This window comes from uncultured Pontibacter sp., assembly GCF_947495565.1.
Taxonomy (GTDB): domain Bacteria; phylum Bacteroidota; class Bacteroidia; order Cytophagales; family Hymenobacteraceae; genus Pontibacter.
Genome location: NZ_CANLZM010000002.1, coordinates 288,358 through 400,971, shown reverse-complemented (window position 1 = coordinate 400,971; position 112,614 = coordinate 288,358). Strand labels below are relative to the sequence as shown.

At 46.4% G+C, this 112,614-nt stretch carries 120 protein-coding genes, 4 tRNA genes and 1 riboswitch (1 of these 125 only partly in view); of the genes, 94 read left to right on the top strand and 30 right to left on the bottom strand.

Going from position 1 to position 112,614, the window contains the following annotated elements; all coding sequences use genetic code 11:
* The first annotated feature begins 233 nt into the window (after positions 1-233).
* The gene (gene metK / locus Q1B04_RS04155; protein ID WP_299755905.1) at positions 234-1,538 is read left to right on the top strand and encodes a methionine adenosyltransferase; all 1,305 of its coding nucleotides are present in this window, start codon (positions 234-236) and stop codon (positions 1,536-1,538) included.
* Positions 1,539-1,648: 110 nt separating this feature from the next.
* On the opposite strand, the gene raiA is transcribed toward metK, so the two are convergent.
* The 4 genes from raiA to Q1B04_RS04135 all read right to left on the bottom strand — a co-directional run bounded on the left by raiA (position 1,649) and on the right by Q1B04_RS04135 (position 4,410).
* Complete coding sequence (gene raiA, locus Q1B04_RS04150; RefSeq protein WP_299755902.1) at positions 1,649-1,948, bottom strand: ribosome-associated translation inhibitor RaiA; 300 nt, start codon at positions 1,946-1,948, stop codon at positions 1,649-1,651.
* Between the two features lie 27 nt (positions 1,949-1,975).
* On the bottom strand, positions 1,976-2,854 hold the full coding sequence (locus tag Q1B04_RS04145; RefSeq protein ID WP_299755899.1) for a tyrosine-type recombinase/integrase: 879 nt from the start codon (positions 2,852-2,854) through the stop codon (positions 1,976-1,978).
* Between the two features lie 71 nt (positions 2,855-2,925).
* Positions 2,926-3,120, bottom strand: coding sequence for a 30S ribosomal protein S21 (gene rpsU / locus Q1B04_RS04140; RefSeq protein WP_299755897.1), 195 nt, complete (start codon positions 3,118-3,120; stop codon positions 2,926-2,928).
* A 150-nt stretch (positions 3,121-3,270) separates the two neighbouring features.
* Positions 3,271-4,410, bottom strand: coding sequence for an acyl-CoA dehydrogenase family protein (locus Q1B04_RS04135; RefSeq protein ID WP_299755895.1), 1,140 nt, complete (start codon positions 4,408-4,410; stop codon positions 3,271-3,273).
* A 242-nt stretch (positions 4,411-4,652) separates the two neighbouring features.
* Between Q1B04_RS04135 and Q1B04_RS04130 the strand changes: the two genes are divergently transcribed.
* The 13 genes from Q1B04_RS04130 (at position 4,653) to Q1B04_RS04070 (ending at position 20,793) form a co-directional block, all read left to right on the top strand.
* Positions 4,653-5,402, top strand: coding sequence for a CpsB/CapC family capsule biosynthesis tyrosine phosphatase (locus Q1B04_RS04130; protein WP_299755892.1), 750 nt, complete (start codon positions 4,653-4,655; stop codon positions 5,400-5,402).
* A gap of 30 nt (positions 5,403-5,432) precedes the next feature.
* Positions 5,433-6,425 carry an NAD-dependent epimerase/dehydratase family protein gene (locus Q1B04_RS04125; RefSeq protein WP_299755889.1) on the top strand — a complete coding sequence of 331 codons (993 nt, stop codon included), beginning with the start codon at positions 5,433-5,435 and terminating at the stop codon, positions 6,423-6,425.
* 66 nt (positions 6,426-6,491) lie between these two features.
* Positions 6,492-7,889 (top strand): tetratricopeptide repeat protein, encoded by a 1,398-nt coding sequence (locus Q1B04_RS04120; RefSeq protein ID WP_299755887.1) that lies wholly within the window; start codon positions 6,492-6,494, stop codon positions 7,887-7,889.
* A gap of 6 nt (positions 7,890-7,895) precedes the next feature.
* Entirely contained in the window at positions 7,896-8,669 is a 774-nt protein-coding gene (locus Q1B04_RS04115) for a phosphosulfolactate synthase (RefSeq protein WP_299755885.1), read from the top strand.
* Positions 8,670-8,774: 105 nt separating this feature from the next.
* Positions 8,775-9,719 carry a DUF368 domain-containing protein gene (locus tag Q1B04_RS04110; RefSeq protein WP_299755882.1) on the top strand — a complete coding sequence of 315 codons (945 nt, stop codon included), beginning with the start codon at positions 8,775-8,777 and terminating at the stop codon, positions 9,717-9,719.
* A 19-nt stretch (positions 9,720-9,738) separates the two neighbouring features.
* Entirely contained in the window at positions 9,739-10,479 is a 741-nt protein-coding gene (locus tag Q1B04_RS04105; protein WP_299755880.1) for a shikimate dehydrogenase, read from the top strand.
* Between the two features lie 674 nt (positions 10,480-11,153).
* The gene (locus tag Q1B04_RS04100; RefSeq protein ID WP_299755877.1) at positions 11,154-11,732 is read left to right on the top strand and encodes an RNA polymerase sigma factor; all 579 of its coding nucleotides are present in this window, start codon (positions 11,154-11,156) and stop codon (positions 11,730-11,732) included.
* Positions 11,716-13,413, top strand: coding sequence for a PorT family protein (locus Q1B04_RS04095; protein WP_299755874.1), 1,698 nt, complete (start codon positions 11,716-11,718; stop codon positions 13,411-13,413). The genes Q1B04_RS04100 and Q1B04_RS04095 overlap by 17 nt, the downstream gene beginning before the upstream one ends.
* A gap of 279 nt (positions 13,414-13,692) precedes the next feature.
* Complete coding sequence (locus Q1B04_RS04090; protein WP_299755872.1) at positions 13,693-14,070, top strand: hypothetical protein; 378 nt, start codon at positions 13,693-13,695, stop codon at positions 14,068-14,070.
* Between the two features lie 431 nt (positions 14,071-14,501).
* Positions 14,502-15,824 (top strand): DUF4270 family protein, encoded by a 1,323-nt coding sequence (locus Q1B04_RS04085; RefSeq protein WP_299755870.1) that lies wholly within the window; start codon positions 14,502-14,504, stop codon positions 15,822-15,824.
* Positions 15,825-15,833: 9 nt separating this feature from the next.
* On the top strand, positions 15,834-16,838 hold the full coding sequence (locus tag Q1B04_RS04080; RefSeq protein ID WP_299755868.1) for a kelch repeat-containing protein: 1,005 nt from the start codon (positions 15,834-15,836) through the stop codon (positions 16,836-16,838).
* Positions 16,839-17,183: 345 nt separating this feature from the next.
* On the top strand, positions 17,184-19,211 hold the full coding sequence (uvrB, locus tag Q1B04_RS04075) for an excinuclease ABC subunit UvrB (protein ID WP_299755865.1): 2,028 nt from the start codon (positions 17,184-17,186) through the stop codon (positions 19,209-19,211).
* A gap of 661 nt (positions 19,212-19,872) precedes the next feature.
* Positions 19,873-20,793: a DUF6624 domain-containing protein gene (locus Q1B04_RS04070; RefSeq protein ID WP_299755864.1), complete on the top strand. Its 921-nt coding sequence runs from the start codon at positions 19,873-19,875 to the stop codon at positions 20,791-20,793.
* Positions 20,794-20,839: 46 nt separating this feature from the next.
* Here the strand turns inward: Q1B04_RS04070 and Q1B04_RS04065 are convergent, their stop codons facing one another.
* The gene (locus Q1B04_RS04065; protein ID WP_299755862.1) at positions 20,840-23,047 is read right to left on the bottom strand and encodes a radical SAM protein; all 2,208 of its coding nucleotides are present in this window, start codon (positions 23,045-23,047) and stop codon (positions 20,840-20,842) included.
* Positions 23,048-23,369: 322 nt separating this feature from the next.
* Here Q1B04_RS04065 and Q1B04_RS04060 point away from each other — a divergent pair, with 322 nt between their 5' ends.
* Entirely contained in the window at positions 23,370-23,645 is a 276-nt protein-coding gene (locus Q1B04_RS04060; protein WP_299755860.1) for a hypothetical protein, read from the top strand.
* A gap of 90 nt (positions 23,646-23,735) precedes the next feature.
* On the opposite strand, the gene Q1B04_RS04055 is transcribed toward Q1B04_RS04060, so the two are convergent.
* A complete protein-coding gene (locus Q1B04_RS04055; RefSeq protein WP_299755858.1) occupies positions 23,736-23,963 on the bottom strand; it encodes a DUF2798 domain-containing protein in 228 nt (75 codons plus the stop codon).
* Between the two features lie 52 nt (positions 23,964-24,015).
* The gene (locus Q1B04_RS04050) at positions 24,016-24,183 is read right to left on the bottom strand and encodes a hypothetical protein (protein ID WP_299755855.1); all 168 of its coding nucleotides are present in this window, start codon (positions 24,181-24,183) and stop codon (positions 24,016-24,018) included.
* Positions 24,184-24,336: 153 nt separating this feature from the next.
* On the opposite strand from Q1B04_RS04050, the gene Q1B04_RS04045 reads away from it, so the two are divergent.
* Positions 24,337-24,633, top strand: a complete 297-nt coding sequence (locus Q1B04_RS04045; protein ID WP_299755852.1) for a hypothetical protein — start codon at positions 24,337-24,339, stop codon at positions 24,631-24,633.
* A gap of 79 nt (positions 24,634-24,712) precedes the next feature.
* Here Q1B04_RS04045 and Q1B04_RS04040 read toward each other — a convergent pair whose 3' ends face one another.
* Both Q1B04_RS04040 and Q1B04_RS04035 read right to left on the bottom strand, forming a co-directional pair.
* Positions 24,713-25,795, bottom strand: a complete 1,083-nt coding sequence (locus Q1B04_RS04040; RefSeq protein WP_299755850.1) for a YncE family protein — start codon at positions 25,793-25,795, stop codon at positions 24,713-24,715.
* A 22-nt stretch (positions 25,796-25,817) separates the two neighbouring features.
* Complete coding sequence (locus tag Q1B04_RS04035) at positions 25,818-27,734, bottom strand: TonB-dependent receptor (RefSeq protein WP_299755848.1); 1,917 nt, start codon at positions 27,732-27,734, stop codon at positions 25,818-25,820.
* 105 nt (positions 27,735-27,839) lie between these two features.
* Positions 27,840-28,046: riboswitch (cobalamin riboswitch) on the bottom strand.
* Between the two features lie 103 nt (positions 28,047-28,149).
* Here Q1B04_RS04035 and Q1B04_RS04030 point away from each other — a divergent pair.
* On the top strand, positions 28,150-28,749 hold the full coding sequence (locus Q1B04_RS04030; protein ID WP_299755846.1) for a DNA-3-methyladenine glycosylase: 600 nt from the start codon (positions 28,150-28,152) through the stop codon (positions 28,747-28,749).
* A gap of 122 nt (positions 28,750-28,871) precedes the next feature.
* On the opposite strand, the gene Q1B04_RS04025 is transcribed toward Q1B04_RS04030, so the two are convergent.
* From Q1B04_RS04025 to Q1B04_RS04000, 6 genes are all read right to left on the bottom strand, one after another.
* Complete coding sequence (locus Q1B04_RS04025; RefSeq protein WP_299755844.1) at positions 28,872-29,363, bottom strand: GNAT family N-acetyltransferase; 492 nt, start codon at positions 29,361-29,363, stop codon at positions 28,872-28,874.
* A gap of 126 nt (positions 29,364-29,489) precedes the next feature.
* A complete protein-coding gene (locus Q1B04_RS04020; RefSeq protein ID WP_299755842.1) occupies positions 29,490-30,644 on the bottom strand; it encodes an alpha/beta hydrolase-fold protein in 1,155 nt (384 codons plus the stop codon).
* 112 nt (positions 30,645-30,756) lie between these two features.
* Positions 30,757-30,945, bottom strand: a complete 189-nt coding sequence (locus Q1B04_RS04015) for a hypothetical protein (protein WP_299755840.1) — start codon at positions 30,943-30,945, stop codon at positions 30,757-30,759.
* Positions 30,946-30,962: 17 nt separating this feature from the next.
* A complete protein-coding gene (locus Q1B04_RS04010) occupies positions 30,963-31,232 on the bottom strand; it encodes a hypothetical protein (RefSeq protein WP_299755838.1) in 270 nt (89 codons plus the stop codon).
* Positions 31,233-31,328: 96 nt separating this feature from the next.
* Entirely contained in the window at positions 31,329-31,493 is a 165-nt protein-coding gene (locus Q1B04_RS04005; protein WP_299755835.1) for a hypothetical protein, read from the bottom strand.
* Positions 31,494-31,598: 105 nt separating this feature from the next.
* Positions 31,599-32,786 carry a hypothetical protein gene (locus Q1B04_RS04000; RefSeq protein WP_299755832.1) on the bottom strand — a complete coding sequence of 396 codons (1,188 nt, stop codon included), beginning with the start codon at positions 32,784-32,786 and terminating at the stop codon, positions 31,599-31,601.
* A 158-nt stretch (positions 32,787-32,944) separates the two neighbouring features.
* On the opposite strand from Q1B04_RS04000, the gene Q1B04_RS03995 reads away from it, so the two are divergent.
* Positions 32,945-33,640 (top strand): DUF4397 domain-containing protein, encoded by a 696-nt coding sequence (locus Q1B04_RS03995; protein WP_299755830.1) that lies wholly within the window; start codon positions 32,945-32,947, stop codon positions 33,638-33,640.
* Between the two features lie 163 nt (positions 33,641-33,803).
* Positions 33,804-35,111 (top strand): adenosylhomocysteinase, encoded by a 1,308-nt coding sequence (ahcY, locus tag Q1B04_RS03990; protein WP_299755827.1) that lies wholly within the window; start codon positions 33,804-33,806, stop codon positions 35,109-35,111.
* Between the two features lie 90 nt (positions 35,112-35,201).
* Here the strand turns inward: ahcY and Q1B04_RS03985 are convergent, their stop codons facing one another.
* Together Q1B04_RS03985 and Q1B04_RS03980 are read right to left on the bottom strand one after the other, a co-directional pair.
* A complete protein-coding gene (locus Q1B04_RS03985; RefSeq protein ID WP_299755824.1) occupies positions 35,202-35,948 on the bottom strand; it encodes a LytTR family transcriptional regulator DNA-binding domain-containing protein in 747 nt (248 codons plus the stop codon).
* 29 nt (positions 35,949-35,977) lie between these two features.
* Positions 35,978-38,950 (bottom strand): two-component regulator propeller domain-containing protein, encoded by a 2,973-nt coding sequence (locus tag Q1B04_RS03980; protein ID WP_299755822.1) that lies wholly within the window; start codon positions 38,948-38,950, stop codon positions 35,978-35,980.
* 291 nt (positions 38,951-39,241) lie between these two features.
* On the opposite strand from Q1B04_RS03980, the gene Q1B04_RS03975 reads away from it, so the two are divergent.
* Positions 39,242-40,015: a glycosyltransferase family 2 protein gene (locus Q1B04_RS03975; protein WP_299755820.1), complete on the top strand. Its 774-nt coding sequence runs from the start codon at positions 39,242-39,244 to the stop codon at positions 40,013-40,015.
* Positions 40,016-40,018: 3 nt separating this feature from the next.
* Here the strand turns inward: Q1B04_RS03975 and Q1B04_RS03970 are convergent, their stop codons facing one another.
* Both Q1B04_RS03970 and Q1B04_RS03965 read right to left on the bottom strand, forming a co-directional pair.
* Positions 40,019-41,113 carry a glycosyltransferase family 4 protein gene (locus tag Q1B04_RS03970; RefSeq protein ID WP_299755818.1) on the bottom strand — a complete coding sequence of 365 codons (1,095 nt, stop codon included), beginning with the start codon at positions 41,111-41,113 and terminating at the stop codon, positions 40,019-40,021.
* Between the two features lie 238 nt (positions 41,114-41,351).
* Positions 41,352-42,092, bottom strand: coding sequence for a class I SAM-dependent methyltransferase (locus tag Q1B04_RS03965; protein ID WP_299755816.1), 741 nt, complete (start codon positions 42,090-42,092; stop codon positions 41,352-41,354).
* A 310-nt stretch (positions 42,093-42,402) separates the two neighbouring features.
* Between Q1B04_RS03965 and Q1B04_RS03960 the strand changes: the two genes are divergently transcribed.
* The 4 genes from Q1B04_RS03960 to nadD are packed head-to-tail and all read left to right on the top strand — an operon-like array spanning position 42,403 to position 44,465.
* Positions 42,403-42,996, top strand: a complete 594-nt coding sequence (locus Q1B04_RS03960) for a sigma-70 family RNA polymerase sigma factor (protein ID WP_299755814.1) — start codon at positions 42,403-42,405, stop codon at positions 42,994-42,996.
* A gap of 27 nt (positions 42,997-43,023) precedes the next feature.
* Positions 43,024-43,305 carry a zf-HC2 domain-containing protein gene (locus Q1B04_RS03955; RefSeq protein ID WP_299755812.1) on the top strand — a complete coding sequence of 94 codons (282 nt, stop codon included), beginning with the start codon at positions 43,024-43,026 and terminating at the stop codon, positions 43,303-43,305.
* Positions 43,306-43,311: 6 nt separating this feature from the next.
* Positions 43,312-43,896: a guanylate kinase gene (gene gmk, locus Q1B04_RS03950; RefSeq protein WP_299755810.1), complete on the top strand. Its 585-nt coding sequence runs from the start codon at positions 43,312-43,314 to the stop codon at positions 43,894-43,896.
* Entirely contained in the window at positions 43,893-44,465 is a 573-nt protein-coding gene (nadD, locus tag Q1B04_RS03945) for a nicotinate (nicotinamide) nucleotide adenylyltransferase (RefSeq protein WP_299755808.1), read from the top strand. The genes gmk and nadD overlap by 4 nt, the downstream gene beginning before the upstream one ends.
* Positions 44,466-44,568: 103 nt before the next feature.
* On the opposite strand, the gene frr is transcribed toward nadD, so the two are convergent.
* From frr to Q1B04_RS03930, 3 genes are all read right to left on the bottom strand, one after another.
* Positions 44,569-45,132 carry a ribosome recycling factor gene (gene frr, locus Q1B04_RS03940; protein WP_299755805.1) on the bottom strand — a complete coding sequence of 188 codons (564 nt, stop codon included), beginning with the start codon at positions 45,130-45,132 and terminating at the stop codon, positions 44,569-44,571.
* 52 nt (positions 45,133-45,184) lie between these two features.
* Entirely contained in the window at positions 45,185-45,958 is a 774-nt protein-coding gene (gene pyrH, locus Q1B04_RS03935) for a UMP kinase (RefSeq protein WP_299755802.1), read from the bottom strand.
* A gap of 80 nt (positions 45,959-46,038) precedes the next feature.
* Positions 46,039-46,539, bottom strand: a complete 501-nt coding sequence (locus Q1B04_RS03930; protein ID WP_299755800.1) for an acetyl-CoA carboxylase biotin carboxyl carrier protein subunit — start codon at positions 46,537-46,539, stop codon at positions 46,039-46,041.
* A gap of 85 nt (positions 46,540-46,624) precedes the next feature.
* Here Q1B04_RS03930 and Q1B04_RS03925 point away from each other — a divergent pair, with 85 nt between their 5' ends.
* The 52 genes from Q1B04_RS03925 to hscA all read left to right on the top strand — a co-directional run bounded on the left by Q1B04_RS03925 (position 46,625) and on the right by hscA (position 85,777).
* Positions 46,625-49,180, top strand: a complete 2,556-nt coding sequence (locus Q1B04_RS03925; protein WP_299755798.1) for a M1 family aminopeptidase — start codon at positions 46,625-46,627, stop codon at positions 49,178-49,180.
* Positions 49,181-49,331: 151 nt separating this feature from the next.
* Positions 49,332-49,414, top strand: a tRNA-Tyr gene (locus Q1B04_RS03920).
* A gap of 79 nt (positions 49,415-49,493) precedes the next feature.
* A tRNA-Gly gene (locus Q1B04_RS03915) sits at positions 49,494-49,566 on the top strand.
* Between the two features lie 109 nt (positions 49,567-49,675).
* Positions 49,676-49,747 (top strand) — tRNA-Thr (locus Q1B04_RS03910).
* A 73-nt stretch (positions 49,748-49,820) separates the two neighbouring features.
* Complete coding sequence (gene tuf / locus Q1B04_RS03905) at positions 49,821-51,008, top strand: elongation factor Tu (protein ID WP_299755795.1); 1,188 nt, start codon at positions 49,821-49,823, stop codon at positions 51,006-51,008.
* Positions 51,009-51,115: 107 nt separating this feature from the next.
* Positions 51,116-51,188, top strand: a tRNA-Trp gene (locus Q1B04_RS03900).
* A gap of 29 nt (positions 51,189-51,217) precedes the next feature.
* Positions 51,218-51,409 carry a preprotein translocase subunit SecE gene (gene secE, locus Q1B04_RS03895; RefSeq protein WP_299756197.1) on the top strand — a complete coding sequence of 64 codons (192 nt, stop codon included), beginning with the start codon at positions 51,218-51,220 and terminating at the stop codon, positions 51,407-51,409.
* 11 nt (positions 51,410-51,420) lie between these two features.
* Positions 51,421-51,981 (top strand): transcription termination/antitermination protein NusG, encoded by a 561-nt coding sequence (gene nusG, locus Q1B04_RS03890; RefSeq protein WP_299755793.1) that lies wholly within the window; start codon positions 51,421-51,423, stop codon positions 51,979-51,981.
* 12 nt (positions 51,982-51,993) lie between these two features.
* The gene (rplK, locus tag Q1B04_RS03885) at positions 51,994-52,437 is read left to right on the top strand and encodes a 50S ribosomal protein L11 (RefSeq protein ID WP_299755790.1); all 444 of its coding nucleotides are present in this window, start codon (positions 51,994-51,996) and stop codon (positions 52,435-52,437) included.
* A gap of 14 nt (positions 52,438-52,451) precedes the next feature.
* A complete protein-coding gene (rplA, locus tag Q1B04_RS03880; RefSeq protein ID WP_266050554.1) occupies positions 52,452-53,144 on the top strand; it encodes a 50S ribosomal protein L1 in 693 nt (230 codons plus the stop codon).
* A 4-nt stretch (positions 53,145-53,148) separates the two neighbouring features.
* Positions 53,149-53,673, top strand: a complete 525-nt coding sequence (gene rplJ, locus Q1B04_RS03875) for a 50S ribosomal protein L10 (protein WP_299755786.1) — start codon at positions 53,149-53,151, stop codon at positions 53,671-53,673.
* A gap of 42 nt (positions 53,674-53,715) precedes the next feature.
* Entirely contained in the window at positions 53,716-54,096 is a 381-nt protein-coding gene (gene rplL, locus Q1B04_RS03870) for a 50S ribosomal protein L7/L12 (protein WP_299755784.1), read from the top strand.
* A 161-nt stretch (positions 54,097-54,257) separates the two neighbouring features.
* Positions 54,258-58,130 (top strand): DNA-directed RNA polymerase subunit beta, encoded by a 3,873-nt coding sequence (rpoB, locus tag Q1B04_RS03865; RefSeq protein ID WP_299755782.1) that lies wholly within the window; start codon positions 54,258-54,260, stop codon positions 58,128-58,130.
* Positions 58,131-58,232: 102 nt separating this feature from the next.
* Complete coding sequence (gene rpoC, locus Q1B04_RS03860) at positions 58,233-62,549, top strand: DNA-directed RNA polymerase subunit beta' (protein ID WP_299755780.1); 4,317 nt, start codon at positions 58,233-58,235, stop codon at positions 62,547-62,549.
* A gap of 5 nt (positions 62,550-62,554) precedes the next feature.
* The gene (locus Q1B04_RS03855; RefSeq protein ID WP_299755777.1) at positions 62,555-62,872 is read left to right on the top strand and encodes a DUF3467 domain-containing protein; all 318 of its coding nucleotides are present in this window, start codon (positions 62,555-62,557) and stop codon (positions 62,870-62,872) included.
* A 104-nt stretch (positions 62,873-62,976) separates the two neighbouring features.
* Positions 62,977-63,390 (top strand): 30S ribosomal protein S12, encoded by a 414-nt coding sequence (gene rpsL, locus Q1B04_RS03850; RefSeq protein ID WP_025609048.1) that lies wholly within the window; start codon positions 62,977-62,979, stop codon positions 63,388-63,390.
* 19 nt (positions 63,391-63,409) lie between these two features.
* Positions 63,410-63,877: a 30S ribosomal protein S7 gene (gene rpsG / locus Q1B04_RS03845; RefSeq protein ID WP_025609049.1), complete on the top strand. Its 468-nt coding sequence runs from the start codon at positions 63,410-63,412 to the stop codon at positions 63,875-63,877.
* A gap of 2 nt (positions 63,878-63,879) precedes the next feature.
* The gene (fusA, locus tag Q1B04_RS03840) at positions 63,880-65,985 is read left to right on the top strand and encodes an elongation factor G (protein ID WP_299755762.1); all 2,106 of its coding nucleotides are present in this window, start codon (positions 63,880-63,882) and stop codon (positions 65,983-65,985) included.
* Positions 65,986-65,994: 9 nt separating this feature from the next.
* The gene (gene rpsJ / locus Q1B04_RS03835; RefSeq protein ID WP_007654312.1) at positions 65,995-66,300 is read left to right on the top strand and encodes a 30S ribosomal protein S10; all 306 of its coding nucleotides are present in this window, start codon (positions 65,995-65,997) and stop codon (positions 66,298-66,300) included.
* 180 nt (positions 66,301-66,480) lie between these two features.
* Positions 66,481-67,098: a 50S ribosomal protein L3 gene (rplC, locus tag Q1B04_RS03830; RefSeq protein ID WP_299755759.1), complete on the top strand. Its 618-nt coding sequence runs from the start codon at positions 66,481-66,483 to the stop codon at positions 67,096-67,098.
* 1 nt (position 67,099) lies between these two features.
* Positions 67,100-67,729, top strand: coding sequence for a 50S ribosomal protein L4 (gene rplD / locus Q1B04_RS03825; protein WP_299755756.1), 630 nt, complete (start codon positions 67,100-67,102; stop codon positions 67,727-67,729).
* Positions 67,729-68,016: a 50S ribosomal protein L23 gene (gene rplW / locus Q1B04_RS03820; protein ID WP_299755754.1), complete on the top strand. Its 288-nt coding sequence runs from the start codon at positions 67,729-67,731 to the stop codon at positions 68,014-68,016. The genes rplD and rplW overlap by 1 nt, the downstream gene beginning before the upstream one ends.
* Positions 68,017-68,026: 10 nt before the next feature.
* Positions 68,027-68,854, top strand: coding sequence for a 50S ribosomal protein L2 (rplB, locus tag Q1B04_RS03815; protein ID WP_299755751.1), 828 nt, complete (start codon positions 68,027-68,029; stop codon positions 68,852-68,854).
* Positions 68,855-69,133: a 30S ribosomal protein S19 gene (gene rpsS / locus Q1B04_RS03810; RefSeq protein ID WP_025609055.1), complete on the top strand. Its 279-nt coding sequence runs from the start codon at positions 68,855-68,857 to the stop codon at positions 69,131-69,133.
* A gap of 2 nt (positions 69,134-69,135) precedes the next feature.
* Positions 69,136-69,531 (top strand): 50S ribosomal protein L22, encoded by a 396-nt coding sequence (gene rplV, locus Q1B04_RS03805; RefSeq protein ID WP_299755748.1) that lies wholly within the window; start codon positions 69,136-69,138, stop codon positions 69,529-69,531.
* A gap of 5 nt (positions 69,532-69,536) precedes the next feature.
* Positions 69,537-70,289, top strand: coding sequence for a 30S ribosomal protein S3 (gene rpsC, locus Q1B04_RS03800; protein ID WP_299755746.1), 753 nt, complete (start codon positions 69,537-69,539; stop codon positions 70,287-70,289).
* Positions 70,290-70,318: 29 nt separating this feature from the next.
* A complete protein-coding gene (gene rplP / locus Q1B04_RS03795; protein WP_266050566.1) occupies positions 70,319-70,741 on the top strand; it encodes a 50S ribosomal protein L16 in 423 nt (140 codons plus the stop codon).
* Between the two features lies 1 nt (position 70,742).
* Positions 70,743-70,943, top strand: coding sequence for a 50S ribosomal protein L29 (rpmC, locus tag Q1B04_RS03790; protein ID WP_299755740.1), 201 nt, complete (start codon positions 70,743-70,745; stop codon positions 70,941-70,943).
* A 14-nt stretch (positions 70,944-70,957) separates the two neighbouring features.
* Positions 70,958-71,212 carry a 30S ribosomal protein S17 gene (gene rpsQ / locus Q1B04_RS03785; protein ID WP_299755737.1) on the top strand — a complete coding sequence of 85 codons (255 nt, stop codon included), beginning with the start codon at positions 70,958-70,960 and terminating at the stop codon, positions 71,210-71,212.
* A gap of 1 nt (position 71,213) precedes the next feature.
* The gene (gene rplN, locus Q1B04_RS03780; protein ID WP_025609061.1) at positions 71,214-71,582 is read left to right on the top strand and encodes a 50S ribosomal protein L14; all 369 of its coding nucleotides are present in this window, start codon (positions 71,214-71,216) and stop codon (positions 71,580-71,582) included.
* Between the two features lie 18 nt (positions 71,583-71,600).
* The gene (gene rplX, locus Q1B04_RS03775) at positions 71,601-71,924 is read left to right on the top strand and encodes a 50S ribosomal protein L24 (protein ID WP_299755729.1); all 324 of its coding nucleotides are present in this window, start codon (positions 71,601-71,603) and stop codon (positions 71,922-71,924) included.
* A gap of 1 nt (position 71,925) precedes the next feature.
* Entirely contained in the window at positions 71,926-72,480 is a 555-nt protein-coding gene (rplE, locus tag Q1B04_RS03770) for a 50S ribosomal protein L5 (protein WP_299755727.1), read from the top strand.
* Between the two features lie 2 nt (positions 72,481-72,482).
* The gene (gene rpsN / locus Q1B04_RS03765) at positions 72,483-72,752 is read left to right on the top strand and encodes a 30S ribosomal protein S14 (protein WP_266050570.1); all 270 of its coding nucleotides are present in this window, start codon (positions 72,483-72,485) and stop codon (positions 72,750-72,752) included.
* A gap of 90 nt (positions 72,753-72,842) precedes the next feature.
* On the top strand, positions 72,843-73,241 hold the full coding sequence (rpsH, locus tag Q1B04_RS03760) for a 30S ribosomal protein S8 (protein WP_299755716.1): 399 nt from the start codon (positions 72,843-72,845) through the stop codon (positions 73,239-73,241).
* Between the two features lie 14 nt (positions 73,242-73,255).
* The gene (gene rplF / locus Q1B04_RS03755) at positions 73,256-73,810 is read left to right on the top strand and encodes a 50S ribosomal protein L6 (RefSeq protein WP_299755713.1); all 555 of its coding nucleotides are present in this window, start codon (positions 73,256-73,258) and stop codon (positions 73,808-73,810) included.
* An 8-nt stretch (positions 73,811-73,818) separates the two neighbouring features.
* Entirely contained in the window at positions 73,819-74,166 is a 348-nt protein-coding gene (gene rplR / locus Q1B04_RS03750) for a 50S ribosomal protein L18 (RefSeq protein WP_299755711.1), read from the top strand.
* Positions 74,167-74,171: 5 nt separating this feature from the next.
* The gene (rpsE, locus tag Q1B04_RS03745) at positions 74,172-74,690 is read left to right on the top strand and encodes a 30S ribosomal protein S5 (RefSeq protein ID WP_046310186.1); all 519 of its coding nucleotides are present in this window, start codon (positions 74,172-74,174) and stop codon (positions 74,688-74,690) included.
* Positions 74,691-74,695: 5 nt separating this feature from the next.
* Positions 74,696-74,875, top strand: coding sequence for a 50S ribosomal protein L30 (rpmD, locus tag Q1B04_RS03740; protein ID WP_299755705.1), 180 nt, complete (start codon positions 74,696-74,698; stop codon positions 74,873-74,875).
* Positions 74,876-74,877: 2 nt separating this feature from the next.
* Positions 74,878-75,324: a 50S ribosomal protein L15 gene (rplO, locus tag Q1B04_RS03735; protein ID WP_299755702.1), complete on the top strand. Its 447-nt coding sequence runs from the start codon at positions 74,878-74,880 to the stop codon at positions 75,322-75,324.
* 12 nt (positions 75,325-75,336) lie between these two features.
* A complete protein-coding gene (gene secY / locus Q1B04_RS03730) occupies positions 75,337-76,653 on the top strand; it encodes a preprotein translocase subunit SecY (protein ID WP_299755699.1) in 1,317 nt (438 codons plus the stop codon).
* A 3-nt stretch (positions 76,654-76,656) separates the two neighbouring features.
* Positions 76,657-77,430 carry a type I methionyl aminopeptidase gene (gene map / locus Q1B04_RS03725; RefSeq protein ID WP_299755697.1) on the top strand — a complete coding sequence of 258 codons (774 nt, stop codon included), beginning with the start codon at positions 76,657-76,659 and terminating at the stop codon, positions 77,428-77,430.
* A complete protein-coding gene (gene infA, locus Q1B04_RS03720) occupies positions 77,431-77,649 on the top strand; it encodes a translation initiation factor IF-1 (protein WP_025609076.1) in 219 nt (72 codons plus the stop codon).
* 5 nt (positions 77,650-77,654) lie between these two features.
* On the top strand, positions 77,655-77,771 hold the full coding sequence (rpmJ, locus tag Q1B04_RS03715) for a 50S ribosomal protein L36 (RefSeq protein WP_007654264.1): 117 nt from the start codon (positions 77,655-77,657) through the stop codon (positions 77,769-77,771).
* 9 nt (positions 77,772-77,780) lie between these two features.
* Complete coding sequence (gene rpsM, locus Q1B04_RS03710) at positions 77,781-78,158, top strand: 30S ribosomal protein S13 (protein ID WP_299755686.1); 378 nt, start codon at positions 77,781-77,783, stop codon at positions 78,156-78,158.
* Positions 78,159-78,168: 10 nt separating this feature from the next.
* Entirely contained in the window at positions 78,169-78,561 is a 393-nt protein-coding gene (gene rpsK, locus Q1B04_RS03705; protein ID WP_108212760.1) for a 30S ribosomal protein S11, read from the top strand.
* 21 nt (positions 78,562-78,582) lie between these two features.
* Positions 78,583-79,188: a 30S ribosomal protein S4 gene (gene rpsD, locus Q1B04_RS03700; RefSeq protein ID WP_299755680.1), complete on the top strand. Its 606-nt coding sequence runs from the start codon at positions 78,583-78,585 to the stop codon at positions 79,186-79,188.
* A gap of 37 nt (positions 79,189-79,225) precedes the next feature.
* Complete coding sequence (locus Q1B04_RS03695; protein WP_299755678.1) at positions 79,226-80,215, top strand: DNA-directed RNA polymerase subunit alpha; 990 nt, start codon at positions 79,226-79,228, stop codon at positions 80,213-80,215.
* Positions 80,216-80,288: 73 nt separating this feature from the next.
* Complete coding sequence (rplQ, locus tag Q1B04_RS03690) at positions 80,289-80,819, top strand: 50S ribosomal protein L17 (protein WP_299755675.1); 531 nt, start codon at positions 80,289-80,291, stop codon at positions 80,817-80,819.
* 76 nt (positions 80,820-80,895) lie between these two features.
* Positions 80,896-82,011 (top strand): glutamine-hydrolyzing carbamoyl-phosphate synthase small subunit, encoded by a 1,116-nt coding sequence (gene carA, locus Q1B04_RS03685; protein ID WP_299755672.1) that lies wholly within the window; start codon positions 80,896-80,898, stop codon positions 82,009-82,011.
* Positions 82,012-82,033: 22 nt separating this feature from the next.
* Positions 82,034-83,311 carry a phosphopyruvate hydratase gene (gene eno / locus Q1B04_RS03680; RefSeq protein ID WP_299755670.1) on the top strand — a complete coding sequence of 426 codons (1,278 nt, stop codon included), beginning with the start codon at positions 82,034-82,036 and terminating at the stop codon, positions 83,309-83,311.
* Between the two features lie 88 nt (positions 83,312-83,399).
* Positions 83,400-83,696 carry a septum formation initiator family protein gene (locus Q1B04_RS03675; protein ID WP_299755667.1) on the top strand — a complete coding sequence of 99 codons (297 nt, stop codon included), beginning with the start codon at positions 83,400-83,402 and terminating at the stop codon, positions 83,694-83,696.
* Positions 83,697-83,911: 215 nt separating this feature from the next.
* Positions 83,912-85,777 carry a Fe-S protein assembly chaperone HscA gene (gene hscA, locus Q1B04_RS03670; protein ID WP_299755665.1) on the top strand — a complete coding sequence of 622 codons (1,866 nt, stop codon included), beginning with the start codon at positions 83,912-83,914 and terminating at the stop codon, positions 85,775-85,777.
* Positions 85,778-85,860: 83 nt separating this feature from the next.
* Here hscA and Q1B04_RS03665 read toward each other — a convergent pair whose 3' ends face one another.
* The 6 genes from Q1B04_RS03665 to Q1B04_RS03640 form a co-directional block, all read right to left on the bottom strand.
* On the bottom strand, positions 85,861-86,133 hold the full coding sequence (locus Q1B04_RS03665) for a hypothetical protein (protein WP_299755663.1): 273 nt from the start codon (positions 86,131-86,133) through the stop codon (positions 85,861-85,863).
* An 87-nt stretch (positions 86,134-86,220) separates the two neighbouring features.
* Positions 86,221-87,288, bottom strand: a complete 1,068-nt coding sequence (locus tag Q1B04_RS03660) for an Ldh family oxidoreductase (RefSeq protein WP_299755660.1) — start codon at positions 87,286-87,288, stop codon at positions 86,221-86,223.
* Positions 87,289-87,637: 349 nt separating this feature from the next.
* Positions 87,638-88,573 carry a phosphatase gene (locus Q1B04_RS03655; RefSeq protein WP_299755658.1) on the bottom strand — a complete coding sequence of 312 codons (936 nt, stop codon included), beginning with the start codon at positions 88,571-88,573 and terminating at the stop codon, positions 87,638-87,640.
* A 72-nt stretch (positions 88,574-88,645) separates the two neighbouring features.
* The gene (locus Q1B04_RS03650) at positions 88,646-89,089 is read right to left on the bottom strand and encodes a hypothetical protein (RefSeq protein WP_299755655.1); all 444 of its coding nucleotides are present in this window, start codon (positions 89,087-89,089) and stop codon (positions 88,646-88,648) included.
* Positions 89,090-89,644 (bottom strand): hypothetical protein, encoded by a 555-nt coding sequence (locus Q1B04_RS03645; RefSeq protein WP_299755653.1) that lies wholly within the window; start codon positions 89,642-89,644, stop codon positions 89,090-89,092.
* 167 nt (positions 89,645-89,811) lie between these two features.
* Positions 89,812-90,702: a class I SAM-dependent methyltransferase gene (locus Q1B04_RS03640; protein WP_299755651.1), complete on the bottom strand. Its 891-nt coding sequence runs from the start codon at positions 90,700-90,702 to the stop codon at positions 89,812-89,814.
* A gap of 108 nt (positions 90,703-90,810) precedes the next feature.
* On the opposite strand from Q1B04_RS03640, the gene dapF reads away from it, so the two are divergent.
* From dapF to Q1B04_RS03550, 18 genes are all read left to right on the top strand, one after another.
* Positions 90,811-91,587 (top strand): diaminopimelate epimerase, encoded by a 777-nt coding sequence (gene dapF, locus Q1B04_RS03635; protein WP_299755648.1) that lies wholly within the window; start codon positions 90,811-90,813, stop codon positions 91,585-91,587.
* A gap of 153 nt (positions 91,588-91,740) precedes the next feature.
* Positions 91,741-92,259, top strand: a complete 519-nt coding sequence (locus Q1B04_RS03630; RefSeq protein ID WP_299755646.1) for a GNAT family protein — start codon at positions 91,741-91,743, stop codon at positions 92,257-92,259.
* A gap of 18 nt (positions 92,260-92,277) precedes the next feature.
* Positions 92,278-92,724, top strand: coding sequence for a GNAT family N-acetyltransferase (locus tag Q1B04_RS03625; protein WP_299755643.1), 447 nt, complete (start codon positions 92,278-92,280; stop codon positions 92,722-92,724).
* Positions 92,725-93,003: 279 nt separating this feature from the next.
* A complete protein-coding gene (gene secA / locus Q1B04_RS03620) occupies positions 93,004-96,378 on the top strand; it encodes a preprotein translocase subunit SecA (protein ID WP_299755641.1) in 3,375 nt (1,124 codons plus the stop codon).
* A gap of 116 nt (positions 96,379-96,494) precedes the next feature.
* Positions 96,495-97,154, top strand: coding sequence for a deoxyribose-phosphate aldolase (deoC, locus tag Q1B04_RS03615; protein ID WP_299755638.1), 660 nt, complete (start codon positions 96,495-96,497; stop codon positions 97,152-97,154).
* Positions 97,151-97,666, top strand: a complete 516-nt coding sequence (locus Q1B04_RS03610; protein WP_299755636.1) for a sporulation protein — start codon at positions 97,151-97,153, stop codon at positions 97,664-97,666. The genes deoC and Q1B04_RS03610 overlap by 4 nt, the downstream gene beginning before the upstream one ends.
* Positions 97,667-97,806: 140 nt before the next feature.
* Complete coding sequence (locus Q1B04_RS03605) at positions 97,807-98,997, top strand: M20 family metallopeptidase (protein ID WP_299755634.1); 1,191 nt, start codon at positions 97,807-97,809, stop codon at positions 98,995-98,997.
* Between the two features lie 27 nt (positions 98,998-99,024).
* A complete protein-coding gene (locus Q1B04_RS03600) occupies positions 99,025-99,819 on the top strand; it encodes a DUF2490 domain-containing protein (RefSeq protein WP_299755632.1) in 795 nt (264 codons plus the stop codon).
* 154 nt (positions 99,820-99,973) lie between these two features.
* A complete protein-coding gene (locus Q1B04_RS03595) occupies positions 99,974-100,474 on the top strand; it encodes an Hsp20/alpha crystallin family protein (RefSeq protein ID WP_299755629.1) in 501 nt (166 codons plus the stop codon).
* A gap of 180 nt (positions 100,475-100,654) precedes the next feature.
* Positions 100,655-102,145, top strand: a complete 1,491-nt coding sequence (locus tag Q1B04_RS03590; RefSeq protein WP_299755625.1) for a Do family serine endopeptidase — start codon at positions 100,655-100,657, stop codon at positions 102,143-102,145.
* 104 nt (positions 102,146-102,249) lie between these two features.
* Positions 102,250-103,827, top strand: a complete 1,578-nt coding sequence (locus Q1B04_RS03585) for an aldehyde dehydrogenase family protein (RefSeq protein WP_299755622.1) — start codon at positions 102,250-102,252, stop codon at positions 103,825-103,827.
* A 703-nt stretch (positions 103,828-104,530) separates the two neighbouring features.
* Complete coding sequence (locus tag Q1B04_RS03580) at positions 104,531-105,088, top strand: RNA polymerase sigma factor (protein WP_299755619.1); 558 nt, start codon at positions 104,531-104,533, stop codon at positions 105,086-105,088.
* A gap of 34 nt (positions 105,089-105,122) precedes the next feature.
* The gene (locus Q1B04_RS03575; RefSeq protein WP_299755616.1) at positions 105,123-105,779 is read left to right on the top strand and encodes a hypothetical protein; all 657 of its coding nucleotides are present in this window, start codon (positions 105,123-105,125) and stop codon (positions 105,777-105,779) included.
* Positions 105,772-106,914, top strand: a complete 1,143-nt coding sequence (locus tag Q1B04_RS03570) for a hypothetical protein (protein ID WP_299755614.1) — start codon at positions 105,772-105,774, stop codon at positions 106,912-106,914. Before Q1B04_RS03575 ends, Q1B04_RS03570 begins: the two co-directional genes overlap by 8 nt.
* 115 nt (positions 106,915-107,029) lie before the next feature.
* Positions 107,030-107,455, top strand: a complete 426-nt coding sequence (locus Q1B04_RS03565) for a RidA family protein (RefSeq protein ID WP_299755612.1) — start codon at positions 107,030-107,032, stop codon at positions 107,453-107,455.
* 30 nt (positions 107,456-107,485) lie between these two features.
* Entirely contained in the window at positions 107,486-109,300 is a 1,815-nt protein-coding gene (locus tag Q1B04_RS03560) for a DNA mismatch repair protein MutS (RefSeq protein WP_299755610.1), read from the top strand.
* A gap of 131 nt (positions 109,301-109,431) precedes the next feature.
* Positions 109,432-109,674: a hypothetical protein gene (locus Q1B04_RS03555; RefSeq protein WP_299755608.1), complete on the top strand. Its 243-nt coding sequence runs from the start codon at positions 109,432-109,434 to the stop codon at positions 109,672-109,674.
* A gap of 42 nt (positions 109,675-109,716) precedes the next feature.
* Positions 109,717-111,231 carry a hypothetical protein gene (locus tag Q1B04_RS03550; RefSeq protein WP_299755605.1) on the top strand — a complete coding sequence of 505 codons (1,515 nt, stop codon included), beginning with the start codon at positions 109,717-109,719 and terminating at the stop codon, positions 111,229-111,231.
* Positions 111,232-111,294: 63 nt separating this feature from the next.
* On the opposite strand, the gene tsf is transcribed toward Q1B04_RS03550, so the two are convergent.
* Both tsf and rpsB read right to left on the bottom strand, forming a co-directional pair.
* Positions 111,295-112,128 (bottom strand): translation elongation factor Ts, encoded by an 834-nt coding sequence (tsf, locus tag Q1B04_RS03545; protein ID WP_299755603.1) that lies wholly within the window; start codon positions 112,126-112,128, stop codon positions 111,295-111,297.
* Between the two features lie 189 nt (positions 112,129-112,317).
* Positions 112,318-112,614 carry the final stretch of a 30S ribosomal protein S2 gene (rpsB, locus tag Q1B04_RS03540; RefSeq protein ID WP_299755602.1) on the bottom strand. It continues 471 nt past the right edge of the window, so 297 of the gene's 768 nt are visible here — the last part of the coding sequence; the start codon falls outside the window, past its right edge; the stop codon is at positions 112,318-112,320.

Genomic DNA, 112,614 nt, shown 5'->3' with positions numbered 1-112,614 from the left:
AAGTTACAATTTTTTGTAGATGAACGGAGCATAATTTTAAAAGGTTGTGTTGCCTTTGGTGCGTCTCTTATCTCTGGCAGGGCCTTGCAGCCGCAACCTTTTGTGTACAAATCACTACACACCTTTGTGCAAGCCTGATATTCAGTTTCAAGTATGGCAGATTTGTCTTAGCTTTGTACCCGTTGCCAAGGGGGGCAACCGGTTTATACTTTGTACCTAAACCCACAGAAAAAATGCCTTATTTATTTACATCTGAGTCTGTGTCAGAAGGGCACCCAGATAAAGTAGCAGACCAGATTTCGGATGCGCTTCTAGACGAGTTCCTGAAGCAAGACCCACAATCAAAAGTAGCCTGCGAAACACTAGTAACCACAGGTTTGGTGGTGCTGAGCGGAGAAGTGAAGACTGAAGCTTACGTAGACGTGCAGAAAGTTGCCCGCGAGGTGATCAAGCGTATTGGGTATACAAAGTCAGAATATATGTTTGATGCGGATGCCTGCGGAGTTATCTCGGCCATCCATGAGCAATCTGCCGATATCAACCAGGGCGTTGAGCGTGCCAATCCAGAGGATCAGGGTGCAGGCGACCAGGGGATGATGTTTGGCTATGCTACAGACGAGACAGACAACTACATGCCGTTGGCACTGAGCATTTCGCACCTGCTGCTGCAGGAGCTTGCCGCCATCCGCAAAGAGGGCAAAGAGATGACCTACCTGCGCCCGGATGCAAAGTCTCAGGTTACCATCCGCTACAGCGACAATCACGTGCCGGAGAAGATAGATACTATCGTAATCTCTACGCAGCATGATGAGTTTGTGAAGGCGGAAAGCGACAGCAATGAGGCTAAGAACGAAGCCGAGCGCCGGATGGTAGACATGATTAAAGAGGATGTGAGCAATATCCTGATGCCACGGGTGCTGAAGCAGCTACCGGAGCGTACTCAGAAACTGTTCAACTCGGATATTATCTATCACATTAACCCTACCGGTAAATTTGTGATAGGAGGCCCACACGGCGACACTGGCTTAACTGGGCGTAAAATCATAGTAGATACCTATGGTGGTAAAGGAGCTCACGGCGGGGGTGCTTTCTCCGGAAAGGATTCCTCTAAAGTAGACCGCTCAGCGGCTTATGCGGCACGCCATATTGCCAAAAACCTTGTAGCTGCAGGTGTTGCCAGCCAGGCGCTGGTGCAGGTAGCTTATGCGATTGGTGTAGCCAAACCAGTTGGCCTATATGTTACTACTTACGGCTCTACCAAAGTAAAAGACGCGAGCGGCAACCTGATGAGCGATGGAGAAATTGCTGAGAAGGTAAATAAGCTGTTTGATATGCGACCTTACGCTATCGTGCAGCGCTTCGGCCTGCAGAATCCTATTTTCTCTGAAACAGCCGCTTACGGACACATGGGCAGAACACCGGGTGTGAAGTCTGTAGAGATTTCCAAGAATGGCCATAAAGAAGTAAAAGAGTTTGAAACTTTTACTTGGGAGAAGCTCGATTACGTTGATAAAATTAAAGCTGAGTTTGGTTTATAAGTATAAGTCGACTTGATGAAGCACAAAAACAGCGCAGCCTGCTAATTAAGTTTAGCAGGCTGCGCTGTTTTTGTGCTTCATACAAGCAGTAAGTAAGTATAAAGTATAAGTTAATGAGCCATTTGCTTCTCTTTAAAGCGCTTCAGCTGGCGGCGCATAGCCTCTACGGCAGCGTCGGCGGCGGCTTCAAAAGATGCGGCATCCTCCTGGGAGAATAGCGTAGACCCTGGCACAAACAGCTTAATCTCAACGGTTTTGTTATCTATACCGTCCTTGTTGTTATGTTTGAGAAACACTTCGCCTTCCACTATGCGATCATAAAATGTTTCGAGTTTGTCTACCTTCTGCTGAACGAAGTCTGCCAATTGTTGGTCTGCCTCGAAATGGATGGAATGCATCTGTAGCTTCATACGCTTTACAATTTAAAGTTGAACTTATTATGCTTTTGGGTGAGCTTTCTCGAAGATTGACTTGAGTTGCTCAATGGAATTGTGTGTGTATACTTGTGTGGCTGCCAGACTGGCATGCCCAAGTAAGTCTTTTATAGCGTTAAGGTCTGCCCCCTTATTAAGTAAGTGGGTCGCGAAGGAGTGTCGCAGCACGTGAGGGCTATTGTGTTCGGAAGTGGTTATCAAACTGATGTATTTTTTTACGACACGATAAACAAACTTCGGGTAAAGGGGCCGTTCTTTATTAGTAACGAGCAACTTTACGGAATTGTTATCGCCAAAAAAACGCTTTTTTTCAGTTTGGTAAGCATCCAGCGCCAGCAGCAGTGAGTCGTTTAGCGGCACTATGCGCTCCTTGTTGCCTTTGCCTAACACACGAACAGTTTTGGCTCTGGTTTCAATGTCTGAGGGCGCAATATTTACCAGTTCAGCAAGCCTTATGCCGGTGCCGTACAGAAACTCCAAAATCAGCCTGTCGCGCTGGCCCTCAAAATTATCCTCAAAAGTGAAGCTATCGAGCAGGTTATTAAATGGCTCCTCCTGCACAAAGCCCGGAAGCTTTTTAGTAGCCTTAGGTGCTTTAATGCGCAGCATAGGGTTCGCTTTTACGCGCTCTTGTGCCAGTAAGAATTTATAGTAGGAGCGCAGGCAGGCAATCTTCCGGTTTATAGAACGCGGCTTGATGTTATTCTGCACGAGGGTAAGTATCCAGGAGCGGATAATGGTATGGTCTGCCTCGGCGGCATCGGTAATCTGGTATACCTCTTTCAGGTAATCGGCAAACTGCCCCAGATCGGTATGATAAGAGGTAAGGGTATGCGGGCTATACCGCTTTTCGTACTGTAAGTACTTAAAAAATAAATCCATAAATTAAGGTGCCCGATTTATTCAGTCAGGTACCCTAATTTATGGAAAAATAAAATATCTTGCTAGATATACTAGTAGTTTTGGTCAGCAAACATCTGCTGCTTGTACACAGCTCTCTCTTTTTGCTTTCTTTTTGAAATAGATGGCTTCTCAAAATAAGCTCTTGAGCGCAGTTCTTTCAAAACTCCAGTTCTCTCAAATTTCTTCTTGAATCTCTTCAGAGCACGGTCTACAGACTCGTTATCTTTTACGTTTACAATGATCATATTATTCCTCGCTTCTCTTTGGATTTAGGGTTGCAAATTTAAGCAACCTTACACTTAAAAATCAACTTATTGGCTAATTATTTATCAGCCAAGGGTGTTTTATTTTAAAAAGTAGGGGAGAAGCCGCTTTTTAGCCTCTCCCGCACACTTTTACTTTAACATAGCTCTTGAGATAACAAGCTTCTGTATCTCACTTGTTCCCTCGCCTATGGTGCAAAGCTTGGCATCGCGGTAATATTTTTCGGCAGGGTAGTCTTTGGTAAAGCCGTAGCCGCCAAAAATCTGTACCCCCTCATTAGCCACTCTTACCGATACTTCTGAGGCATAAAGCTTCGCCATGGCAGATTCTTTATTTACGTTCAGGCCACGGTTCTTCATATCAGCAGCCTGGTAAGTAAGCAGCGATGCCGCTTCGATCTCTGTAGCCATGTCTGCTAGCTTAAAGGCAATACCTTGAAAAGCAGAGATTGGTTTGTTAAACTGGTGGCGCTCTTTAGAGTAGGCCAAAGCTGCCTCGAAAGCTCCTTGTGCAATACCTAAGGATAAGGCTGCGATAGAAATACGGCCGCCGTCCAATACTTTCATAGCCTGCACGAATCCTTCACCTACCTCGCCCAGAATCTGGTCTTTGTGCACACGGCAGTCCTGGAAGATAAGTTCTGTAGTCTCAGAGGCACGCATGCCCAGTTTGTCTTCTTTGCGGCCGGCGCTAAAGCCTTCAGTGCCTTTCTCTATCACGAAAGCCGTCATACCGTGGGAGTCGCCTACCTCGCCGGTGCGTACAATCACAACAGCCACGTTTCCGGATTTACCGTGTGTGATAAAGTTTTTGGCTCCGTTGATTACCCAGTAATCGCCGTCCTGTACAGCTACAGTGCGCATGTTGCCAGCATCCGAGCCTGTGTTTGGCTCCGTCAGTCCCCAGGCACCTATCCACTCGGCAGTAGCTAGCTTAGGCAGGTATTTCTTTTTCTGCTCTTCGTTGCCGAATTGCAGGATGTGGCCTGTGCAAAGCGAGTTGTGCGCCGCCATAGAAAGGCCAATAGAGCCATCAATTTTAGAAAGCTCTGCGATAGCGGTAACGTACTCCAGATAACCAAAGCCTGAGCCGCCATACTCTGTAGGCACGAGCACACCCATCAGGCCTAGTTCTCCAAGCTTTTTGAAGACCTCCACCGGAAACTCCTGTGACTCGTCCCACTCCATCATCTTGGGTTTAATGTGCTTTGCGCCGAAATCACGGACCATGTCCGCAATCATGCGCTGGTTTTCAGTTGTTTTTAATTCCATGTATAGTCTGGGTTCAATTAAGGTGATATGTAGCTTCTGTAACGATATTGCATTATCGGTTGTTTACAAAGCTATATAAATAAGGGCAAAGCACCAATCAGTAATATAGTTTTAAGCGTATGTAAAAGAGGGGGATGCGACAGGGCAGCTTTATTTTGACACTGATTTTAATTTCTGTTATTTTGAAGTTTGTTTGCTGTGCTGCCCTTTGCAGCAGGGCCACAGGAATCAATGTTGGTTAGATGATACAGTTTTTGAAGAACCTGTTTGGGGGGAGTGATCCCGTGCTGGAGGTCTCGTTGAGCGAACTCGGCGTAGATATGCACTCGCATATCCTGCCGGGCATAGACGATGGGTCCGATAGCCTGGAGCAATCACTGGAACTGGTGAGGGGCATGAAAGAGCTGGGTTACCGCAAGCTGGTCATGACGCCGCACATCATGAGCGACTTCTACAAAAACACGCCTGAAATTATACGAGGAAAGCTTGCTTTGCTCCGACAGGCGGTAGAAGAGGCAGGTATAGAAATGGAACTGGAGTGCGCGGCAGAATATTATCTGGACGAAGGCCTGCTAGATAAGCTGGACAGAGATGAGGAACTGCTTACGTTCGGTCAAAACTATCTGCTGTTTGAAACATCTTTCCTCAACGAGCCCCTAAACCTGCGCGAAACTATTTTTAAGATGCGCTCTAAAGGGTACCAACCGGTGCTGGCGCACCCTGAGCGCTATACTTACTTTTATGGCAAGTATGAGGAGCTAATTGCGTTGCGGGAGCTAGGCGTAATGTTTCAGCCCAACCTCAACTCATTGGTAGGCTATTATTCGTCGGGGGCAAAAGAGGTGGCGGAGCGGCTGATAGAGCAAGGCTTCGTGGATTTTTTGGGAACTGACACACACGGGCTGAAGCACATTGCCTCGTTACATAAGGTCCTTAGCTCAAAGCACCTGGTTAAAGCACTGGCCTTGCCGCTGCGCAACAGGCAATTATAATTCACTTCATACTTTATACTTCCACAAACCATGGTATTTGTAACGGGCGGCAGTGGCCTGATCGGCAGTTTTCTGATTCCGGAACTTTTGCGGCAAGGGCACCAGGTAAAGGCGCTTTACCGCAACGAAATTCCTGCCGTAGCCGGTGCCGAAAAAGTGCAGTGGCTACAGGGCGATATTTTAGACCCGGCACTGCTGCGCGATGCTCTGACCGATGTGAAGTATGTTTTCCATAGTGCCGGCCTCGTTTCTTATGCGCCGCAGGATGAGGAACTGCTGAAGCAGATAAATATTGAAGGCACGGCCAACATAGTGGATGCCTGTCTGGAGGCCGGAAGTATAAAACTGTGCCACGTCAGCTCCATAGCAGCCGTCGGGCGGCCAAAAAATGTGGAGCAGCTGACAGAAAAGGCCAAGTGGGACCCTGCCGCGGACCTGTCTGCCTATGCCAGCTCTAAATACTTTGGAGAGTTGGAAGTATGGCGCGGGGTAGCCGAAGGACTAAATGCCGTTATTGTGAATCCCTCAATTATACTTGGCCCCGCCGACTGGAGCCGCAGCAGCACGCAGCTTTTCAAGTATGTTTATAACGAGCGGCCTTTCTATACTGGTGGCGAAGCCAACTTTGTGGATGTGCGCGATGTGGTAGAGGCTATGCTGCAGCTCACCTTCTCGGAAATATCAGGAGAAAGGTTTATTTTGAATGCCGAGCAGATGAGCTATAAATCGTTTTTTGAGAATACGGCAAACTGCTTCAGCAAGAAAGCTCCCAGCGTAAGGGTGCCGGCGCTATTGGCGGAGGTGGTGTGGCGGCTGGAGCATGTGCGCTCTTGGCTTACCGGCCGTCGGCCGCTTATCACCAAAGACACGGCGCGGGTATCCAAAAAAACACACTTCTTCAGCAACGATAAAATTCGGAAGGCAATAGGGTTTGAGTTCAGGCCTGTTTCTGAATCAGTGGATTGGGTTTGCCGAGAGTTGCTGCAACAGATGGCCAATAATAGCCTGCAGCGGGTTAAATAAACTATTTGCAGGGTTAAAATGTAGTAAGGAAAAGGCTGTTTTGATACGGCTTGTTGGATACTGGAGATGAAAGAGAACTTTGATGAACACAGCGAAGAGCTGGAACTTATACAGCGTTTCGAGCGCATGCTCGGGAGCAATGAAACCGCTTTTTTTGACCTCACAGATTTTGAGTATATCATAGATCATTATACTGCAAACTTTGAGTATAAGAAGGCTTTAGCCGCTTGCAACTCTGCGTTGGTGCAGTATCCTTTTTCCACAGAGCTGCAGATAGACAAGGCGCAGCTGTTGGCCATGTCCGGCAGCTTCGAGGAAGCCCTCGAAATAATCAACAAAGTGGCAGAGGTAGAGCCAGAGAACGCTGACGTGCAGCTGACTCGCGGCATAATTTATACCCAGCGCGGCGAGTTTCGGGATGCCATTGATTACTTTAAAAAAGCCCTGGCCTACGCCGATGACCGCGACGATATCTACTTTAACATCGCCTTAGCTTACCAAACCTGGGGCAAGCTTGCCTCGGCAGTTAAATACTATAAAAAGTGCGTGGAGCTGAACCCGGAGAACGAGGCGGCGATGCAGGAGATCCTTTACTGCCTCGATATCACGAATACTGTGAGCGAGATTGTGCCGTTCTTCCACAAGTTCGTAGACGATGACCCTTATTCTTATGTAGCTTGGTTTAACCTGGGCAACGTGTATAATAAGATGGGCGCCTACGACAAAGCTATCTCGGCCTACGACTATGCCACTATTATCCGCCCTGATTTTATTACAGCCTACAATAACATGGCTAACGCGCTGGTGTACATGGGCGAGTATACCAAAGCCATTGAGGCTTTCAATGCCATGATTGAGCATGGGGAGCCGAATGCAGAGATCTACTGCAACATTGGTGAGTGCTACGAGAAACTGCAGCAGTGGGACCTGTCGCGGCGCTACTACCAAAAATCTGTGGACCTGGACCCTGAAATGGATGAAGCCTGGTTTGGCATTGGCGTTATACTTGATGCCCAGGGCAAATGGTACGAGGCGGTGCACTTTTTTAAAAAAGCGGTGGAGCTTTACGATGATGGAGCGGATTACTGGGTGGCATTGGCAGCGGCAGAATATCAGGTGGGGCATGTGGTGTCGGCGCTGGAAAGCTACGAGCGTGCCTCTGAAATCCGCCCGGACGATAAGAATATTTACCTCAACTGGTCTATCATACTTTTTGAGCAGGGCAATTTTGAGCAGGCCACAGATATTATTTTAAACGCCATAGAACTGCAGCCTAAGGAGGCAGAGCTATATTATAGGGCCTGTGCTTACATGCTTTCTGCAGGAAAATACCGCGAGGCTTATAATTATCTGGAAAATGCATTAATTTTGGACTTCGACAAGCACAAGCTGCTGTTTGAGTTCTTTCCTGAGCTGGAATCGCAGCGTGCATTAGCCCGATTAATTGATCAGTACCGCAAATAAAATCAGATGAACTATACCCTTAATAGCATCCCGGAGCGTGACGCAAAACCGCGCGAACGAGGCTTTACTATGGCCATGGACAAAGGCCTCAGCATTCGTGAGGTGGAGGATTTTCTGGAAGTAGCCGGAGATTATGTTGACATTGTAAAGCTGGGCTGGGGCACGTCTTACGTGACGCCTAACCTGAAAGAGAAGCTGCAAGTATACAAGGCCGCTGGCATCCCTACTTATTTTGGGGGTACCTTGTTTGAGGCCTTTATTGTGCGCAACCAGTTCGATGACTACCGCCGTGTGCTGGATAAGTATGAAATGACTTTCGCGGAAGTATCTGACGGATCGCTGGAGATGCCTCACGACAAAAAGTGCGAATATATCTCCCAACTGGCAGAGCAGGTAACGGTGCTGTCGGAGGTGGGGTCTAAGGATGCCGAGAAAATCATCCCGCCTTACATGTGGATCAAGCTAATGAAGGCAGAGCTGGAAGCCGGCGCTTGGAAAGTAATCGGTGAAGCCCGCGAAGGCGGTAATGTGGGCCTGTTCCGCTCTACCGGCGAGGTGCGTAGCGGTCTGGTGGAAGAGATCCTGACCCAGATTCCGTTTGAGAAAATCCTTTGGGAAGCTCCTCAGAAAGCGCAGCAAGTATGGTTTATCAAGCTGCTGGGCACAAATGTAAACTTAGGGAATATTGCGCCAAACGAAGTCATTCCGCTGGAAACAATCCGTCTGGGATTGCGCGGCGATACATTTGACTCCTTCCTGAACATGGAAAAACCTTGCTAGAAGGTTAAAGTATAAACACAAAAGTATAAATTGCCCGTCGGTGTGGCCGCACGGGCAATTTTGTTTTTCAGCCGTAGCCGCATACGTATAGCTGTATCATTTTTTATGAAAAGAAGAACTTTACGAGAGTACCTGCTGCTGTTTTCTAAAGGCGTGGGCATGGGCGCCGCAGATGTGGTGCCGGGTGTGTCGGGTGGCACCATCGCTTTTATCACCGGAATTTATGAAGAGCTATTGGGCTCTATCCGCTCGGTAAACGGCGAGGCCCTGAAACTGTTGCTGCGCTTTAACCTGAAAGGCTTTTGGAGGCACATCAACGGCAACTTCCTGGTGGTGCTGTTGGCAGGCATAGGCTTGTCTTTCGCATCGCTGTCCAGGCTGATCCTGTATCTGCTGGCAAATTTCCCGGAGATGCTTTGGTCCTTCTTTTTTGGCTTAATCGTAGCGTCGGCGTTGGTGGTTGGAAAAAAAATTAGCCGCTGGACGTTGGGGGTGCTGCTGGCTGGTTTGGCCGGTGTAGCTATCGCCTTTTACATAACAGTGGCTACTCCTGGCTTTACCCCGGAGGCTTACTGGTTTATATTTATGTCTGGGGCAATAGCTATTTGTGCCATGATTTTGCCCGGAATATCAGGCAGTTTTATACTTGTGCTGTTGGCGAAGTATGAGTTTATCATGCTTTCGCTTAAAGAGCTGCGCTTGGATGTGATTGCCGTGTTCGGGTTAGGCTGCGTAACCGGTATTCTGGCTTTTTCGCATGTGCTGAATTTTATGCTGAAGCGGTTTCACAACGTAACTGTCGCGCTGCTTACAGGCTTCATGGTTGGGTCTCTAAATAAAGTATGGCCCTGGAAAGAAACTATCGAGACCTACACCGACCGCCACGGAGAGGTAAAGCCACTGGTGCAGGAAAACGTGTTGCCAGGCAACTACGAGGCTATAACAGGGCAGGAGCCATACTTGCTATATGGTGTAGTGCTGGCTATTTTCGGCTTTCTGCTCGTGTATTTGATAGACCGTTTCACTGACGATAGCACAACACAAGTATAGATTCTACGCTTTTCTGACCATGCGCAAATTCGGACTCATCGGTAAAAAACTTGGGCACTCCTTCTCCAAAAAATACTTCACAGAAAAATTTGAGCGAGAGGGAATAGCCGATGCTGGTTATGAGCTGTATGAGCTACCCAAAGTGCAGGGGGTTCCAAAGCTACTGCAGCAGGAGCCGGAACTGGTGGGCCTGAACGTAACCGTGCCCTATAAAGAGCAGGTAGTGGCGCTGTTAGATGATCTGGATAAAGCGGCTGCTACAATCGGAGCTGTTAACACCATTAAAATCAGTGACGGAAAAACCAAAGGCTACAACACAGATTATATTGGGTTTAAAAGTACGCTGGAAGAGTTTTACCCGCAGCAGGAACACGGGCAGGCGCTAGTGCTGGGCACAGGCGGTGCAGCCAAAGCTGTTTGGGCTGCACTGGATGCTTTGCACATCCCGTACCTGCGGGTATCCAGGTCAGCGGCCGAAGGGCAGGTGAGTTATGCCCAGCTGACACCGGAACTGCTGCAAGCGTATAACCTGATCATCAATACTACACCTTTGGGTATGTACCCGCAAGTGCAAGAGGCGCCGGAGCTGCCGTATAAAAGTATAAATCAGCGGCATTACTGTTACGATCTAGTATACAATCCGGAGCAGACGCTGTTTTTGCAGCAATGTGCCGCTCAGGGCGCCAAAGCTATGAATGGTATTCCTATGCTTCGCGCACAAGCAGAGGCTTCCTGGAATATTTGGAATTTAGAATATTAATCTATACAATTGTTTAAGCGAAAAAAGCCTGTTGTAGTGCAACTTTGCCTTGTGTTATATGCGTTTAAGGAGTATAGCACGTTTGCTTTACCTAGATGTCGTGCTTATACACGCGGAAGCAATGGCAGACGATACCTACTTGACTCAACTATATTACAGTATAAAGATCTTTTGAGCGAGGTTTAAGATGATTTACAACACTACAAGCTTGCTGCGAAAGAAGAAAGCCTCTCATCCCTGGGAGGCTTTCCTTTTTATAAATCTCCTGTGCCAAATGTGCCAAACTGGCTAGCTATAACTAAGCTCCTTATTTGGGCTGAGTATCATTCCCTCAACAAACCCATTTCATGCTTCTAGCTTTGCCGCTGTCGATATAATTTGCCTGTTTTCTTCCCTAGAAAATTATCAGGTAACTCCACCATACTTATCTCTTTGTAAAGCTTTTCTCCTGGCTGCAGCAGTTGCCATAGCAAGTGGGTGCACCTGTAATAAAAGCAGTTGCCTTTGCTGCAGCATTGATCATTGTAATTTTATACCTTTACCAATAAGAGGATAGGTTTGGGGAAATGCGCACGAGGTGCAAACCATCGTTCCACAAAAATATTTCAACCTGCTTGCAACCTTAAGTGCCTGCCAGGAATCATAGAAGAAAACAAACGTAAAGCAGGCCATATTTGAAGCTTTTTACAAAATCAAAGTCAGAGGAGGATAAGCTCATAGAAGGGTGCATCGCGGGGAAACGCGATATGCAGCGCCTGCTCTATGACCTGTACTCTAAAAAGATGATGGTGGTCTGCCTGCGTTATGCCCCCACAACCTTTGAGGCGGAGGATATTATGCAGGATGCTTTCATAAAAGTATTCAACAATATCCAAAACTTTAAAAAGGATTGCCCACTGGAGTTCTGGGTTCGCCGCATCATGATCAACACAGCCCTGAAGCACCTGCGCAGCAAACAATTGCTGACCGTATCGCACGAGGCGGAAGAGGTGGCCAATCTTAGCTCTGATGACGTTAATCTGAGCGGCTACACGATGGACGAGCTTTTGGGAATGATCCAGAGCCTGGCGCCCCGCTATCGTATGGTTTTTAACCTCTACGCCATAGAGGGCTACAACCACAAAGAAATCGGCGAGATGCTGGGCATATCAGAAGGGACCTCAAAATCACAATATTCGCGTGCAAGAGCTATACTGCAAAGTATGCTGCTGCGCCAGGAAAAAAAACTTAAGGAACATGTCATCAGCAACTAATAATAAGCGCGGAGGCCTGGAAGATGAGTTCCGCCGCCGCATGCAGGACGCTGAGGCTTCACCGTCCGCAGATCTTTGGGCCCGCATAGACCATAGCCTGACAGTGCAGGAAAACGGGCAGTACAAACGGGGAATGCTGTTTTACAAACAGTTGGCCGCGGCCTGCGTAACGCTGCTGCTGGTAGCCGGTGGTTTTGCAGCTTACTATTTCAGCGGGCCTGCCGCAGCACCGATGGCGCAAGTACAGCAGCAAAACGAAGCTATTGCCGCCACACCCCAGGCAGTAACACCTCACGAAGCCTCAACTAATGACAAGGCCATTGCCGAAGCCATGCAAGAAGCGGTGCAGCCACTAAAACTGGAGGCGGCAGAGCAGCAGGAGCCAATCCGTGCAAGTATAGCCAGAGCAGCCAAGAGCAGCAAAACAGTGCCAGAAGCCAACAGTATGGCAAACCAGGTGCAGCTAGAGGTGCCGGTTGTTGCCAGCGTTACGGCCACTTCAGACCCAAGTGCTTGGCACAGTTTACCGGCTGCTAAGTATGGAGCCGCGACTAAAAACAACCAGGCCAGCAGAGAGGCAATGAACGTGCGAAGTATGTTTTCCAGACTCGAAAGTATGCACCGTGCCTTTACAGATAGGTCGGTTAACTCCTCGGGCTTTGTATCTGCCGGCACACCTGCTTTTGCCCAAACAGCCCCAGAAGTCACGGACGATTTCAGGAAGCTGAACGAGATTGTGATGAGCCGTATGAAGCAGCTGAAGGCGGAGCAGGATGCGGTGCAGCAAATGTATAGATCTGAGCAAAATGCATTGGCTTCCGCTGGTGCCATAGAGTCTGATCATAAAGAGGCAGCTGCCGGCAGGTGGTCTGTGGGGATGGCTTACGCCCCGAGCTATTTTGAACAGAATATCGGCATGCCAACCCAGCGTATGGGCCCGGTTAGCAGCTTTGCCTCGTTTGCACCCCCTACTGCCATGCAGCAGTCGGCCAGAATGATGGATGAGGCCACTGAGGAGCACAAAGAGGAAGTGGAGCCGGGGTTCTCTTTCGGGGTAGAAGCAAAAGCCGGTTTAAAGCTGGGTAAGAAGTGGAAGCTGCTGAGTGGCCTGGGCTTTACACAGAATACTGCCCGTTCTAAATCAAGCTATGTGATTCAGCAGTTCTGGCGTAAACCAGGGGCCCAGAAAGCCGAGACACCGGGGGCAACTACCATCTTTGTTCCGTCTCTTAGCAGCAACTACGCCTCTGACTCACTCAGCGTAGCCAGAACCAACGAGTTTGATGTAACTTACCGCTACCGCCACCTTACTGTTCCGGTAGGGGTACAGTACGAAGGTAAAATGGGCAAAGATTGGTTTTGGTTTGCAGGCGGCGGCGTGGCAGCCAATATTCTGCTGCAAACATCCATACTTGCATCCTCCGCAGAAGTGCGCGACATAGACTACGAGCTTGGCGACGAGAACTCGCCGTTCCGCAAGCTGCAGTGGTCTGGCAACGTAACTGCCGGCGTAGGCAAGCGTCTTTCCAACAATGTATCGGTAACTGTAGGTCCGGAATACAGGGCGTATTTTGATACCATGCTTTCCTCGCCGGAGAAGGCGCAAGCACCACAGGGCAAGCCTTATACAATGGGCATCAACATGGCCCTGAACTATGACTTAGGCTCCGGCCGCAAATAAGATTTTTATTTTAGACGGACTTGCAACGCGCAGGTATACTTTGGGGTCATAAAAGTGTAGAAGATAAAAGCCTGGTACTATGAAACCACTGTTGAACCTGTTGGAGTTATGCGCCTTCGCTGCGCGCGAAAACCTGTACGGTTGGTATCTGTTGCTGGCCGTTCTACTCTTGGCCATACTTTAATTCTGGTGCCATATTCTGAGCTATGAAACATGCCTGCAGAAAGCAAAGCTAACCTGCCAGGCAATTGAAAACACTTTACCAACAGCGCAACCCTTATGAAAAGCCTAAGCTACCTAACCCTGCTATACCTTTGCCTGGCACTGCTGGCATCAGGTTGTGCCAAAACGGCGCCCATGCCAACCTGCACCACCGCTGAGGTAGTGGCTCAGGACTGCCAGCCGGGCTGGTATATACTTAAGCTGAAGGATGATTCTGAGGAAGTGGCGGGTAAAACCGGGACATACGTGGGGCAGCTGCACGGAGGCTACGTTACCACAAACAACCTGCCCGACAAGTATAAACAGGTAGGCATGAAGGTGAGCCTGCGCCTGCAACTGAACGGCTCCGATGGCCCACGCTGCACAGCCAATTTTATGATGTACCCGGTGGTAAAAGTGATGTCTGTGTGCGGAGGTTCTGAGGCAGAACTATAAAAGAATTTCCAATTAAGTATACTGTGATTACCTGTTAAGGTGAGTGAATGCAGGAGGTCTGCCAGGCAGGCTTTTTGTATACCTTAATGTGCCGAAGAAACCTTCTCTAAAAATATTTTTAAATGAGGTGATCTAGGCCGCTGGTTGTGCAATAATCGGAGCGGTTAAGAGTTTACAGAAGGTAATATCTTTCTGTTGAAGAAAATATAGTGTTATATTTGAGGCTGAATAAATTGTGGCTTTGTGGCTATAATTTAGTAAAGAATATATACACACTGTTTCTCTTCAAAATCAGGTGAGGCAAAATCTACAGAAGCATCGCAGTTAATTTGAAGAAAACCTGTTTTTAAGGTCATTATATGTCATTCCCAACAAAATCAACTTCCAGAAAAAGATTTCTTAAACTACTTTGCTGCTTAGGCACCGTGTTCATGCTGGCCTCTTGTGAGGACCCGAATGAGCTGGGGCTGGAGTTGGTAGAGGATAACGTGTCCGGCACGTTTACCGACACGCTTACTATTAATGTATCTACCGTGATGGTGGATTCGGTGGCTAACTCCGGTAGAAGCAACATGCTGGTAGGCCAGTATACTACGCCGCAAACCGGAATGCTGCACGCTTCTACTTATTTTCAGGTAGGCCCAGGTAGCTCACTGGCTGCTCCTGCAGAGGGCGCTACTTACGATTCGCTGAAGCTGATCTTGCCAACATCAGGTTACTACTACGGCGATACTACACAAAACATAACGCTTCGTGTAAATGAGCTTAGCTCTACGCTGACAGCGCGCGGTTTGCCGCCTACTATGCCAAACGAGGAGCCGTATTCATTCTTTTATCAGAATTCAGGATTTTACAATGTAAGTAAGGCTACTGTTAAGCCTGAAGCAGTAGGAACGTATACGTTTGCGCCAAGGCCGGTTAGAAAAGACACACTGGCTATTGACCTCAGCAATGCGCTGGGGCAGCAGTGGTTCGACCTGAAAAAAGCGAGCGACGATAAAATAAAAGATACCCAGAACTTTGTCGCATACTTCAAAGGCCTGGGTATTGAAGCTACAGCCGGCAACGCCGTGCTAGGTTTCTCTACAGCTGGTGCTATGGTGCGCCTTTATTATTCTGAGCCTGCTGCATCTGGCGGCACCAGAACAGTGAAAAGCTATGATTTCCCGCTGATCAACTCAAGTCTGCAATACAATAAGGTAGAAGGCGACTTTACAGGTTCACCGCTGCAAGGGCTAAAAGATAGTGGAGAGCTGCCAGCAACTGCTACCAACGACATAAGCGTGGCGCAGTCAGGAACAGGCCTGGTGATTAAGCTGGAAATACCTTACCTGGAGAAACTGAAGGAAAAACTGAAGCCGGAGTTCATCAACAAAGTAACCCTAGTGGTAGAGCCATTCAGAGGCACAACTACCACATATCCTTTCCCGGTGCCGTCTTCGGTTGGCTTATACGAAACAAGCACCAGCAATGTACTTTACTCACCGCTGGTTATAGAGTATAACACAGATGGAATTCCTCTTACCTCAAGCTTTATCAAATCTAGCGAAACAGCCACAGACGGACGTTATGAATTCTCTATTACCGAGTACCTGATCGATAAGTTGACAAGAGAGGGTCGCATAGATCAGCCTTTATACTTGGCGCCGGCTGAGACAGATTTTAGAAACGGTGCCAGTCGCTTGGTGGTGGGAGCGCAGAACAAAAACATAAAGAATATCAGTCTCCGCATCTATTATACTACTATCCAATAATCTACAACTATGAAAATCCCTTTTAAAAACACACGCCTGTTTATGCTGATGGCTTTGCTGCTATCGGTGGGCATACTGTCTTCCTGCGAAAGCGACAGTGATGATGAGGTACTGCTGGGAGAGTGGCAGAAACAGTCAGACTTCGCCGGAGTAGCCCGCAGCAGTTCAGTATCATTTGTAATAGACGGAAAGGCATACGTGGGTACCGGCCACGACGGCTCCAAACGCCTGAACGACTTTTGGATGTTTGATGCCGCCACAAACAACTGGGTAAAAAAAGCAGACTTTCCGGGAGCGGCCCGTAGTGCGGCAGTAGGCTTTTCCGCCAACGGCAAAGGCTACATTGGGACCGGCTATGACGGCACTGGCTACCTGAACGATTTTTACGAGTATGACCCTGCAGCCAACACCTGGACACAGATAGCAGATTTTCCGGCCACTGCCCGTTACGGTGCTATCGCCATGTCGTTCAGCAACGCAGGTTACATAGGTGCCGGCTTTGACGGTAATTATCAGAAAGATTTCTGGAAGTATGATCCTGCCACTGCCACCTGGACAGAGCAAGTAGGCTTGATAGGAGCTAAGCGTCTGAATGGTTTCGCCTTCACCGTAAACGGCAAAGGCTATGTAGGCGGTGGCCAGAACAACAATGTATACCAGACGGACCTGCTGGAGTTTGATCCGGCAACAAGCCAATGGAGAACACTGAAAACGCTGACAAATGAGCAGCGCCCGGATGAAGATTATCCAGCGCCTCGCACGTATGCGGCTACTTTTTCTATCCAAAACAATGGCTATGTAGTGGGCGGCACCAACGGCGCATCGTTAAATGACGTCTGGAAATTTGACCCGGCCAGCGACACCTGGACACAGCTTGGCAGTTTTAAAGGAGGCATAAGAGTGGGAGCAATAGGCTTCGGCATCGGCGACTACGGCTATGTTGGCCTCGGCAACAGCGGCTCCCTGCACTATGACGACATTTGGCAGCTAAACCCAACTATAGTGAACGAATAGCGGGTTAAATAAACCTAGTATCAGAGCAGCCTGGCCTTTCAGCCGGGCTGTTTTTTTTATACTTACAAGTAACCAACAGCGCTTAAAAAGTGTTATGCTTTAACAGGTTTTACCTGTGGTGTGATCTGAATGCGGCAGCCTGGGATTGCCTGTAATCAGAGCACCCAACACGTAAAAGATTTTCTGTAATATAAGCACTAAGCCTGTTGTTCTGCAGCAGGCTTTTTCTTTGTTTTTAGCTTTTTAAAACGGCCACCGTACAGCAGGTATAAATTGGCCAGAAGGCAAACTTACCATGTATTTTACATGTTATAGTTTATCTTTACTCATCCGTAAATTAAGCGAATGGATTTCAAACTGACATCAGAGTTTCAGCCGACCGGCGACCAGCCCAAGGCAATTGCACAACTTACAGAAGGCATAAATAAAGGAGAGCCTGTACAGGTTTTGCTGGGAGCTACAGGCACCGGCAAAACGTTTACCATGGCTAACGTTATCAAAAATACAGGCAAGCCTACATTGGTGCTTTGCCACAATAAAACACTTGCCGCGCAGCTGTACGGTGAATTTAAGCAGTTTTTTCCGGAAAACGCAGTGGAGTACTTTATCTCCTACTACGACTATTACCAGCCCGAAGCCTACATCGCCTCTTCGGATGTGTTCATCGAAAAAGACCTGCAAATTAACGAGGAAATCGAGAAACTGCGCCTGCATACCACATCGGCGCTGCTCTCAGGGCGTCGCGATGTAATTGTGGTGGCATCAGTGTCATGTATCTATGGTATCGGTAACCCGGAGGAGTTTGGCAAAAATGTGATCCACTTGGCGCCGGGGCAGCGCTACAGCCGCAATAACCTGCTTTATACTTTTGTGCAGATACTTTACAGCCGCACCGAAGCCGAGTTCACACGTGGAACATTCCGGGTAAAAGGCGATACAGTAGATATTTATCCGGCTTACGCAGACTTCGCCTACCGTTTATACTTCTTCGGCGATGAGTTGGAGCAGATACACCGCATAGACCCGCAATCCGGCAAAAAACTCTCAGACGAGAAAGCCGTGACACTTTACCCGGCCAACCTCTTTGTGACGGGTAAGGATACGCTGCAGCAGGCTATCTCGGAGATACAGTATGACATGGTGGCGCAGCACGATTATTTCCTGAAAGAAGACCGGCCGGCAGAGGCGAAGCGCATTAAAGAGCGAACAGAGTTTGACCTGGAAATGATACGCGAGCTTGGTTACTGCTCCGGCATCGAGAACTACTCCCGCTACTTCGACCGGCGCTCCCCAGGTGCGCGTCCTTTCTGTCTGCTCGATTATTTCCCGGATGATTTTATGATGGTGATAGACGAGAGCCACGTAACGGTGCCGCAGGTGCGGGCCATGTGGGGCGGCGACAGATCCAGGAAAGTGGCCTTGGTGGAGTATGGCTTCCGTTTGCCTGCCGCCATGGATAACCGGCCACTCACGTTTAATGAATTCGAGAGCCTGATGCACCAGGTAGTATTTGTGAGCGCCACGCCCGGCGATTATGAGATACAGAAATCAGAGGGTGTAATAGTAGAGCAGATCATCCGCCCAACAGGCTTGCTGGATCCGGTAATTGAGGTGAGGCCAAGTACAAACCAGGTAGACGACCTGCTGGATGAAATAGATGAGCGCGTAAAAGAAGGAGCACGTGTACTGGTAACTACCCTGACAAAGCGTATGTCTGAGGAACTGACCAAGTACCTGGAGCGACTCAACATTAAAGTAAAGTACCTGCACTCCGAAGTAAAATCGCTGGACAGGGTGGAGATACTGCGTGAATTGCGCTTAGGTATAATTGATGTCCTGATCGGGGTGAACCTGCTGCGGGAGGGGCTCGATTTGCCGGAGGTAAGCCTGGTAGCTATACTTGACGCCGATAAAGAAGGCTTCCTGCGCGACCAGCGCTCCCTGATACAGACCATGGGCCGCGCCGCACGTAACGAAAAGGGCAAGGTAATTATGTACGCCGACCGTATGACCGGTTCCATGCAGCGCGCCATTGACGAGACAAACCGCCGCCGCGCCACGCAGATGGCCTATAACGAAGAGCACGGCATTACCCCGCGTACTATCCTTAAAACGAGTGACGAAATCCATGGGCAGACCTCTGTTGCTGATTCCAAGAAGAAGGAAGTGAAGATGTATGCCGGGCCTGAAGAAGTGTCTATCGCTGCCGAGCCGATTATCCAGACCATGAAGCGCGACGAGCTGGAGAAGCTGATCAAGAAAACAGAGAAGCAGATGGAAGCCGCCGCCAAAGACCTCGACTTCCTGCAGGCCGCCAAGTATAGGGATGAACTGGCCGATCTTCGGAAGCTATTAAAAACAAAGAGAGATTAACTTGCTCAAATAAAAAGGCAGTTACTGTAAAGTAGCTGCCTTTTCGTTAATTTACACATATCTGCTCATTCATATTTAAACTACAACCTCATGCTGAAAAGTTTTTATACATATCACAGCCTGTAACTTTGGCAAACCGGCTGCTACTGCAGATACCTCCACGGGCAGCAAGGCCACAAACTCACATATGGGCAGATGCCACAGAGTCCTGTATAGATACAAAACCGCCTAAAAACAAGACAGGCACCTTGGCTTTTGCTGAGGTGCCTGTCTTTTATGTAGAAATAGGGTATTAGGTACTTTGCTGTTCCTGGTTTTCCTGCCGCTGCCTCACAAGGAGGCAGGAGCAGGGCCAGGTTCTCTTCATAGTTTTACTAAGTAGTAGATAGTGGTAGTAGTCTGAAAGCTGGCAGTTGTAGTGCCGGCTTCCGATAATAAGATGCCGAAACAGACGCTGAGGTTGCATCAAGGGGAAATTATTTTTGAAGAATTTTGTATGTCCTTACTGCCGCAGCGGCGCCCATTCATTTTAAAAGAGGCATCGTGTTTTCTTAAAGGCAGGCAAAAGCTACAGGTATAAAAGTTGAAAAATTTAGCAACTATACTTTTAGTTTTTAAAGTATGAAATTGCTATATTCAAACTCATCAAAAGTATAATGCTATGAAGACAACTTTCTTAACTGCGCTTTTAATTGCCAGTATGGCTGTAGCCGGATCTGCCCAAAGTATTGGCGAGGCTAGTGCCAAGTATGATGCAGAAGAGTACAAAGCCTCTGGCGAAATGTATGAGAAAGCTTTTGCAAAAGGTAAAGGCAGTACTACGGATTACTACAATGCTGCCTGCTCCTGGGCTTTGGCCGGAAACAAAAACAAGGCTTTTGCCAACTTAGAACAAGCGGTAGATAAAGGCTACATTAATTTAAGCCATCTAAAGCAAGACACTGATCTGAACAGCCTCCACGGAGATAAAAGGTGGGACGCATTGGTTCAAGACCTGGAGAAGAAAGTGGCTGTACTTGAGGCCAACTATAACAAGCCGTTAAAAGCGCAGCTAGAACAAATTTATGAAACTGACCAAGGGATAAGGAGAAAGATCGGCCCTGCTCAGGAGAAGTACAGTCCAGACTCGCCGGAAATGCAGGCGCTGTGGAAGGAGATGCGAACAATAGATTTAGAGAACAAAAAAGCGGTGGTTGCCATACTTGAGGAGCACGGATGGCCTGGTAAAAGTCTGGTAGGGTCAGAAGCTAGCTCGGCTGCCTTTCTTGTTATCCAGCACTCAGATAAAGAAACAATGGAAAAATACCTGCCCATGTTGCGAGAGGCAGCAGACAAAGGCGAGGCCGCAAAAAGCCAGGTGGCGCTGATGGAGGACAGGGTGCGCATGAACAACGGCCAGCCTCAACTTTATGGTAGTCAGCTAAAGATGAACAATGAGACGGGGCAGTACGAACTTCATACTATAGAAGACGAAGCCAATGTAGACAAGCGCCGGGAGGAAATGGGATTGGAACCCCTGGCGGATTACATGAAAAGATTTGGCATTGAATACAAAGTGCCTCAGGCAAACTCTGGCAAGTAAGTATAAAGTATAAACCCGAAGCCTGGAAAGGCTTCGGGTTTATACTTTACAGCAACAACAGTCCTTTCTCCCTTAGCTCAAACCAGCTCGGCGAACTCAGAAACTCAGCAAAGTTTAGGTGCGCCTCCGTCGGAAAACTCGCCTCCAGCTGCTTCAGCGTAACAGCTTCCGGGTTATCTGGCGTAATTTTCTGCAGCACATCAAACAGCCACTGACCAATAATAGCGGTAGTTTTTACCTCAAAGTCCTCGCCTTTCTCAAAGAATGTGAGCAGGCAGCGCTCAATGGTCTGGCCTTTCTGGGCAATTATAGTAAAATCGATGGCCGGGGTGTTGCCCAGCCAGAGCACGCGCGCATTAGGGCGGGAGCCGTCGGGGCGGTGCGGGGCAGAGATAGCCTCGGCAATCGAGTTAGGTTTCTCTGTGGTGCGCGGCACTTTAAAATCAAACCAGAACGAGAGTTTCTCCTCCAGGCCGATGCCGTGCATGTAATTATAGAGCGCCTTGGCCAGCCCTTCGCCAAACAAACTATGGTCGGTGCCTTTCGGGTCTTCGTGCCACAGGTCGTTATTTGCAAAGTCGCCTTCTAGAGGGCCAACCTTTACTACGCCATACTTCTCCGGCTCCTTGCCCACTGGGCTGTGCGCCGTCATGCTGAAACGGTGCCAGTAACCTGATTGGATCACGTTATTCAGAAACAGCTGCCGCACCACCTCCAACGAATCTATTGTCTCCTGGGCGGTTTGTGTCGGGAAGCCATACATGAGGTAGGCGTGCACCATAATACCGGCCTGGGTAAAACTGTCGGTAACGCGGGCCACCTGGGCTATACTTACACCCTTGGCCATGAGCTGCAGCAGCCTATCTGACGCCACTTCCAAACCACCCGACACAGCAATGCAGCCTGAAGCGGCCAGTAGGCGGCAAAGGTCCGGCGTAAAGGTTTTCTCAAAACGGATGTTGCCCCACCAACTGATTTTCACACCTCGGCGAATCAGCTCAATAGCCATGTCGCGGAGTGGGGCAGGAGGAGCGGCTTCGTCTACAAAATGGAATCCAGTCTGGCCGGTTTGGGCTATTATCTGCTCAATGCGGTCTACCAGTAAAGTGGCCGGTGCCACATCGTAGCGGTTTATATAATCCAGAGTGATGTCGCAGAAGGAGCAGCGCTTCCAGTAGCAGCCGTGGGCAATGGTAAGTTTGTTCCAGCGGCCATCGCTCCAGAGGCGGTGCATCGGGTTTATCACATCAATCACCGAGAGATAATCAGGCAGTTTCAGGTCGCTATAGTCGGGCGTGCCTACCTCCGTGTGCGGAATGTCAGCATCTGTGCTGCCATTTATATACTTTACCTCGCCATGGGCAAGCATAAAAGTGCGCTGCAGCTGCTCCGCCTCCCGCTGGCCCTGCAGGTGCTCCAGCAGCTTTAGCCAAGGGCCTTCGCCGTCATCCAGCGTTACAAAATCTATGTACTTAAACAGGCGCGGCTCACGCAAACTGCGCAGCTCGGTGTTCGGGTAGCCGCCTCCCATAGCTGTTTTTATACTTGGAGAATGTGTTTTGATGTATTTCGCCATCCGGAGGCCGCCATATAAGTTGCCCGGAAAAGGTATGGAAAAGCCCACCACATCTGGCTGTGCTTTTTGTAGGTGCTCCTCCAGCAGCTCCAACAACATCAAATCTATCAGGCTCGGCTCCTCCTGCAGCGCCTCCTCCAGCGGGTCGAACGAGGTGGCTGACATGGCCAGTTTATCAGCGTAGCGGCTGAAGGCAAAGTATGGCGATATGGTTTCTTTAATCAAATCCCCGAGGTCTTCCAAGTATAAAGTGGCCAGGTACCGGGCTCTGTCAGTGATGCCCATACTACCGAAAGCCCAGTCGATATCCTCTACCTGATCAAAGCGCGAGGCCTCGGGCAGAAAGCGACTGTAGCTGATCTGCTGCGCCAGTGTGTGGTCTTTGTTCTGCAGAAACCGGATGACGGGCTCAATGGTATTGAGGTAGTCGCGCTTCAGGTGCAGGATGCGCAGGCTGTTGTCAGAAAGCTCGTAGTTGCCTTGCTCCACGGCATCAAAAATACGCTGAAGGCCTTTGCGTGAGAACATCCGCAGCACCAGTTCAATGCCTAAATCGGCCTGTGTAACGCTGTAGCCGCGGCTTTTCAAAAAACCTTTGAGGTAGGCTGTGGCAGGATAGGGAGTGTTTAATTGTGTGAGCGGTGGCGTAATGAGCAGTATAGTAGGCTTCTTCTCCAAAGTATAATTCAGCTTAAAGTATATATAGGCGGCAGCAAGGCCACTGCACAAAAGTACAGATAATGGCGCAGACTTTAAGAGCCGCCGCCTATGCAACAGCCCAGGCAGGGATGCGGGTTCATCTGAAGCTTACATTACCTGTATGTTTATCAACCTGGAAGAAAATATTATTACACTTAAAATATAATTAATATTAAATATTTGCTATTTACAATTCGGGCATTTATATTTGAATACTGAAATACAACTGCTACTGAGGGGTTTACCCTTCTACACTACCACACAAACGCCCTGTACTATGAACACACGGAAAAACCTGCAGATGGTGCTAACCACACTCCTGTTGATACTTGCAATTTTTGCGCTGGATTGGCAGGAAAACGCTAATCTGAAAATGATAATCTCTTCTGCAGAGCCGCAGGAAGAGGTAGTTCCCACAAGTCGTGCAGCAAATACAAACTGTTGTCTACAGCATGCTTTACAGGCTACAGAAAGAAGTAAGTATAACCCTTTGCAAATGGCTCAGGCTTTACAAAGCAATTTGCTGCTGTTAGCGGAGCATGACTCTGCCAATCATATGGCGGTAACTCATCTATAACTTCCCACTTCCAACTAACACCCTAGAAAAGCAAAAGCCTGCGTGTATTAACCGCAGGCTTTCTTATTTTCTGTATGCTTACCTTAAGCACTATCTTTTCAGGACCTTGTCAACAGCTTTGTTTACGCCTGGCACTATGGCAAGCGCTGTGAGCGATACAAGTATAAAAATTACGAAGGAGCTACGGAGCCAGCGTAGCGGCAGGTCTGAGTTTAAGCCAAAAGTATACAACTCCAGGGCCAGCGCCAGCAGCAGGCAAATAGCGGCAAGCAGTAGCAGTTGGCGGCGCAATTGTGGTTTTATAATCGGCTTCGGCATAAAATTATTTTCTTACGGCCAAAGATAGGGCGGTAGCAGGCACATTTAAAAATCAGGCATGGCCTTTTTCCGCCTCACGCTCCTGCTCAGAGTGTTGCCCCTCGTTTTCTGGCTTCGGTTCAGGAGGCGGCATTTGCCTATCTTTCCGCACTTTCTCTACATCCGAGGAATCATCTTTTGTATTCTCTTTAGGGGGTTGTTTCTGTGTGTTCTCTTCCATAGCACGTTTTAGTTTAGTTGTATGCTGATGTACGGTTATGCCTGCCTTCTGATGTGCTTTTTAACTATAAACTGCGCCGTGCCGTACATTTAGTAGCTTGAGTAAGCTGCAATGTATATCATAATGCATGTTTAACTGGAAATAAATTGAACAATGAATAGGCGAAACATAAGAACAACAGTTTTTGCACTGGCTGCTGCCATAACGGCAACTTTTGGCATGGCGGCATGTAGCACCGGCACCGACCCTGGCGAGACGAACACCGAGCGAAGCGACATCCGGGATGAAGGCGAGATGGTAGGGGAAGAAGGCGATCTGAACAGCAACGAAGCAGCGCGCGACTCAATGGAGCAGTACTATGACGGTAACGAAGAAGGCTCTGCCGTACATGCCGGAGACGGCACAGGTGATGGCATAGACCGTGAAGATGTGCAGGAAGAGCAGCAGTAGTAAAGTTAAAACACTTATAAACAGCAAAGCCTGCTTCGGTTACGAGGCAGGCTTTGCTGTTTACAGTTTTTACAGAAGCTTAGTTGAATAGAAACCCGTTCGGGGCTATACCTGCTTTAAAGGTGCTTATCTGTGTGCCATCCGGGTTGTAAACATATACTGTTCCGTCGCCATCAAAGCCATTATCATCGCCGCCATAGATATAACTGGTCTCAGGGTCTACGCCCAGGCCGTAGAAGCTACGGTTGATAAGGGGAGAAGAGTTGACGGTGCTTGCTGTAATGCCAAGTTGATGAACACCGCCGTTGTAGATAAAATAAAGCTTATCTCTGTTGCCATTCATAACCAGCTTACCTGCCGAAGCGGCTACCTCGGGAAATGTAATAGTGCCCGTTACAGTATTGTTTGATGTGTTTATTTTTGTAAGGCTGGCAGCAGTGCTATTGGCTTCGTCTACCTCAGGGTATGGATCGTAAGATTTGTTGCCGCTGCTCAGTACCCAAAGAACATTGTTGCGGTCAATAGCCAAGCTGTTTGGCGCGTCTGCCACCGTAATAGAAGTTTCCACGGCATCGGTCGCTGTGTTTATAACCGAAACCGTGTTATCGCCGCTGTTGGTTACATAAAGCTTTCCGCCTGCAAGTGCTATCTGCTCCGGCAGCTTCCCTACAGGTATCGTTTTAGTTACCGTATAAGTGTTCAGGTCGATAACAGACACACGGCCTATCCCGAAGTTTACATACTCCGTTACATAGCCTTTGTCGTTGTTAAGCGCCACAAAGTAACGGGGCAGCGCCAAGCCCTCTACCACACCCACTGACGCAAAAGTGCCCGCATTTACTACTTCTATCTTGTTGCTGTTGTTAACAACTATAAAAGCGCGATCGCCGTGGATGACCATACTCTGCACCACGTCGCCAAGTGGCCGGTTGTTGTTCGAGCGGCCAAAGATGTTATTCTGTACCTCTTTGGTGTTAGTATTGTAATAAGAGACTGACCCGTTAGGCGTTTGGAAGTTACCCTCGTTTACTACAAACACGCCTTCTTCGGCATAAGCACCGGTAGGGCCGTCGTTGTCGTCATCGCAGCTGGTAAAGCCTAGTGAGGTAATGGCTAATGTAGCAGCCAAAAAGAAACTGCGGAAATAGTTAAGTTTTCTCATTATGGTTTAAGTATGGATATAATTAAGGGATAATAAAGCGTAAGCTGAACGTATAGCCGCGCGGCGGCATGGCCCGGTAAGCCATTGTCTGGTAAGCGGCATTGGTCATGTTATCGGAGCGGAGCGTGAGGAGCAGCGAGTGCTGGCCCAACTGCAGTTTCCGGCTCAAGGCAAGGTTTAGAAGTATAAAGCTGTCGAGGTTGTTGGTTTCGGAGTTGGAAGTATAGCGCAGGCCGGTGTAGTTAAGATTGCCCAGCAGTCGCCAGTTTCTATAGTTTGCCTCTGCTGAAAGTATAGCTTTGTGGCGCGGCACATACATCAGTTGCTTCCCTTCGTCGCCGTTTCCTTCGTACACTTCCACCTGCTCCGACGAAGTATAAGTATAGCCAGCCGTGCTGCTGAGCTTTACCTCCCTTAAAGTGGAGGTGGCGGTGGTGCTGAGTTCTATTCCTTTGCTTTCTACCTTTTGCAGGTTCACCGGGCGCCACGCACCTGTATTGCCCGGGCTCCACTGAATCCAGTCATCAACAAGCATGTGGTAGGCCGTGGCTTCCGTTTCGAGTAAGAAGGTATTGCCTTGGACCAGCACGTGGCGCAGGCCCAGTTCATAGCTCCAGCCTTGCTCGGGCTTCAGGTCCGGGTTGCCGGTGCCTGCCCAAAACCGATCGTTGAGCGTGGGCACCCTGTAGCTGCCGCTGGCGTTGCCTTTTAAAGAAACCTGGTGCTGATTGCTGTTGAAGAATTTCCAGTTAAAGCCCAGTGCCGGTGTAGGCGGCGGGTTGAAGCCCTCTACCAATGCCTGCCGCAGGTTCAGCGAGAGCTGCAGCGGTTGCACCGGGTTGTAGCGAAAAAGGGCGAAAAGAGAGGCGCGGTTCTCATCCTGCTGTGCGGCGTAACCATCATTATCTGCCACAAAATGCTGCATGTTAAGCCCGCCGCGCAGGCTCCAGCGTTCGCCTCTGGTAAATGTCTGCTCCGCCTGCAGCTGGTAGGTATCTACTTCGGATTTAGAATCGTTGCTGAGGTCGGTGTAATGCAGGTACTCGTTGAAGTAAGCCAACTTAATGTCGGTCTGGCCAAAGCGGCTTTGGTGCTGCAGTTCGGCCATCAGGCGCAGGCTTTCGTCCCGCTGCCGTGCATCGGCATAAGCGGAGCCCATGGCAGGCTGCAGTTCCCGGTCCGAAAACGTGTACCAGCCATGTACAGCCAGCTGTGTTTGAGGTGAAATTTGCCAACTCAGGTCTTTGGTAAAGCCATGCTGCTCCACCTGTGCGTTATCCTGCCGGACTTCTGGGGTGCCAAAGCGGGTCAGGTCTTTGTACTTGAAATCGTTTTTTGCCAGCTGCCCGTATGCACTCACTCCGAAGCTAAACTTTTTGGTGCTGTAACCTGCGCTGCCGCTGCCAAAGTACCTGCCAAAACTACCGGCCTCCAGCTTTACATCGCCGCTTAACCTAGCAGTTTTATACTTGGCAGAATTAAGAAGCACTGCTCCACCAATGGCTCCGCTACCGTAAGTAGCCGCTGCAGCACCATGCTGCACCGCCACCTCACCAATGCCGCTTAAAGGTAAAGTTGAGAAGTCTGATTGGCCTAAAGTAGCGGGCGCAATGTTCAGGCCATTCCAGAGTACAGCCGTTTGTGATGCGTTGGTGCCCCGAAAGGCTACTGTAGAGGTGCCGCTGGCGCCATAGCTTTTAAAGTAAATTGGGGTACGGGCCTGCAGCGCTTCAGCTAGTGTGCCGGAGCTGTAGGTGCTCAGGTAGGCACTATCTACCTGCACCACGCGGCTACCGGCGGCATATACTTCGGCGGGTTTGCCGAATACCTGCACGGTACGTAGCTGGTGCTGTGTAGTGTCCTGCTGTGCGGCGGCCATAGGAGCCAGGCTGCTTAAGCAGGCGCAAAGCCATACTTTCAGAAAAGAGAATTTTGCCAAAATCAAGGTTGCTTACATCCCGAAGCATGCCAAAGGCAGAAAGGCAGAAACAGCAAACGCATGATATGGCGGTGGCCGTCCAGCTTTTTACCCGAAAGCATACGACAAATTTTGTGTCGGACTGGCAGGTCTCCTGGCTCTCTTCAGTTAGCGCGCCTTCCCATGCAGCGTTTGCGGCACAGTGGCTAAGGTGTTGGCTAACCCTTTTTAAGAAGATGACAGTTGCGGGAACAGCGCAGGATTCACACCTGCTTCCCTTTTAAGGCCATAACCACGGAAGTAGTTACAGCCACCAATCTGGGGGCGAAATTACGAATTAATAATTACGAATTAAGAATTATTAGTCAGGAATTAGGAGAGAGCGGTAGGATGTGCGTAGACACGATAACGATTAACTGATAACAAATAAGGAAACTTGAAACTTCCCAAAGAATTTTATACCCGACCCAATGTGGTGCATCTGGCGCAGGAGCTGCTAGGCAAGTACCTGTATACTTCTATAGACGGAATGCTGACCGGCGGCATGATTGTGGAGACAGAAGCGTATTCTGGAGAGAATGATAAAGCCTGCCATGCACACCTGAACCGCCGCACCACACGCACCGAGATTATGTATCAGGAGGGAGGCGTGGCGTATGTATACTTAGTGTACGGCATTTATCACCTGTTTAACATCATCACGAATGAGAAAGACAAAGCTGACGCCGTACTGGTGCGGGCCATTGAGCCGGAGGTGGGAGTAGAGGAAATGGTGCTTCGGCGCGGCTTCCAAAGTATAAAGCCAAATTTAACTGCTGGCCCTGGCGTGCTAAGTATTGCCTTAGGCATCAACAAAAAGCTTTACGGTGCCAACCTGACCGGCGACACAATCTGGATAGAAGATAAAGGCCTGACGCTGCCTACCGAAAGTATAGCCACCGGCCCCCGCATCGGTATAGATTATGCAGGCGAAGATGCTTTGCTGCCTTGGCGGTTTTGGGTGAAGGGAAATAAGTGGGTTAGCAGGAAAAAGTAAAGCGGCAGGGGAACGACCCTGCCTCCCGTGAGGGGCTAGGGGGGAGTTTGCTGCTGCTGGAAAAGACTACACCTGTTACAAGGTAATGCTTAGAAGTGATAGGCAAGAAGTATCAAAATAAATTAACGGGCAGGTTTATCGGAAGCTATAGCAAGGTTTTTATGCATGATCGTGATACCGGTTTCACCTACCAGTTTTGTGTGCACGCGCCAGCCTAATTCGTAGTAAAAGCTCACTCTGTCGGTGGCAACCAAGTATAAATCCTGAAAGCCTGCTTGGTAAGCATGTTGTTCCAGGCCCTGCACCAGCAACTTGCCCACACCTTGCCCGCGGTATTCCGGCAGTACGTAAAGCGCAGCCAGCCAAGGTTTCAGGTCGGGCAGCGCATCTACGCCATCGCTTTCTATCAGCAGCACCGCCCCTACTGGTTTCTCACTATCCAGCGCAATTAGGGTAATTGGCAGTGGCTGCGCCTGCAGGTGCTCACGCAGTGGCGCTTTCACCACCTCAGCGGTACTGCCCGGCTTCTGCCACCACTGCCGGTAAATCCAGTCGGCTACGATGTCGAAATGATGCGGGGCCTCGTGCAGGTATTTAATGGTAAAATGTGCCAACGCTTCTATAGCTTATTATAACAGGTTTTTAAGTAAAAAGGAAGGAGCAATATAGCTATAAATGGCCTGCAGGCAAAAGTATATAGGTTAAGTGTATTATATTATTTTGGATAATCTTCGGGTGCACTATTTTGCCGGAAAAAGCAACTTGAGCGCCTGAGGCATGCGCTTACCCCAAGCCGATTCGAAATGCTTAGCCTCTTGCTCCTTCAGCCAAGTATAATCTTTGCCTTCCCGGTAGCCTTTTTGCCTCAGCGCCTGCAGCATCTCGTCTATACCTGGCTGCAGTTTCTCCTCCAGCTCTATGCCGCCGTTATCAATGTAAAAGTACAGCGGCTTCTTTTTTCCTTTGTATGCCAGCACATCATCCACGTAATCAATCTGCTGTATTTTAAACGCCGGCGACATGCTAATAACCTTTGAAAAGACTTCCGGGTGCTCCCAGCCCAGCATAAAAGCCATCGTGCCGCCCGCCGATGAGCCGCCTGTGGCCGTATACCTGGCGCCTGGCCTGGTGCGATAGGTGCTATCAATAAAAGGCTTTACCGTGTTTATGATATAATTTACGTATGCCGCACCCTTCTCTCCGGGCACATACTCCTGCATACGATGCTCGGTATTGTTGATGCCCACAATTATAATCGGTGCCATGGCCCCTGCGCGAATCAGGCTGTCAGCGGTTTCGTCTATGCGCCAGTCCACACCGAAGGAGCTGGTTTTAGGGTCGAAAAGATTTTGGCCATCGTGCATGTAAAGCACCGGGTAACGTTTCTTTTTATCCTGCTCATAGTTTGGCGGCAGCCACACCACAAGGTTGCGGGCAGGAATAGTTTTGCCGCTGCCGATGCTTTTATGATGTGCTAAAGTGCCCGTTACACCTCCTTTTACCACTGTGTTGCCGCCGTTGCGCCAGTGCCTTACCTGGTTTTTAACCTGCAGGCTGCTCTCTAATTTCACGGTGAAGTTGCTGAGGGGGCTGCCGGTGCTGTCGGCTGCCTCCTGCTCCCAGCTTCCGAGGGTATACTTATACTCCAGGTGCACAGGCTCGCGCAGCAGTATTTCTTTTTTCCAGGTATCAGCGCCGGTGCGCTCCATCTTGATTTTAGCCGGGTTCCAATCACCGATTTCTGGAGCATTGCCGGTAATGTATACTTGTGCCGTATCTGGCAGGCCGGGCGTGTGCAGCATAAAGGTTACGGTTTTCTCCAAAGGAGCCTGTGCCGGAGCAGTTAACGGGCAAAGCAGCAGCAGCAGCAGCAGCAGCGGGAGCAAATTTCTCATAGTTTGATTAGCAGTAAAGTGCAGGTAAGATAAGCATATTTGGCAGAGATGTGTAACGCAAAACAGCCACAGCATCGGGTGCTGTGGCTGTTTAATTAAGTATGGTGTACGTTTAGCTGTTACGCTTATTGCTTTCACGGTCCTGCTCGTTGTCGGTGCGGCCTTGCGGCGTCTGCTTGCCAGAGAGTTTCGTGTCAGTTACGTCGCGCTCCAGGCTGTTGCTGATGTCTTTATCGCTGCCTTTGCTCTTATCGGTCAGGTCGTTCTGCTTTTTTTTATCTTGATCTTTCATTGTTTTCATAGGTTAAATTAAACTGCCTACTCTTCAGAAGGGCTTTGGTTTTTTTTGCCAGCCTCTTCGGAACCGGCTTTTATACTTTGCCAGCCTTTGCCCTGTGTAGGCTTGTTCTGGTTGCTTGTTTTAGAAGCAGTTCTGCTTTGGGCGCTAGGGTTCTGCGGGTTGTTGTTGCTGTTTCTGATGGAGGCTTCTACAGCCAGTCTGCTTCCTTTTTTTCCCGCTTCAAAAGATTTCTCCGGGTTGCTTGCAAAGCCGTGGAATTCCCAGTTCTTGTTTTTTTCTCCTTTCATCTGTTCTCATAGGTTTTGAGGTGAAACATAACACCTTTAGTAAAAGGCGCTTCTACAGTGTACGGCAGTTGGCAGCGCATGTTGGGGTACGCTGCCCTAGTACTTCTTGTCGCTTTTTTCCTCAGTGTCTTTTCCGGTACGGATGTTGGTGATGCTGCCGCTTTTTACTGATTTGCCCGGTTTCATGGTGCGCGATGTCTCATTCACATCCTGCTTCATTCTTTTCGGGTTCTGCTGGTCTTCATCTTTCTCCTGTTTCATAATTTTAAGGTTAAAATTACAAATGGCATAAAGTCATACTTCGCCTGTACGACGCATACTTTGTACGTGCCCTTGGTAAGCTTGTTGAGGGGGCTAGGACAGCAGCTAAGCCTTTTCGCAGATTAGCACCACGGGCTTCTGGTGCATGTCCGTGGTGAAGAACAGGTAAGTATGGCCGCCTTCTTTTATACCTGTTTTGCGCCTTATTTCTGCCACGGAGTCAGGGAAGTTGCGCACGGTTATATTCGCTTTATTCTGCGGCAGCCGTTTCAGCAGTTCCTTTTTGTTGTAGCGGCTCACGCCCAGGCACCGGAAGCTGCGGCCCGGGAAGTGGGGCAGGAGCTGTGCAGAAGTATACAGGTGGCTATTAGGGTGTAGCTTGTTCAGGTGCAGGTGCTGGCCCAGGTAGCGGTAAGCGCCTGCTTTAAGTATGGCGGCGTTTGGCTCGTACACAAATTCCTGCGGGTCGGTATACTTTGGCGTGGCGGCATCCTCCTGGGTGCGTGTGAAGGTAAGCTGCTGCGGTTCTGCGTTGGGCAATAGGTTTACAGCCGTACGAGCCGCATCGGCAGGGGCTGGCGCCTTTGGCTTGAGTAAGTATAAAACCTCCTTCACCTCGTTCTGCAGCGCCACCACCCATACCTGTACGGCATGGGCCAGTTCCTGCAGCGCCTGCTCAATATCCAGCATAGGCGAGGTTTTCAGAAGTATGGCATCTGCTTTTTGAAAAAGCAGCGGCAGCAGGTGCAACACATCTGGTTCACAATCCTGCAGCAGGTGCAGTTTTTGGTCTTGGTTGCCGCGGCGGGCCGGGTCTAAGTATAACACATCGGCTTTGCCCTCAAAAGCGCTCAGAAAATCCTCGGCCGCGGCATTTATACTTTGGATGTTGGAGGCGTGCAGTAGTTCAAAATTATACTTGGCAACTTCTTGTAACTCCTGGTTTTGTTCCACGTGTACCACCTGCGCAAAGCTGCGGGCAAAATAGAAGCTATCTACGCCAAAGCCTCCGGTCAAATCGACCAGTAGCTTACCGCTTACCAGGCTTGCTTTGTATGCCGCCGTTACCTCCGAAGAGCTCTGCTCTACCGACAGTGCCACCGGAAACACCGCCTGCGGATGCTGAACCCATGTTGGCAGCTTCTGCACTGCTTTTTGACGGGCTTTTATCTGTTGTGCCAGCTCCTGCACTGGCAGTTGCGGGTAGCGCTTTGCCTGTAGTATTAGCTGGGCTACATCCTGCTGCTGGTGCTGAAGTATAAATTCCTGCTCTTCGGGTGTAAATACGCGCATAATTGCTTTAATTCTGTACCACCGGTAAATATACTCATTTAAACAGAGGCTACTTGAAAGCTATTTGTTTAACATTATTAAAAAAATATTAAACAAAATGATTAACCATCAGTTACATAGGTAATTAAACAAATTTTAAACTTTAACATGATTTAGCTATGAAGTACTGGATGAGACTTATGATGCTGGCAGTGTTGCCAACTTTATTTCTGGCAAGTTGCGATGACGACGACGATGATGTGGACCTGATCATAGATCAGGCAAATGTGATGGTGGTGCACGCCTCTCCTGACGCCCCTGGCGTAGACCTTTATGTAGACGACACGAAAGTAAATAACGCAGCTCTCAACTACCCAAACAATACGGGTTACCTGGAAGTAGATGCGGGAGAGCGCAATTTTAAAGTAACCGCAGCCGGCGCCGGTTTGGGCAGCCCTGTTATTGACGCCGATGTGACCCTGCAAAGCGACATGAACTATACTGTGTTCGCTGCCGATGAGCTCGGAAGCATTATGCCGATTGTGCTAATAGACGACCTGACTGCGCCTGCAAGTGGCCAGGCGCACATACGTTTCGTGCACCTTTCGCCGGATGCCCCTGATGTAGATGTGGTAGTGCAAGGTGGGCCGGAACTGTTCTCTGACCTAGAGTTTAAGGAAGCCACTGCCTTCACCCCTGTAGCTGCCGGTAGTTATACCGTAGAGGTACAGCCTGTAGGTACAGATGTTGCCGCTGTTACTGCCACACTGGAGTTGCAGGCTGGTAAAATTTACACTGTCTTTGCCAAAGGCTTCTTAAATCCGCCAAGCGGTAACACAAACACACTCGGAGCCGAAGTGATCATGAATAATTAAGCAGCCTCCTTTACTACCTATAGCTGACAGCGCCTGCCATATTATGGCAGGCGCTGTTTTTTAGCGGCTCGCGGTGCTTTACGTGCTGTATGCCAGGTAATATTGATGAACTGCAACAAATTGCGTAAATTTGTGTTTTAATTGAAAAAACGACAAAACAAAAATGGTAGAGACATATCTGAAATACAAAGTAAAAGATATTTCGCTGGCTGATTGGGGCCGCAAAGAGATTAGACTAGCCGAGGCTGAAATGCCAGGTTTGATGGCTATCCGTGAGGAATTCGGGCCAAGCAAGCCGTTAGCAGGAGCGCGCATTGCAGGCTGCCTGCACATGACTATTCAGACTGCCGTGCTGATCGAGACACTGGTAGAACTGGGTGCCGAGGTTACCTGGTCTTCGTGCAATATTTTCTCTACGCAAGATCATGCCGCTGCTGCCATTGCCGCTGCCGGTATCTCTGTTTATGCCTGGAAAGGTATGACTGCCGAGGAGTTTGACTGGTGCATTGAGCAAACGCTTTTCTTCGGAGAAGACCGCCAGCCGCTGAACATGATCCTGGACGACGGTGGTGACCTTACCAACATGGTGCTTGATAAGTATCCGGAGTTGGCAGGAGGCATTAAAGGCCTTTCTGAAGAGACTACCACTGGTGTGCACCGCCTGTACGAGCGCATGAAAAACGGTACGCTTCCTATGCCAGCCATTAACGTGAACGACTCTGTAACTAAGTCTAAGTTTGATAACAAGTATGGCTGTAAAGAGTCTTTAGTAGATGCTATCCGTCGTGCCACTGATGTAATGATGGCCGGTAAAGTAGCCGTAGTAGCTGGTTATGGTGACGTTGGAAAAGGCTCTGCCGCTTCGTTGAGAGGTGCAGGTGCCCGTGTTATCGTTACTGAAATCGACCCGATCTGCGCGCTGCAGGCCGCTATGGACGGCTTTGCTGTGAAGAAGATGGTGGATGCCGTGAAGGAAGCAGACATCGTGGTTACAGCAACCGGTAACAAAGACATCATCAGCGAGCGTGAGTTCCGCCTGATGAAAGATAAAGCCATCGTTTGTAACATCGGCCACTTCGATAACGAAATTGATATGGCTTGGCTGAACAAAACGTATGGCAACACCAAAGATGTAATTAAGCCGCAGGTAGACCTGTACAACATCGATGGCAATGATATCATTGTGCTGGCTGAAGGCCGCTTGGTAAACCTTGGTTGTGCCACTGGCCATCCATCGTTTGTAATGTCTAACTCCTTCTCTAACCAAACACTGGCGCAGCTGGAGCTTTGGACTAACACAGATGCTTACGAAAACAAAGTTTATACTTTGCCAAAGCAACTGGATGAGAAAGTAGCCCGCCTGCACTTAGGTAAAATTGGTGTGGAGCTGGATGAGCTGTCTTCAGACCAGGCCAGCTATATTGGCGTGGAGGTAGAAGGCCCATACAAGCCAGAGTATTACAGATACTAAGTAATATCAGTTAAGACAGAGAGGCCAGTGCTGCAAAGCACTGGCCTTTTTTGTTTTAGGGCAGTAGTGGCAGAGGCTAGTAACTGTGCCTCATATAATGTTGAATCTGGACATCAGTGCTTTTTTATAGGACTTCCCGATTGGGATCTCTCCTTTAGAAAACACCACAGAGTTTTCTTCTAATGCCTCTATCTTATCCAGGTTGGCAATGTAGGAGCGGTGTACCCGCACAAAGTTCTGCGACGGCAGCTTTTGTTCCATATCCTTCAGCGTAGAGCTTACCAGGTATTTCTGATCGGCAGTAACTATAAACGAATAGTTGTCATAGGCCTCCACCCAGAGAATATCGCTGTAGTGCACTTTAATAATGCGGTGCTTTACCTTCACGAAGATATAGTCTGTGGCTATCTCTTTGTCTTTGGGGTTAAAGCTTGCACCGTTGGCCGGTTTGCTGTCTTTGTGGTTGCTGTCATGCTTGTATAAAGCAATCTCGATAGCAGAGCGAAGACTCTTCTCATCAAACGGTTTCACCAGGAAGCCGTCAGGTTCGGTTTTTTTGGCGCGGTCAATAGTTGCAGGGTCAGCATAGGCGGTGAGGTAGATAAACGGGATACCGAACTCTTCGCGAATGCGCGAGCCAATATCCACTCCGTCGGCATCGCCTCGCAGATTGATATCCAGCAGCACCAAGTCGGGATGAGTCGCCCGAATCATATCGATCGTGTCTTCTCCTGTATCTATAGCACACGTCTCGTAACCTAACTCTTCCAGGCTTGCAGCAAGATCTTCCGCAATGATGACCTCATCTTCCGATATAAGGATTTTAGGTTTTGTCATAGCATTAGGTTAATACGTGAAAAAATAATTTATGATGGCAAAACAAAATATAATATTGATTTTGTGCCATGTTTGTTGTAAAAGCTAATATTCCCATCAAGCTTTCGGCTCAGCGACTGCACAAGCTTCAGCCCAAACGACTGTCCTGTCTGTTGTTTTTGAAAAAAATCTTCAGGTAGGCCACGGCCATTGTCACTTACAGTGAGGGTGTATTGTACCTCGTCATGCTTTACCAGCATAATTCGTAATAAACCATGCTCACCCTTAGGGAACGCGTATTTAAGAGTATTGGATACTAATTCGTTAACAATTAAACCTAAAGTGATAGCAGAGTCCAGATCTATTTTGGTATAAGGTATATCCAATTCCAACTCAACTATGTCCATATCTACGCCATACGAGGCATAAAGGCTCTCGCAAACCTCTAAAAAATATTCTTCCAGGTTAATTTGCTCCAGGTCGTTGTGGCGGTAAAGGCGCTCATGCAGCAGCGACATGGATCGGACACGGCTACGCAGCGCCTGCATTACCTCCTGTGCAGTTGGGTCCTGCACGTGGCGGGCCTGTAGGTTTAGCATACTGATTACAATCTGGAGGTTGTTTTTTACCCTATGATGGATTTCCTGCAGCAGTATCTCTTTTTCCCGGTTCTGGCGCTCCAGCAAGCGCGTACGGTGGTCAACTTTCAGCTCCAGCAGCGAGTTCATTTTCACCAGGCTGCGTTCCCGCAGGCGAACCACACTCAGAATGGCCCCAGCCGCCACCAGCAGCAGTACACCTATAAACCACTCGCGCCTCCAGATAGGGGGAACTATGGAAAAAGTGTAAGTGAGAGGCTCCGGAGTCCAGTAACCATCGTGGTTGCGGGCCAGTAGTTCAAAGGTATAAGTGCCTGGGTCTAGGTTGGCGTAAGTTGTAAAAGAGCGTTCTGTTACCTGAGACCAAGTGTCATCATACCCTTTTAACCTGAACTTATACATAACTTGTTCCGGGTCCGATAAACTGATGCCATGGAAGTTAAACGATAGGTGGTTTTGAGTATGCGGCAGGCGCAAATTTGCCGGCAATCCCGTGATGCTGTCCAAAGTATAGCCAAGTGCCTGCCAATCGGTAGGGTTGGAGTAGAGCAGCACATCAGTTAGCAGCATTTCCGGGTAAGGGGCTTTCTGGCGGTCCAGTTGGTGCAGGTATTTCGTGAGGCCTTTGGTAGTTCCAAACCACATATGGCCATCCTTTGCCTGCATGATAGCGTTATCGCATACCTCTTGCCCCCTAAACCCGCTAGGGCTGGTGTAGGCCCTGTAGCTGAACTTGTTTTGCTGGCGAAGCAAAGGTAAACGCACTTTCAACAGCTCCCGGTTAGTGGCTATCCATAAGTTATCTTTATCATCGGCATAAAGGCTTTTGATGGATTCGTTAGGCAAACCTTCCGCCGAAGTATAAAGGCTGGCCTTCTGGTTGTGGAGCAACAGTAAACCTGTGTTGAAGGCTGCAAAGTATAAATACCCCTGTTTGTCTTCTGTAATAGAGCGCACCTCCGTAAGGTCAAGGCCGTTCAGTTCCTGCGGTTTTACAAGCTGGTTTTGCTTTACTTTAAAAATTCCCTGGTCTGCGCCTACCCACAGGTTGCCATTGCTGTCTCTAAAAATGGATCTTGCGTTGATGCTGCCACCTTCAAACGGGACAAGTATAAGGGAGTCCTGCTGCATTGTAACCACACCACCGGCCGTGGCAAAGTATAAATTTCCGTCTGTGCTCATGGCAGCCTGTAAAACATCGGGGGCAGGAAGGCCCTGTGCCGCCGCATAACGTTTGGGCGCTCCCTTGCCTAAGCGCCAGATGCCGTTGCTGGTACTCGCCCACAGCTCATTCTCTACCGACAAAAAATTATAGATGCTGGCGCCATGCGGCCACGGGGTGGGTTGCCATTCAGGGCCTTGGGCCGACATGCGAGCCAGTTCCCCTTCATCGGTGCCAAACCACACGGTGCCATTGCTATCCTGGGCGACTGCTGTTACGCGGGGCTCGGAGATGTTCCCGAAGTCAAAATAATGAACAAACCATGGAGCTGTGTGCTGCTGCAAGCCATAGCCATTTGTGCCAATCCATACATTGCCCTCTCTGTCGGAGTCTAGAGCTGTGATGCGGCTGGTGCGGAGGCCGCTGCGGCGGGTAATGTACGTGAAGTTTTTGCCGTCATACTTAAGCAGGCCATCCCGTTGCAGGCCAATCCAAAGGTTTTGGTAGCTATCGTGGGTGAAACAGGTAATGCGGCTGCTGTCTAACTGCCCGGGCAAATCTACAGTGCTTAAGCTATTGCCGCTTACTTTCGCCAATCCGCTTGCGGTGCCAATCCATACTTGCCCGTGCTCATCAGGAATAATGGCAGTTATCTGGTTGTGTGGTAAGGCGCTGTTTTCTGTGCTGTAGTGAGTGATTTCTGAGCCTGATACTCTGTAGATGCCGTTGCCCTCGCTGCCTGCCCATACATCTCCTGCGGGAGTGTAGGCGATGGCGCTGTAGCTGATTTCGGGCAACTCTTTATACTTTACAACATGCGTGGCGCTAAAGTAAAATATGCCCTTGTCTGTTGCCAGCCATACTTTACCTGAACTGTCTTCGGCTATACCTGACACAGACTGTGCCTCCAGCCCCTGCTGCGGGCCGTACTGCACAAAGGAAGAGCCGTCGAACAGCTGCAGGCCTGCATCGGTGGTGCCAATCCAGAGGCGGTGGCGGCTATCGGAGTAAAGTGTGGAAATGTTATGGCTGCTAAGGCCGTTGTTTTTGGTGTAAATGCGGAAATCAATGCCGTTAAAGCGGCTGAGGCCCGCACGGGTGGCCAGCCAAAGGTAGCCCTTAGCATCTTGCTCTATGGCCATCACCTGCGACTGCGGCAACCCTTGCTCCAGCGTCCAGCTACGGATGTTATACTGCTGTGCAGAGGCAGCAGTGGTAGCCAGAAGCAGACAAAAACAAAGTATAGCGCGTAAAAGGTGCATTAACAGGTATTAGTCATGAGCCTAAAATGGAGAGTCGTCTTTACAATATCCAAAGCAAAGGTGGCTAAAGTATAAAATGCTTACGCAAGTGAAGCTAAAAAGTCTGACAGAAAGAGTTACAGTTTATTGGTGATATGAAAGAACTTCCATGTAAACAGTACCTTTCTTGTGGGTGAGAGGAACAGGCGTAGATTTTATACCTTTGCTTTTGCCTTATAAATGTGCCGGTTGAGGCTGGCACCAAGAAAGGAATCAAGATATTTGCCTCTTTTACCAAAGCCTATTGTTATTATGCCTGTCAAAGTTTCTGTTGTAGTCATCACTTATAACGAGGAGCGGAACATTGCCCGCTGCCTGGAGTCCGTTAAAAACGTAGCTGATGAAATCGTGGTGGTGGATTCCTTCTCAACAGACCGTACCAAGGAAATCTGCCTAAGTTTCGGGGCTAACTTCTCCGAGCATCCTTTTGAGGGGCATATTGAGCAGAAAAATTACGCCCTGGCACAGGCTTCGTTTCCATACGTTTTATCCTTAGACGCTGACGAGGCGCTAACCCCAAAGTTAGAGCAGGCTATACTTGCCGCTAAAAGCAACTGGCAAGCCGATGCCTACAGCATGAACCGCCTGACGAACTACTGTGGCAAATGGATACATCACTCCGGCTGGTACCCTGACACAAAAACACGCCTGTTCGACCGAACTAAGGCCGTTTGGGGAGGCGAAAACCCACATGATAAGATAATTCTGAACAAAGAAGCTAGTCTGCAGCACCTGAAGGGCGATCTGTTGCACTACTCATACTATAGTGTGTCGCAGCACCTGGGGCAGATAAATAAATTCACCGATGCGTCGTCTAATGCCATGATCAGGGATGGGAAGACAGTTTCGCTGGCGATGGTGATTTTAAAACCTCTTTTTCGCTTTTTCAGAGCTTATGTTTTAAAGCGCGGTTTTTTGGATGGGCCTGAAGGGTTTGTTATTTCCGTCTCATCTGCTGTATCGGTGTATTACAAGTATGTAAAACTATATATGCATAACAGGCAGCAAAAAGGAGATAAGCTGTAACTTTTATACTTGCTGCAGTACTTCTTTATAAACGGCTAAAGTGCGCGAGGCTGTGTTCTTTTTAGAAAACTCCTGCGTTAGCTGCGTAGCTCCTTGCGTGATGCGGTCCCGAATAGCCGGGTTAGTTAGCACCTGGTGCACCTTTTCGGCAAGTATGGCAGGTGATTTAATAGGTGCCAGTAAACCAGTAATTTCATTTCGCACGATTTCCGGAATACCACCCGCCATGGTGGCAACTACAGGTACGCGGCAAGCAAAGGCATCCAGAATAGTTGTGCCAAGCCCCTCTGTTTCGGATGTAACCAGCATTACGTCTAGCTCTGGCAAAATCTGCGGCACGTCCTTTCGGAAGCCAGTAAAAATAATATGCTTTTGCAGGCCTTTTTGCTGCGCGTACGCCTGAATCTCCTGCCGCAGAGGTCCATCCCCAATAATAAAGAAAACGGCGTTAGGGTGCAGTTTTAGCAACAGCTCTGCGGTATCAATAAAAGTATAATAGTCTTTGTGAGGGGCGATGGCAGACACGTTTCCGATAAGCGGTGCGGCTGGGTTCAAATTAAATTCGCGGTGGAGCTCGCCTGATTTGCTGCTGCTCTCAAACCTGCTTAAATCAATGCCGCTGTGCACTGTAACGCAAAGTTCCGGGTGCTGCAGGCTCTGTGAAACCACTTCCTTAATCTTGTCGGAAACGCAGACAACACGCTTTATTCCTTTGTAGTTATACTTTAGGCGTGAAAGCGCATTGTTCTTTACCGGAAAATCAACGCGGCGGCTAAGAATAATAGGCAGCGTATTACCCAGCACATGCGATACCACGCTAATGGCGTGCGCATGCCCGCTGTGCACATGCATGAGGTCCACCTGGTTTCGCTTGCTGTAAGTTTTTACACGGAGTGCCGTTACTACATCAAGTTCGTTTGCAAACGGAAGTGCAAGATGTGGTATGTGCTGCTGCTGGCAGAAACGATGAAAGGCAGATCCTTTTCGGCAACAAACAAAATTCTCTATTCCCTGCTGCTGAAGCTCCTCTATTAAGTAAGCAACCTGCTGCTCTCCGCCCCTCCATGTTTTTTCTGAAACGAGATGTAATACGCGCATTTTTCTTTTGACTTCTAAACAATCAGCTTGTAACGACTTAATACCAATATCAAATGAGAAATGCGCATGCCTACTTTTTTTGATCAGGCAGAAATTCCCCTCCTTAGGAAGCCGGTAGATTTTCATGCAAGGCCAGTAGAGGCAGGCTCAAATACGCAGCAGCTATTTGATAGCGGTATTAAGTATACAAATGTAGAGGATAAAACATTACTATACTTGGGCGCGTGCGAATCAGCACCTAAGGCATCTTCTGAGCTCTCACAATCATTGTTTCACCGAAAAGTATGGCCTTGGAGTGCATTTGGGTTGCGATCTCTTTATTTCGCGCCTGCTGGTTCGGGTCCTTTTCCTCTTTCCGGTAAACTATTTTAGTTGATAAGTACGATAGCGGCACCAGCGGAAGGTATAACCAGGAGACCGGTTTAACCTGGTTCGTCATGATCTTATCGATTCTGAAGTTGCTAGAGTGCAGGAGGTAGCGCATCTCCGGGTATGATACCATCGCAATGTGGTGAGACGGGTTAGGCTGCTGCTCATCAAGAGGAGTTTTGCACTTGTTATGATGCCCCGTTAGAAGCCACCTGAACCTGGAGTGGTAAGAGCTGATGTTAGGCGTAGAAACTATAAAATAGCCACCGGGCTTTAAGATGCGGTGCACCTCTTTTGTAAAGTCAAACTGTTTACTGATGTGCTCAATACCGTCAATACAAACAACCACGTCTACAGAGTTTTCCGCCATAGGGAGCGGCTTAGTCATGTCGCCTTGCATAAACTGATCATGCTCTATCTGCAGCCCATTTACTACGTCTACACTTAGAATATTCTTATAGCCGTGGTCTTTCAAGCGTTGTGTAAAGGCCCCTGCACCCGATGGTATATCCAGTATTTTTGCGTCTTTATCAGGAGGGAATAAATTAAAGACTGATTCGTGGGTGTTTTTGGATGTGTTTATTGGGATTCCTTTATAACTTCTTCTCATCGGGTTGCATATATTTAGAGCACAGTTTAAGATAAACCCGCTGCACATTTGCGTATAAGTACAAAACAGGCCTTCTAATATATGAAATGCCTTTGAGCCTGCCTAATACTATTTAAAGGGTAGAAACTCTTGAATTTATACATGATAATGAACGCAACTTTAGAATTGCTACGTATAAAACGATTAAAAACAGGTTTGCGTGTGTTACTGCAACCCTGAAGCGCCAAGCGTGGTATGTAATTAAAATTCCTATATTTGCGTATAACGCGCGATGGAGGACTTCACCAAAGTACAAAATCCAGTAAATTAGATGAGCGATCAAACAGGTAAACAACTGAGTAAGGAGGAAAAGGACGCACGGTTCGAGGCAGAATTGCTGCCCGTGCTGGACCCTCTGTACAATTTTGCCTACAGGCTCACCTTAGACGAAGACGACGCCAACGACCTGGTGCAGGAGACCTATCTGAAGGCCTATCGCTTTTTCGACTATTTCGAGCAAGGAACTAATGCAAAAGCATGGCTGTTCCGAATCCTGAAGAACTCTTTCATAAACGAGTTTCGGAAGAAGAGCAAACAGCCTGCCAAAGTAGATTACAGCGAAGTTGAGGGTTACTACAACACCGACGACGTAGAGGGTGAGAGCGGCGTGGCTTCCACAACCGATATGCGCACAGAAAGTGTGCAGGATCTGATCGGGGATGAGGTGGCAAGCGCTCTGAATACACTCCCTGTAGATTTCAGGACTGTAATTATACTTTGTGACCTGGAGGGCTTTACATATGAGGAAATGGCCAAAATTCTGGACATCCCAATTGGTACGGTTCGCTCTAGACTGCACAGAGCCCGAAACTCTTTGAAAGAGAAGTTGGAAAAGTATGCTAAAAGCATGGGATATAACAGTTAGGGAAGAAATTTAAGAGTTTGAGCTAAGATGGAATCAAAATTTACAGAAGCGTATCCAAAAGCACCTGATGAGGTGAAACAAGCGGATTGCGAAAAAGTGTCCGGCATGCTGGACCTTATCATAGACGGTGAAGCCTCTTCAGAGGAGAAATTGTACTTTAACCACCACATCGAAGAGTGCGTCAGCTGTTTCGAAAACCATCAGAAACAGAAGCTCTTAAAAGGGCTCGTAGCAGGCCACCTGAAGCGCGTGATTGTACCTAAAAGCTTAGTACAGTCAATCAAAGCGAAGATTCAAGAAACGTTATAACCCCTAATGCAAGGCAAAATCATTATCTTTTCGGCTCCATCCGGTGCTGGTAAAACTACTATTGTAAAGCATCTGATAGGTGTAAATCCACAGTTAAGCTTCTCTATTTCGGCCTGCACCCGCGATAAGCGCGGCCGCACCGAAGAAAACGGTAAAGACTACTACTTTATCACTCCAGAAGATTTTAAGAAGAAAATCGCGAACGATGAGTTTGTGGAGTGGGAAGAAGTATATGAAGGCGCTTTTTACGGCACGCTGAAATCTGAGATTGAGCGGATCTGGAAAAGCGGCAAGCATGTAATACTGGATGTAGACGTAAAAGGAGGGTTAAGTATAAAGCATTTTTACAAAGAAAGAGCACTGGCTGTTTTCGTAAAGCCGCCGTCTATTGATGAGCTGGCCAAGCGCCTGACCGCCCGCAACACCGATTCGGCCTCCAGCATCAGCAGCCGGGTCTTCAAAGCAAAATTTGAGATGGGTTTTGAGGATCAGTTTGATAAAGTGATCGTAAACGATGACCTGGACCGGGCCTGTTCAGAAGCAGAGAAACTGGTAAACGATTTTCTGAAGTCAGAACCTGCGATTGTATGAAAGTAGGGCTGCTGTTCGGCTCCTTTAACCCCATCCACATCGGGCATCTTATACTCGCAAACTTCATGGCCACCAACACCGACCTGGATACAGTCTGGCTGGTGGTGTCGCCGCAGAACCCGTTTAAGCCCAGCAACACGCTGCTGCACGAGTTTGACCGGTTACATATGGTAAGCCTGGCGATAGCAGATAACCCGAGCCTAGGCGTATCTAACATTGAGTTTAGCATGCCCAAGCCGAGCTATACCATAGATACGCTCACTTACCTGCAGGAAAAATACCCGAGCTACGAGTTTGTGCTGATTATGGGGGAGGACAACCTGCCGCTGTTTCCGAAGTGGAAGAACTACGAAAGTATACTGCAGTATCATAAAGTATACGTTTACCCGCGCTCCGGCTCCGTTACGACAGAGCTTCCGGACATGCCAAACGTTACATTCGTAAAAGCGCCTGTACTTGATATTTCAGCCACTTTTATACGGCAGTGCATTCATGAGGAGAAAAGTATAAAGTATTTAGTGCCGGATACTGTGGCGGAGTACATAGCAGCCAAGAAGCTATATCAGTAACTGCTTTCATATCATGAGCGCTATCATACATTAGAATAACAAAAAAGCCCTTCGATCTTTATCGAAGGGCTTTTTTGTTATTCTAATGTATCTTTTTGTAAGCTTAGATAGTCATGATCTCAGCTTCTTTCTTAGAAAGCAGCTCGTCCATCTTCACGATGTAGGCATCTGTCAGTTTCTGTACTTTTCCCTCAGCGTCGCGTACAGCGTCTTCTGCAGTGCCTTCCTTCTGTAGCTTCTTCAGGCTATCGTTTACATCTTTGCGGATGTTACGGATGCTGATCTTGCCATTCTCGGTTTCATTTTTCACCTGCTTCACCAGGTCACGGCGGCGCTCCTCGGTCAGGGCTGGAATTGCAAGGCGTACGGCATCTGCTTCCTGCTGCGGGTTCAGGCCCAGGTCGCTGTTCTTGATAGCCTTGTTGATCTCACCCAGCATGTTCTTTTCCCATGGCTTGATAAGTAGCGTGCGGGCATCTGGTGCGGCAATGTTTGCCACCTGAGAGATAGGAGTTGGATTGCCGTAATAATCTACGCGCAGGTGCTCCACCATGGCAGGCGAAGCTTTGCCAGCTCTGATTTTAGACAGTTCGTTGCCGGTGTGCTGCACCGCCTTCTGCATAGACTCCTCCGCCTCGCTTAGGTAAAACTGAATTTCTTCCGTCATATCGGTTTACTTATTGAGTTCTGAAATATTTCTGGTCAAAAATAATAAATTATTAATTGTCAGATTTAGTGTCTGACTGCATTTCATCTACCGTTTTCTTCAGCGTGTCGCCTAAGTCATCCATACTTACCAGCGTACCCACCTGCTCGCCTTCAACCAATCGCTTCAGGTTACCTGCTGTATTCATATCGAACACGATAATCGGCAGGCCATTTTCCTTACAAAGCGTAAAGGCGGTCATGTCCATTACATTCAGGCCTTTCTCAAATACATCTTTAAATGAGATGTTTCTGTAGAAAATCGCGTCAGGGTCTTTCTCAGGGTCTGCCGAGTAAATTCCGTCTACGCGGGTGCCTTTCAGTACCACATCAGCCTCAATCTCGATGGCTCTAAGCGATGCGGCAGAATCTGTGGTGAAGTATGGGTTACCGGTTCCGGCTCCAAAAATCACTACGCGGCCTTTCTCCAGGTGGCGCACCGCACGGCGCCGGATATAAGGTTCACACACCTGCTGGATGTTGATTCCAGACAGCAGGCGGGTATAGACACCCAGTTTTTCGAGAGCGCTTTGCAAAGCCATGCTGTTTATTACAGTTGCCAGCATACCCATATAGTCACCCTGCACTCGGTCAAGGCCAACCTGCTCGGCCTGCACACCCCTGAAAATGTTGCCTCCGCCAATCACTACGGCCACCTCTACACCTAGGGCGGCTACCTCTTTAATCTCTTGGGCATACTGCAGTAGTCTGTTTGAGTCTATGCCATACTGCTGCTCGCCCATTAGTGCCTCGCCACTCAGCTTCAGCAAAATTCGTTTATACTTCACGGTAAACTATCTGTATAGGTTATGAATTCTTTTTACACAATTAAGCGGCTACCGTGGCAGCCGCTTTCGCTAACAAAAGTCTATTGAAAAAGGATCAATACCTGATTCTTTTCTACGTTCTGCCTTACCTGCACCTTCACTTCCTTTACCACGCCGTCTCCCGGCGATTTGAGGATGTTTTCCATCTTCATGGCCTCTAGGATCATAATCGGATCACCTTTCTTAACCTCCTGGCCCGGCTGCACTTTAATGTCAAGTATAAGCCCTGACATGGGCGCTTTAACGTCGTTTACCTTATTGGCGTTGGCGTTGCTCATGCCTAGCTTATCCAGCAGCAGATCAAAGCGGTCTTTAACGCTCACGGTTTGGATGGCGCCGTTTATCTTGAACGTAAAAGTCTTTTCCTGATAATCAGCTGATACAACCTCTGCTGTAAAGGAGCGGCTGCCTTTAATAATATGAAAGGTATTGGGTCCGATAGGGGAGATGTCCCAGTCGAAGGGGGCGTTGTTGAGAAGTATAGAATCTTTTTGGATATCAACCTGCCATGTTTTGCCGTTACCGGTTTTTACCTGGAGCATCTTCTTTTCGTGTGGTTTCGACCTTAAAGTTAGTGTTTTCTCAGAGTATTTTAGAACTTCACCTCAAAATTAAAACTTTCATCGCATGAATCATAAGTTTCTGAGTATAGTTGGCCTTGCTGCTGCCATGGCTTTTGCCGGCGGGTGCAACGTAAATAAGCCGCAAGCTGGGTCTGCCGGGTCAGGCTCAGAAAATGTAATTGTTGGCAAAACAGCACCTGCTCTTGCCAACGAAGTACCTGTTTGGGCACCCAAGAAGTATAAATTCAACCCATCGCGCACCAAAGAGCACGACCTGCTGCACACCACCCTCCGCATCAGCTTTGACTGGGAAAAGCAGTACCTGCATGGCCTGGCTGAACTTACGCTTAAACCATACTTTTATCCGCAGAACCAGCTTGTACTCGATGCCAAAGGCATGGACATCCACAGCGTGCACCTGATGCAGGGTTACGACGGCACACCGCTGGAGTATAAGTATGATGGCCAAAAGCTCACCATAGATCTGGGCAAAGAGTATACCCGCAACGAAGAGTATAAAATTGAGATAGATTACACCGCCAAGCCTAATGAGCTTGTTACGGGCGGCTCTGATGCCATTACCGAGGACAAAGGTCTATACTTTATAAACCCGTTGGGTGAGAACCCAGATAAGCCGCAGCAGATCTGGACCCAGGGCGAGACGGAAGCTAGCTCCGCCTGGTTTCCCACTTTTGATGCTCCTAACGAGCGCATGACGCAGGATGTATATATCAGGGTTGATCCTAAATACACCACATTATCTAACGGTACTTTCGTGTACTCGCGCCAAAACGCTGACGGTACTAAAACAGACTACTGGAAGCAGGAAAAACCGCATGCGCCATACTTAGCTATGCTGGCCATAGGGGAGTATGCTGTGGTGAAAGATAAGTGGCGAGACCTGGAGGTGAATTATTTCGTGGAGCCGGAGTATGAGAAAACGGCTAAAAAGATTTTCGGAAACACACCAGAGATGATGGAGTTCTTCTCACAGAAACTAGGTGTGGACTACCCGTGGGCGAAATACTCTCAGGTGGTGGTACGCGATTTCGTGTCAGGGGCGATGGAGAACACTTCGGCTTCAACCTTTATGGAAGACCTGCAGCTAAACGAGCGGGAGCTGCTGGATAAAAGCTGGGACGGAATTATTGCGCATGAGCTTTTCCACCAATGGTTCGGCGACCTGGTTACTACCGAGTCGTGGGCTAACCTGCCGCTGAACGAAGCCTTTGCCAACTACTCAGAATATTTGTGGGCAGAGCATAAGTATGGCGCCGATGAGGCAGCATACCTGAACCTAGATGAGCTGGGGCAGTACTTAGACGAGGCCGAAACAAAGCGGGAGCCGCTCATTCGGTATTACTACCACGACCGTGAGGATATGTTCGACAGCCACTCCTATGCTAAAGGAGGCCGCGTGCTGCACATGCTGCGCAAACTTGTTGGCGACGAAGCCTGGTGGGCATCACTAAACCTATACTTAACTCGCAACAAGTATAGCGATGTGGAGGTTGCGGAACTGCGTATGGCTTTCGAAGATGTAACAGGCAAAGATTTGATGTGGTTCTTCGATCAATGGTTCATGAAGCCCGGCCACCCGGAACTGCGTGTCTCGCAAAGCTATGCGAAAGGACAGCTGCAGCTTCATGTGCGCCAAGTACAGGATACTACTTATGCGCCTGTTTATCGCCTGCCCTTGCAAATTGCTGTCTGGGCTGATGGACGGAAACAGCTATATCCAATTGTGCTGGATAAGGCCGAGCAGAGCTTTGCTTTTGATGTAGCTTCTCAGCCGCAGTTGGTGCTATTCGATGCGGAGCAGCAACTGCTCGGGGTAGTAGAGCATGAAAAAACAGAGCAGGAATTGCTGTTTCAGTTCCGGAACACAAACCAATTAGCGCCTAAACTGGAAGCTTTGTCTGAGCTTCAGGAGCAGGCAGCAAGGCCACAGGTACAGAACATGTATAAAGAGGCACTGCGGGATGATTACTGGGCGGTTCGCAGCACCGCTCTGGGTGTGCTCAGCAGACTGAAGGAAGGGCAGGTTAGTTCGCTGGAGCCAACCATAAAAGAAATGGCTACAAAAGATAAAAAAGGATCTGTCCGTGCCGAAGCCATACTTGCGCTAGCAGGTTGGGGTGGAGAAAAGTACCAGAACCTATTTAAGCAGGCGATGAACGACAGTTCTTACCAGGTATCTGCGGCAGCCATACTGGCGTACGCCGGTACCGGAGCAGCTGATGCAGTGCAAAAGATGGCCCAGTTCGAAAATGAGTCAAATGAAGAGATTGTGCTGGCGCTTGCTACAATTTATGCTGTGCAGGCAGGGCCGGAAAAGTATGACTGGTTTATGCAAAAAGTAAAAAATGCCGGCGGCGGAGAATTATATTACCTTTTGCAGAGCCTTGGAGCATACCTGGCCAGCAACAACCAAACTAACACGCCTGAAGTAATCGCCATGTTGGGGGATATAGCACAAAACAATCAGTTATACTATGTGCGCGCCTCTGCTTATCAAGCACTTATGGTGATGTCAGAAAAGCCGGAGGTAGAAGGTCTGATGCAGCAAATTAGGCTAAATGAGAAGGATGAGCGGCTGTTGGAAATGTATGGAAGATAGGCTTCGCAAAAATTTTTGATATTTTTTTGCATGAATATTTGACTTACAACAAAAAGGGTTTAATTTTGCATCTCCTTAGAACGAAAAACATGGCGCAAGCGGTAAAAGTCTAAGGAGGAAAGTTCTGCTAATTTAATGTAGAATTAGTTTCGGGGAGATTCCAGAGCGGCCAAATGGGACGGACTGTAACTCCGTTGTCTTACGACTTCGCAGGTTCGAATCCTGCTCTCCCCACACTAGAAGATTGAACGAATGAGCAGGTGAATTTTGTAATAACATTCACCTGCTCAAAGTTCTTTTAATTAAAACATAAGCGGGAGTAGCTCAGTTGGTAGAGCGATAGCCTTCCAAGCTATAGGCCGCGAGTTCGACCCTCGTCTCCCGCTCATTTAAGTCAGAAAACATATTTGCTAATAAGGACTGGAGAAGGAAATTCATGCAGATGAGCTTCCTTTTTAGTGTAAATAGGGTTGTAGTTTTCTGGTGGATTTAAAAGCCGACGTAGCTCAGGGGTAGAGTACTTCCTTGGTAAGGAAGGGGTCGTGGGTTCAATTCCCATCGTTGGCTCACAGTCCGTTACGTGTATATTTAAAAGCGCGACATAAACTTAAACGTTTTAACCTTAATTTAATATCATACAATGGCTAAAGAAACATTTGACCGTTCCAAACCGCACGTAAATATCGGTACTATCGGTCACGTTGACCACGGCAAAACAACTTTGACTGCTGCTATCACTACAGTTTTGGCTAGCAAAGGTCTTGCTTCACTTCGTGACTTCTCTTCAATCGACAACGCTCCTGAAGAAAAAGAAAGAGGTATTACTATTAATACATCACACGTAGAATACGCTACAGAAAACCGTCACTATGCACACGTTGACTGCCCAGGTCACGCTGACTACGTGAAGAACATGGTTACTGGTGCTGCCCAGATGGACGGTGCTATCCTTGTGGTTGCTGCTACTGATGGCCCAATGCCACAGACGCGTGAGCACATCCTTCTTGCTCGCCAGGTAGGTGTACCTCAGCTTGTAGTATTCATGAACAAAGTAGATATGGTGGATGACCCAGAGCTTCTTGAGCTTGTTGAAATGGAAATCCGCGAACTGCTTTCTTTCTATGACTTCGACGGCGATAACATCCCAGTAATTCAAGGTTCAGCTCTTGGTGGCTTGAACGGCGATGCGAAATGGGTAAGCACTATCGAAGAATTGATGTCTGCTGTTGACTCTTGGATTCCACTTCCAGAGCGTCTGATTGACCTTCCATTCCTGATGCCAGTTGAGGACGTGTTCTCTATCACTGGTCGTGGTACTGTTGCTACAGGCCGTATCGAGCGTGGTGTGATCAACTCTGGTGAGCAGGTTGAGATCCTGGGTATGGGTGCTGAGAACCTGAAGTCAGTAGTTACTGGTGTTGAGATGTTCCGTAAGATCCTTGATAGAGGTGAAGCTGGTGACAACGTAGGTCTACTTCTTCGTGGTATTGAGAAAACTGATATCCGTCGTGGTATGGTTATCTGTAAGCCAGGTTCAGTTAAGCCTCACACTAAATTCAAAGCAGAGGTTTACGTTCTTTCTAAAGAAGAAGGTGGACGTCACACTCCATTCTTTAACAAGTACCGTCCACAGTTCTACTTCAGAACCACAGACGTTACTGGCGAGATCATGCTTCCAGAAGGCGTAGAAATGGTTATGCCTGGTGATAACATCACTATCGAGGTTAACCTAATTAACGCTGTAGCGATGGAGAAAGGTCTACGCTTCGCTATCCGTGAGGGTGGTAGAACAGTAGGTGCCGGTCAGGTAACTGAAATCCTTGACTAATAATATGAATCGAGCCCGATCTTGAAAGTTTTTTCGAGATCGGGTTTGTTTTCATAAAACTTATGAATAAATTTGCACTCCAATAAAAAATTGGCGTGCATTTTTTTACGGGTGTAGCTCAATTGGTAGAGTAGTGGTCTCCAAAACCATTGGCTGGGAGTTCGAGTCTCTCCACCCGTGCAATTTTTAACTATCTGGTAAGCGAAGCGATGAGCAATATTAGAACCTATATTAACGACACTGTTGAAGAGATGAAGGATAGAGTCTCTTGGCCAACATATTCGGAATTGCAGAGCAGTTCTGTATTGGTGTTGATAGGGTCTTTGATCTTTGCTTTAGTGGTTGGTGCTATGGACTTTGGGTTCGATACAGTACTGACTTGGTTTTACAACCAGTTTTAAATTAGATATACATGGCTGATTTAAAGTGGTATGTAGTTCGCGCCGTTAGTGGTCAGGAGAAAAAAGCCAAGGCTTACCTGGAGAATGAAATCATGCGTCACAATCTTGATGAATATGTTCCTCAGGTATTAATACCTGCAGAGAAAGTTTACGAGATGCGTGGAGGTAAGAAAAGAATCAGAGAGCGTAGCTTCTTTCCAGGATACGTACTTGTTCACGCAGACCTTTCACATGGTGAGGCAGAGCATATTATAATTAGCACTCCTGGAGTTATCGGGTTTTTAGGAACTGATGAGAAAGGTTCACCTGCTAAGAAGCCAGTTCCTTTGAGACAATCTGAAGTAAACAGAATTTTGGGTACTGTAGATGAGGCTGAAGAGCAGGCAGAGGTGCTGGATACTCCATTTGTAGTGGGAGAGATTGTGAAAGTAATGGATGGTCCATTCAGTGGTTTCTCAGGCACAGTAGAGGAAGTATTCGAAGAGCGTAAAAAGCTTAACGTTATGGTGAAAATTTTCGGAAGAAACACACCAGTTGAGCTGAACTACATGCAAGTAGAAAAAGAATCGTAGTAAATACATATAATGGCAAAGGAAATAAAAGGTTATCTGAAGCTTCAGATAAAGGGAGGTGCCGCGAACCCATCGCCACCGGTTGGACCTGCACTTGGTTCTAAGGGTCTTAACATCATGGAGTTCTGTAAGCAGTTTAATGCTAGAACTCAAGATAAGGCAGGCCAGGTGTTACCAGTTTTGATTACAATTTATGCAGACAAGTCATTTGACTTCGTTGTTAAGACTCCACCTGCTCCAGTGTTGCTAATGGATGCCGCTAAGATAAAGAGCGGTTCTAAAGAGCCTAACCGTAACAAAGTTGGTTCAGTTACATGGGATCAAGTAAGAGAAATCGCAGAGACGAAGATGCCTGACCTGAACGCTTTCAAACTGGAATCTGCAATGAAACAAGTGGCAGGAACAGCAAGAAGCATGGGTATCACAGTGTCTGGTACAGCTCCGTGGAACGAATAACAAGTTGAAGGAAAATGGCAAAGATTTCGAAAAATAGAAAAGCGGCTTTAGCCAAAGCCGATCTAGCAAAAGAGTATTCTCTGACAGATGCCGCCTCAGTTGTAAAGGACATTACCTTCACAAAATTTGATGCCTCTGTTGATATTGATGTACGTTTGGGCGTAGATCCACGTAAGGCCGACCAAATGGTTCGTGGTATCGTTACACTGCCTCACGGAACTGGTAAAGAAGTAAAGGTACTTGCTCTGGTAACTCCAGATAAAGAGCAGGAAGCAAAAGACGCTGGCGCTGACTTTGTTGGTCTTGATGATTACATTCAGAAGATCGAAAAAGGCTGGACAGATGTTGATGTGATTATCACCATGCCTGCAGTTATGGCTAAGGTAGGTCGTTTGGGTAGAATATTAGGTCCTCGTAACCTAATGCCAAACCCTAAGTCGGGTACAGTTACTCAGGATGTAGCCAAAGCAGTTAAAGAAGTAAAAGCTGGTAAAATCGACTTCAAAGTTGATAAGTTTGGTATCATCCACACGAGTGTTGGTAAAGTTTCCTTCTCTGCAGAGCAGCTTGCTGCCAATGCAAACGAAGTAATTCAGACGCTTAACCGTCTGAAGCCATCTTCAGCTAAAGGTACTTACATCAAGAGCATTACATTGTCTAGCACAATGAGCCCGGCCGTAATCGTTGACAAGAACGCAACTATCTAAGAACATGACCAGGGAAGAAAAAGAGATAATTGTAAAAGACCTGAGCGAGAAGTTAGCCAATACAAACTACTTCTATATTACTGATGCCTCAACAATGACTGTAGCTGGCATCAACGCGTTCAGAAGAATGGCATTCGATCGTGGTATCGAATACAGAGTGTACAAAAATACACTTATTAAAAAAGCGCTTGATACTTTAGAAGCTGATACTTCTGCGCTTGATGATGTTTTAAAGGGCGCTTCCGGTATCCTGTTCTCTAAAGAATCAGGCAATGCACCAGCGAAACTGATTCAGGATTTCAGAAAGAAAGGGAGTACCCTTCCTCAATTAAAAGGTGCATTCATCGACAGTGGTATATTTATTGGCGATGAGCAACTGAAGATGCTGTCTGAAATCAAGTCTAAGGATGAGCTTATCGGCGATATCATTGGTCTTCTTCAGTCACCTGCTAAGAATGTTGTTTCTGCACTGCAGAGCAGCGGAGGAAAGCTGGCGGGTATCTTGAAAACTTTATCAGAAAAAGAATAATTTAAAAACGTAATCAATAAGTAACTTTTAATTTCTATAAAAATGGCAGATTTGAAAGCATTCGCTGAGCAGTTAGTAAACTTGACTGTTAAAGAAGTTAACGAACTAGCTACGATTCTTAAGGATGAGTATGGCATTGAGCCTGCTGCTGCTGCTCCAGTTATGATGGCTGGTGGTGGTGCCGCTGAAGGAGGAGCTGCTGCAGAAGAGAAAACTTCTTTTGACGTAGTCCTTAAGGCAGCTGGTGCTCAGAAACTAGCAGTAGTTAAGCTTGTAAAAGAGCTTACTGGACTTGGCCTGAAAGAGGCTAAAGAGCTAGTTGACGGTGCTCCTAAAACTTTGAAGGAAGGTGTAGCGAAGGACGAAGCAGATTCACTGAAGAAATCTTTGGAAGAAGCTGGTGCTGAAGTGGAGGTAAAATAATCCCGCTTTATCAACATACTGAGAACAGGTAGACCTGGCAAATTCGTCAGGTCTTTTCCTGTTTGTATATAGATTCAAATAAAATTGGATCTTTTTTTTGCCCACAGCTGTTTTGGACTCTGTGTGCTCGTAAATGATTATAAACGTAAAATTCCAAGGCTTTGGCTAAGAATAAAACGACAGATAGAATCAATTTTGCCTCTATAAAGTCGGTGATTGATTATCCTGACTTTTTGGATGTTCAGGTACAGTCATTCCAGGACTTCTTTCAGCTGGAGACACCAGCTGAGAATAGAGCGCAGGAAGGATTGTTTAAGGTGTTTGCCGAAAACTTTCCTATCTCAGATTCACGTGAAAACTTCGTACTGGAGTTTATCGATTATCATATAGATCCTCCAAAATACTCTGTTGATGAAAGTATTGACAGGGGCCTTACCTATTCTGTTCCTCTAAAAGCAAAACTTCGCCTGATCTGTAATGATGAGGATAACGAGGATTTTGAAACTATTGAGCAGGAGGTATTCTTAGGCAACATCCCATACATGACAGAAAAAGGCTCCTTTGTTATCAATGGAGCTGAACGTGTTATTGTGTCTCAGTTGCACCGCTCACCTGGCGTATTCTTTGCACAAAGCAAGCATACAAACGGAACAAAGCTTTATTCTGCCAGAATTATACCTTTTAAAGGTTCTTGGGTTGAGTTTGCGACAGACGTGAATAACGTAATGTATGCTTACATCGATCGGAAGAAGAAATTCCCGGTTACTACACTACTCCGTGCTATTGGTTATGGTACAGATAAAGATATTCTAGACCTGTTCGGTCTTTCAGAGGAAGTTCCTGCAGATAAAAACACTTTAAAGAACTCTATCGGCCGTAGACTTGCTGCCCGTGTTCTAAGAACATGGACTGAAGACTTCGTGGATGAGGATACAGGAGAAGTAGTATCAATAGATAGAAATGAGGTTATTCTGGAGCGTGACTCTGAAATAACCCCAGAAGATATAGATATTATACTCGACTCAGGTGTGCAGTCTATAATTCTGCACCGCGAGAATGTTAATATAGCAGATTACGCAATTATATATAATACGCTACAGAAGGACAACTCTAACTCAGAGCAAGAAGCTGTAGAGCAGATATATCGCCAACTGCGTAACACAGAAGCGCCAGACGTTGAGACAGCTCGTGATATTATTCAGAAGCTGTTCTTCTCTGATAAGCGCTATGACCTTGGAGAAGTTGGACGTTACAGAATCAATAAAAAGCTAGGTCTTGATTCAAACTGGGAAGCTAAGGTACTGACGAATGAGGATATCGTCCTTATTGTAAAATACCTGATAGGTTTGATCAACTCTAAAGCTGTTGTGGATGATATTGACCACTTGAGCAATCGCCGTGTAAGAACTGTGGGTGAGCAGCTGTATGCGCAGTTTGGAGTAGGCCTGGCCCGTATGGCCCGTACTATCAAAGAGCGTATGAATGTGCGTGATAATGAAGACTTTAAGCCAGTTGATCTAATCAACGCGCGTACATTGTCTTCTGTAATCAACTCGTTCTTCGGAACTAACCAGCTTTCTCAGTTCATGGACCAGACGAACCCGCTTGCAGAAGTGACGCATAAGCGTCGTGTATCTGCTCTTGGGCCAGGTGGTCTTTCAAGAGAGCGTGCTGGTTTTGAAGTTCGTGACGTTCACTATACACACTACGGCCGACTATGTACTATTGAGACTCCAGAGGGTCCAAACATTGGTCTTATTTCTTCACTTTGTGTACACGCACGTGTTAACCACATGGGCTTTATTGAAACACCATACAGAAAAGTGGTGGAAGGTAAAGTGGTTGTGGATGGCTCTGTAGAATATTTGACAGCAGAGGAAGAAGATACGCATCACATAGCACAGGCTAATGCACTGATTGATGATGAAGGTAACTTTATCAATGAAAGAGTAAAAGGCCGTTTTGAAGGTGACTTCCCGGTTGAAGAGCCGAATACTTATACTTATATGGACATTGCTCCGAACCAGATTGTTTCGGTAGCAGCCTCTCTTATTCCGTTCTTAGAGCATGACGATGCCAACCGTGCCCTAATGGGGTCAAACATGCAACGTCAGGCAGTTCCTCTTTTAAAGCCTGAAGCCCCTATTGTAGGTACTGGCCTTGAAAGAAGAGCCGCTATTGACTCAAGAGCACTGGTTATTGCTGAAGGCGACGGTGAAATTGACTTTGTAGACGCTAACAAGATCGTTGTAAAGTATGATCTGTCTGATGAGGAGAAGCTGGTTTCATTTGATGCTGAGTATGTAACTTACAAGCTGGTTAAATTCAGAAGAACAAACCAGGATACTTGTATTAACCTGACTCCTCTTGTAAAAAAAGGACAGCGCGTTACAAAAGGTGAACCTCTTTGCGAGGGCTATGCAACTAACGATGGTGAGCTGGCAATCGGAAGAAACATGCAAGTGGCGTTCATGCCATGGCAAGGTTATAACTTCGAGGATGCTATTGTAATATCTGAGCGTGTTGTACGTGATGATATTTTCACTTCAATCCACATCGAGGAGTTTGAGCTAGAAGTTCGTGAGACGAAGCGTGGTGAAGAGGAGTTGACTTCTGAAATTCCAAACGTAAGTGAGGAGGCTGTTCGTAACTTAGATGAGAATGGTATCATTCGCATTGGTGCAGAGGTTCGTGAAGGAGATATATTAATTGGTAAGATTACTCCAAAAGGAGAAACTGATCCAACCCCTGAGGAGAAACTGCTGAGAGCGATCTTTGGTGATAAAGCTGGAGATGTGAAAGACGCATCCCTTAAGGCGCCTCCATCATTGAATGGTGTGGTTATCGAAACCAAACTATTCTCTCGTCCTAAGAAAGATAAGAACCTTCGTGCCAAATCTAAGAAAGAGGTTGAGGAGCTGAAGGTAAAATACTCTAAAGAGCTTACTGCCATTAAAAATGTAATGGTAGATAAGCTGGTGGATCTGCTGGAAGGTAAAACTTCACAGGGTATCCGTCACAAGTTTGGCGATGAAATCCTAACTAAAGGATCTAAATTCTCTCGCAGAAATATCACAGAGGCTCTTTTCCCTGAAAAAAATCCTTACAAGGACGAGAGCAACTACGCTGTTCCGGAAGAGGTGAACATGTTCAAAGACCTCATCTTGGAAAACTGGACTGCTGACGACAAAGCAAACAGCATGCTGGTTGAGCTTGTGAAGAACTACAACAAGCGCCGTAACATAGTATCAGCACACTTCAAGCGTGAGCGTTTTACCCTTGAAGTAGGAGATGAGTTACCCGCAGGTATTGTACAGCTCGCCAAAGTATACATTGCTAAGAAGCGTAAGCTGAAAGTAGGTGATAAGATGGCGGGCCGTCACGGTAACAAAGGTATCGTGGCGCGTATCGTTCGTGATGAGGACATGCCATTCCTAGAGGATGGAACTCCAATGGACATCGTGCTTAACCCACTTGGTGTACCTTCCCGAATGAACATCGGACAGATCTACGAGACTGTACTTGGATGGGCAGGTCTGAAGATGGGCCGCAAGTATGCAACGCCAATCTTTGACGGTGCTACTGAAGAGCAGGTATCAGCTGAGCTTGCTGAAGCAGGGTTGCCACGTTTCGGTAGAACATACCTGTTCGATGGTTTATCAGGCGACAGATTTGACCAGCCAGTAACAGTGGGTGTGATCTACATGCTGAAACTAGGTCACTTGGTTGATGATAAGATGCACGCCCGTTCTATCGGACCATACTCTCTCATCACGCAGCAGCCATTGGGCGGTAAAGCCCAGTTCGGTGGCCAGCGTTTTGGTGAGATGGAGGTGTGGGCGCTGGAAGCCTTCGGTGCTTCAAACGTACTGCAAGAGATTCTTACAGTGAAGTCAGATGACGTGATAGGCCGCGCGAAAGCTTACGAGGCTATCGTGAAAGGCGACGTACTGCCTAAGCCAAATATACCGGAATCATTCAACGTTCTGATTCATGAGTTAAGAGGCTTGGCTCTGGAGATAACACTGGAGTAGAAAGTATAAAGCAAAGCGCTGCGGCATAAGCCAAAGCGCTTTGCATACTTATACTGGTTAAGCTGTAAGGCATATTCATTGTATCGACATTATTCTAATAATATGGCATTTGCGAAAAACAAAAAGCTAACTCAGGACTTCTCAAAGGTAACGATCAGCTTGGCTTCACCGGAGTCAATTCTGGAGCGTTCCAACGGGGAGGTAGTAAAACCTGAGACCATAAACTATAGAACCTATAAGCCTGAGATGGGTGGTCTGTTCTGCGAAAGAATATTCGGACCCGTGAAGGACTGGGAATGCCACTGCGGAAAGTATAAAAGAATCAGATACAAAGGCATCATCTGCGACCGTTGCGGTGTAGAGGTGACTGAGAAAAAAGTGCGCCGCGAGCGTATGGGCCACATTGAGTTGGTTGTTCCTGTTGCGCACATCTGGTACTTCAAATCCCTACCAAACAAAATAGGTTATCTGTTAGGCTTACCAACCAAGAAGCTTGACCAGATCATCTATTATGAAAGATATGTAGTTATTCAGCCAGGCATACTTGCAGAAGACGGTGTAAACACGCTGGACTTCCTGACTGAGGATGAATACCTGGACATGGTAGATAAACTGCCGCGCGAGAATCAAGTTCTGGACAACAACGACCCGAACAAATTTATTGCGAAGATGGGTGCCGAGGCGCTGCAAATGCTGCTGGAGCGTATCAACCTGGATGATCTTTCCTATGAGCTGCGCCACGCGGCCGCACACGAGACTTCGCAGCAGCGTAAAGCTGAAGCATTGAAGCGCCTGCGTGTAGTAGAAGCATTCCGTGACGCAACAACTCGTATTGAGAACAGACCAGAATGGATGATCATCCGCATGGTTCCGGTTATTCCACCAGAACTTCGTCCTCTAGTTCCGTTGGATGGTGGCCGTTTCGCTACATCTGACTTAAATGACCTTTACAGACGGGTAATTATCCGTAATAACCGTCTGAAGCGTCTGATTGAGATTAAAGCTCCAGAGGTAATCCTTCGTAACGAGAAGCGAATGCTGCAGGAAGCAGTAGACTCTCTGTTTGACAATTCACGTAAAGTGAACGCTGTTCGTGCAGAGGGTAACCGTGCGCTGAAGTCGCTTTCTGACATGCTAAAAGGTAAGCAGGGACGTTTCCGTCAGAACTTGCTTGGTAAGCGTGTTGACTACTCTGGCCGTTCAGTAATTGTGGTTGGCCCTGAACTGAAGCTGCATGAGTGCGGTCTGCCAAAGAACATGGCAGCTGAGCTTTTCAAGCCGTTCATCATCCGCAAGCTGATCGAAAGAGGAATTGTTAAGACTGTAAAGTCAGCCAAGAAGATTGTAGACCGTAAGGACCCAGTTGTTTGGGATATCTTGGAAAATGTGCTAAAAGGCCATCCAGTACTCCTTAACCGTGCTCCTACACTACACAGACTTGGTATCCAAGCCTTCCAGCCTAAGCTGATCGAAGGTAAGGCGATTCAGTTACACCCACTGGTATGTACGGCATTCAACGCCGACTTTGACGGTGACCAGATGGCGGTGCACGTTCCATTAGGACCTGCTGCTGTACTGGAGGCCTCTATGCTAATGCTGGCTTCGCACAACATCCTTAACCCTGCTAACGGTGCCCCAATCGCGGTACCATCTCAGGACATGGTACTTGGTTTATACTATGTATCTAAAGGAAAGCGTAGTACAGAAAACGAGAAGATCGAAGGTGAAGGTATGAGCTTCTACTCTGCGGAGGAAGTTGTAATTGCCATCAACGAAAAGAGAATCTCTAAGCACGCTTACATTAAGGTAAGAACAAAGGTGAAGAATGAGCAAGGCGAACTGGAGATGAAACTCATCGAAACAGTTGCCGGTCGTGTACTCTTCAACCAGTTTGTACCAGAGGCAGTAGGCTACCTTGATGAACTTCTTACAAAGAAAAAACTTCAGCAGGTAATCTCAAGAGTATTCAAAGAAACAGGTATGGCTCGTACTGCCCAATTCTTAGATGATATTAAAACACTTGGTTTCCAGTCAGCCTACAAAGGTGGTTTGTCAATGGGTCTGGGTGATATCAATATTCCTGCAGAGAAAGAGATATTGGTTGAGCAGGCTAAGAAAGATGTAGATGCTGTATGGCAGAACTACTCTATGGGTCTTATCACAGATAACGAGCGTTACAACCAGGTAATTGATATCTGGACTCGTATCAACAACCAGATTACAGAAACTCTGATGCGCCGTCTGGAAAATGAGGATCAGGGCTTTAACTCAATCTTCATGATGATGCACTCTGGTGCCCGTGGTTCTAGAGAGCAGATTCGTCAGTTAGGTGGTATGAGAGGTCTGATGGCTAAGCCTCAGAAATCCTTACAAGGGTCAGTAGGTGAGATTATTGAGAACCCAATCCTTTCTAACTTTAAGGAAGGTCTGGATGTAATCGAGTACTTTATCTCTACTCACGGTGCTCGTAAAGGTCTAGCCGATACAGCCCTTAAGACTGCCGATGCTGGTTACCTGACTCGTCGATTGGTAGACGTGTCACAAGACGTTATCGTAAATGAAGAAGATTGCGGTACACTTCGTGGTCTGGAGGTAAGCGCATTAAAAGACAATGAAGATATTGTAGAGTCATTGTCAGAGCGTATACTTGGTCGTGTAGCAGTACATGATGTATATGATCCGATTACAAATAACCTGATTGTAGAGTCAGGTACAGAGATTACAGAGGATGTTGCTCGTGACATAGAGAACACGGCGATAGAAGCTGTAGAAATACGCTCAGTTCTTACATGTGAGTCTAAGCGTGGTATCTGTGCTAAGTGTTATGGCCGTAACCTGGCGACAGGATTTATGGTGCAGAAAGGTGAAGCAGTTGGTGTTATTGCCGCACAATCTATCGGTGAGCCTGGTACACAGCTTACGCTCCGTACATTCCACGTAGGTGGTACAGCATCTAACATCGCTGTAGAAGCAACCATACTTGCTAAATTTGGCGGTAAGATTGAGTTTGAGGATGTTCGTTCACTAGACACTGTCAATAACGAAGGTGAGCCTGTTAAAGTGGTAATGGGACGTTCAGGTGAGGTGAAAGTAGTAGACCCTAACACAGGAAAGTTACTGATCAGCAACCACGTACCATACGGTTCATTCTTACACGTTAACGAAGGTCAGGTTGTAGAGAAGGGTGCAGTACTATGTAACTGGGATCCATATAACGCGGTTATACTTTCAGAGTTCGACGGTGATATCACATACGAATCGATAATTGAAGGTATTACATACCGTGAGGAATCGGATGAGCAAACAGGTTACCGTGAGAAAGTTATTATCGATACTAAAGATAAAACACAGAACCCGGCGATTATTGTTAATCCGAAAAACGGAGAGTCTAAAGGTTATAACATCCCAGTAGGTGCTCACCTTACAGTAGAAAACGGAGAAAAAATTAAAGCAGGTCAAATCCTGGTGAAGATTCCGCGTGCTATTGGTAAGACAAGAGACATTACAGGCGGTCTTCCACGAGTTACAGAATTATTTGAGGCTCGTAACCCATCAAACCCAGCCGTTGTGTCTGAGATTGACGGTGTAGTAACCTATGGTAACGTGAAGCGTGGTAACCGTGAAATTTTCATAGAGTCTAAGGATGGTGTGAAGAAGAAGTACATGGTACCGCTTTCCAAGCACATCCTGGTTCAGGATAACGACTTTATTCGCGCAGGTATGCCATTATCTGATGGTGCTATAACACCGACAGATATTTTGAATATACAGGGACCGGGTGCAGTACAAGAGTACTTGGTAAATGAGATTCAGGAAGTATACCGTCTGCAGGGTGTGAAGATCAACGACAAGCACATTGAAGTTGTAGTTCGTCAGATGATGCAGAAAGTAGTGGTGGTTGATGCAGGTGACACAAGCTTCCTTGAAAACCAGACTGTTGATAAGGTTAGCTTCATGGAAGAGAACGACCATATAATCGACATGAAAGTTGTTGAAGAAGCCGGAGACTCTGCAAACCTAAAGCCAGGCATGATAGTAACGCCACGTCGTTTACGTGATGAGAACTCCAGCCTGAAGCGTCGTGATATGAAACTAGTTACAGTGCGTGATGCACAGCCGGCAGTTTCTCGTCCAACACTACAAGGTATAACACAGGCATCCTTAGGTACACAAAGCTTTATTTCAGCAGCCTCATTCCAGGAAACTACAAAAGTACTGAGTGAAGCGGCTATAAGAGGTAAAGCAGATGAACTGTTGGGCCTGAAAGAGAACGTAATCGTAGGGCATCTAATTCCAGCAGGTACTGGATTGAGAGAATATCAGAACCTGATTGTAGGAAGCCAAGACGAGTATGATGCACTTGTTGAGTCGAAAAAAACGACGACGAAAACAAAGCAGCAGGAATTACAAAATAAATAATAGCCATGGCAGATAATCTGCAAAAACAAAATCAGATCAACATAGAGCTATCTGAAGAGGTAGCTGAGGGTGAGTATGCAAATCTTGCTATGATTGCTCATTCCAGCAGCGAATTTGTGATTGATTTTATAAGGTTGATGCCAGGCTTGCCAAAAGCTAAAGTCAAATCAAGAATTGTTATCACTCCAGAGCATGCCAAAAGATTTTTGGCTGCTTTGGCAGATAACGTTAATAAATTTGAAGCCAGCTTTGGCGAAATCAAGCAGTCTCAGGACACTCCTTCTTTCCCAATGAACTTCGGAGGTACGGTGGGAGAGGCCTAAGGTGCAGAGAATTAATGAATTAAAATTTTGAAAATGCAAAGTGAATTTTATACCTTTGCAGACCAAAATTTAAAGTGGAAAAATCTATAATTAACAGCTAGTAAATGCCTACTATACAGCAATTAGTAAGAAAAGGCAGAGAAAAATTGACTTTTAAGTCAAAGTCTCCTGCCTTAGATTCATGCCCACAGCGCCGTGGTGTATGTACAAGAGTATATACTACTACGCCTAAGAAGCCTAACTCTGCAATGCGTAAAGTAGCCAGAGTAAGACTTACAAACGGCAAAGAAGTAAACGCCTACATCCCAGGTGAAGGCCACAACCTTCAGGAGCACTCAATTGTGCTTATCAGAGGCGGTAGAGTAAAAGACCTTCCAGGTGTGCGTTATCACATTGTACGTGGAGCTCTGGATACAGCTGGTGTAAACGGCCGTCTTCAGTCTCGCTCTAAGTATGGCGCTAAGAGACCTAAGCCAGGACAACCAGCTGCAGCTGCAGGCAAGGGTAAAAAGAAATAACCGATAGAGTAATAATACAATGAGAAAAGCAAAGCCGAAAAGTAGAATTCTCCTACCAGATCCAAAATACAAAGAGACATTAGTAACGCGTTTCGTTAACTACCTGATGGAAGACGGAAAGAAAAGTGTTGCTTATGGAATCTTCTATGACGCTGTAGATCTAGTAGAGCAAAGAACCAAAGAAAACGGTCTTGAAACTTGGAAGAAGGCACTGAATAATATCATGCCGTCTGTAGAAGTTAAAAGCCGTAGGGTAGGGGGTGCTACTTTCCAAGTGCCGACTGAGGTTCGTCCGGACCGCAGAGTATCTCTAGGAATCAAGTGGATGATTTCCTATTCTCGCAAGAGAGGTGAGAAGACAATGAAAGACAGATTAGCAGGTGAAATTATCGCAGCTGCTAAAGGTGAAGGTGCTGCCGTTAAGAAAAAAGACGATACGCACAGAATGGCAGAAGCGAACAAAGCATTCTCTCACTTTAGATTTTAATTATGAACAATCGCGACCTTAAATACACAAGAAATATAGGTATAGCTGCGCACATTGATGCTGGTAAAACAACAACAACTGAGCGTATTCTATACTATGCTGGTGTAAGCCACAAAATTGGTGAGGTGCATGATGGTGCAGCAACCATGGACTGGATGGAGCAAGAGCAGGAGCGTGGTATTACAATCACTTCTGCCGCTACAACAGTTAGCTGGCCTTACAGAGGCGACAACTATCATATTAACATCATTGATACTCCAGGTCACGTTGACTTTACTGTAGAGGTAAACCGTTCCCTGCGTGTATTAGATGGTCTAGTATTCCTTTTCTCTGCTGTAGATGGTGTTGAACCACAGTCAGAGACTAACTGGCGCCTAGCTGATAACTACAAAGTAGCACGTATCGGCTTCGTAAACAAAATGGACCGTTCAGGTGCTGACTTCCTTGCTGTTTGTAAGCAGGTAAAGGAAATGCTAGGCAGCAATGCAGTAGCACTTCAGTTGCCAATCGGTTCTGAAGATAACTTCAGAGGTGTTGTTGACTTAGTGAACAACCGTGGAATTATCTGGAATGAAGATGATAAAGGCATGACCTTTACTGAAGTTCCTATTCCAGATGATATGGTTGAGGAAGCTGAAGAATACAGAGAGAAGCTTCTAGAAGCTGTGGCTGAGTATGACGAAACCTTGATGGAAAAATACTTCGAGGATCCAAACTCAATCACAGAAGCTGAAATCATTGCGGCTCTTCGAGCTGCTACCATTGATATGGCTATTGTTCCTATGCTTTGCGGTTCTTCATTTAAGAACAAAGGCGTACAGACAATGCTTGATTATGTAATGGCATTGATTCCTTCTCCACTTGACAGAGATAACATCAAAGGTACAAACCCAGACACAGGAGCTGAGGTTACTCGTAAGCCAAGTGTTACTGAGCCATTTGCAGGTCTTGCCTTCAAGATTGCAACTGACCCATATGTAGGACGCCTTTGTTTCGTGCGCGCATACTCAGGCGTATTAGAATCAGGTTCTTATATCTTCAATACCCGCTCTGGAAACAAAGAACGTATTTCACGTATCTTCCAGATGCACGCTAATAAGCAGAATCAAATTGATAAACTGGCAGCGGGTGATATTGCTGCAGTAGTAGGCTTTAAAGACATCAAAACTGGCGATACACTTTGCGACCAAAATGCAAAGATCGTATTGGAATCAATGGAATTCCCTGAGCCAGTTATTGGATACGCTATTGAGCCAAAATCTCAAGCTGACTCTGATAAAATGGGTATGGCAATTGCCAAGCTTATTGAAGAAGACCCAACACTACAGGTTAATACTGATGAAGAAACTGGTCAGACAATTCTTCGTGGTATGGGTGAGCTTCACTTGGAGATCATCATCGACCGTATGAAACGTGAGTTTAAGGTTGAACTAAACCAAGGTGCTCCACAGGTAGCATACAAAGAGACTATCACAAAGACTATTGAGCACCGTGAGGTATTCAAGAAGCAGTCAGGTGGTCGCGGTAAGTTTGCCGATATCGTATTTGAGATGGGACCACGTGAGGATGGTAAACAAGGACTTGAATTCGTAAATGGCATTGTAGGTGGTGTAATTCCAAGAGAATTCATACCTGCTGTTCAGAAAGGTTTTGAAGAAGCCATGAAGAACGGTATTTTGGCTGGCTTCCCTATTGATTCAATGAAGGTGCGCCTATTCCACGGTTCATTCCACGATGTTGACTCTGACTCACTTTCTTTTGAACTAGCTGCACGTCAAGGTTTTAAAGAGGCAGGTAAGCAGTGTGCTCCTAAGCTTCTTGAGCCAATCATGGCAGTTGATGTAGTTACGCCAGATGAATATACTGGTCCGGTAACAGGCGACTTGAACAGAAGAAGAGGTATTATGAAAGGCATGGATACTAAAGGTACTTCTACAGTTGTTAAAGCTGATGTTCCACTTTCAGAACTTTTTGGCTACGTAACTGACCTTCGTACAATTACTTCTGGTAGAGCTACTGCTTCATTAACGTTCGATCACTATGAGCAGGTGCCGCAGAACTTAGCAGATGCTATCATTGCCAAAATTAAAGGAACAGCAGCTAAATAGTAGTATAAGATGAATCAGAAAATTAGAATAAAGCTTAAATCTTACGATCACAATCTGGTTGATAAGTCATCAGAGAAGATCGTAAAAGCTGTAAAAGCAACTGGAGCCATTGTTAGTGGCCCAATTCCTCTTCCAACTGAAAAGGATAAATTCACAGTTCTTCGTTCACCGCACGTGAACAAGAAGTCACGCGAGCAGTTCCAGCTTTGCACTTATAAAAGACTAGTAGATATTTACTCTACTAGCTCTAAAACAGTAGATGCTCTGATGAAACTTGAATTGCCAAGTGGTGTAGATGTTGAAATCAAGGTTTGATAACATCTGAATAAATAGAGAAAAGAGGAGAACGTTTGTTCTCCTCTTTTTTTATACCTACTTGAGAATAAATATTTTAGAGAAAGTTTGAAAAGAAGCTTAATTTTTTGTTAACTTTGCACTCCCTTAGCGAAAATAGGGGGCAATAAATTATTGTATCCATCTCTAAACAAAAGTTGAATGCCTGGAATTATCGGTAAAAAAATCGGAATGACAAGCCTCTTCACAGCAGATGGTAAATACACACCAGTTACGCTTATTCAAGCAGGTCCGTGTGTAGTTACTCAGGTGAAGACGGTTGAGAATGACGGCTACGCTGCAGTGCAGATTGGCTATGGTGACAAAAAACTCAAAAGAGTTACTAAGGCGGAAGCTGGTCACTATGAAAAAGCTAAAACTGCTCCTAAGAAAAAAGTAGCAGAATTTGATGTGGAAGGAGTTTCTTATAACCTGGGTGACACAGTAGATGCTAACCTATTTGTAGAAGGCGAATTCGTGGATGTAGTAGGTACATCAAAAGGTAAAGGTTTTCAGGGTGTTGTAAAGCGCCACAACTTTGCCGGTGTTGGCGGTCAGACGCACGGCCAACATAACAGAGCAAGACACCCAGGTTCAATCGGTGCCTGTTCTTGGCCGTCAAGAGTATTTAAAGGAATGCGAATGGCTGGCAGAATGGGTGGTAACAGAGTTAAGATTCAAAACCTGACTGTGTTGCGCATCATTGCTGAAAAAAACCTTATTGTTGTTAGTGGCTCTGTTCCTGGTGCCAGAAATTCTTACGTGTTAATTGAGAAATAAAATGGAGCTCTCTGTATTAAATATTAAAGGTGAAGATACAGGCAGAAAGGTTACTCTTTCTGATGCTATTTTTGGTATTGAGCCAAATGAGCATGCCATGTATCTTGACGTAAAGCAGTACTTGGCTAACCAAAGACAAGGTACGCACAAGTCAAAGGAGCGTAACGAGATTGCTGGTTCTACAAAGAAAATCAAGAAGCAAAAAGGTACAGGTGGTGCCCGTGCAGGTAGCATTAAGTCACCTTTGTTTGTTGGTGGCGGCCGTGTATTTGGTCCAAAACCAAGAAACTATAGCTTTAAACTTAATAAGAAGTTGAAGCGTGTAGCTCGTCTTTCAGCACTTTCTCTATTAGCTCGTGATAATCGTGTAGCATTAGTTGAGTCTTTCTCAATGGATGCACCGAAAACGAAAGAATTCAGAGGTATACTGAACAACCTGCAGTTTACAGGAAAGACATTAATCGTTCTTCCTGCTGTAGACAAAAACATTGTTCTTTCTGGAAGAAACCTGCCGAAGGTAAAAGTTTCAACAGTAAGTGATGTTAATACTTATGACTTGCTGAACACTGAGAAACTTCTTCTTGTTGAGCAATCTGTAAATGAATTAGAAAACCTCTTTAGCGCGAAATAATGAACGTTCTGAAAAGACCAATTATTACAGAGAAGTACGCTGCCTTGAACGAGGTTGGTAAATACGCTTTTGAGGTAGAGAAAAATGCCAATAAAGTAGAGATCAAGAAGGCAGTTGAAAAGATGTATGGCGTATCGGTAGATAGAGTTGCTACGATGCGTTCAATCGGAAAGAAAAAGACTAAATATACTAAGTCTGGAGCTGTAACTGGCCGTACCTCTCTGATCAAGAAAGCAATTGTAACCCTAAAAGAGGGTGAAGTAATAGACTTTTACAGCGGCATATAATTAAGTTAAAATGGCTTTAAAAAAGTTAAGACCAATAACACCAGGTCAAAGATTTAGAGTAGCCCCTGCTTTTGATGAAATAACATCATCTACTCCTGAGAAATCTTTGTTGGCACCCCTTTCAAAATCTGGTGGACGTAACAATTCAGGTAGAATGACCATGCGCTATATGGGTGGTGGTCATAAGAGAAAGTACAGGGTAATTGACTTCAAGCGCACTAAGCATGGTGTTCCAGCTACAGTGAAGACAATTGAATACGATCCGAACAGAACAGCTCGCATTGCGCTGCTTCACTACTCTGATGGAGAGAAAACCTATATCATCGCTCCGGCAGGACTACAGGTTGGTACTGTAGTAAATTCAGGCCCTGGTATAGCTCCAGAAGTTGGTAACTGCTTACCTCTTTCTGATATTCCTCTAGGTACAATTATCCACAACATAGAGCTGCAGCCAGGCGCTGGTGCTACACTTGCACGAAGTGCAGGCTCTTATGCTCAGTTAGTGGCTCGTGAAGGTCGTTATGCCACAATAAAACTTCCTTCAGGCGAACTAAGAATGGTTCTTGTTAATTGTTCTGCCACTGTAGGTACAGTTTCTAACGCTGAACACATGAATGTGAAGCTTGGTAAGGCTGGCCGAAAGAGATGGTTAGGCAGACGTCCTCGCGTTCGTGGTGTAGCGATGAACCCAGTCGATCACCCTATGGGCGGTGGTGAAGGTAAATCTTCAGGCGGTCACCCACGTTCACGTAAAGGCTTGTATGCAAAAGGTCTTAAGACGAGAAATAAGAATAAGTATTCTGAAAAGCTTATAGTTAATAGAGGAAAGAAAAAGTAAATGGCTAGATCATTAAAAAAAGGGCCTTATATTGACTTTAGGCTCGAAAAGAAAGTAACTGTAATGAATGAGGCTGGTAAAAAGTCTGTTATCAAGACTTGGTCTCGTAGATCAATGATCTCTCCAGATTTCGTAGGTCATACTTTTGCAGTTCATAACGGTAATAAATTTATCCCTGTATATGTTACTGAAAACATGGTAGGTCATAAACTTGGTGAATTTGCTCCGACAAGAAACTTTAGAGGTCATATTGCTAAGAAAGATAAAGGCAAGCGTTAATAATGGAAGCAGTAGCAAAACTTAAAAATGTTCCTACTTCTCCTCGTAAAATGAGGATGGTAGCGGACTTGGTACGCGGCAAAAGCGTATCAAAAGCTCTTGGTATTCTGAAATTTGAAGCCAATGCTGGTGCAGCCAAAGTTGAAAAGCTTGTTCTATCGGCATTAGCTAACTGGCAGCAGAAGAATGAGGATGCTCGCATCGAGGATGCAAACCTTTACATCAAGACAATTTTTGTTGATGAAGGTAAAATGTTAAAGCGTCTCCGTCCTGCCCCTCAGGGCCGTGGTTATAGAATCAGAAAAAGATCAAACCACGTTACGCTGGTAATAGACAGCATGACAGAGGAGCAACTTGAGAAGCAGCAGTCTAAGAAATCTAAAAAAGCCAACAAGTAAGAATTATGGGACAGAAAGTTAATCCGATAGGTTTTCGACTAGGTGTTATCAAAGGTTGGGATTCTAACTGGTATGGCGGCAAAGATTTCGCTGAAAAGCTGATCGAAGACGAGAAAATTAGAAAATACATATTAGCTCGTATTCCTAAAGGCGGTATTTCTAAAATTATAATCGAAAGAACGCTTAAGCGCATTACTATAACAGTAAACACTGCGAGACCAGGTGTAGTTATTGGTAAAGGCGGCCAGGAAGTAGATAAAATCAAAGAAGAGCTTAAGAAACTTACTAACAAAGATATACAAATCAATATCTTTGAAATTAAGCGTCCTGAGCTTGATGCCAAATTGGTTGGTGAGTCGATCGCACAACAGCTGCAGGCACGTATCTCTTTCCGCCGTGCCATGAAGCAAGCTATTGCTTCTGCGCTACGTGTAGGTGCTGAAGGTATCAAAGTACAAGTTTCAGGTCGTCTCGGCGGCGCTGAAATGGCGAGAACTGAACACTACAAAGAAGGTAGAACGCCACTTCATACTTTGCGTGCAGATATTGATTATGCATTATCTGAAGCACAGACAGTTTATGGCAAACTAGGCATCAAAGTTTGGATCTTTAAAGGCGAAGTATACGGTAAGAAAGATCTTACTCCGAATGCTGGCTTAGAGAGCAAAGGACCTGGTTCTGCTTCTGGTGACAGACGCGGTGGTGGCCCACGCAACAAAAAGGGCGAAGGTGCACCGAAGCGTAAGCGTCGTCAATAATAAAGTGTTAACATTATAAGTTTTAGAAAATGTTACAGCCTAGAAGGACTAAATATAGAAAAATGCAGAAAGGCCGCGTAAAGGGTCTGGCTCACAGAGGCAGCTCTATTGCGTTTGGTTCTTTCGCTATCAAGTCTCTTGAATCAACATGGATTACGTCTCGTCAGATTGAGGCAGCACGTATCGCCATGACAAGAGCAATGAAACGTGAGGGTCAAGTTTGGATCCGTATTTTCCCTGACAAACCTATTACGAAGAAGCCTGCAGAGGTTCGTATGGGTAAGGGTAAAGGTTCTCCTGAATATTGGGTAGCAGTGGTTAAGCCAGGTACAATCATGTTTGAATCTGATGGTGTACCTCTAGAAGTAGCAAAAGAGTCTTTAAGACTTGCTGCTCAGAAACTGCCAGTTAAAACAAAGTTTGTAGTACGTAGAGATTACGTTGAGAAATAAAATGAAAAATTCAGAGATAACAGCTTTATCTGCCGAAGAACTGCAAGAAAAGCTCAACACTGAGAAGGCTAACCTGCAAACCATGCGTTTTGCACATGCTATATCTCCCCTGGAGAACCCAATGAGAATCCGCGATACGAAGCGTTTAATCGCCAGATTAAGTACAGAAGTTCGTCGTCGTGAAATTGAAGCTAACTCTTAAGACTGATTAAGATCATGGAGAGAAACCTAAGAAAAGAAAGAAGCGGTAAGGTTGTTAGCAATAAGATGGACAAATCAATTACTGTACTTGTGGAGAGCAGAATGAAGCACCCAATGTATGGTAAGTTTGTTAGCAAGTCTAACAAGTTCATGGCTCACGACGAGAACAACGATTGCAACATCGGAGATGTGGTACGCATTCAGGAAACACGTCCGCTTAGCAAGAATAAGAAATGGCGTTTAGTAGAAATTATAGAAAGGGCTAAATAAAATGATACAGCAGGAATCAAGACTAAGTGTAGCTGATAACAGCGGTGCTAAAGAAGTTCTTTGCATCCGTGTATTAGGCGGTACTGGTAAAAAGTATGCGTCTGTTGGCGACAGAATCGTTGTGACTGTAAAGTCTGCCCTTTCTTCTGGTAACGTTAAGAAAGGAACTGTTTCTAAAGCAGTTATTGTAAGAACTAAGAAAGAGGTTAGAAGAAAAGACGGGTCGTATATTCGTTTCGACGATAATGCAGCTGTTCTTTTAAACGCAAACAACGAGCCTCGTGGTACTCGTATTTTTGGCCCGGTTGCACGTGAACTTCGTGAAAAGCAATTCATGAAAATTGTTTCGTTAGCGCCTGAAGTTCTATAACTACAAATTCAGATTAAAATGAATAAGAAAAAACTTCATGTAAAAACTGGCGATACAGTTAAAGTGATAGCCGGTGACGAGCGCGGCAAGACTGGCCGCATAATCGCTGTTAAGATAGATTCGCAGAGAGTAACTATTGAAGGCCTTAATATGGTTACTAAGCACCAGAAACCTAGTGCTCAGAACCCACAGGGAGGTATCAACAAAGTAGAAGCTCCTATTCATGCTAGCAATGTTATGCTTGTTGACACTAAAACAGGTGAGGCATCAAAAACAGCTAGAAGAAAAAACAGCGAAGGTAAAACAGAGCGTTATTCTAAAAAGACAGGAGAGGTAATCTAAGATGGCAACTGCAAGATTAAAAGAGAAATATCAAAACGAGGTAGTACCTGCCTTGAAAGAGAAGTTCCAGTATAAGAACATCATGCAGGTGCCAAAGATCACTAAGATCTCTATCAATAAAGGTATCGGCGCAGCCGTTGCTGATAAAAAATTGGTAGATATCGGTGTGGATGAGCTTTCAACTATCACAGGTCAGAAGGCAGTACCTACGATTGCTAAGAAGTCAGTTTCAAACTTTAAGCTTCGTGAAGGTATGCCAATTGGCGCTCGTGTTACATTGCGAGGTGAGAGAATGTATGAATTCTTAGATCGTCTTCTGACTGTTGCTCTGCCACGTGTTCGTGACTTTAGAGGTGTGAACGAGAAAGGCTTTGACGGCCGTGGTAACTATACCTTAGGAGTTAAAGAGCAGATCATCTTCCCTGAGATTAGCATTGATAAAATTAAAGCTATCTCTGGTATGGATATCACATTTGTTACAACAGCTAACACAGACGAAGAGAGCTACGAACTGCTGAAAGCATTTGGTATGCCATTCGCTAATATAAAGAAATAACCATGGCAAGAGAAGCAGTAAAAGCTAGAGAGCTTAAAAGAGAAAAACTTGTAGCCAAATACGCTGCAAAAAGAGCTGAACTAAAAGCCAAAGGTGATTATGAGGCACTTGACAAGTTGCCGCGTAATGCATCTCCTGTAAGATTACATAACCGTTGCAAATTGTCAGGCAGACCGAGAGGATACATGAGAAAGTTCGGTATTTCTCGCGTAGTTTTCAGAGAGCTGGCGGTTATGGGAAAAATTCCTGGTGTTACAAAAGCGAGCTGGTAATTTTTTAAGATTCATACTAAGAATCTTAAAAAGATATTACTATCTTTGCCCCTCGCTTAGATAAAGCATTCATTATTACATTCATTCATAATGAACACAGATCCAATAGCAGATTATTTAACTAGAGTGCGTAATGCTATAAAAGCTAGCCACAGAATAGTTGAGATACCATCTAGCAAGATTAAACAAGAGATCACTAAAGTATTGTACGATAAAGGGTACATTCAAAGTTATAAATTTGATGACTCAGGCGTACAAGGCACTATTAAGATAGCTCTAAAGTATAACCCTAACACTAAGCAATCTGCTATTGTGAAACTGGAGAGGGTAAGCAAACCAGGGCTTCGTAAATACGCTGGCAGTGAAAACCTGCCTAGAGTATTAAACGGACTTGGGGTGGCTATTTTGTCTACATCTAAGGGTGTTATGACAGAGAAAGAGGCTAAGTCACTGAATATAGGTGGCGAGGTGTTATGTTATGTATATTAATAGGAGGATAGACAATGTCACGTATAGGAAAATTGCCAATCACCCTGCCTAGCAATACACAAGTTACCATCGGTGATAACAATGTAGTAACAATTAAAGGCCCTAAAGGTGAGCTTTCTACTACACTTGATAAAGATATGATTGTAAAGCAGGATGAAAACACTATTATTGTGGATCGTCCAACTGAGCAGAAGCGTCATAAAGCTATGCACGGTCTTTACAGATCACTTATCAATAATATGGTAGTAGGCGTTAGTGAGGGCTACAAGGAGCAGTTAGAGTTTGTTGGTGTTGGTTATAAGGCATCTGTACAAGGTAATACTTTAGAGATGTCTCTTGGCTATTCTCATAATATCTATATGAGCCTGCCAGTAGAAGTTTCTGCTACTGCTGTTACAGAAAAAGGTAAAAACCCGATCGTAACTCTTGAAAGTAATGACAAGCAGTTAATCGGACAGGTTGCTGCTAAAATCAGATCACTGCGTAAGGTTGAGCCTTATAAAGGTAAGGGTATTCGTTTCGTAGGTGAAGTTATCAGAAGAAAAGCTGGTAAGACAGCTTCTAAATAATCATCATCATGTCGACTAATAAAATAAGCAGAAGACTTAGAATTAAGAAAGGTATCAGAAATAAAATTTCTGGTACTTCTGAAAGGCCTAGATTAACTGTGTTCCGTAGCAACAAAGCTATTTATGCGCAGTTAGTTGATGATACTACTGGTGTGACACTAGCGGCTGCCTCTTCAGTTAAACTTGATGATGCAAAAGCTAACATCGAAACTGCAGGTAAAGTTGGAACTTCTATTGCTGAGTTAGCATTAGCTAAGGGAATCTCTGAAGTAGTATTCGATCGTAACGGTTACCTTTATCACGGTAAAGTAAAATCATTGGCAGAAGGCGCTCGTGAAGCAGGCCTTAAATTCTAAATAATATGTTGAAGAATAATATACGTAGCGTAAAGGCAAGCGAAATCGAGCTAAAAGAGCGAGTAGTAGCCATTAACCGTGTAGCCAAGGTTGTTAAAGGTGGTAGAAGATTTAGCTTCGCTGCCATCGTGGTAGTTGGTGATGGGAATGGTGTTGTAGGTTATGGTCTTGGTAAAGCCAATGAAGTAACTGACGCAATTGCTAAAGGTATTGATGATGCTAAAAAGAATCTTGTAAAGGTTCCTGTGTATCATAATACTGTTCCTCATGCAATCGAAGGTAAATACTCTGGAGGTTTTGTATTGGTTAAGCCTGCAGCTCCAGGTACTGGTGTTATCGCTGGTGGTGCAATGCGTGCAGTTTTAGAAAGTGCAGGTATCAAAGACGTACTTTGTAAATCAAAAGGATCATCTAACCCACATAACGTGGTAAAGGCTACTTTTGATGCTCTTTCAAAGATGCGTGATCCTTTGGCAGTAGCTCAGCAGCGCGGTGTTAATTTACAGAAAGTATTCAACGGATAATTGAAATGGCTAAAGTAACTATCACTCAAGTTAAGAGCATTATCGATAAGCCTCAGTCTCAAAAGCGCACTATTCAAGCTTTAGGCTTAGGCAAGATAAGCAAATCAGTATCTGTTGAGTATACTCCTCAGATCGCTGGTATGATAAAGAAAGTCCAGCATTTAGTAGAAGTAAAAGAACAATAATCATGTACTTACATTCTTTAAAACCTGCAGAAGGTTCTGTAAAGACTAGAAAGAGAATAGGTAGAGGTACTGGTTCAGGTAGAGGTGGTACTTCTACTCGTGGACATAAAGGTGCTAAATCTCGTTCTGGTTATTCACAGAAAGCCGGATTTGAAGGTGGTCAGATGCCACTTCAGAGACGTGTTCCTAAGTTTGGCTTTAAAAACATTAACCGTGTTGAATATAAAGCTATCAATTTAGATGTAATTCAGGCTCTTGCTGAGTCAACTAGTGAGACTGTTATGAACTTTGATTTCTTCAAAGCGCATGGTCTTGTTCAGAAGAACGATAAGGTTAAGGTTTTGGGCAGAGGTGAAATCAGTAAAGCTATTGAGATTCATGCTCATGCTTTCTCTGGAACTGCAACATCATCAATAGAAAAAGCAGGCGGTAAAACTGTTGCTCTTTAATTAGTAGGAGGTATGAAGAAGTTTATAACAACGTTAAAGAACATTTTTGCTATAGAGGATTTAAGAGTGAGAATTCTTAATACTATATTCTTTATAGCTATTTTTAGACTTGGTTCTTTTGTTGTTTTGCCTGGTGTTGATCCTAATCAATTACAAGCTAACACATCCGGTATATTCGGTCTTTTAGATACTTTTTTAGGTGGAGCATTTAGTAATGCTTCCATCTTTGCTTTAGGTATCATGCCATATATATCAGCTTCTATCGTACTTCAGCTGCTTACTATTGCTGTTCCTTATTTCCAAAAAATGCAGAAAGAGGGTGAATCTGGTAGAAAGAAAATCAACCAGATCACTCGCGTTCTGACAATTATTATAACACTTGCTCAAGCCGTAGGCTTTGTAGCTACTATCAACTCTGAGGCAATAGCAATCAATACCACTTTGTTTACTATTACTTCTATGATCGTTCTTACATCAGGCACCATATTCTGTATGTGGCTTGGTGAGAAAATCACAGACAAAGGTATTGGCAATGGTATTTCCATGCTGATTATGATTGGTATTATCAGCCGATTTCCTGGAGCCATACTATTCGAAGCTACTTCTAAGCAGTTAAATGGAGCCTTACTGTTCCTCTTTGAATTAATAATATTGTTCCTCGTTGTGATGTCTGTTGTTATGCTTACTCAGGCTGTTCGTAGAATACCTGTACAGTATGCTAAACAAGTTGGAACAAGTTCACTTTATAGCGGTCAGCGTCAGTTCATTCCTTTGAAGGTAAATGCTGCTGGTGTAATGCCTATCATTTTTGCTCAGTCATTGATGTTTTTGCCTTCTATGATAGCTTCTATCTGGGCTGAATCTAATGAGACTGCAAACTATATTGGTGCTACCTTTTCAGACTTTACATCTTGGCAATACAACGTGGTTTTTGGTCTTCTGATTCTTGTGTTCACTTATTTTTACACAGCTATTAGTGTAAACCCAAATCAAATTGCTGATGATCTGAAGCGTAGTGGAGGATTTATACCTGGAGTTAAACCTGGCCGTGCTACATCGGAGTATATAGATGCTATTTTAACTAAAATCACTTTGCCAGGTGCTATTTATCTTGCACTTGTAGCTATATTCCCTGCCATTGCTATGCTATTTGGTGTAACTAGAGAATTTTCACAGTTTTTTGGTGGAACTTCACTTCTAATTATGGTTGGTGTAGTACTTGATACCTTAAAGCAAGTTGAAAGTTATCTTTTAATGCGTCATTATGATGGCATGATGAAATCTGGTAAGCTTCGCGGGAGAACAGAGAATATAGCTATGGTATCCTAATCAATGATTATATATAAAACTGAAGAAGAAATTGAGCTGATTCGCCAAAGTGCTTTGATCTTAAGCAAAGCACATGGCGAAATTGCTCGTCTTATTAAGCCTGGTATTTCAACTCTTCAACTTGACAAAATAGCTGAAGAGTTTATTCATGATAATGGAGGAAAGCCCTCATTTAAAAACTATAATGGTTTTCCATATAGTTTGTGCATTTCAATGAATTCTGTTGTTGTACACGGAATGCCAGGAAATTACATTTTGAACGATGGTGATGTTATTTCTGTTGACTGTGGTGTCTACAAAAATAGCTTCCATAGTGACTGTGCCTACACTCATGCTGTTGGTAATGTGAAATCTGAAGTCAAAAGGCTTCTTGAAATTACTAAAGAGTCTCTTTATTTAGGTTTGGAGAAAGCAGTTGTGGGGAATAGACTTGGTGACTTAAGCTCTGCCATACAAGATTTCGCCGAGTCTAATGGTTTTACTGTTGTTCGTGAGTTAGTCGGTCATGGTATTGGGCGTAATTTACATGAATCTCCTGAAGTGCCAAACTATGGTAAACGTGGCCAAGGAGTAAAACTTCAGAATGGTTTAGTCCTTGCCGTTGAACCAATGGTTAATCTTGGTACAAGGCATATTGTGCAAGATGATGACGGATGGACCATTCGTACTAAGGATAATAAACCTTCAGCTCACTTTGAGCATACTATTGTTGTTCGAAAAGATAAAGCTGAGATATTAACAACATTTGATTATATAGAACAAGCTAAAAAATCATAAATGGCAAAACAGTCGTCCATAGAACAAGACGGTACTATAGTAGAGGCTTTATCAAACGCCATGTTTCGGGTTGAGCTTGAGAATGGTCATCAGGTAGTAGCTCATATTTCCGGCAAAATGCGCATGAATTATATTAAAATTCTGCCAGGTGATAGAGTTAAGTTGGAAATGTCTCCTTATGATCTTACAAAAGGCAGAATTGTTTACCGATATAAATAAATCCAATGAAAGTTAAAGCATCAGTAAAAAAGAGAAGTGCTGAATGTAAAGTAATTCGCCGCAAGGGGAAGCTTTACGTTATCAACAAAAAGAATCCAAGATATAAACAAAGACAAGGTTAATTAATTTTTATGGCTAGAATAGCAGGAGTAGATATTCCGGACAACAAGAGAGGAGAAATCGCCCTTACCTATATTTTTGGTATTGGACGCAACCTTTCTAAGCAGGTTTTAACTAAAGCCGGGGTGGATCTTGACAAAAAGGTAAAAGACTGGACTGAGGAAGAAGCCGGTGAGGTTAGAAATGTGATTGCAGCAGATATTAAGACTGAGGGTGTATTAAGATCCGAAGTTCAGCTGCATATCAAGCGTCTTCTTGATATAGGTTGCTACCGTGGGTTAAGACACCGTAAGGGGTTACCTGTGCGTGGTCAGCGTACTAAGAACAACTCTCGCACAAGAAAAGGTAAGCGTAAGACAGTTGCTAACAAGAAGAAAGCATCTAAATAATCACTAGATCATGGCTCAGAAAAGAAAAGATAAAGCTAAAAAGCGTGTTGTAGTTGTTGAACCTACTGGCCAAGTACACATCAAAGCTTCTTTCAACAACATTATTATTTCAGTAACCAATAACGCAGGACAAGTTATTTCTTGGGCTTCTGCTGGTAAAATGGGCTTTAAGGGTTCTAAAAAGAACACTCCTTATGCTGCACAAATGGCCGCTGCTGACTGCGCGAAGGTTGCTTATGACCTTGGAATGCGTAAAGCAGAAGTTTTTGTAAAAGGTCCTGGTGCAGGTCGTGAGTCTGCAATCCGTACTGTACAAAATACAGGGATTGAAGTAACTATCATCAAAGATGTTACGCCACTGCCGCATAACGGTTGCCGCCCACCAAAACGCAGAAGAGTTTAATTTCTAAATAGAGAATAAGAAATGGCAAGATATACAGGTCCTAAGAGTAAAATCTCAAGACGTTTTAATGAAGAGATTTTCGGCCCAAGCAAAGCGCTGAAAAAGAAAAGCTATCCTCCTGGGCAGCACGGCCGTGGCCGCCGCAAGAAGCAGTCTGAATATGCTATTCAGCTTGCAGAGAAGCAAAAAGCCAAATACATTTACGGTGTTCTGGAGAAGCAGTTTGCAAACTTGTTTGATAAAGCCCACAGAAAGGGAGGTATCACTGGTGAGAACTTACTTTCTTTGCTAGAATCAAGATTAGACAATACTGTTTACCGTTTAGGTATTGCCCCAACTAGAAGAGCTGCTCGTCAGCTTGTATTGCATAAGCACGTGTTGGTTAATGGTGAAATTGTAAACATTCCTTCTTATTCATTGAAAGTTGGTGATGTTGTAGCTGTACGTGAGAAGTCTAAGTCTTTAGAGGCTATCACTACTAGTTTAACTGTTCGTAATGCTCGTCAGTTTAACTGGTTAGAGTGGGATGCTAACGAGATGGCTGGTAAATTTATTTCTACTCCACAGAGAGATCAAATTCCTGAGAAAATCCAGGAGCAGCTAATCGTCGAGCTTTACTCTAAGTAATCAGCTTAATCAATTTATAACCTTTAACACTGCAAGTATGTCAATATTAGCATTTCAAATGCCAGAGAAAGTTGTAATGGAAAAAGCCGACGACTTTCATGGTTTATTTGAATTCAAGCCGCTTGAAAAAGGTTACGGGGTAACCATCGGTAATGCGCTGCGAAGAATCCTTCTTTCTTCATTGGAAGGATATGCGATTACAAGCATTCGCATTGGTGGTGTACTGCATGAGTTTTCGTCTGTTGAAGGAGTGGTTGAGGATGTATCTGATATAATCCTTAACTTGAAGATGGTGCGCTTTAAAAAAATAAGCGAAGTTGTAGACGAAAGAATCACTGTTTCTTTCAGTGGTCAGGATACTTTTAAAGCTGGTGATATCAATAATTTCACTTCTAGCTTCGAAGTGCTTAACCCAGAGCAGGTAATCTGCCATCTGGATCCTAGCGTTAGCTTCGAACTTGAAATGACTATCCAAAAAGGACGCGGTTACGTTCCTGCAGAGGAGAATAAGCCAGCAGAGCAAGTATTTGGTCAAATTTCTATTGACGCCATCTACACCCCGATAAAGAATGTCAAGTTTAGTGTGGAGAATACTCGTGTAGAGCAAAAAACCGACTACGAAAAACTTATACTTGACATACAAACAGACGGCTCTATTCATCCAGAGGATGCGCTTAAGGGTGCTGCTAACATCCTGATTCAGCATTTCATGCTGTTCTCTGACAATACAATGACTTTTGAAACAGCTAAGCCTGAAGAGGAAGAGGCTGTTGATGAAGAACTGCTTCATATGCGTAAAGTTCTGAAGACATCTCTTCAGGATATGGACCTTTCAGTTCGTGCGTATAACTGCTTAAAAGCTGCTGACATCAAAACCCTTGGTGACTTAGTTCAGCTTGATATTGCAGACATGATGAAGTTTAGAAACTTCGGTAAAAAATCATTGACTGAGTTAGAGAACTTGGTTCAGGAGAAAGGTCTTACTTTCGGTATGGATCTTTCTAAGTACAAATTAGAGGAAGAATAATATTTAATCCTACGGCATAATTCCCGATCCCATTTAGGTTGATCGACGGTATGCACGTGCACAAGTCAAAATAATGAGACACGGTAAAAAATTTAATCACTTAGGAAGAACCGCTTCACACCGTAAGGCTATGCTGTCTAACATGGCTGCATCGCTTATCCTGCACAAGCGTGTTTCTACTACAGTAGCTAAGGCAAAAGCACTTCGTAAATATGTGGAGCCTTTGCTTACAAAATCGAAAAGTGACACTACTCACTCTAGAAGAACAGTTTTTGCTTACCTTCAGAACAAGGAGTCTGTAAAGGAACTTTTTGATGAAGTATCTGTTAAAATTGCTAACAGACCAGGTGGTTATACTCGTATCATTAAAACAGGATACAGACTTGGTGACAACGCAGAAATGTGTGTTATCGAACTTGTAGACTACAACGAGGATATGCTGACAACAACTGGTACTGCAGCTGCAGGTGCTAAGAAAACGCGTCGTCGTGGCGGTAAGAAAAAAGCAGAGGACACTGTAACTGAGGCGAATGCCCCAGAGGCAACTGAAGCTCCTGCTGCTGAGTCTAACGAAGCTAATGATGAGACAAAAGATGCTAAATAAGCTCTGTTTGTAAATATTTTAAAGGGACATGACGTAAGTCGTGTCCCTTTTTTTATGTTTGTAATAAATCTTTACCATGAAAAAACATACTTCCTCAGAGGCAATTCTTCTTCTAGAAGACGGAACAGTGTACAAAGGCAAAAGCTTAGGGCGTATTGGCACGTCTGGAGGCGAGCTTTGCTTTAATACAGGTATGACCGGATACCAAGAAATTTTTACGGATCCATCCTATTATGGGCAGATTGTGGTTAACACAGTATCGCATGTGGGTAACTATGGTGTGCAGCAAGAAGAAGTGGAGTCCGACAAAGTGCAGATTAACGGATTAGTCTGTAAGGACTTTTCACAGCACTTTTCTAGAAAAACCGCAGAAGGCTCTTTGCAAGAGTATTTTGAACAAGCGGGAATTGTGGGCATTTGCGAAATAGACACACGTTCTCTTGTGCGGCATATTCGCGATAAAGGTGCTATGAACGCTATAGTTTCTTCTGAAATAACTGATGTAGAGGAACTGCGTAAAAAATTGGCAGAAGTTCCGGCTATGGCTGGTTTAGAGCTATCATCACATGTTAGTACGCCGGAGATTTATCATCTGATACCGGAGGAGGTGAAATTTAGAGTTGCCGTACTTGATCTAGGTGTTAAGCGAAACAGCTTGAATAACTTTATGCAACGCGGCTGCGAAGTGAAGGTGTATCCTTACAACACTCCTTTTGAAGAGATGGAGAAGTGGAACCCGGATGGTTACTTTATTTCAAATGGCCCTGGCGACCCAGCGGCAACAAATGATGCTGTGAACAGCGTGAAGCAAATTCTGGAGAAGGAGAGACCTATGTTCGGCATCTGTATGGGGCACCAGGTACTGGCGCAGGCAAATGGTATAGCCACTTATAAAATGCATAATGGCCATAGAGGGTTAAACCACCCGGTAAAGAACCTGCTGACAGGCAGGAGCGAAATTACCAGCCAGAATCACGGGTTTGTGGTGGATGCAGAGCAACTGAAGGATCATCCGGAGGTAGAAATTACGCATATCAATTTGAATGATAATACAGTAGAAGGAATGCGCATGAGATCCAAGCCAGCTTTCTCTGTACAGTATCACCCGGAATCTTCGCCAGGACCACATGACTCAACTTACTTATTTGATGAGTTTGTCGCCCTGCTTGAAAAAAACAAAAACAAAGTATAACTATCGTAAATAAACAAAACGAATGAGCTTAATCACTGACATTAAAGCCAGACAAATTTTCGACTCACGTGGCAACCCTACTGTTGAGGTAGATGTGATGACTGAAACAGGTATCATGGGGCGTGCAGCTGTGCCTTCTGGTGCTTCTACGGGTATACATGAGGCTGTAGAGCTTCGTGACGGCGACAAAGGCAAGTACATGGGCAAAGGTGTGCTGCAGGCTGTTAAAAACGTAAACGATAAAATAGCCGAAGAACTGGTTGGCTTCCCGGTGTTTGACCAAAACCTGCTCGATAAGATAATGATTGAGCTTGATGGTACGCCAAATAAAGGCAACTTAGGTGCTAATGCCATACTTGGAGTATCTCTGGCTGTTGCCCGTGCCGCTGCGCAGGAACTGAACCTGCCGCTTTACCGCTATGTAGGTGGAGTAAATGCAAACACGTTGCCGGTGCCAATGATGAACATCTTGAACGGTGGTAGCCACGCGGATAATGCCATCGACTTCCAGGAGTTTATGATTATGCCGGTTGGTGCACCTTCTTTCTCGGAGGCGCTCCGTATGGGTTCTGAGGTATTCCATCACCTGAAAAACGTACTGAAGAAAAAAGGACTGTCTACTAACGTAGGCGATGAAGGTGGTTTTGCGCCTAACATCGCTTCTAACGTAGAGGCTATCGAGGTGGTGCTTCAGGCAATTGAAACGGCAGGTTATAAACCAGGCGATGACTTTATGATCGCGATGGATGCTGCCAGCTCAGAGTTCTATGATGCTGCTTCTGGTAAGTATCACTTCAAAAAGTCTACGGGCGATAAACTGTCTTCTTCCGAAATGGTTAGCTATTGGGCAGAGTGGGTTAACAAATACCCGATCATCTCTATAGAAGATGGTATGGCTGAGGATGACTGGGCAGGCTGGAAAGAACTTACTGAGAAAGTAGGCAGCAAGTGCCAACTAGTAGGCGACGACCTTTTTGTTACAAATGTGGAGCGTCTGCAGCGTGGTATCGACGAAGGTATCGCTAACTCAATCCTGATCAAGGTAAACCAAATCGGAACACTGACCGAGACTATCAACGCGATTAATCTTGGCGGCCGTAATGGCTATAAGAGTGTGATGAGCCACCGTTCAGGAGAGACTGAGGACAACACGATTGCTGACTTGGCTGTGGCACTTAACACTGGCCAGATCAAAACTGGTTCAGCTTCGCGCTCAGACCGTATGGCTAAGTATAACCAGCTGCTTCGCATAGAAGAGGAGCTTGGCGAGGTCGCTTACTATCCTGGCAAGAAGTTCTAAAATACCATTTTTAGAAAATAAATTTTGTAAGGCTGTGGGTTATAAGACTCACAGCCTTATTTTTGTAAGTACACCTTACCTAAAACCTATGCTACAGCGCATCCCTAAAATATTCAGAAACTTCTATTTTATTACTTCCTTTCTGTTTTTGGTATGGATGCTGTTTTTTGATTCAAACGATTTTGTGACACAGTATCAGATGCGGCGGCAGCTGAGCGAGCTGGAAAGTGATAAGGAGCACTATCTGGAGAAAATGGCTGAAGTAGAGAAAGACCGCCAAGAGTTGATGGGTAACCCGGAACTGCTGGAGAAGTTTGCCCGTGAGAAATACCTGATGAAGCGCCCGAACGAGGATGTTTTTATTATTGTGCCGAAGGCTGAGTAAGATGTATAATAAAAGCTATTGGAGCTAATCTTTTAGTTAGAACAATTAGCTTCTTGTGTCTTCAGTATTGAGAACCTTATATACCGAAAGTTAAACTTCAACAACGAACCTAATTAACCTCTCTCCCTCAAAACAAATCCCTCCCCAAATAATTTGTAACTTTGTAGTATAGCGCTGCTGCCGATTGGCAGTGGGCTCACGTAAATCAAGATACTATGGCAAAAGTTGCAATAAACCTTTCTACCGGGGCTCTTCAGCAGGAAGAGGTAATTGTAGGTATAGATTTAGGCACAACCAACAGCTTGGTTGCCTATATCCATCCTGAAGATAAAAAACCAATCGCTATCAATGACCAGGGCCGCGGCACCATTGTGCCTTCCGTGGTGCATTTTACACAGCAAGGCGATACAATAGTTGGCACAGAGGGTAAAGACTACCTGTTAACAGACCCCGCAAATACCATATACTCCGTTAAGCGCCTGCTAGGTAAATCATACCGAGACCTGGGCGAGCACAAAGATTATTTCGGGTACAAGATTATCGATGATGATAGCGAGGGCCTGGTGAAAATCCGGGTGCAGGATAAATTTTACTCGCCAATTGAGTTGTCTGCCGAGATATTAAAAGAACTGCGCGAGCGAGCAGAACATGCCCTGAAAACGCCTGTAAACCGAGCTGTAATTACGGTGCCGGCATACTTTAACGACTCGCAACGGCAAGCCACCCGCGATGCCGGTAAACTGGCAGGGCTGGAAGTGCTGCGCATTGTAAACGAGCCTACGGCAGCTGCGCTTGCTTACGGCATTGGCATAGACCCGAACGAAGAGAAAACAGTAGCGGTGTATGACTTGGGTGGAGGTACGTTTGATATTTCCATACTTAGCATCCATCAGGGCATTTTCGAGGTGCTGTCAACCAACGGGGATACATACTTGGGCGGAGATGACTTTGACCGCGCCATCATCAACCATTGGATCCAGAACAATGAACTGATTGCCGACACGGTTAACCAGGACAAGCACCTGTCGCAGGAGTTGCGCTTGAAAGCGGAGGAGGCTAAGCGTACCCTGAGCGTACAGGAAGTATACACCGGCACTATAGACGGAAGAATTGATTGCCACCTGGAGCGCCATACGTTTGAAACACTGATTGCACCGATCGTAGCGCGAACCATCGAAAGCTGCAGGCAAGCCATGGGCGATGCTAAGTTGCAGCCGGAACAGATTAATGCCGTGATTATGGTAGGAGGCTCCACGCGTGTGCCGATGGTATATGAGGCCGTGTCGGATTTCTTTGGCAAGCCAGCCAACAACAACCTGAATCCGGACGAAGTAGTAGCCTTGGGCGCAGCCATCCAAGCTGATATTCTGGCCGGAAACCGCAAAGATATACTCCTGCTGGATGTAACGCCGCTAACGCTGGGCATCGAAACAATGGGCGGGCTGATGGATTCGATCATCCCAAGAAACTCAAAGATACCAACCAAAGCTGGCCGCCAGTATACTACCTCTGTAGATGGGCAGGTAAACATGAAAATTTCTGTTTACCAGGGCGAGCGCGATTTAGTGAAGGAAAACCGCAAGCTAGCCGAATTCGATCTGAAAGGTATACCAGCCATGCCAGCCGGCTTCCCGAAGGTAGACGTGAACTTTATACTTAACGCCGACGGCATCCTGAAAGTAGAGGCTATTGAGCTGCGCTCGGGTGTGAAGCAGGAGGTTGAAGTGAAGCCGCAGTATGGCCTAACCGATGAGCAGGTAGAGCAAATGCTAATGGACTCGATTACGCATGCTAAAGACGATGTGTCGGCACGTATGATAATTGAGGCACGCACTACCGCTGAGCAAATGCTGTATCAGGTAGAGCGCTTCCTGGAGAAAAACGGACAGCACCTCACAGAAGAAGAACGCCAGCTAACGCGGGAAAACCTGCAGAAGCTGCGCGATGTGTTGGCGGCCAACGGAGACAAGGATGCGATTTTCGTGGCCATTGACAGGCTGGAAGAGCAAACCAGTCCCTTTGCCGAGCGCGTGATGCAAATATCAATTAAGCAGGCAATGGCCGGCAAGAAGATAGAGTAAAAGTATACCTGGCAACAGGTTTCTGAAGTATAAAAAAAGCGCTGACCCGAAAGAGTCAGCGCTTTTTTTATACTTATAGCTGGCTAGCGCTCTATTGCCTGCAGCACGATTTGCAGCAGGTTAAAATTGAAGTATAGCAGCGTAACTGCTACAATAACACCAACCATTATGTTGGCGTAAGGCGCCTCTTGCTCCTGTACCTGCCGCACTCCCCAATAAATATAACCGATTAAGGCCAGCAGCGCGTAAAGCAGCAGCATGATCGGAATCGCTAGCAGTACTTCTACGGAGGCAAACCGCCAGAAGTAATTTAACCCTAGCCACAGCAGGCTTAGCGCCCAGGTTACTATTAACATCAGGATGCTTTGTTTACCTGAGCTTAACCCTATGGCTCTGAAAAATTTTGCCGCTCCCGTACCTCCTGCTGCCATACTTGCTATAAATTATAGGTTGACGTTAAAGCGGTTAGCTAATAATTCTAAATCGCGTACTACCGGTGGCAGCAACGGGATACCTTTAATCAGGCGGAGCTCCTGCATTTCACGCTCGGGGTCACCGGGAATCAGTACTGATTTCTCACCATTTACCACATGAGCTTTACGGAATGTGCTAATCCAGTTATCCATGTGTTGTTTAAACTCGTCTGCAGGCCTAAAGGCATCTACACGCATAGCGCCTAGGAAGTGCCCAATACCTTCGCCGGGCAAGTTGTCCGCCACTGGCAGAAAAGCCACAAATGGTGGCACCCATGGGCCATAGTTGGCTCCGGAAAGTACAGCAGATAAAATGTCAACCACAGAAGCCAGCGCATAGCCTTTGTGGCTGCCGTGGTCTCGGTCCGAACCGAGCGGGAGTAGAGCGCCTCCATCTTTCAGTTCGTTCGGGTTAGTAGATTCCTGTCCTTCTTTTGTTTGGATCCAGCCAGAAGGGGCTTTTTTCTCCTTACGCTGCAGGATTTCAAGTTTTCCGTTAGCAGCGGCAGCAGTGGCTAAGTCGGCCACAAACGGAGGCTGGTGTTTGGCGGGCACAGCTACGGCTATTGGGTTTGTACCGAGCATCCGGTCTGTAGAGAAAGTAGGGGCTACCAGCGGCGACGCATTCGTCATGGCTATACCGATCATATCAGCCTCCAAAACTTGCATGGCGTGGTAACCGGCAATGCCAAAGTGGTTCGAGTTTTTTACCGACACCCAGCCACTGCCAACCTGCTCTGCTTTTTGTCTGGCAATAGCCATGGCACGCGGGGCAACCACTAAGCCTAAACCTGCATCTCCGTCTACGGTGGCCGTACTTGGTGTTTCGTGAACGATGCGGATATTTGGTTTCGGGTTGATGCGGCCGGCCTCCCACAGTCTTACATAACCGCTCAGGCGAGCCACGCCATGAGAGTCTACGCCACGCAGATCAGCGGCCAGCAGTACTTCTGCGGCCAGATGGGCATCATCCGCAGGGCAACCCATTTGCAGGAAAACCTCCTTTGTAAAGTCGAATAGTTGACGGTATGGATACATATACATGTCTTCTGTTAAGGGAGGCAAATTAAGAAAATATCAAACCAAAGCCTTGAGTTATACTGCCGCTGCCGCTCCATGAACGGCTAAAACAGTTATTTGTAGTTCCTTTTTACCAATATTTTATTTTAAATGTACTCCAAATCTTAGCTTGATACAGCAGGCCAGGCTGCCAATGCCGATGACAAAGTGCAGGCGTAAGCACAACTAAACTTGCCGAAAGTATACTTTGCCGCAGATGCCCGTGTGCTGGAAAGCCTAAAGGAAGCAGCGAACTGAAAATAACGCAAAAGCGCCCTGAAAGCCATACTTTCAGGGCGCTTTTGTCATGCTATGATCAAGTAGTTTATTACTCGGCCAGCATTTGGTGCAGCACGCCTTCCTTCAGCGCGTACGCCGATACCCGTATTTCCTGCAGGCCATACTTCTGCAGCACAAAGTCAACGGCTATACTTGCCAGCACAATCATATCCACGCGCATTTCCAGCATGCCAGGTATGGCCAGTCGCTCGTCGTGGTTCTTGGTGAGTAGTTCTTGGAGCACCTCATAGAAATCCGGCAGGCTTAAGGTAGATGCAGGTGGTGTGGCTGTGGCGCGGGACGTATCGCCTTTGCGTTGCGCATCGATATCGCAGAGGGTATCAAAGGTGCCTGAGGAGCCTACCAGATTTGTAGGCTTATACGCTGCAACGGCCTCTGAAAGCGGTTGCAAGCGCTCATCCAGGTATGCTTTTTCGGCGGCTATACTTTCGGAATGTATAGGATCCTGGGTGAAGAACTTGTCCATGAGGCGCTGCGCCCCTAGCTCAAAACTCTGCTTCCAAAAAATCTCGTGCTGGTTGCAAAGTATAAACTCCACGCTGCCGCCGCCAATATCCATAATCAAAGACGTATCGGTATTAAGCACGCCGGCTGCGCGTACACCGTAATAGATCAGTTCTGCCTCACGGGCCCCGTCAATTACCTCCACCTCAATATTCGTCTGCTCAAAAACATCTTTCACGAAACTTTCGCCGTTGCTGGCGTTGCGCACCATACTTGTAGCCATCGCGCGCACGGTTTGGGCGCCAAGCTCGTCGATGGTTTTGCGGAAGTCGCGCAGCGTGCGCAGGGCGCGTTCGGAGGCCTCCAGGGCAATAGCACCGTTACTGATGCCGCCCTGGCCCAACCGCACGGGCACTTTGGTTTTGTAGAGTTCCTTTAGCTGGCCCTGCTCCGTTACTTCTGTAACCAGCAGGTGAAACGTGTTGGTGCCCATATCAATTAGTGCGAGGCGTTTTTTCATGGTTTTTTGGTGATGGTGTTGAGGGTGAATTTACAAAATGATTATACTTTAGAAGAAATGCTGCGCTACGGATCAGTTTTTATTTCGCTTAAAGATCAGTTTACGAAGAACCAGGTAGCCGTTACTGATTTTATGTTTTTTGATGAAGAATGGCAAACTGATAGCTACCAGCAGCGAAATACAAGCCGCAGTGCCCAAGCCGCCGCCATAGCCAGCAAAAAACTTACTCGTGTTCAGGTAAATCAACGAAAAAATTAAGCCGGAAACTCCAACCAGCAAATAATTGGAAACGACATTAGACGAAACCATTCCTATAAAGGACGCGCCTATAAAAACGACCGGAATATTTGCCGTGAGATGGGGCGAAAGCAGATCCGGGAAAAAGTAAAAAACCAAACCCACCACCAACGAAAGCAGTGCCGACGCCCGAACCGGTCCCTGTTTCAGGCGGACATTCAGAAAATAGGTGCTGATAGCCGCTAAAACTCCTGTGATGATAAATGTTACTGCAGCCATCTACTTTAAGAAAATAAAGATTAACAAGTAAGTAAGCGCAACTCCGCCAAAGGCAACAGTGCCCAGCTTGCCGCCAAAGCCATGAAATATATTTTTAGAGAACACCAGCAGCATGCCTGCCACAAAGCTGGCGAAAAGTATGAACAGGAAATTACCTGCCACATTCTGGCTTGACATCCCCACGAAAGCACCGCAATACGCCGCTGCCGGAACTCCTTGCAGCAGCCTGCCTTTCTTGTTTAGCAAAGGCACAAAAGATGCCGCTGTGCCCACTGCCCCGGCTGCTATAACCGGCCCAAGCGCAGCATGCACGTTCAGATAATACGTCAGGATGGCGCCAAGCATCACGAAAAACACGGCAAAAAAGTCTTTCTTCAGGTGCTTATTGTTGTGCATCGGCACCTTGGTATAAGCGATGAACATGAGAATGGAGATAGAGACAACAAATATCAGGATTGGGATGATGTTGAATTTCTCCAGAAGTATGGCCAGCAAGAAAGAGGCTTGGAGCAGGATTAAGAGCAGAAAGGGTAGTTTCTTAAAATGTTTTTTCATGCAAACAGGCTATAGATTGATGCAGGCACCATTCTATAGAATCACTACGGGTTTTTAAATTTAGGGCAAACAGCGGGTGACTAAGCTGCCGATTTTTAAACTAAAAAGGGCAGAGCCGTTATCATAACTGCACTGCCCTTATACTTGTTCGGCAAAGCCTGAAAAAACTATTTTACTGACGTAAACCGGAAAAACGTGCCCAGCGGAAGGCGGCGGTTGCCGTTGTCGTGCAGGTATAGCTCGCCCAGTTCCTCGTTCTGTACTTGCTCTCCAAACGTGTCGCGCATCAGGTTATCCAGCACCATTGCCGAAAAGCCCATGGAGTATAGGTTGATCAGCAGGAAATAATCGGTGCTATCCAGCATTTCGTGGCAAAGCTTTATCATTTCGTTCAGCTCGTTTTCCAGTTGCCATTTCTCGCCGTTTGGCCCACGCCCGTAGCTGGGTGGGTCCAGGATGATGCCGTTATACTTGTTGCCCCGCTTTACCTCGCGGCGCGCATACTTCATGGCGTCTTCTACCAGCCAGCGCACGTTGTCCAGGTTGCTGGCTTCCATGTTGTCGCGGGCCCAGAAGTTAACCTGCTTAATAGAATCGAGGTGCGTAACGTCGGCGCCGGCGGCTTTGGCTGCCAGGGTGGCGGCACCGGTGTAGGCAAACATGTTAAGCACTTTGGGCTGCGGAGTTGTCAGTTTTTTGGTGGTGTCGTAGATAAATTTCCAGTTGCTATCCTGCTCCGGAAAAATTCCCACGTGCTTAAACGACGACAAACCCAGCCTGAAACGCAGCTTCAGGTCGTTATACTTGTAGTTGATAAACCACTGCTCCGGCATTCCCTTTTTTAGTTTCCACTGGCCTTTTTCCTGGCTGCCTTTGTCGCGGGTGAACACGGCATTAGCCATACGTTCCCATTCCTGTTCAGGCAAATGCTTATCCCAGATAGCCTGAGGCTCAGGGCGTGCCACGTAGTAATCGCCGAAGCGCTCCAACTTCTCAAAATTTCCGGAATCAACCAGCTCGTAATCGGCCCAGTTTTCTGTAGTTAAAAAGGAATACATATCTTTGTCGTTTATTTCTGGCTCAGTGGCCGGTTAGCGGTAAAATTACGCATTATCCGCCTAACCATAAAAAGGGCACGCAGCCGCGGATTTATTTGTTACAAACACATGGCAATTAGCTTTTACAAGTATCAGGGCACGGGCAACGACTTTGTGATGGTCGATAACCGTAAACTAAATTTCCCGGCAGAAGACGAAGAATTGGTAAAGCATCTCTGCGACCGCCGCAAAGGCATTGGCGCCGATGGACTGATTCTGCTGCAGGACCACCCGGACTATGATTTCGAGATGGTTTACTACAATGCCGATGGCCGTGTGGGATCAATGTGCGGCAACGGGGCACGCTGCACCGTGCGCTTTGCCCGCCAACTGGGTGTGATTGAGGATGTAGCCTGTTTTCTGGCTGCCGATGGCGAGCACCAGGCCAGCGTAGAGCGTGATGAAATTCATCTGAAAATGAATGATGTGCAGGACGTGGAAAGTATAGATGAGGATTATTACCTGAACACAGGATCTCCGCACTACATCCGTTTTGTAGAAGATGCCCAGAACTTGGATGTATATGAAGAAGGACGGGCTATCCGTTACAACGACCGCTTTAAAGCTGTAGGCACCAACGCGAACTTTGTGCAGCGCCTTTCGGAGGATGAGATCTTTGTGCGCACCTACGAGCGTGGCGTGGAAGATGAAACGCAATCTTGCGGAACAGGCGTAACAGCCGCCGCACTTGTGGCAGGCATAAAAGGCATGAAAAGCCCGATAAAGGTGAAAGTGCTGGGCGGCGAGTTGCAGGTGTCTTTTGAACGAAATGTTGACGGCTGTTTCAAACACATTTACCTGATTGGCCCTGCAAAGCAGGTGTTTACAGGTAGTATCACAGTTTAAATCATAACTCTCTGCCATCTTAACTAGCCTATTTAAAGGCGGGGAGAGTGGCAACCAGATGAGTTAGACTTACAGAGCAAGACTTCCGGCAAGCATAAATTGTCGGAAGTCTTTTCTTTTTGTAGATTGATACAAGCATAAAGAATAAATCCTGTGTTCCTAAAATCCGATCATACTTACCTCAGAGCCTTAGAGCCTACCGATCTGAACTTCCTCTACTCCCTAGAGAACGATACCACTGTGTGGCATGTAGGCAACACGCTTACGCCATACTCTAAGTTTGTGCTGGAGGCTTACCTGGAGAATGCCGGGCTGGATATTTATACGGTAAAGCAGCTGCGCTTGGTTATCTGCAACAGCGGCCACGAAGCTGTAGGCGCTATCGATATGTTTGATTTTGAGCCGCTGCACAGGCGTGCCGGCATAGGCATTGTGGTAATGGCAGAGCACCGGGGCAACGGGCATGCTAAAGAAGCCTTGCACCTGCTGCTAGACTATTGCCAGCACAAACTGCAGCTGCACCAGATATACTGTTCTGTTACAGCCACCAACCTGCCAAGTATAAACCTCTTCACGCAGGCCGGTTTTAAGCAAGTAGGGCTTCGCAAAGATTGGTTGAGAACTGTGGATGGCTGGGAGGATGTGGTGGAGTTTCAGCATTTATACTTATAGAGTATGACCATATAAAGTATGACCATACAGTTTCGAAAAGCTACAGCCGAAGATATAGAAGGTATGTCTCGGGTACGGCTTGCGGTGCACGAAAATAAGCTGTCAGACCCTTCGCGAATTACTCACGAGTGCTACCGCCAGATGATAGACGAAAAAGGTGCTGGATGGGTGTGTGAGGTTGGCGGCGAAATAGTAGGTTTTACCATTGTAGACATGACAACTGCAAATGTATGGGCCCTTTTTGTTGACCCTGCGCATGAGGCCAAAGGTATAGGCCGAAAACTGCATGATGAGATGTTAGCCTGGAGCTTTACGCAGGGGCTACAGAAGTTGTGGCTTGGCACTAGCCCAGGTACCCGTGCCGAAAGGTTTTACAGAAACGCTGGCTGGAAGGAAGTTGGCAAGCAGGCAAACGGCGAGATCAAATTTGAGCTGAAGCAGCAGGACCTTAGTCCGAAGAAGTAGTCTTGCTGCATGCCGTAAGCAGTATGCTCCTCATTAGGCTCCAGATAAAGTATACTGAACTTCTGCCACTATGCCACATGTTACCTATTATGGCATAGCCAATTAAGCCTATAAGCCTTAAATAGTAAAACCTCTATACTTTGTCGGCAAATATGGCAGAAGGGCTAAGCGCCGCTCGTTCTGGTATTGTTTTAGTACAGAACGTTAGATATATCGGAAAAAAGCCTATTTTTGACGATATTGCAAACAGAAGAATTCATTTAAGAACAACATATACAGATGTTTGATTTTTTCGGTAAAACCGTTGCGAAACTATTCGGTACCAAGTCCGACAGAGATATAAAGGAGGTACTACCTTACGTATCTAAAGTAAACGAAGAGTACGCTAAGCTTACTACACTCACAGATGACGAGCTTCGTCAGAAGACCTTCGAAATAAAGGGTATCATTGATGCGCACCTAAAGTCAATCGATGAGAAAATCGCGGCTTTGCACAAGCGCGTTGCCGACGAGCCGGAGCTGAACATTGTGCAGAAGGAGAATATCTTCTCGGAGATTGATGAGCTGGAGAAAGAGCGCAACAAAGAGCTGGAAGTAGTGCTGATGGAAGTGCTGCCAACTGGTTTTGCCGTTGTAAAAGAAACCGCCCGCCGCTGGAAGGAGAATGGACAACTGACCGTTACCGCCACCGAGCACGACCGTATGATTGCCGCCCGCAAGCCTAACGTGCAGATTGAAGGCGATAAAGCTACCTGGGCCAACAGATGGCTAGCCGCTGGCAGCGAGATTGTTTGGGACATGTTGCACTACGATGTACAGCTGATTGGTGGTATTGTGCTTCATCAGGGAAAAATTGCTGAGATGGCCACAGGTGAGGGTAAAACATTGGTGGCTACGCTGCCTGCATACCTTAATGCCCTGGCTCGCCGCGGTGTGCACGTGGTAACAGTAAACGACTACCTTGCCAAGCGTGACTCGGAGTGGATGGCGCCATTATTCGAATTCCACGGCCTGACGATCGACTGCATCGACAAGCACCAGCCTAACTCTGAGGCCCGCCGCAACGCCTACAAAGCAGACATTACTTACGGTACCAACAACGAGTTCGGCTTCGATTACCTGCGCGATAACATGGCCCGCGAGCCACAGGATCTGGTTCAGCGCAAGCACCATTACGCGATGGTGGATGAGGTTGACTCCGTTTTGATTGACGATGCCCGTACGCCACTAATTATCTCTGGCCCGGTGCCACGCGGTGATGAGCACGAGTTCTACCAACTAAAGCCACGCATTGCCATGCTGGTGGAGGCGCAGCGTAAAGTGGTGCAGAACTTCCTGACAGAAGCCAAGCGCCTTATCAAAGAAGGAAATACGCAGGATGGCGGCCTTGCCCTGTTCAGAGCTTACCGTGGTTTGCCAAAGAGCAAGCCGTTGATCAAGTTCCTGAGCGAAACAGGTAACCGCGCCATCATGCAGAAAACCGAGAACTTCTATCTGCAGGATAACTCCCGCCAGATGCCGGAGGCAGACGAGCCGCTATACTTCACCATCGACGAAAAGCACAACCAGATTGAGCTGACTGAAAAAGGTGTTGACTTGATTACAGGACAAGGCGAAGATCCGAACTTCTTCATTATGCCGGATATTGGTATGGAAATCGCTGAGATCGAAAATAACAATTCCATCTCGCACGAGGATCAGCTGCACGCAAAAGAGAAGCTGATCGCTGATTTCCAGGAAAAGTCAAAGCGTATCCATACTATCAACCAGTTGCTGAAGGCTTATACTTTGTTCGAGAAAGACACGGAGTATATCGTAACGCCGGATAACAAAGTGAAGATCGTGGATGAGCAGACAGGCCGTGTAATGGAAGGTCGCCGCTACTCGGATGGTTTGCACCAGGCAATCGAGGCAAAAGAGAACGTGAAGGTAGAGGATGCCACGCAGACTTACGCCACGGTTACGCTGCAGAACTACTTCCGTATGTACCACAAACTTTCCGGTATGACGGGTACTGCTGAAACCGAGGCGGGTGAGTTCTGGGATATCTACAAACTGGACGTGGTGGTGATCCCGACCAACCGTCCGATCCAAAGAAAAGACGAGCATGACAAGGTATACAAAACCGTTCGTGAGAAGTATAATGCTGTTGCCGATGAGATTGTACAGCTCACAGAGCAGGGCCGTCCTGTACTGGTAGGTACCACTTCGGTAGAAATATCGGAGCTCCTGAGCCGTATGCTGAAGCTGCGCAACATTAAGCACCAGGTACTAAACGCCAAAATGCACCAGAAAGAAGCCGAAGTTGTGGCCGAAGCTGGTAAGCCAGGCACTGTAACCATCGCCACCAACATGGCTGGCCGTGGTACCGACATTAAACTTACACAGGAGTCTAAAGGCGCGGGTGGTTTGGCCATTATCGGTACAGAACGCCACGAGTCTCGCCGCGTAGACCGCCAGTTGCGTGGTCGTGCCGGTCGCCAGGGAGACCCAGGTTCATCACAGTTCTTTGTTTCTTTGGAGGATAACCTGATGCGCCTGTTCGGCTCAGACCGTATTGCCCGTCTGATGGACCGCATGGGCCTTGAGGAAGGTGAAGTAATACAGCACTCCATGATTACGAACTCCATAGAGCGTGCGCAGAAGAAAGTGGAGGAGAACAACTTCGGGCAGCGTAAGCGCCTGCTGGAGTATGACGACGTGATGAACGCACAGCGCGAAGTAGTTTACAAACGCCGCAGAAACGCGCTGTATGGCGAGCGTCTGGAGCTGGATATCTGGAACATGATCTACGATATCAGCGAAGACGTGATTGTGAGCTACAAGAACATCAGCGATTACGAGAACTTCCAGTTGCATGTGCTGCGTGTGTTCGGTATTGAGTCTGCCATTACGGAAGATGAGTTTAAGTCTATACAGGCAAATCAATTGGCCGAGCGCCTGTACAATGAAGCGCTGAACCATTACCTGAACCGTAACAAGCAAACAGCGGCGCAGGCTTATCCAATCATTGCGGACATCCACCAGAACCGTGGGCCGATGATTGAGAACGTAGCCGTGCCGTTTACAGATGGCAAACGCCAACTGGCTGCCGTTGCCAACCTGACCAAAGCATTCGAGTCGCAGGGCTTAGAGCTGCTCCGCTCTATGGAGAAGATCATTACGCTAGGTACTATTGACCAAGCCTGGACAGAGCACCTGCGCCAGATGGACGACCTGAAGCAGAGTGTACAGAATGCGGTGTACGAGCAGAAAGATCCGCTATTGATTTATAAGTTCGAGTCGTTTGAGCTGTTCAAGCGCATGATCGGAAAAGTGAACGAGCAGACAATTCAGTTCCTGTTCCATGCGTTTATACCAGTGCAGGCACCAGAGCAAGTACAGCAGCCGGTAAGGCCGCCAATGGCTCCTAAGCCGCCTGTATTGAAAGAGCAGAAGCAGGAGGTGCATTCTTCTTTAGAAGATCAGTCAGGCCATACTTCGGCAGCAGCACCAGAGCCGGAGAAAATAATGCCGGCGCACTCACAAAAAGTAGCCGGCCGCAACGACCGTGTTAGTGTGCAGTACAACGATGGCCGTGTGCTGAAGGACGTAAAGTATAAAAGCGTAGAAGACGACCTGCAGCACAACCGTTGTACAATAATAGAAGAATAAGAATACAGCAGCCACTAATTCATACTTAGTGGCTGCTTCATGTTTTTTTACAACAGATGGAGGATGTAGGAGAAAGGTTGCTTTCATCTTATGTCCTTTGTCTTTTAGCTAAAGTTATGGCAGGAGAGGAAATCGCTTCTTATATAGATCACACGCTGCTGCGCCCCGAGGCAACCACCAGCCAGGTAATGCAGCTTTGCGACGAGGCACGCAGCTATGGCTTTGCGGCTGTTTGTGTGCCGCCATGCTTTGTGCAGCAAGCCAAAGAGCGGCTGGGTGTAGGCGCTCAGGTTAAAGTAGCCACTGTGGTTGGTTTTCCGTTAGGTTACCAGCACCCGAAGGTAAAGTTTCTGGAAACGCACCAGGCCATAGAAGATGGTGCCGATGAGATTGATGTGGTGATGAACATTTCATACTTCAAGTCCGGCAAGTATAAAGAGGTGGAAAATGAACTGAGCGACCTGGCTAAGTTCTGCCACTTAAAGGAGGCGGAGCTGAAGGTGATTATTGAAACGGCCCTGCTGACGGAGGAGGAGATTGTGAAAGCTTGCAGTATTTGCACCAGCGCTGGCGTAGATTATGTTAAAACTTCTACAGGCTTTGCTGCGCAAGGCGCTAACGTAGAGCACATAAAACTGATGCGCCGCATACTGCCAAGCAAAATGAAGATTAAAGCTGCCGGTGGCATCAGAACCACGGCAGAAGCAGAAGCATTAATCAGAGCAGGCGCCGACAGGCTGGGTTGCTCTGCCAGCATACAAATCGTTTCCACATGAACAAAGTTCTAAGTTTATCACTCGTATTGCTTCTTCTAGTTGGTTCTTCCTGTGCTCCCTCTAAGGGCAAGGGGCGAGTAGGCAGTGAGGCAAAAGCAGGTACAGGCAAAGCAGACAGAGTAGTAGAAGACCTTAGCCAGTACCGGCCAAAGTATGAAGTAGCAGACACGGAACCTATGGCACGCATTGAGCCTACGCAGCACAACAATGAGCAGGTGGCGGTGCTGATGGATACTGTGGCTAGTGTGAACAAAAATATCAAGTACGCGCAGGGGTATCGTATACTAGCTTACAACGGGTCGCAGCGCCAGACAGTAATGAACCTGCGCAAGGCCATCATCTACAGGGTGCCTGATGTGCAGGATTACCTGACGTACCAGCAGCCTAATTTCCGTTTGATGGTGGGCGATTTTTTCAGCCGTGTGGAGGCGCAGCAGGTACTGAATCAAATAAATGATCTTATCCCTAATGCCCAGATAGTACAGGATAAAATCAACATCAGGAAAAATTAAAAAGCAATAGGCAAAAGTTTTGAAAAGCGTTGTGGCGAAAAGGCTGCAGCGCTTTTTAAATTTGATGCCGAAAGGTATATTACTACATTGTCTCATACTGGCACAAGTAATTGTTTGTGCCGTTTTGTTAGAATAAGATCATGTTAATAGCAATAGATAAAATAAAGCAACTCGCCAAAGCCTACGCACCCGACACGGTGCAGGTGCGCCGCCATATCCATGCAAACCCGGAACTCTCGTTCGAGGAATACAACACTGCAGCCTATGTAAAGCAGGTGCTGGAGCAGTATTGTATTGAGGCTGAAAGTATGGCAAATACCGGTGTGGTGGCCCTGATAAGAGGAAAGAACCCGGAGAAAAAGACCATTGCCCTGCGTGCCGACATGGATGCCCTGCCGATTGTGGAGGCGAATGAGGTGGGCTATAGATCGAAGAATGAAGGCGTAATGCATGCCTGCGGGCACGATGTGCATACGGCTTCGGTGCTGGGTACGGCCCGTATACTTCAGGACCTGCGCGATGAGTTTGAAGGAACGGTTAAACTGGTGTTTCAGCCAGGTGAGGAAAAGTTTCCGGGAGGGGCGTCTATCATGATAAAAGAGGGCGTTTTGCAAAATCCTGCTCCTGAAAGTATGATTGGGCAGCACGTATTCCCCATGCTGTCTGCTGGCAAAGTAGGCTTCCGGTCTGGTATGTACATGGCCAGCGCCGATGAGATCTACATCACCGTGAAAGGAAAAGGCGGACACGCAGCCATGCCAGAGATGAATATAGACCCGGTACTGATTTCGGCGCACCTGATTGTGGCGCTGCAGCAGATTGTGAGCCGCCATGCCAGCCCTAAAGTGCCGTCGGTGCTGTCGTTCGGTAAAATAGAGGCAAAGGGCGCGACGAATGTCATCCCGAACGAGGTAAAGATAGAAGGCACCTTCCGGACCATGAACGAAGTATGGCGCAAGGAAGCCCATCAGAAAATCAAGAAACTGGCCGAAGGGCTTTGCGAAAGTATGGGAGGGAGCTGCGATATCGATATTAAATTCGGTTATCCTTTCCTGCAAAACGATCCGCAGGTAACAGGCGTAGCCCGCAAGGCTGCAGTGGCATACTTAGGAGAGGAAAATGTGGTGGATCTGGACCTGTGGATGGGAGCCGAGGATTTTGCTTACTATACCCAGCAGGTGCCGGCCTGCTTCTACCGCCTCGGCACCCGCAACGAGGAGCGCGGCATTACCTCCGGCGTGCACACCCCAACGTTCAATATTGATGAAGCCGCTCTGGAAACAGGCATAGGCCTGATGGCATGGGTGGCGCTGCAGGAGTTAACGGCCTAACGTGCTAATGCTGCTAATAAAACCGATATGAAAAAACTATACTTTATACTGCTCCTCCTCCTGCCGATGCTGGCGCAAGCGCAGAGCAAGGTTATCGCGCCCACCACTATTTGGCCGGAGCTGCAGGTGAGCTATCAAGTAAGCGATGAGGGGCTGCTGTTCCTGCGCAACGGCTACCGCATCAACACCGACAGCGACTTTAACGACTTAAAGGATTCCGGTATTCTAAGCAGCTTTGAGCGTGTGGAGCTTAGTTTCGGTTACGAGCATACCTTGTCGGACCATTGGCGCGGAGGCGCTTTGCTGCGTTACGCTGCAGAAGACTTCCCGAAGACCATGTTTTATACTTTGTTTCTGCGCCACAGCGGGCAATTGAAGAGTTTATACTTTAACAAGCAGCTCCTGTTTGAGTATGTAGAGCAGGAGGAGCAAGATGCGATTGGTCGTTTTAGACTGTCTGCAGAACTGGGCAAGCGTCTGCCGCTGGGTAGTAAATTCATCACCCCAAGTATAAATTACGAAGCCATGATACGGTCGAACCTTGGCAAAGAGAAAGACGGAATTTCAGAAGAACGCACCATTGACCGTACCCGCCTGCGCCTCAGCCTGAACTACGAGCTTACCGATAAGCTGCGCATCAATCCATACTTTTTGCGGCAAACAGATTATTACTACGTGCTCATTCCGCCGATATATGACGAACAGGGGCAACTGCAGGAAGACGGTTATACTACAAAGCGCAACCGCATTACCCCAATTGTAGGGCTGGAGCTAAAATATACCTTTAACAGCACCCCGAACACTGCCAGTATTACTTATTAAAAAGCCTTCAACTGTAAATTAGTCAGTAAGTTAGAATACATCCTGCTTTTGTGAATGATATTATTTCATGATTTGTAAGGATTATTCTGTTGGTATGGTTTTTACTATGCTATAGCTGTAAATCAATTTGCAGAATTAAAAAAGGAGGTACAAGATGGCACTTACAAGATACAACGGCATGCAAGAGAACATGCCCAACACTTTTAGCGCTATGTTAGACAAATTTTATAACGAGTCTGTTAATTCCAGGAATTTCTCTGGGTTTACCCCGCACGTAGATGCCTGCGAAACCGAGAATGGTTACGAGGTTGAAGCAGCCTTGCCAGGCGTGAAGAAGGAGGATATTTCTATTGATTTTCAGGAAGGTAAATTAACTATTACCGGCGAGCGCAAACTGGAGAAACAGGAAGAAGGCCGCCGATACCATATGCTGGAAACGCAGTATGGCTCCTTCAGCAGAACTTTCTACTTGCCTGACAATGTAAACCCAGATAAGATTACAGCAGAGTTTAACGATGGCATCCTGTTGGTGAATATTCCGAAGGATGAGAAAAAGGTGATGAAGCGCCAGATCAACATCTCGGCCGGAGCCGGTTCTGAGAACAAGGTGGATAAGAAGAAAAAAGCTGTATTAGAAAACAGAGAGCCTAAATAAATAAGCTCTGAACACATTAAAAAAGAGGCCAATAAGTTTGGCCTCTTTTTTGTTTAGTTAGGAGTTATAAGCAAAACTACTTATCGGTAAGGACATACTATCGTATAAAGAAATACCGTTTATAGTAAAGACGATATAGTTAATTCAAAATATCATATATAGTAAAGTTTAAAGCAATTTATGAAGACGAAACAGTTTATACTTGGCGTTGCGCTTTCGGCCGTGGTAGGCGGTGGTGTGGCTGTGGGTAGTTACAAAGTGCTGGAGGATAACAACGTAGTACAGACAGAGCAGCAGTACCCTACTGTACGCTACACTAGCGACATGCGCAGCAGCAACACGGTAGTGCCCGAGGGGCTCAATTTTATTAAAGCAGCACAGGTGTCTACCCCAGCTGTGGTGCACGTGATGACAGAGTACAGTGTCCGCTCCTCTGACCGTTATAGCAGCCCGATGGACCCTTTTCTGAGAGAATTTTTTGGTGATGGATTTGGCCAGAACGTGCCGCGCGGTCCGCAGGTTGGCTCCGGTTCAGGGGTTATCATTGCCTCTAACGGTTATATCGTAACCAACAACCACGTAATAGACAAGGCCTCTAAGATAGAGGTGGTGCTGGATGATAAGCGTAAGTTTGAGGCTACGCTTGTAGGCTCAGACCCGACCACAGACATTGCCTTGCTGAAGGTGAACTCCGATAACTTACCAACCATACGCTACGGCAACTCAGATGATTTGCAGGTAGGCGAGTGGGTGCTGGCCGTAGGTAACCCCATGAACCTGACATCTACCGTAACAGCCGGTATTGTGAGTGCCAAAGGCCGTAACATTAACATTTTGCGCACCAGCGCCAGACAGGATATGAGCATTGAGTCGTTTATTCAGACAGATGCCGCTGTAAACCCAGGTAACTCAGGCGGTGCCCTTGTAAACCTGAACGGTGACTTGGTGGGTATCAACACTGCCATTGCCTCTCAGACAGGCTCATTTGCCGGTTATTCTTTTGCCGTTCCGTCGTCTATCGTGAGTAAGGTAGTGGATGACCTGTTAAAGTATGGCGAAGTGCAGCGTGCCTTGCTTGGAGCCTCTATTCAGGAAATCGATGCCGCTTTTGCAAAAGAGAAAGGACTTAAAACACTGAACGGAGTTTATATTGCCGATGTGCAGGAAGGCAGCGGTGCCAAAGAAGCAGGTCTGCAGGCCGGAGACGTGATAACAGCTGTAAATGGCGTAAGCGTGGGCAAATCATCTCAGTTACTGGAGCAAATTGCCCGCTACCGCCCTGGCGATAAAGTAAAAGTAGCTTACATCCGAGACGGAAAAGACAGATCCGCCAATGTAACGCTTAGAAACCTGAACAACAGCACTGAGCTCGTGAAGCGCAGTACGGCTAAGGCCATCTCGTTTGATGGGGCAACCTTTGAGCCGGTGAGCAAGCAGGAAATGAGTACGCTCGGCATTGACGGCGGCGCAAAAATCAAAGACGTCAAAGACAGCAAGTTCCGTGATACAGGTATGAAGGATGGATTTATCATCACCCGCATAGATAAGTATGATGTAAACGAACCTACGGACGTAGAAAAGCACCTGAAGAATTTTGACGGTGGCGTAGTATACATTGAGGGCGTTTACCCAGATGGCCTGAAGGCTTATTACCCGATTGGCAAAGGTTAATAAACCATACCAATAATTATAGAAAGCTTCTGCAGCCTTGCAGAAGCTTTTTTATTTTTTAGCTTTGTATAAGAGCCTGTTAAAACTATAAAAGAGATAAAACCATGAAGCAGACCATAGACGAATTGCCGTTAAATAAAGAACTAGCAGATGTCCTGCATCAGCTGGGCATAAAAGATACAAACCCTGCTTACAGCACCGGCCTTGCCTGGGGCGGGCAGGACGGACGCACTACCCGTTCCGTTACCTCTCCGGCTGATGGCAGCACCATTGCCACGGTTAACATGGCTAGCGCTGAAGACTATGACAAAGTAGTAACCACCGCACAGGAGGCTTTTAAAATCTGGCGTAAGATGCCGGCTCCGAAGCGCGGTGAGATTGTGCGCCAGATTGGCGATAAACTGCGCGAGCACAAAGAGGCATTGGGCAAGCTGGTAAGCTACGAAATGGGCAAGATTTACCAGGAAGGTCTGGGCGAGGTGCAGGAGATGATCGATATCTGCGATTTTGCGGTAGGATTGTCGCGCCAGCTGCACGGCTTTACCATGCACTCGGAGCGCCCGCAGCACCGCATGTATGAGCAGTACCACCCACTAGGAATTGTAGGCGTTATATCGGCCTTCAATTTTCCGGTGGCGGTTTGGAGCTGGAACGCCATGCTGGCTGCCGTATGCGGCGACGTGATTATCTGGAAGCCTTCTGAGAAAACACCGTTAACAGGCGTAGCGTGCCAACACATTATCCGTGAGGTATTGGCCGAAAACGAACTGCCGGAAGGTATTTTTAATCTGATTGTTGGTGATGCCGAGATCGGTAGCTTGATGAGCCATGATAAGCGCGTGCCGCTTGTGTCGGCTACAGGTTCTACGCGTATGGGTAAGAAAGTAGGCGAGGCTGTAGGAGCCCGTTTAGGCAAATCTCTGCTGGAGCTGGGCGGCAACAACGCGATCATACTTACTGAAAGTGCTGATATGGAAATGGCGCTGCGTGCTATCGTTTTCGGTGCCGTTGGTACCTGCGGTCAGCGCTGCACTTCTACCCGTCGCCTCATCATCCATGAAAACATCTATGAGCAGGTAAAAGAGCGCCTGCTGAAAGTATACCCGAACCTGCCGATAGGCCATCCGCTGGATAGCACCACGCTGGTTGGTCCGCTGATTGATAAGGATGCTGTGGCTGCCTTTACAAATGCACTGGATAAGGTGCAGCAGGAGGGCGGTACACTGTTAACAGGTGGCGAAGTATTGAGTGGCGAAGGCTACGAAACCGGTACTTACGTAAAGCCAGCCATTGTAGAAGCCCAGAACCATTACGAGATGGTGCAGGAAGAAACATTTGCCCCAATTTTATACTTGATCAAGTATAGCGGCGATGTGGAAAATGCCATTGAGATTCAGAATGGTGTGCGCCAGGGTTTATCTTCTGCTATTTTCTCTACTAACCTGCTGGAGACAGAGGCTTTCCTGGGTCATTGGGGCTCAGACTGTGGCATTGCCAACGTAAATATCGGTACATCCGGAGCAGAGATAGGAGGCGCGTTTGGTGGCGAGAAAGAAACAGGCGGTGGCCGCGAGTCCGGCTCCGATGCCTGGAAAGTATACATGCGCCGCCAGACTAATACTATAAACTATGGCCGCGAATTACCGCTTGCCCAAGGCATCAAGTTTAATATCATGGATTAAGGATCAGGATTTACAGGATTAAGAAAAATTTTCAGGATTTTTATACTTTGGAATAAATAGGCCAAACACACAGGCTTTAGATCAAACATGAACATCCTGTGCATCCTAAAGATCCTGTAAATCGTGATTCAGCTAAAGTATAAAACGCCAGCTCTACTATAGGGCTGGCGTTTTTGTTTGCGGGTATTGTGCATAAAGTATAGCTGTGTCATTTTCTAGATATTTTACACGGTTGTTTCTCGCTTCTGCTGAGTTATGCACCTTTTCTATACATTTTGTTTCCTTATTTGAGAGTTGTTGCGGCCTTTTACCCATGCTTATACTATCTCTGCTCAAAGACAAATCCAAAATAACCTGTACTTATCCACAATTGTGAATAAGTAGTATGTGGATATGTGGATAATGTTAGTCAGTAAGTGCTGCTAATAGTTAGAAGTAAGGCTTCCATGATGAATGGATTGCTGTGTTATAGCATATTTTATGCCTTAACATGAAGAAGATGAAGAAGATAGGATGTTATAATATTATCCACAGTGCAATGTGGAAAGTGTGGATAAGGCAGCAGAACGAAAAACATCTGAAAAAATTTTACAACTTAGTGCAACCTTGCCAATAGAGGTGTGTCTTTAGTGCAGAGATTGGGAAAGGGGGCATGAGAGAACATTACAGCATGTAAATGCTAAAACCGGTTAAGCATAAAACTTTGGAAAAACTTGGCTATAAGGATGTGAACCACCAGGTGGTAGAACGCTGCAAAGGCGGCGACCACAGGGCACAGTATGAGCTTTACAAGCTATACTCCAAAGCCATGTTTAACGTGAGCATGCGCATTACCAATGATTACGCCGAAGCCGAAGATGTGCTGCAGGAGGCATTTGTGAGCGCCTTCAAAAACCTGCACAACTATAAAGGCGAGGCAAGCTTCGGAAGCTGGCTGAAGAAGATCGTGATTAACGCTGCCATAAACGCCATCCGAAAACGCCGCTCAGAACTGGTGCCGATGGATGAACGGACACTGGCGGATGTGCCGGACGAGGTAAACGAGGATGACTCGGAGTGGCAGGTGGAGCAGGTGCGCCGCGCTATACAGAAGTTGCCAGACGGATACCGTGTTGTGCTGAGTTTATACTTGCTGGAAGGTTACGACCATGCGGAAATAGGGGCGGTGCTGGAAATAACAGAATCGACTTCTAAATCGCAGTACAGCAGGGCGCGCAAAAAACTGCTAGAGATTATGAGAGAGCCGCAGTTTGTGGCCTAAGTATAAAGTAGCCGAATTATGACGGAAATTTACCATGAAAGATAAATTAGAAAAGTTTGTTCAAGATAACCGCGAGGAATTTGATGTATTCGAGCCGCGGCCGGAGCTGTGGCAGCAAATATGCCACGAGCTGCCCAAGAACTCACCCGAAAAAGAGGCCAAGGTTATAAAAGTAAGCTTTGGCGAACGTGCCAGCTTTAGCGCAGACTTCTTCTTTATGCGTGTGGCGGCGGCCATTATACTACTCTTAGGCTGTGGCCTTACCATTTTCCTGATGAAGCAGCAAACTCCTGATACCGCCAATACATTAGCTGCTACACAAAGTATAAACGCTGCCGCGCCGGAAAGTATAAATGCCATAGCCCCAGAGCTGCCGGAAGTGGAGGCATACTATGTGAACCAGATCGAAGCTAAGAAATCGGAACTGAGCGAGTATGACCTGAAAGTGCTTGGCCTAGACGAGCAACAGATAATAGACAAAGAACTGGCTCGCCTCGACAGCAGCTATGTGCAGCTTAAGCAGCAACTATACACCACCCCGAATACCGATGAAATAGTAGGAGCCATGATCCAGAACCTGCAGATACGGATCAAGGTGCTGAACCGTCAGTTGGAAGTACTCCAGAGCCTGGAGCAGATTAAACAACAACCTATTCAAGAACCACAAAACGATGATACCTCAAATGTATAACACTTTACGCCTCATGCTGGTGCTGACACTGGCACCTATGTTGGCTGTGGCTCAGGCCAAAGACCACACGCCTTGCCCTGATGTAACCGTAGACCTTTCGAGCTTACAAGCGCTACATGAGCTGAAACTGGAGAGTTTAGCCGACTTGAAGGAGCTGAAGCATCTGGCCGTGCTCGAAAACCTAGCAGAACTGAAACACCTAGGCCAAATTAACCAAAACGGAAACCTTAGTGCAGAGGCAGCCATGTATGATGCTGAAAAGCGCAAGACAGTAGACAAAACCTTTAAGGTTAGCAGCAAAGATGCGCTAAAGATCGAAAACCAATGGGGCAAAGTGCACGTGAACACTTGGGATAAAAATGAAATTCGTGTGAAAGTAGACGTTATCGCCCGCGCTGAAACAGACTCCAAAGCTCAGGAGATACTGAACAATATACAGATTCAGGAGAGCCGCGAAGGCAACACCTATTCCTTCCGTACCCAAAAGCAACCGATGCGCATAAACGGGCATAACAGCAACAAAAGTTTGGAGATTAACTACACGATCTATATGCCAGCGGAGAACGCCATTGCCGTTAAAAACAGTTTTGGCGATATCTACTTGGCCTCTTTAAAAGGTAAAGTAGATGTGGACTTGAAGTACGGCAGCCTGAAATGCGACCGCCTGACAAACACTGGCAATACAGTTAAACTGGCCTATGGCTCCGGCAACTGCGGATACATTAACGGAGGAAACATTAGTGTGGCTTACGCCGACATGAAAGTAGCAGAAGCCGGAGGTTTACAAGGTTCCTCAAAGTTCAGTGATTTTAGCGTGGGCAGCCTGGAAGATGTAATTGAAATGGATGTGCAGTACGGTTCTTTTAAGGTAGATAACATCAGCAAAAACATTCGCAAAATTTCTCTGGACAGCGGCTTTACCCCTTTAAGCCTGAACTTTGCCGACAATACCAATTTCAACTTTAATGTAAATGTGCAGTTCGGTAACTTTAATGTAGATAAGTCGTTGGTAACAATAACATCGCTCGAAAAGGGCTATACCTCAGCCGAATACAAAGGCAGGTTTGGAGGTACATCGCCAAAAGGAGTGGTAAGCATCAACTCTAAGTATGGCGATGTAAAGTTTACGAAATAGAGAAAAAGCATTTAAAATAGTTTGTTTAAGGTGAATGGAAGAGCTGGCAACCGCCGGCTCTTCCTGTTTTTATGCGTACCGGAAAATCACTGTTCATTAATATGTATATTTGGCTATGGCAAAAAACAACGAACTTTTTAATTCAAGCAAGGCGCCGGAGCCGGTGGGGCTTTACCCGCATGCGCGGCGCGTAGGTAACCTTCTGTTTCTCTCGGGAGTTGGGCCACGGGAGCGGGGCACCAAAAAAATTCCGGGAGTAGAATTAGATGAGCAGGGCAACATTTTGAGTTATGATATAGAAGCACAATGCCACTCAGTGTTTCGTAACGTGCGCGCCATACTAGAAGATGCCGGCTCTGGCTGGGAAAGCCTAGTAGACGTAATCGTTTTTCTAACAAACATGAAAGACGATTTTGCTACTTATAACCGCTTGTATGCAGAATATTTTAAAGATAACCAGCCTTGCCGCACCACCGTGGAGGTTAATAAACTGCCTACACCCATTGCCATCGAGCTGAAGTGCATTGCTATGATTGACTAACAAGTATAAATAGCGCTAAAGAAAATATTTGTGAGCGAAAGCAGAGAAAAATTATACCTCGGCAGGGCCACTGGCTTTGCTGAGCAGGAGAAAAAAGCCGCCTCTACTTCCAGTGCCGTTTCGTGGTTGCGGGTAGGGGTGTTTGTGGCTGGCGTTGCGCTGGCGTACCATTTTTTTAATACCGGCAACAACACCGCTGGTGCCTTTGCCATACTTGGTTTTTATGCGTTGTTTGTGCTGGTGATGCGCTGGCACAGCAATCTGGATTTTCGGTTTCAGCAACTGCGCCTGCTGCGGCTGGTAAACGAGCAGGAGGTGGAGCGGCTACAGGGCAACCTGAAGAACTTTGATGGTGCCAAAGAGTTTATAGACGATCATCACCCATATACTTCGGATCTGGATATTTTTGGGCAGAACTCACTTTTCCAGCTGCTAAACCGCTCTGTAACCAGCATTGGCAAGTATAAACTGGCTAGTTGGTTACGCAAGGCGGCATCTCCGCAAGAGGTGCAGCAGCGGCAGGAGGCAGCTGCAGAACTGGCCGCTCCCGAGCAGCTAGACTGGCTGCAGGAACTGCTGGCCCTGCCCATGCATTACAAGCATGGTACAGAGTCGGCGGCTGGTTTTATACATTGGTTTAAAGATAAAGCCTTTTACAAGCAGCATGCCTGGTTAAAGCCTCTGCTCTTTATACTTCCCCTCCTTACGTTGGCGGCTATTGCGGCCTGGTTCTATGGCATGAGCGGTTGGGTGGCAGTTGCTTTTCTGCTCGTGCAGTTTATGCTGGCCTATCGGTTTAGGGTAGAGCGCGACGAGTATTACGAAAAGAGCATCGGCATTTACGAGGCCATGCGCAGCTATAATAAACAGCTACAGCATATAGAGCAGCACCAGTTTGCCTCCGCAAAGCTGCAGCAGCTGCACCAGCAACTCACTTCAGATGGCAGCAAGTCTTCGGTAAGTATAAACAAACTTGCCAACATCATCGATTTCTTCTCCTGGCGCCTGAGTACGCTAATGGCCTTTTTCCTGAACACGGTGCTGATGTGGGATTTCGTGTGGATGTACCGGCTGGAAAACTGGAAGGAGCAGCGCCTGCAGCAACTGGAGCAGAGCCTGGCCGTACTGGCCGAGATTGAGACACTGGCAAGTATAGCGGCTTTTCAGCATGCGCACCCGCACTTTGCCGTGCCGCAGCTCAGCCAAACTCCGTTTCTGTACCAGGCTTCAGCCTTGGCGCACCCACTTATTTTCTCCGTTAAACCTGTCGCCAATGATTTTGAGATGCAGGGCATTGGGCATACCATTGTTATTACAGGGTCTAACATGTCCGGCAAAACTACTTTTCTGCGGACGGTAGGTATAAATATGGTGTTAGCACTGATGGGCGCACCGGCCTGCGCCAAAAGTATGGCCGTGGCTCCGGCACAAGTATACACAGCCATGCGAACAGCAGATAATTTGGCCGAGAACACTTCTTCGTTTTACGCCGAGCTGAAACGCCTTCGCGTCTTGTTAGAGCTTACGGAGCAGGGGCAGCCGGTCTTCTACCTCCTCGACGAAATATTGAAAGGTACCAACTCCCGCGACCGCCACCTTGGAGCTATGTCGCTGATAAGGCAGCTGCACAAACGCAATGCCTCAGGCCTCATCTCCACCCACGACCTGGAGCTTGGTGCCATGGAGCAGGAACTGCAGGGCAGCGTAGAGAACTACAGCTTCAACAGCGACATCATCGGCAACCAGATTAACTTTGATTATCAACTTACGCCGGGGCTCTGCCGTAGCTTTAACGCCAGCAAACTCATGCAGCTAATGGGCATCGAGATTGAGGAGGAAGCCTGATTATCTGACAAAGGTATTTTTGATACAGAACAAAAGCTTACTTTTTAAATTCCCCCTCGGAGGGGCAGAGGTGGGTTTATACTTGTACCGATTTTATACATTCATATATCAATCATTTAGCACCATAAACTATGAGAGTAGTAGCCGACATTCCAAACCCGCACGTGAAAATCACGCTGCACTCCTACAACGGCAAGTATATCCTGAAACTGGAGAAAGCCAACCTGGAGCAGATCTATAAAATTGAGGAAACCGAAGTAATGGGAGACGAAGGAGCAAAAGCCTTATTAGATGAAGAGTTTATCGAAGCTGTCGTGAACCGATTTGTAGATATGCGCGATGCTTTTGTGAGCACTATCAGGCGGAATGGGTGAGGGATGGGATTTAGATAATGAGTTAGCAAGCAGGATCAGTCTATGACAGACCAAGTTTTGACAGGTTTATATCAGAGTCAAGCGTTTGAAGAGCTTATAACTTATTATAACGAGCAGCTTGCCAGAGATAAGTCTAATTTCATCTATTACGGGGCAAAAGGTAAAGCACTGTTAGAACTGAATCAGTACCAGGAAGCTATTTTAGAACTTTCTGTTGCACTGCAGCTAAACCCAAAGTATAGTATAGGTTTTTATAATCGAGCTCTGTGCTACTTTGAACTTGAAAAGAATGAGTTAGCCATACTTGATTTTGAAGCTGCCCAAACTTTAGATTCTACAGTTGAAAGCTATATGCTAATTGGGTTGGCTCATTTTTACCTCTATCAAGATAAAGAAGCGATATCTAATTTTAGTCTATATTTAAAAAATCAACAAGATAATCAGGTACTAAAGTGGAGAGCAGAAGCATATTATAACCTCGGCCAAAATAGACTCGCCCTTAAAGATTATGAGCTTGTTCTGCTTTCAGAACTTAATGAACCTGGCAACTTAAAACAGTTAGAAGAAATCAATTATGCCGGTTTGTTCTCTTTTAAAGATGAAACTACTACTACTCTAAAAATTGAGCAACATAATTTTATACTTTGCCCACATAGTATTTACAGTGCATTTTATCTAAATACTAGTGGAGTTTATATTTTGCAATTTGTTAATAACGAGTATTACGTTGGGCAAACTGTTAAATTGCTAAATCGCCTTAGAGCACACCAGAAAGTTTATATTGATATACTACATGTTTATTTTAGACCTGTAGCTGCCGCAGACTTACTAGCTGAAGAAACAGCAACTATTTCTTTACTAGAATCAAACCAGTTTCGAATTAGGAATCTGAAACAAATAGAGTTCAACAGTTTATTTAACTCTAACCAGCAAAAAGAATGGCTTAATGATCTTGAGTTTAACTTTATAGCAGGCAATAAGTTTGATAATAATACTGTAAGGAAAAAGTATGAAGCTAACTTCATTTCTTTCAAGAGCAAGCCTTGCTATAATGATTTTATACTTCTTGTATCAGAGTACATTAAACGATCTATTCCTAATTATTTAGCCAGCGAGTATAATTACTGGAGTATATCCTGCCTCCCAAAGTATTTAGCGAAGGAAAATTGTATATCTAGGATAAATATTAACTCAATTCCTGTTTTATCAGTTTATCTTAATTTTGATAATTCGCTGACAATGATGTTATGTATCTCCAAATTGCCTTTTATGGTTTATCTGAATGAGTATGGAGGTTTTGAGAGTGTTTTTGATAGTATACCTTCACTTAAATTAGGAATTAGAGATACGTTTGAGAATGCGGAAGGAGATGAACTTATACTTTTTATAGATCAAGCAGATTTTTTGAATGCGTTGAATAACGAAATAATTCTGAGAGCTATTAGGATGATTAATTTAAGGATGATGAATAAAACCGGTAAAGAAATTAAGTATAGGCGAACTGTATCTCATTGTTTGGATCTTTCTGATATTCTTGTCCAAAACATCAAAAGCTAGTCTTACCACATAAAAAAAGCCCCTGATTTCTCAGGGGCTTTTCTTTTATATTTTCAGCTGAAATTAACCGATAGCTACACGCTTGAACTCAGTTACAGTCATGCCTTTGTTAGTGTTGTCAAGCAGCTTGGCTACAGAAACAGAAGGGTCTTTTACGAAGTCCTGGTTCAACAGGGTATTGTCTTTGTAGAACTTGTTCAGCTTGCCCATCGCGATTTTCTCCAGCATAGCCTCTGGCTTGCCTTCGGCACGCGCCTGTTCTTTACCAACCTCAATCTCACGCTCAACAGTAGCAGAGTCAACGCCGTCTTTGTCAACCGCGATTGGCTTCATGGCAGCAATCTGCATCGCTACGTCTTTACCAACTTCAGTTACATCAGTACCACCAGTGTTAGTCAGGCCTACAAGTACACCTAATTTACCATTAGAGTGGTTATAGTTTACAACTTTCTCAGCAGTTACGTTCTCGTAAGAGATAACATCGATCTTCTCACCGATTTTACCCATCAGATCAGTGATGTGGTCCTGCAGCGAACGACCGTCAGCCTGAGGAGCGGCAAGCAGCTCTTCTTTAGTGGCAGCGTTAGCAGAAACAGCAGTTTCCATAGCAGCTTTCGCCAGGTTCTGGAAATCTTCTACTTTAGATACCGGCTCAGTTTCGCAAGCCAGGGCAATTACTTTACCGTTCGTACCGTCTTCGCTTACATGTGTCAGCACGATACCTTCAGAGGTAGCGTTATCAGCACGCTTGCTAGCGATTTTCTGACCTTGCTTACGAAGAATATCTTTAGCTGCTTCAAAGTCGCCGTTAGCTTCAGTAAGCGCCTTCTTGCAGTCCATCATACCGGCTCCGGTTTCCTGACGGAGTTTGTTAACGTCTTGTGCTGTAATAGCCATCTTTTTATAATTAAGAATTACGAATTAATAATTAAGAATCTACATTAATCGAGTTTAGGAAGCCAGGGCATATACTTGCTTTTATAGCGTTACACTTCCGTTATCTTTCCTAAACCCCTAAAACAAACTGAACATTGAAGCGAAACGTGCCCAATGTTCAGTTTGATATAGTGCAATATGAATTACTTCTTATTGCTCGTCAGCTTCTTGCTTCGCTTTGATGCCTTCTTCTTCAGAACGCTTGCGCTCAGTTTCCTCTTTGTCAACCTTACGCTCAGACAGACCCTCTTCGATAGCCTTACCCACGATCGATACGATCAGGGAAACAGACTTAGAAGCGTCATCATTTGCAGGGATTGGGAAATCTACCAGCTCTGGGTTAGAGTTAGTATCGCAAACCGCGAATACTGGCAGGTTCAGCTTGTGAGCTTCTTTTACCGCGATGTGCTCACGCTTAACGTCTACAATGAACAGAGCAGCTGGCAG

What these genes read in the sequence shown, in the direction of transcription:
- metK (WP_299755905.1), top strand. Translation starts at nt 234, where the DNA reads ATGCCTTATTTATTTACATCTGAGTCTGTGTCAGAAGGGCACCCAGAT.
- raiA (WP_299755902.1), bottom strand. Translation starts at nt 1,948, where the DNA reads ATGAAGCTACAGATGCATTCCATCCATTTCGAGGCAGACCAACAATTG.
- Q1B04_RS04145 (WP_299755899.1), bottom strand. Translation starts at nt 2,854, where the DNA reads ATGGATTTATTTTTTAAGTACTTACAGTACGAAAAGCGGTATAGCCCG.
- rpsU (WP_299755897.1), bottom strand. Translation starts at nt 3,120, where the DNA reads ATGATCATTGTAAACGTAAAAGATAACGAGTCTGTAGACCGTGCTCTG.
- Q1B04_RS04135 (WP_299755895.1), bottom strand. Translation starts at nt 4,410, where the DNA reads ATGGAATTAAAAACAACTGAAAACCAGCGCATGATTGCGGACATGGTC.
- Q1B04_RS04130 (WP_299755892.1), top strand. Translation starts at nt 4,653, where the DNA reads ATGATACAGTTTTTGAAGAACCTGTTTGGGGGGAGTGATCCCGTGCTG.
- Q1B04_RS04125 (WP_299755889.1), top strand. Translation starts at nt 5,433, where the DNA reads ATGGTATTTGTAACGGGCGGCAGTGGCCTGATCGGCAGTTTTCTGATT.
- Q1B04_RS04120 (WP_299755887.1), top strand. Translation starts at nt 6,492, where the DNA reads ATGAAAGAGAACTTTGATGAACACAGCGAAGAGCTGGAACTTATACAG.
- Q1B04_RS04115 (WP_299755885.1), top strand. Translation starts at nt 7,896, where the DNA reads ATGAACTATACCCTTAATAGCATCCCGGAGCGTGACGCAAAACCGCGC.
- Q1B04_RS04110 (WP_299755882.1), top strand. Translation starts at nt 8,775, where the DNA reads ATGAAAAGAAGAACTTTACGAGAGTACCTGCTGCTGTTTTCTAAAGGC.
- Q1B04_RS04105 (WP_299755880.1), top strand. Translation starts at nt 9,739, where the DNA reads ATGCGCAAATTCGGACTCATCGGTAAAAAACTTGGGCACTCCTTCTCC.
- Q1B04_RS04095 (WP_299755874.1), top strand. Translation starts at nt 11,716, where the DNA reads ATGTCATCAGCAACTAATAATAAGCGCGGAGGCCTGGAAGATGAGTTC.
- Q1B04_RS04090 (WP_299755872.1), top strand. Translation starts at nt 13,693, where the DNA reads ATGAAAAGCCTAAGCTACCTAACCCTGCTATACCTTTGCCTGGCACTG.
- Q1B04_RS04085 (WP_299755870.1), top strand. Translation starts at nt 14,502, where the DNA reads ATGCTGGCCTCTTGTGAGGACCCGAATGAGCTGGGGCTGGAGTTGGTA.
- Q1B04_RS04080 (WP_299755868.1), top strand. Translation starts at nt 15,834, where the DNA reads ATGAAAATCCCTTTTAAAAACACACGCCTGTTTATGCTGATGGCTTTG.
- uvrB (WP_299755865.1), top strand. Translation starts at nt 17,184, where the DNA reads ATGGATTTCAAACTGACATCAGAGTTTCAGCCGACCGGCGACCAGCCC.
- Q1B04_RS04070 (WP_299755864.1), top strand. Translation starts at nt 19,873, where the DNA reads ATGAAGACAACTTTCTTAACTGCGCTTTTAATTGCCAGTATGGCTGTA.
- Q1B04_RS04060 (WP_299755860.1), top strand. Translation starts at nt 23,370, where the DNA reads ATGGTGCTAACCACACTCCTGTTGATACTTGCAATTTTTGCGCTGGAT.
- Q1B04_RS04055 (WP_299755858.1), bottom strand. Translation starts at nt 23,963, where the DNA reads ATGCCGAAGCCGATTATAAAACCACAATTGCGCCGCCAACTGCTACTG.
- Q1B04_RS04050 (WP_299755855.1), bottom strand. Translation starts at nt 24,183, where the DNA reads ATGGAAGAGAACACACAGAAACAACCCCCTAAAGAGAATACAAAAGAT.
- Q1B04_RS04045 (WP_299755852.1), top strand. Translation starts at nt 24,337, where the DNA reads ATGAATAGGCGAAACATAAGAACAACAGTTTTTGCACTGGCTGCTGCC.
- Q1B04_RS04040 (WP_299755850.1), bottom strand. Translation starts at nt 25,795, where the DNA reads ATGAGAAAACTTAACTATTTCCGCAGTTTCTTTTTGGCTGCTACATTA.
- Q1B04_RS04020 (WP_299755842.1), bottom strand. Translation starts at nt 30,644, where the DNA reads ATGAGAAATTTGCTCCCGCTGCTGCTGCTGCTGCTGCTGCTTTGCCCG.
- Q1B04_RS04015 (WP_299755840.1), bottom strand. Translation starts at nt 30,945, where the DNA reads ATGAAAACAATGAAAGATCAAGATAAAAAAAAGCAGAACGACCTGACC.
- Q1B04_RS04010 (WP_299755838.1), bottom strand. Translation starts at nt 31,232, where the DNA reads ATGAAAGGAGAAAAAAACAAGAACTGGGAATTCCACGGCTTTGCAAGC.
- Q1B04_RS04005 (WP_299755835.1), bottom strand. Translation starts at nt 31,493, where the DNA reads ATGAAACAGGAGAAAGATGAAGACCAGCAGAACCCGAAAAGAATGAAG.
- Q1B04_RS04000 (WP_299755832.1), bottom strand. Translation starts at nt 32,786, where the DNA reads ATGCGCGTATTTACACCCGAAGAGCAGGAATTTATACTTCAGCACCAG.
- Q1B04_RS03995 (WP_299755830.1), top strand. Translation starts at nt 32,945, where the DNA reads ATGAAGTACTGGATGAGACTTATGATGCTGGCAGTGTTGCCAACTTTA.
- ahcY (WP_299755827.1), top strand. Translation starts at nt 33,804, where the DNA reads ATGGTAGAGACATATCTGAAATACAAAGTAAAAGATATTTCGCTGGCT.
- Q1B04_RS03985 (WP_299755824.1), bottom strand. Translation starts at nt 35,948, where the DNA reads ATGACAAAACCTAAAATCCTTATATCGGAAGATGAGGTCATCATTGCG.
- Q1B04_RS03980 (WP_299755822.1), bottom strand. Translation starts at nt 38,950, where the DNA reads ATGCACCTTTTACGCGCTATACTTTGTTTTTGTCTGCTTCTGGCTACC.
- Q1B04_RS03975 (WP_299755820.1), top strand. Translation starts at nt 39,242, where the DNA reads ATGCCTGTCAAAGTTTCTGTTGTAGTCATCACTTATAACGAGGAGCGG.
- Q1B04_RS03970 (WP_299755818.1), bottom strand. Translation starts at nt 41,113, where the DNA reads ATGCGCGTATTACATCTCGTTTCAGAAAAAACATGGAGGGGCGGAGAG.
- Q1B04_RS03965 (WP_299755816.1), bottom strand. Translation starts at nt 42,092, where the DNA reads ATGAGAAGAAGTTATAAAGGAATCCCAATAAACACATCCAAAAACACC.
- Q1B04_RS03960 (WP_299755814.1), top strand. Translation starts at nt 42,403, where the DNA reads ATGAGCGATCAAACAGGTAAACAACTGAGTAAGGAGGAAAAGGACGCA.
- Q1B04_RS03955 (WP_299755812.1), top strand. Translation starts at nt 43,024, where the DNA reads ATGGAATCAAAATTTACAGAAGCGTATCCAAAAGCACCTGATGAGGTG.
- gmk (WP_299755810.1), top strand. Translation starts at nt 43,312, where the DNA reads ATGCAAGGCAAAATCATTATCTTTTCGGCTCCATCCGGTGCTGGTAAA.
- nadD (WP_299755808.1), top strand. Translation starts at nt 43,893, where the DNA reads ATGAAAGTAGGGCTGCTGTTCGGCTCCTTTAACCCCATCCACATCGGG.
- frr (WP_299755805.1), bottom strand. Translation starts at nt 45,132, where the DNA reads ATGACGGAAGAAATTCAGTTTTACCTAAGCGAGGCGGAGGAGTCTATG.
- Q1B04_RS03930 (WP_299755800.1), bottom strand. Translation starts at nt 46,539, where the DNA reads ATGCTCCAGGTAAAAACCGGTAACGGCAAAACATGGCAGGTTGATATC.
- Q1B04_RS03925 (WP_299755798.1), top strand. Translation starts at nt 46,625, where the DNA reads ATGAATCATAAGTTTCTGAGTATAGTTGGCCTTGCTGCTGCCATGGCT.
- tuf (WP_299755795.1), top strand. Translation starts at nt 49,821, where the DNA reads ATGGCTAAAGAAACATTTGACCGTTCCAAACCGCACGTAAATATCGGT.
- secE (WP_299756197.1), top strand. Translation starts at nt 51,218, where the DNA reads ATGAGCAATATTAGAACCTATATTAACGACACTGTTGAAGAGATGAAG.
- nusG (WP_299755793.1), top strand. Translation starts at nt 51,421, where the DNA reads ATGGCTGATTTAAAGTGGTATGTAGTTCGCGCCGTTAGTGGTCAGGAG.
- rplK (WP_299755790.1), top strand. Translation starts at nt 51,994, where the DNA reads ATGGCAAAGGAAATAAAAGGTTATCTGAAGCTTCAGATAAAGGGAGGT.
- rplA (WP_266050554.1), top strand. Translation starts at nt 52,452, where the DNA reads ATGGCAAAGATTTCGAAAAATAGAAAAGCGGCTTTAGCCAAAGCCGAT.
- rplJ (WP_299755786.1), top strand. Translation starts at nt 53,149, where the DNA reads ATGACCAGGGAAGAAAAAGAGATAATTGTAAAAGACCTGAGCGAGAAG.
- rplL (WP_299755784.1), top strand. Translation starts at nt 53,716, where the DNA reads ATGGCAGATTTGAAAGCATTCGCTGAGCAGTTAGTAAACTTGACTGTT.
- rpoC (WP_299755780.1), top strand. Translation starts at nt 58,233, where the DNA reads ATGGCATTTGCGAAAAACAAAAAGCTAACTCAGGACTTCTCAAAGGTA.
- Q1B04_RS03855 (WP_299755777.1), top strand. Translation starts at nt 62,555, where the DNA reads ATGGCAGATAATCTGCAAAAACAAAATCAGATCAACATAGAGCTATCT.
- rpsL (WP_025609048.1), top strand. Translation starts at nt 62,977, where the DNA reads ATGCCTACTATACAGCAATTAGTAAGAAAAGGCAGAGAAAAATTGACT.
- rpsG (WP_025609049.1), top strand. Translation starts at nt 63,410, where the DNA reads ATGAGAAAAGCAAAGCCGAAAAGTAGAATTCTCCTACCAGATCCAAAA.
- fusA (WP_299755762.1), top strand. Translation starts at nt 63,880, where the DNA reads ATGAACAATCGCGACCTTAAATACACAAGAAATATAGGTATAGCTGCG.
- rpsJ (WP_007654312.1), top strand. Translation starts at nt 65,995, where the DNA reads ATGAATCAGAAAATTAGAATAAAGCTTAAATCTTACGATCACAATCTG.
- rplC (WP_299755759.1), top strand. Translation starts at nt 66,481, where the DNA reads ATGCCTGGAATTATCGGTAAAAAAATCGGAATGACAAGCCTCTTCACA.
- rplD (WP_299755756.1), top strand. Translation starts at nt 67,100, where the DNA reads ATGGAGCTCTCTGTATTAAATATTAAAGGTGAAGATACAGGCAGAAAG.
- rplW (WP_299755754.1), top strand. Translation starts at nt 67,729, where the DNA reads ATGAACGTTCTGAAAAGACCAATTATTACAGAGAAGTACGCTGCCTTG.
- rplB (WP_299755751.1), top strand. Translation starts at nt 68,027, where the DNA reads ATGGCTTTAAAAAAGTTAAGACCAATAACACCAGGTCAAAGATTTAGA.
- rpsS (WP_025609055.1), top strand. Translation starts at nt 68,855, where the DNA reads ATGGCTAGATCATTAAAAAAAGGGCCTTATATTGACTTTAGGCTCGAA.
- rplV (WP_299755748.1), top strand. Translation starts at nt 69,136, where the DNA reads ATGGAAGCAGTAGCAAAACTTAAAAATGTTCCTACTTCTCCTCGTAAA.
- rpsC (WP_299755746.1), top strand. Translation starts at nt 69,537, where the DNA reads ATGGGACAGAAAGTTAATCCGATAGGTTTTCGACTAGGTGTTATCAAA.
- rplP (WP_266050566.1), top strand. Translation starts at nt 70,319, where the DNA reads ATGTTACAGCCTAGAAGGACTAAATATAGAAAAATGCAGAAAGGCCGC.
- rpmC (WP_299755740.1), top strand. Translation starts at nt 70,743, where the DNA reads ATGAAAAATTCAGAGATAACAGCTTTATCTGCCGAAGAACTGCAAGAA.
- rpsQ (WP_299755737.1), top strand. Translation starts at nt 70,958, where the DNA reads ATGGAGAGAAACCTAAGAAAAGAAAGAAGCGGTAAGGTTGTTAGCAAT.
- rplN (WP_025609061.1), top strand. Translation starts at nt 71,214, where the DNA reads ATGATACAGCAGGAATCAAGACTAAGTGTAGCTGATAACAGCGGTGCT.
- rplX (WP_299755729.1), top strand. Translation starts at nt 71,601, where the DNA reads ATGAATAAGAAAAAACTTCATGTAAAAACTGGCGATACAGTTAAAGTG.
- rplE (WP_299755727.1), top strand. Translation starts at nt 71,926, where the DNA reads ATGGCAACTGCAAGATTAAAAGAGAAATATCAAAACGAGGTAGTACCT.
- rpsN (WP_266050570.1), top strand. Translation starts at nt 72,483, where the DNA reads ATGGCAAGAGAAGCAGTAAAAGCTAGAGAGCTTAAAAGAGAAAAACTT.
- rpsH (WP_299755716.1), top strand. Translation starts at nt 72,843, where the DNA reads ATGAACACAGATCCAATAGCAGATTATTTAACTAGAGTGCGTAATGCT.
- rplF (WP_299755713.1), top strand. Translation starts at nt 73,256, where the DNA reads ATGTCACGTATAGGAAAATTGCCAATCACCCTGCCTAGCAATACACAA.
- rplR (WP_299755711.1), top strand. Translation starts at nt 73,819, where the DNA reads ATGTCGACTAATAAAATAAGCAGAAGACTTAGAATTAAGAAAGGTATC.
- rpsE (WP_046310186.1), top strand. Translation starts at nt 74,172, where the DNA reads ATGTTGAAGAATAATATACGTAGCGTAAAGGCAAGCGAAATCGAGCTA.
- rpmD (WP_299755705.1), top strand. Translation starts at nt 74,696, where the DNA reads ATGGCTAAAGTAACTATCACTCAAGTTAAGAGCATTATCGATAAGCCT.
- rplO (WP_299755702.1), top strand. Translation starts at nt 74,878, where the DNA reads ATGTACTTACATTCTTTAAAACCTGCAGAAGGTTCTGTAAAGACTAGA.
- secY (WP_299755699.1), top strand. Translation starts at nt 75,337, where the DNA reads ATGAAGAAGTTTATAACAACGTTAAAGAACATTTTTGCTATAGAGGAT.
- map (WP_299755697.1), top strand. Translation starts at nt 76,657, where the DNA reads ATGATTATATATAAAACTGAAGAAGAAATTGAGCTGATTCGCCAAAGT.
- infA (WP_025609076.1), top strand. Translation starts at nt 77,431, where the DNA reads ATGGCAAAACAGTCGTCCATAGAACAAGACGGTACTATAGTAGAGGCT.
- rpmJ (WP_007654264.1), top strand. Translation starts at nt 77,655, where the DNA reads ATGAAAGTTAAAGCATCAGTAAAAAAGAGAAGTGCTGAATGTAAAGTA.
- rpsM (WP_299755686.1), top strand. Translation starts at nt 77,781, where the DNA reads ATGGCTAGAATAGCAGGAGTAGATATTCCGGACAACAAGAGAGGAGAA.
- rpsK (WP_108212760.1), top strand. Translation starts at nt 78,169, where the DNA reads ATGGCTCAGAAAAGAAAAGATAAAGCTAAAAAGCGTGTTGTAGTTGTT.
- rpsD (WP_299755680.1), top strand. Translation starts at nt 78,583, where the DNA reads ATGGCAAGATATACAGGTCCTAAGAGTAAAATCTCAAGACGTTTTAAT.
- Q1B04_RS03695 (WP_299755678.1), top strand. Translation starts at nt 79,226, where the DNA reads ATGTCAATATTAGCATTTCAAATGCCAGAGAAAGTTGTAATGGAAAAA.
- rplQ (WP_299755675.1), top strand. Translation starts at nt 80,289, where the DNA reads ATGAGACACGGTAAAAAATTTAATCACTTAGGAAGAACCGCTTCACAC.
- carA (WP_299755672.1), top strand. Translation starts at nt 80,896, where the DNA reads ATGAAAAAACATACTTCCTCAGAGGCAATTCTTCTTCTAGAAGACGGA.
- eno (WP_299755670.1), top strand. Translation starts at nt 82,034, where the DNA reads ATGAGCTTAATCACTGACATTAAAGCCAGACAAATTTTCGACTCACGT.
- Q1B04_RS03675 (WP_299755667.1), top strand. Translation starts at nt 83,400, where the DNA reads ATGCTACAGCGCATCCCTAAAATATTCAGAAACTTCTATTTTATTACT.
- hscA (WP_299755665.1), top strand. Translation starts at nt 83,912, where the DNA reads ATGGCAAAAGTTGCAATAAACCTTTCTACCGGGGCTCTTCAGCAGGAA.
- Q1B04_RS03665 (WP_299755663.1), bottom strand. Translation starts at nt 86,133, where the DNA reads ATGTTAATAGTAACCTGGGCGCTAAGCCTGCTGTGGCTAGGGTTAAAT.
- Q1B04_RS03660 (WP_299755660.1), bottom strand. Translation starts at nt 87,288, where the DNA reads ATGTATCCATACCGTCAACTATTCGACTTTACAAAGGAGGTTTTCCTG.
- Q1B04_RS03655 (WP_299755658.1), bottom strand. Translation starts at nt 88,573, where the DNA reads ATGAAAAAACGCCTCGCACTAATTGATATGGGCACCAACACGTTTCAC.
- Q1B04_RS03650 (WP_299755655.1), bottom strand. Translation starts at nt 89,089, where the DNA reads ATGGCTGCAGTAACATTTATCATCACAGGAGTTTTAGCGGCTATCAGC.
- Q1B04_RS03645 (WP_299755653.1), bottom strand. Translation starts at nt 89,644, where the DNA reads ATGAAAAAACATTTTAAGAAACTACCCTTTCTGCTCTTAATCCTGCTC.
- Q1B04_RS03640 (WP_299755651.1), bottom strand. Translation starts at nt 90,702, where the DNA reads ATGTATTCCTTTTTAACTACAGAAAACTGGGCCGATTACGAGCTGGTT.
- dapF (WP_299755648.1), top strand. Translation starts at nt 90,811, where the DNA reads ATGGCAATTAGCTTTTACAAGTATCAGGGCACGGGCAACGACTTTGTG.
- Q1B04_RS03625 (WP_299755643.1), top strand. Translation starts at nt 92,278, where the DNA reads ATGACCATACAGTTTCGAAAAGCTACAGCCGAAGATATAGAAGGTATG.
- secA (WP_299755641.1), top strand. Translation starts at nt 93,004, where the DNA reads ATGTTTGATTTTTTCGGTAAAACCGTTGCGAAACTATTCGGTACCAAG.
- deoC (WP_299755638.1), top strand. Translation starts at nt 96,495, where the DNA reads ATGGCAGGAGAGGAAATCGCTTCTTATATAGATCACACGCTGCTGCGC.
- Q1B04_RS03610 (WP_299755636.1), top strand. Translation starts at nt 97,151, where the DNA reads ATGAACAAAGTTCTAAGTTTATCACTCGTATTGCTTCTTCTAGTTGGT.
- Q1B04_RS03605 (WP_299755634.1), top strand. Translation starts at nt 97,807, where the DNA reads ATGTTAATAGCAATAGATAAAATAAAGCAACTCGCCAAAGCCTACGCA.
- Q1B04_RS03600 (WP_299755632.1), top strand. Translation starts at nt 99,025, where the DNA reads ATGAAAAAACTATACTTTATACTGCTCCTCCTCCTGCCGATGCTGGCG.
- Q1B04_RS03595 (WP_299755629.1), top strand. Translation starts at nt 99,974, where the DNA reads ATGGCACTTACAAGATACAACGGCATGCAAGAGAACATGCCCAACACT.
- Q1B04_RS03590 (WP_299755625.1), top strand. Translation starts at nt 100,655, where the DNA reads ATGAAGACGAAACAGTTTATACTTGGCGTTGCGCTTTCGGCCGTGGTA.
- Q1B04_RS03585 (WP_299755622.1), top strand. Translation starts at nt 102,250, where the DNA reads ATGAAGCAGACCATAGACGAATTGCCGTTAAATAAAGAACTAGCAGAT.
- Q1B04_RS03575 (WP_299755616.1), top strand. Translation starts at nt 105,123, where the DNA reads ATGAAAGATAAATTAGAAAAGTTTGTTCAAGATAACCGCGAGGAATTT.
- Q1B04_RS03570 (WP_299755614.1), top strand. Translation starts at nt 105,772, where the DNA reads ATGTATAACACTTTACGCCTCATGCTGGTGCTGACACTGGCACCTATG.
- Q1B04_RS03565 (WP_299755612.1), top strand. Translation starts at nt 107,030, where the DNA reads ATGGCAAAAAACAACGAACTTTTTAATTCAAGCAAGGCGCCGGAGCCG.
- Q1B04_RS03555 (WP_299755608.1), top strand. Translation starts at nt 109,432, where the DNA reads ATGAGAGTAGTAGCCGACATTCCAAACCCGCACGTGAAAATCACGCTG.
- Q1B04_RS03550 (WP_299755605.1), top strand. Translation starts at nt 109,717, where the DNA reads ATGACAGACCAAGTTTTGACAGGTTTATATCAGAGTCAAGCGTTTGAA.
- tsf (WP_299755603.1), bottom strand. Translation starts at nt 112,128, where the DNA reads ATGGCTATTACAGCACAAGACGTTAACAAACTCCGTCAGGAAACCGGA.